The following is a 114,350-nucleotide window of genomic DNA, read 5'->3' as shown; positions in this document are numbered from 1 at the left end:
AGGTCATCGCCAAGGAGCGGCGCGGCGAGTACCTCGGCGACACCGTGCAGGTCATCCCGCACATCACCAACGAGATCAAGCACCGCATCCGCCGCATGGCGACCGACGACGTCGACGTCGTCATCACCGAGGTCGGCGGCACGGTCGGCGACATCGAGTCCCTGCCGTTCCTGGAGACCGTCCGCCAGGTCCGCCACGAGGTCGGCCGCGACAACGTCTTCGTCGTGCACATCTCGCTGCTGCCCTACATCGGCCCCTCCGGCGAGCTGAAGACCAAGCCCACCCAGCACTCCGTCGCCGCCCTGCGCAACATCGGCATCCAGCCCGACGCCATCGTGCTGCGCGCCGACCGCGACGTCCCCACCTCCATCAAGCGCAAGATCTCGCTGATGTGCGACGTGGACGAGGCCGCGGTGGTCGCCGCCATCGACGCCAAGTCCATCTACGACATCCCGAAGGTGCTGCACACCGAGGGCCTGGACGCGTACGTCGTGCGCAAGCTCGACCTGCCGTTCCGCGACGTGGACTGGACCGTCTGGGAGGACCTGCTCGACCGGGTCCACAACCCCGACCACGAGGTCACCGTCGCCCTCGTCGGCAAGTACATCGACCTGCCCGACGCGTACCTGTCGGTCACCGAGGCGCTGCGCGCCGGCGGCTTCGCCAACAAGGCCCGCGTGAAGATCAAGTGGGTCACCTCCGACGACTGCAAGACGCCCGCGGGCGCCGCCAAGCAGCTCGGCGACGTGGACGCGATCTGCGTGCCCGGCGGCTTCGGCGACCGCGGCGTGAACGGCAAGGTCGGCGCGATCACCTACGCCCGCGAGAACAAGATCCCGCTGCTGGGCCTGTGCCTCGGCCTCCAGTGCGTGGTCATCGAGGCCGCGCGCAACCTGGCCGGCATCGAGGACGCCAACTCCACCGAGTTCGACGCCTCCACCGCGCACCCGGTCATCTCCACGATGGAGGAGCAGCTGGCCTTCGTCGAGGGCGCCGGCGACCTGGGCGGAACGATGCGCCTGGGCATGTACCCCGCCAAGCTGGCCGAGGGTTCCATCGTGCGCGAGGTGTACGACGGCAAGGAGTACGTCGAGGAGCGCCACCGCCACCGCTACGAGGTGAACAACGCGTACCGCGGCGAGCTGGAGAAGAAGGCCGGCCTGCTGTTCTCCGGCACCTCCCCGGACAACAAGCTGGTCGAGTACGTGGAGTACCCGCGCGAGGTGCACCCGTACCTGGTGGCCACCCAGGCCCACCCGGAGCTCCGCTCCCGCCCGACCAGGCCGCACCCGCTCTTCGCGGGTCTGGTGAAGGCCGCCGTGGAGCGCCAGCAGGGCAAGTGAGCGGACGCCGCTCGATAACGTAGGCAGCCGGGGTACGGATCCGTACCCCGGCTGCTGCGTTGTGGAAGGGTCGGTTCAGTGGAAATCAGGGACGTACCGGAGTCCTGGCGGGTCGTCGCGAGCGAAACCCCCTTCCGGGGCCGGAAGACCGCGGTGAGCTCGGACGACGTGGTCATGCCGGACGGCTCGGTGGCCCGCCGCGACTACCAGGTCCACCCCGGCTCGGTGTGCGTGCTCGCCCTGGACGAGGAGGGCCGGGTCCTGGTGCTGCGCCAGTACCGCCACCCCGTCCGTCACAAGCTCTGGGAGCTCCCCGCCGGGCTCCTCGACGTCCCCGGCGAGAACCCGCTGCACGCGGCCCAGCGGGAGCTGTACGAGGAGGCGCACGTCAAGGCGGGCGACTGGCGGGTCCTCACCGACCTGTACGCCACCCCCGGGGGCTCGGACGAGGCCATCCGGATCTTCCTCGCGCGGGATCTGGCGGAGGCGGAGGGGGAGCGGTTCGAGGTCTCCGAGGAGGAGGCGGACATGGTGGCGGCGCGGGTGCCGCTGGGGGAGCTGGTGCGGGGGGTGCTGGCCGGGGACCTCCACAACGTGGGGCTGGTGGCGGGGGTCCTGGCCCTCTCGGCGGTCCTCTCCGCCGATGCCCTCTCCACCCTCCGCCCCGCCGACGCCCCTTGGCCCGCCCGGCCGTACACCCCCTGACCCCCTCTCCTGCGGGTTCCCCCCCCGCGCATCCCGGCCGGCGCCGGGTACCGGGCTCTGCCCGGGCCCGCTCCTCAAGCGCCGGAGGGGCTGGTTTTCGCCTCGCGGTGTCCGGTTGCCCGGGGCGCAGTCCAGCCTCGCCGGCGTTTGAGGCGCCCGTGGGGGAATGCTGTGACGATCTGGTGATCCGATCGGGCGATTTGTCCGCCGCGCTCCCCACCGGCCGTCGCTCTGCGTGAACTACGCTCAAGGCTCCCGGAAGCAGTCGCCAGTGCCTCCGGGCAGGGAGAGGAGCGGTCCGTGACGGACGACGCCAACGGCCCGGCAGCCTTCTTCGGCCGCCGCAAGGAGCTCAAGGAGCTCCGCGAGGACATCGCACGCACCGGACTCGACACGCTCACCGGCCGCAAGGCCCCCCGGGCCCGCGTCCTGCTCGTAGCCGGCCGCCCCGGCTCCGGCCGCACCGCCCTGGCCGAGGAGTTCGTCCGCCGGATCGCGGACGAGTACCCGGACGGGGTGCTCAGGGCCCGCCTCACCGATCCCGCCGGCGAGCGCATCCCCACCGCCACCACCGCCCGCAGCCTGCTGGAGGCCCTCGGCCGGCCCACCCCGCCGGGCGCGGGCGAGGACGAGCTGACCTCCGCCCTGCGCACGGCCCTCGCCGGCCGCCGGGTGCTGATGCTCCTCGACGCCGCCGCCGACGCCCAGCAGGTGGACCCGCTGCTCGCCGACGACCCCGGCTGCCTGGCCGTGGTCACCGGCGCGGGCCCGCTCACCGGCATCCCCGACGTACGCCCGTGCACCCTCGGCGGCCTGGACAAGCAGGCCGCGCTCGAAATGCTCGTCCAGCGGGTCGGCGCCGTCCGCGTCACCGTCGACCCCCGGGCCGCCGAGGCCCTCGCCGAGGAGTGCGGCGGCCTGCCCGCGGCCCTCGCCCTCATCGGCGGCTGGCTGGCCGCCCACCCCGAGGCCGCCCTCGCGGACGTGGTCAAGCAGCTCTACGGCCTCAACGAGGGCAGCGCCGACGGCGGCCCGGTGAACCGATCCTTCCGGTTCGTCTGCGAGTCCCTGCCGCCCGCCGCGCAGCGCACCCTGCGCCTGCTCCTCCTGGCCCCCGCCGGGGAGGTGGACGCCCACACCGCCTCCGCCCTGGCCGGCTGCTCCGTCTCCGCAGCCCGCGCCACGCTGGAGGACTTCGCGGGCCTCGGCCTCCTGCGCCCCGCCTCCGACGGCCGGTACCTGCTGCCCGGCTGCCTCGTCCCCCTCCTCCGGGAGCAGCTGGAGGCCAAGGAGCGCCCGGCCGAGGTGCAGCTGGCCCGGGCCCGGATGCTGGAGCGGACCGTGCGGCTGCTGAAGTCCTGCCGGATGACCGCGGAGGAAGGGGCCGCCGAGCGGGACGCCCTCGGCCTGGCCCCGGAGCCCGCCGCCGCCCTGCCGCGCGCCCTGCGCTTCCCCGACCGGGCCGCCGCCGCGGCCTGGCTGGACACCCGGCTGCCCGCCCTCACCGCCGCCGCCTCCCTCGCCGTGGCCGACGGGGGGCTGGACACCCTGGCCCGCCGGCTGGTCGCGGCCCTGGTGCGGGCACTGGCGGCGCACCGGGGGACCGAGGCGGCCGCCCCCGAGCTGTACGGGCTGCACGGGCTGGTCCTGGACGTGGCCGAGCGGCACGGGCTGCACCGGGAGCGGGCCGCCGCCCTCCTGAACCTCGGCGACCTCGACGCGGAGACCGGCCGGACCGCCGAGGCCCTGGAGCGCTACCGGGCCGCGCTGGACGCCGGCCGGGCCGCCGGCGACCACTACGCGACCGGCCGCGCGATGGAATCCGTAGGAGGGGTGCACCAGGTGCTGGGGGACTGGCACCGGGCCGCCGACTGGTACGGGCGCGCCCTGTCCCAGTGCCTGACCCGCGGGGAGCGCGCGGACGAGGCCCGCCTGTACGGACGGCTCGGCTCGGTACACACGTACGCGGGACGCTACGGCGAGGCGCTGCGCAGCTGGCGGGCCGCCGCGGCAGGCTATCGGAAGCTCGCCGATGTCCCCTCCCATGCAAGGGCGTTGAGTGAGATGGCCCGCGTGCAGGAGTACGCCGGCCGGCCCGAGGAATCCCTCCACACCTGCCGGGCCGCCGTCGAGCTGGCACGCGCGGCGGGCGACCTGCGGCTGCAGGCCGCGCTCCAGCTGCGGCTGGCCGACACCCTCGACCGGCTCGGCGACCCGGCGGCAGCGCGGCTGCACCGCAGCACCGCCGACCGCCTGCTGCACGACGGCAGCGAGGAGCCTGTGGCCTGCGAAATCCGCAGTGGTTCGCACTGAGATATTTGGTTTGTAAGGCTAGACAGCTAGAAATCCTTCATTAGACTGGCTCCACCACGTCATCCCGTGGTGCATCCCGCTGCGCCCTGCTGCAATGGGTATGCATGGCATTGCCCCGTTTAATCCCCTGAGCCAAGGACCGTGATCGACGTGAAGGTCGGTATCCCCCGCGAGGTCAAGAACAACGAGTTCCGGGTGGCCATCACCCCCGCCGGCGTGCACGAGCTCGTCCGCAACGGCCACCAGGTCTTCGTCGAGCAGAACGCCGGCGTCGGCTCTTCGATCACGGACGCCGAGTACGTCGCCGCCGGTGCGGAGATCCTCGGCACCGCCGACGAGGTCTGGGCCACCGCCGACCTGCTGCTGAAGGTCAAGGAGCCCATCGCGGAGGAGTACCACCGCCTCCGCAAGGACCAGACCCTCTTCACCTACCTGCACCTGGCGGCCGACAAGGCGGGCACGGAGGCCCTCCTGGAGTCCGGCACCACCGCCATCGCGTACGAGACGGTCGAGCTCGCCAACCGCGCGCTGCCGCTGCTCGCCCCGATGTCCGAGGTCGCGGGCCGCCTCGCCCCGCAGGTCGGCGCCTACCACCTGATGCGCTCGGCCGGCGGCCGCGGCATCCTCCCCGGCGGCGTCCCGGGCACCCAGGCCGCGAAGGCCGTCGTCATCGGCGGCGGTGTCTCCGGCTGGAACGCCGCGCAGATCGCCATCGGCATGGGCTTCCACGTGACCCTGCTGGACCGCGACATCAACAAGCTCCGCGAGGCCGACAAGATCTTCGGCACGAAGATCCAGACGATCGTCTCCAACGCCTTCGAGCTGGAGAAGGCGGTCCTCGAGGCCGACCTCGTCATCGGCGCCGTGCTGATCCCGGGTGCGAAGGCCCCGAAGCTGGTCACCAACGAGCTCGTCTCCCGGATGAAGCCCGGAAGTGTCCTTGTCGACATTGCGATCGACCAGGGCGGCTGCTTCGAGGACTCCCGTCCGACCACCCACGCCGAGCCGACCTTCCAGGTGCACAACTCGGTCTTCTACTGCGTCGCCAACATGCCGGGCGCGGTTCCGAACACCTCCACCTACGCCCTCACGAACGCCACGCTGCCCTACATCGTGTCGCTCGCGAACAACGGCTGGGTCGAGGCCCTGCGCCGCGACCCGGCGCTGGCCCTGGGCCTCAACGTCCATGACGGCAAGGTCGTTTACGGTCCGGTGGCCGAGGCCCACGGCCTCGAGAGCGTCGAGCTGAGCACCCTGCTCGGCTGAGCCAGCCGCGGTACGTCAACGATTGACGTCAATCTCACGCATCCGGCCGGACCTTGCCCGCAAGGTCCGGCCGGACGCGTTTGCGGGCGTGTCCGGACCGGGCTCCAACTCGCCTCGAACGTAACCCTTTAACCGTTTCGCACACCCGTGAAACTTCGCAGCGGCAGCCCGCACGCCCTTGACAGAGTGGTGTTCGGTTGCCGACACATCGCGCCGCGTCCGGCCGATTGTGTTGCTGCGGACCGGTGACACGCCATAGAGTCGCCAACCGTCGGCATGGTGCCACGCTGACCTATCGATAAGTGTCCTGGTCACGTCCGAGGAGGTAAGACGACTTGTGAATGAGTCGACATTTGCTCCTGGGGGTGGTCAAGCAGCAATGCCTGCGCGGGGCCAGGGCCCTGCCGGGCTCGAAGCTGTCGGCTCCGTCGCGGTCCGCACCTTCGCAAACCACCAGCACATGACGACGCCCCAAAAGAGCATGGACGGCCTAGACGTGAACTCCATGGCCGGCGACCTGAGCGGCCGAGAGCCCACCGGTTTCGCCGACTACAACGAGGTGCCCGAGGGGCACTTCTACGACCCCGACGCCGAGTACGAGCCCGACCCCGAGTACGCGGCCACCCTCGCCCCCGACGCTGCCCGCCAGCGCCGCGAGCGGATCGGCCCGACCGGACGGCCGCTGCCGTACTTCCCGATCCCGGGTCCGCTGACCGACCACGGTCCGGCGAAGATCATCGCGATGTGCAACCAGAAGGGCGGCGTGGGCAAGACCACGTCGACCATCAACCTGGGCGCGGCGCTCGCCGAGTACGGACGGCGGGTGCTGCTCGTCGACTTCGACCCGCAGGGCGCCCTGTCGGTCGGCCTCGGCGTGAACCCGATGGAACTCGACCTGACGGTCTACAACCTGCTCATGGAGCGGGGCATGTCGGCCGACGAGGTGCTGCTCAAGACGGCGGTCCCCAACATGGACCTGCTGCCGAGCAACATCGACCTCTCCGCTGCCGAAGTGCAGTTGGTGAGCGAGGTCGCGCGCGAGTCGACGCTCCAGCGGGCCCTCAAGCCGCTGATGTCCGACTACGACTACATCGTGATCGACTGTCAGCCCTCGCTCGGCCTGCTGACCGTGAACGCCCTGACGGCCGCTCACAAGGTCATCGTGCCGCTGGAATGCGAGTTCTTCGCGCTCCGCGGAGTGGCCCTGCTGACCGAGACCATCGAGAAGGTCCAGGAGCGGCTGAACCCGGAGCTGGAGCTCGACGGCATCCTCGCCACGATGTACGACTCCCGTACCGTGCACAGCCGCGAGGTGCTGGCGCGCGTCGTCGAGGCCTTCGACGACCACGTCTACCACACGGTCATCGGCCGGACGGTCCGCTTCCCGGAGACCACGGTCGCCGGCGAGCCGATCACGACGTACGCCTCCAACTCCGTCGGCGCCGCCGCGTATCGCCAGCTCGCCAGGGAGGTGCTCGCCCGGTGTCACGCCGAGTGAGTCTGCCCGGAGCCGACGAACTGTTCCGCACCACCGGAGGAATGGCACTCCAGTCCTCCACCCCGCGGCGGTCCGGTCCCGAGGACCCCGGCGCGGCCGAGCACGCGGTGGCGGTGCCGGAGGGCGGCCCGGCCGCCGCAGGGCGCGTACGGGGCCCCGAGGAGCCGGACGGGGGCGCTGCGGCGGCCTCCGTGGCGGCGGCGGTCCCCCTGGTGGGCGGGCCGAGGCGGCCGCAGGAAGGTTCTGGCAGCGGCGGGGCGGCGGCTGCGGCGGCCTCCCCGGCGCCGGCCGCCGGCTCGCGCCGCGGCAAGGGGCGGGGCGCCAACCGCCGCCCCAGCGGGCGTGAGCGGCACGACGAGAAGATCACCGTGTACGTGTCCGCCGAGGAGCTGATGGACCTGGAGCACGCGCGCCTGGTCCTGCGCGGGGAGCACGGGCTCGCCGTCGACCGCGGGCGGATCGTCCGCGAGGCCGTGGCCGTGGTCCTGGCCGACCTGGAGTCGCGCGGCGAGGCGAGCATCCTGGTCCGCCGTCTGCGCGGCCGGTAGCCTGCCCGACTGACCGGGGTGCTCGGCGCCCCGCGCCCCTTGCACGCCGTACCTTGGACCGCGATGCCCCCGACCGATGAGCCTGCCCGGCCCGTCCGTGCCCTGCGCCGGGCGCTCGGCCGTGGACCGGGTGCGTCTCCGGCTGCCCCGGACCCGGACCCGGTGGAGGATCACGGGACCCTGCCCGCCGAGCCGGTCCCGGAGGCCGTCCCGGCCGTACCCGAGCCCGAGGCCGATGCGGGCCCCGTGCCCGAGCCGAACGGCTCCGGGGGCTCCGCCCCCGCACCCCCGCGCCTCCGCCGGCGAGGCTTGAATTCGCCCCCGGCGGATCCGGACGGCGCCGATGTTTCGGGCGGTGTGGAGGGCGAGGCCGGCGGGGGGTTCACCGTGCGGCTGGCGAACTTCGAGGGGCCGTTCGACCTGCTGTTGCAGCTCATCGCGCGGCACAAGCTCGACGTGACCGAGGTGGCCCTGCACCAGGTCACCGACGAGTTCATGGCGCACATCCGCGCCATGGGCGCCGACTGGGACCTCGACCAGACCACCGAGTTCCTGGTGGTCGCCGCCACCCTCCTCGACCTCAAGGCCGCCCGGCTGCTGCCCACCGCCGAGGTGGAGGACGAGGCCGACCTCGCCCTGCTGGAGGCCCGGGACCTGCTGTTCGCGCGGCTCCTGCAGTACCGCGCCTACAAGCAGATCGCCGACATCATCCAGGACCGCATGGCGGCCGAGGGCCGCCGGTACCCCCGTACCGTCGGCCTGGAGGCCCACCACGCCGAGCTGCTCCCCGAGGTGATCATCAGCATCGGCGCCGAGGGGTTCGCACGGCTGGCGGTCAAGGCCATGCAGCCCAAGGCCAAGCCGCAGGTGTACGTGGACCACATCCACGCCCCGCTGGTCAGCGTCCAGGAGCAGGCCCGGATCGTCGTACGGATGCTGCGCGCGGCCGCGGCCGCCGGCGGGGCCGGGGTGGCCTTCCGGGAGCTGGCCGCCGACGCGCCCGACACCCTGACCGTGGTGGCCCGCTTCCTGGCCCTGCTGGAGCTGTACCGGGAGCGGGCGGTCCGGCTGGACCAGGAGCAGGCCCTCGGGGAGCTCACGGTCCTCTGGACCGGCGGGGACGAGGGCGAGCCGCTCGTGACGGACGAGTTCGACCGGGCCGCGGAAGCCGGTCCGGAAGAAGCCGGGGAAACAGAGGAAGCAGCGGAAGGGGACGTACCGTGAGCGAGGTCGCGGAGCTGGAGCTGAAGCCCGCGCTGGAGGCCGTCCTCATGGTCGTGGACGAGCCGGCGACCGAGGAGCACCTCGCCAAGGTGCTGGAGCGGAGCCGGCGCGAGATCGCGGACGCCCTGCGCGAGCTGGCCGACGAGTACGCCGTACAGGGACGCGGCTTCGAGCTGCGGCCGGTGGCCGGCGGCTGGCGGTTCTACACCCGCCCCGCGTACGCGGCGGCCGTGGAGGCCTTCGTGCTCGACGGGCAGCAGGCCCGCCTGACCCAGGCGGCGCTGGAGACCCTGGCGGTGGTCGCCTACCGCCAGCCGGTGAGCCGTTCCCGGGTCTCCGCGGTCCGCGGGGTCAACTGCGACGGGGTCATGCGGACCCTCCTCCAGCGCGGTCTGGTGGAGGAGGCGGGGACGGAACCCGAAACAGGTGCGATCCTGTACAGGACGACGAACTACTTTCTGGAGCGGATGGGCCTGCGCGGCCTGGACGAGCTCCCGGAGCTCGCGCCCTTCCTCCCGGAGGCGGACGCGATCGAAGCCGAGACGCAGGAAGGTGTCCCGTCGTTCGACCCGGACGCACCGGACACTGACGTAGACGACAAGACGACGGACATTTGATGCGAAGCAGCGGCGGCAACAGGAACAGCGGCAAGAGCGGCGGGCGCGGTAACTTCCGCGGCGCCGGGAACTCGCGCGACGACCGGCAGGGCCAGGGCCAGGCCCGCCCGCGCCGTCCCCGCCCCGAGGAGCGCCGCTACGACGTCGGCCCCGAGGGCGAGCGCAGCGGCGGCGCCCGCGGCGCCGCGGCCCGCGGTGGCGCCAAGGGCGGCCCCAAGGCCCCCCAGGGCGGCCGTGGGGGCGCGCAGGGCGGCCGTGGCGGCCAGGGCGGCGGACGCGCCGGGCAGGCCCGCCCGCGCGAGTACGACGCGCGGATCGAGGAGCGCAACCGCGAGCGGTACGCGAACAAGCCGCAGATCAAGACCCCGAAGACCTTCCCCGGCGCCGAGCAGGAGGGCGAGCGCCTGCAGAAGGTGCTCGCCCGCGCCGGCATGGGCTCGCGCCGCGCCTGCGAGGAGCTCATCGAGCAGGCCCGGGTCGAGGTCAACGGCAAGATCGTGGTCGAGCAGGGCATGCGCGTGGACCCCGAGAAGGACGAGATCAAGGTGGACGGCCTGACCGTCGCCACCCAGTCGTACCTGTTCTTCGCGCTGAACAAGCCCGCCGGCGTGGTCTCCACCATGGAGGACCCGGACGGCCGCCAGTGCCTCGGCGACTACGTGACCAACCGCGAGACCCGCCTGTTCCACGTCGGCCGGCTCGACACGGAGACCGAGGGCATCATCCTGCTCACCAACCACGGCGAGCTGGCCCACCGCCTCACCCACCCGAAGTACGGCGTCACCAAGACCTACCTGGCCGCCATCACCGGCCCGCTGCCGCGCGAGGTGGGCAAGCGCCTGCAGTCCGGCATCCAGCTGGAGGACGGCTACGCCAAGGCCGACCACTTCCGGGTCGTCGACCAGGTCGGCAAGAACTACCTGGTCGAGGTGACCCTGCACGAGGGCCGCAAGCACATCGTGCGCCGGATGCTGGCCGAGGCCGGCTTCCCCGTCGAGAAGCTGGTGCGGACCGCCTTCGGCCCCATCGAGCTCGGCGACCAGAAGTCCGGCTGGCTGCGCCGCCTGACCAACACCGAGGTCGGCATGCTGATGAAGCAGGTCGGCCTGTAGTCGGCCCCCTGCCCGGCCGTACGCCCGTACGGCACCCCGAGATGCCTGCAGCGCCCCGGCGCCGCGGGCATCTCGCGTTTCCGGGCGGTTCCTCCCTTGTGGGCGCCCGCCTCCCGGGTTTATGGTCGGACTGACCATTAAAAGGGAGGGGGTGGTCCGGTGACCGGGCCCGAGTACGACCCGCACGCCTTCGAGCCGTTCGCCGTCACCGTCGACCTGGCCGTCTTCACCGTCCGGGCCGGTGCGCTGCACGCCCTCCTGATCCGGCGCGGCCAGGAGCCGTACGCCGGGGACTGGGCGCTGCCCGGCGGGTTCCTCCTGCCGCGGGAATCCGCCGAGGCCGCGGCGCGGCGGGAGCTGGCCGAGGAGACCGGGCTGCCGCCCGCGGTGGTCGCGGACCTGCACCTGGAGCAGCTGCGCACCTACAGCGAGCCGGACCGGGACCCGCGGATGCGGGTGGTGTCGGTGGCCTTCACCGCCCTCGTGCCCGGCCTGCCGGAACCCCGCGGCGGCGGGGACGCGGCGGACGCCCGGTGGCTGCCCGCGGGGGGCTCCGGCCCGCCCGTCCCGCTCGCCTTCGACCACGAACGGATCCTGGCGGACGCCCGCGACCGGGTCGGGGCCAAGCTCGAGTACACCTGCCTCGCCACCGCCTTCTGCCCGCCCGAGTTCACCCTCGGTGAGCTCCGGCAGGTCTACGAGACGGTCTGGGGCACCGCGCTCGACCCGCCCAACTTCCGCCGCAAGGTGCTCGCCACCCCCGGGTTCGTCGAGCCGGTCCCCGGCGGCGCCAGGCTCACCGGCGGCCGGGGCAAACCCGCCGCCCTCTACCGGCCCGGTCCGGCCCGCGCCCTGCACCCGCCCCTGCTCCGCCCCCGCCCGGAAGGAACCGCGTGATGACCCCTCGACCCAAGCGCGCCGCGACCGGCTCGCTCATCGGGCTGGCCCTCGGGGACGCCCTCGGCTTCCCCACCGAGTTCAACGACGTACCGTCCATCCTCGCCAAGTGCGGCCCGTGGCGGGAGATGGACCTGCCCCGCCCCGCGATCGTCACCGACGACACGCAGATGACCCTGGCCCTGGCCCGGGGACTGCGCACCGCCATGGAACGGGGCCCGCTCGGCCCGCTGCGGCTGGCCCGCCCGGTCCGGGAGGAGTTCGTCGACTGGTACCACTCCCCGGAGAACAACCGGGCCCCCGGGCGGACCTGCCTGACGGCCTGCGGGCTCCTCGACTCCGCCCGCCCCTGGCAGGAGGCCAGCCAGACCGGCTCCAAGGGCTGCGGGGCCAACATGCGCGTGGCCCCGCTGGGGCTCGTGCCCGGGCTGACGGAACAGGAGCGGGCCGGGGCGGCCCAGCTCCAGTCGGCACTGACCCACGGCCACCCCACCGCCCTGGCGGCCTCCGACCTGACCGCGCACGGCGTGCACCTGCTGGCCTCGGGCACCGAACCCACCGGACTCGTCGGCCGGCTCCGCTCGTACGCCCTCCGGCAGCGCACCACGTACCACGAGCACTGGCTCGGCGACCTGTGGCGGCACGCCCACGACCCCTCGCCGCAGTCCTTCGCCGCCCGCGGCTGGGACGACTGCCTGGACGCCCTGGACCGGCTCGCCAAGGCCCTGCGCACGCCCGCCCCGGAACTGGACCCGTGCCTGGCCACCGGGGAGGGCTGGATCGCGGAAGAGGCCCTGGCCACCGCCCTGCACTGCTTCCTCCTCTTCCCGGAGGAGCCGCTCCTCGCCCTCCGGCGGGCCGCCTGCACCGCGGGCGACTCCGACTCCATCGCCTGCCTGGCGGGGGCCTTCGCGGGCGCCCACCTCGGGGCGGCGGCCTGGCCGGAGGAGTGGGCGCAGCGCATCGAGTACCGCACCGAGCTCATCGCCTTCGGGGCGCTCTGGGACGCCGCCTGACGGGTGGCCGGACGGGGTCCGCGGCCTGCAGGCCGCGGCCTGCGGTCAGGGGCCCCGGTCACCCGGCCGAGGCGCGGCGGGTACGGATCAGGAAGTCCTCCACCCGTGCCCGGTCCGGCTCGGCGGGCAGGGGGCTGCGGGGGAGGGCGGCCGCGGCCTCCTCGGCCAGCCGGTTCATCCACGCCTCGACCTCGTCCCAGCCGGTCTCGCCGCGCTTCACGGCCAGCAGGCGGTCGCGCTCCGGACCGACGTCGACCGTCAGCTCCCCGGTGCGCAGCAGGTCCCGGCAGCTGGTCAGGAGGCGGAGCAGGTGCATGGCGTGCTTCCAGCGGGGCGCGCCGTGGTTGCGGACGTCCCCGGCCAGCTTGCGGCGCTGGCCGTCCGCGTAGCCGGTGAAGGTGGCGTGGGCCCGACGGGAGAGGAACGCGCCCCGGTGGGCGAGGAGTTCCTCGCCCACCGGGGTCAGCCGGGTCACCAGCGGGGAGTGCAGGCACTCCAGGATGTTCGGGTTGGCCCGCAGCGCCAGTTCGCAGAAGCGCTCCAGCTCCCAGGAGAACTGCTCGTCGAGCGGCCCCTCCACGTGCGCCGGCGGCTTCTCGAACCGCCAGTACAGCGGGGTGGGCGCCAGATAGACACCGCGCCGGTCGGTGTCGCTGTCCTCCGTCGCCAGGCCGAAGGCGCGCGAACCCATCACGCACGCGTAGACCGTGTGGTCGCGTACGAGGGCCACGCCGGACGGGTCGGCTCCGGACGGGTCGGCTCCGGACGCGTCGGCTCCGGGCGCGTCGGCGGAGTCGGAGGCGGTACCGGGTCCGGATGTCGGCTGCATGGGCCGAAGGCTACGCCAGGCGGATCTCCCCGTCGGTCACGGTGATCTTCTTCTCGGGCAGCGGGCGCGGTGCGGGCCCCGCGACCACCTTGGCGTCCGCGATCGCGTACTTGCTGCCGTGGCAGGGGCAGTCGATGGTGCCGTCCGCCACCTTGTTCACGAGGCAGCCCTGGTGGGTGCACACCGCCGAGAAGGCCTTGAACTCGCCCGCGGCGGGCTGGGTGACGACCACCTTCTTCGCCGTGATCACGGTGCCGCCGCCCACCGGCACGTCGGCCGCCTTCACCAGCGGCTCGGAACCCCCGGCCGCGGGCGGCGCGCTCTCGGTGACCTTGCCCGAGCCGGCGGTGGTGTCCTCGCCCCCGCCGGTGGTCTTCTCCTCGCCGCAGCCCGTGAGCGCGGCACCCGCGAGGCCGGCCGCACCGGCCGCCAGGACCGTGCGCCGCAGCGGAAGGTTGTCTGCCATGGTGTTCTCCTCGGTCGTACTCGGTGAACCCGACGGAACCCGACGGAACTCGCCGGAACCGGACGGAACTTCAGACGTGCGTAGCGGCAGCATCCTGGCGCCTCGCGGGCCGCTTGAGAAGCACGGGACCGGCGTGGCTCACGAGGCCGTCCACGGGACGAGCCCCTCGGCGGCCCCGCTGGCCCCGCGTACGACCTCCCAGACGCGGACCACGGCCGCCCGGTCCAGCGGACCGTGCACGTGCGGATATCGGGCCCCGTGCGGGCCCTCCCGGCGGACCTCCGAGGTCAGGGCGCGCTCGTCGATCTCCACCGCGAGCAGCGGGCCGGGCACCGCCCGGTAGTGCAGGTCCGCGATCTCCAGCACGGTCGGCCGGTCCGCCGAGCAGTGCACGAACCCTTCGGATTCCAGAGAGGGCGGGGCGTACGGGAGGTCCGGCGCGGCGGACCAGTCGGCCAGGGAGACGAGATGGAAGATCATGCGCTCGGTTCTACACCGGCCCGGCCCGGCCCGCCGCAGGGTGCCCCGATCGGCCCCGGCCGGTGGCGGCCCGCGGCGGACCGGGGGAGATTGGCCGTGTCGTGCAGCCGGGCACGGCCGGCCCAGTGCCCGGCGCCGGTGCCCGGCCCTCCCTTGCGAAAGGCACCACCATGGCCGGAAACGACCTCGGCTCCCTGCTCGGCGGCCTCCTCGGCGGCGGGCAGAGCGGCTCCCCGGGCGGCGGCGGGAACATCCTCGGCGCCCTGCTCTCCCACCTCATGAACGGCGGCGGGGGCGCAGGCGGCGGACCGGCGGGCGGCGCCGGGGCCGCGTCCGGGAACAACCCGCTCGGCGGGCTGCTCGACATGCTGACCAGGTCCGGACTGGCCGACCAGGCGCAGTCCTGGCTGGGCACGGGCGAGAACCAGCCGGTCACCGGGGCGCAGATCAAGGAGGCCCTGCCCGCGGACGCCCTCCAGCAGGTCGCCCGCGATGCGGGCGTCAGCCCCGAGGACGCCGCCGACCGGATCGCGCAGTCCCTGCCCGCCGCCGTCGACAGGCTCAGCCCCGCCGGACAGATCCCGAGCGGCTCGCTGGAGGACATCATCCGGCAGCAGTCCCTCTGACCCGGCCCGCCGGCCGACCCGGTCCGGCCGCTGTCCCGGCCGCCGACCCGACGTCCGTACGCCGGCGTGCCGGACGGGGACCCGGCGCCGGCGCGCCCGCGCGCGCCGGGTCCCCGCTCCCGCCGACCGCGCGCCGCACGCGGCTGGCTAATCTGATCAGGCACCCCTCCGCGGTACCGGCGGAGGACGCCGCCGACCAAGGAGTGCCCGTGAGAACCGCCGTCGTCATCGGAACCGGACTGATCGGCACCTCCGCGGCGCTCGCCCTCGCAGGACGGGGCATCACCGTCCACCTCGTCGACCGGGACCCCGTACAGGCCCACACGGCGTCCGCACTGGGCGCCGGCACCGACGAGGCCCCCGAGGGCACCGTGGACCTCGCCATCGTCGCCGTGCCCCCGGCGCACGTCGCCGCCACCCTGGCCGACGCCATCGGCCGCGGCACCGCCCGCGCGTACATCGACGTGGCCAGCGTCAAGGGCGGCCCGATGCGCGAGCTGGAATCCCTCGGCGTGGACCTCTCCGGCTACATCGGCACTCACCCCATGGCCGGCAAGGAGCGCTCGGGCCCGCTGGCCGCCAGCGCCGACCTGTTCGAAGGCCGCCCCTGGGTCCTCACCCCGACCAAGGACACCGACACCGAGGTCCTCAACCTCGCCCTCGAACTGATCGCGTACTGCCGCGCGGTGCCCGTGGTCATGGACGCGGACGCCCACGACCGCGCCGTGGCCCTGGTCTCCCACACCCCGCAGCTGGTCTCCTCGATGGTCGCGGCCCGCCTCGGCGACGCCGACGAGAGCGCCGTACGGCTGTGCGGCCAGGGCATCCGGGACGTCACCCGGATCGCCGCCTCGGACCCGCGGATGTGGCTGGACATCCTGTCCGCCAACCCCGGCCCCGTCGCCGACGTGCTCTCCGGCATCGCCGCCGACCTCGACGAGACGGTGCAGGCCCTGCGGGCCCTCCAGTCCGGCGACGAGGTCCGGCGCAAGGGCGGGGCCGACGGCATCGAGGACGTCCTGCGGCGCGGCAACGCCGGCCGGGTCCGCGTGCCCGGCAAGCACGGCGCCGCCCCCGCCGTGTACGAGACCGTGGCCGTGCTCATCAGCGACCGGCCGGGTGAGCTCGCCCGGATCTTCGCCGACGCCGGCCAGGCCGGGGTGAACATCGAGGACGTCCGCATCGAGCACGCCACCGGGCAGCAGGCGGGCCTGGTCCAGCTCATGGTCGAGCCGAAGGCCGTGCCGGTCCTGACCGCCGAGCTGCGGGACCGCGGCTGGGCGCTGCGCCCGCAGTAGGCCCGGTAACCTAGAAGAGGGGCGTTTTTTCGCGCGCCCGCAAACGTCGCGCAACCAGAAGGGCCCACCACCGTGGAAACCGCCGTGATCGTCGCCATCGACGGCCCCTCCGGCACGGGCAAGTCCAGCACCTCCAAGGCCGTCGCGGCCAAGCTGGGCCTGCGCTACCTGGACACCGGTGCCCAGTACCGGGCGATCACCTGGTGGATGCTCACCAACGGGGTGGACGTCGAGGACCCGCAGGCCGTGGCCACGGCGGCCGGCAAGCCGGTCATCGTCTCGGGCACCGACCCGAACGCGCCCACGATCACCGTGGACGGACTGGACGCCTCCGGCCCGATCCGCACCCAGGAGGTCACCTCCCGCGTCAGCGCCGTGAGCGCCGTGCCGGAGGTGCGCGCCCTGATCACCGACCTCCAGCGCTCCATCGCGGCCGAGGCCGAGGGCGGCATCGTGGTCGAGGGCCGGGACATCGGCACGACCGTGCTGCCCGACGCCGACCTGAAGATCTTCCTCACCGCCTCCGCGGAGGCCCGTGCGGCCCGCCGCAGCGGGGAGCTGAAGGGCAAGGAGGCGACGGACCTCGCCGCCACCAAGGAGGCCCTGATCAAGCGGGACGCGGCCGACTCCGGCCGCAAGACCTCCCCGCTGGCCAAGGCCGACGACGCCGTCGAGGTGGACACCACCGAGCTGACCCTCGACCAGGTCATCGAGTGCGTGGTCACCCTCGTCGAGGAGAGGCAGAGCGCGACCGAAGACGTGGAGAAGCGGGCCGCGAAGTGAGTGAGACGCCCTCCCCGAAGGGGGCGGCGGTCGGACGGCGCATCGGCATCGGCCTGATGTACGGCCTCTGGCGCCCCCGGGTGCTCGGAGCCTGGAAGGTACCGGCCTCCGGCCCGGTCATCCTCGCCGTGAACCACTCCCACAACATCGACGGCCCGATGCTGATGGGCACCGCACCGCGCCCCGTGCACTTCCTGATCAAGCAGGAAGCGTTCACCGGCCCGCTCGACCCCTTCCTGCGGGGCATCGGGCAGGTCCCGGTGGACCGCTCGGGCACCGACCGCGCCGCGGTCACCCGGGCCCTGGCCGTCCTGGAGGGCGGCGGGGTGCTGGGGATCTTCCCGGAGGGCACCCGCGGCGAGGGCGACTTCGCCGCACTGCGCGGCGGGCTGGCGTACTTCGCCGTACGCTCCGGCGCTCCGATCGTGCCGGTCGCGGTGCTGGGCAGCGCCGAGCGGCGCGGCCGCCTGGTCAAGGCCCTGCCGCCCTTCCAGGGCCGCGTGGACGTCGTCTTCGGCGACGCCTTCGCGGCTCAGGAAGGCGTGCGCAGCTCGAATGAGGGTGGCGGCGGGTGGCGGGCGAGCGGGAGCGGCCGGCGCACCCGTACGGCCCTCGACGAGGCCACCGTACGCATCCAGCAGCGGCTGACCGCCCACCTGGACCACGCCAAGCGCCTCACCGGGCGCTAGGCGAGACTGAACGAGTAGTGGACCCGACTCCCCCTCCGGGACGGAGACGGCGCCGGGGCCCACCGATCACCACGAACGACGAGGAACGGACTTCATGAACGACCAGCACGACCACGGAGCGCTTGGCGACGCCGAGTACGCGGAGTTCATGGAGCTCGCGGCGGAAGAGGGTTTCGACCTCGAAGACGTCGAGGACGCGATCGGTGAGGCCGGACACGGCCCGCTGCCCGTCCTCGCCGTCGTCGGACGCCCGAACGTCGGCAAGTCGACCCTGGTGAACCGCATCATCGGCCGCCGCGAGGCCGTCGTCGAGGACAAGCCGGGCGTCACCCGCGACCGCGTCACCTACGAGGCCGAATGGGCCGGCCGCCGCTTCAAGGTCGTCGACACCGGCGGCTGGGAGCAGGACGTCCTCGGCATCGACGCGTCCGTGGCCGCCCAGGCCGAGTACGCCATCGAGGCCGCCGACGCCTGCGTGTTCGTCGTCGACTCCAAGGTGGGCGCGACGGACACCGACGAGGCCGTCGTCAAGCTGCTGCGCCGGGCCGGCAAGCCCGTCGTGCTGTGCGCCAACAAGGTGGACGGCCAGAGCGGCGAGGCCGACGCCACCGCCCTGTGGTCCCTCGGCCTCGGCATGCCCTACCCGGTCTCCTCGCTGCACGGCCGCGGCACCGGCGACCTGCTCGACGCCGTCCTGGAGGCGCTGCCCGAGGCCCCCGCGCAGAGCTTCGGCGGGAACACCGTCGGCGGCCCGCGCCGGATCGCCCTCATCGGCCGCCCGAACGTCGGCAAGTCCTCCCTGCTCAACAAGGTCGCGAAGGAGGAGCGGGTCGTCGTCAACGAGCTGGCCGGCACCACCCGCGACCCGGTCGACGAGCTGATCGAGCTCGGCGGGGTCACCTGGAAGTTCGTGGACACGGCGGGCATCCGCAAGCGCGTCCACCTCCAGCAGGGCGCCGACTACTACGCCTCCCTCCGCACGGCCGCGGCCGTGGAGAAGGCCGAGGTCGCGGTCATCCTGATCGACTCCACCGAGAGCATCAGCGTCCAGGACCAGCGCATCATCACCATGGCCGTCGAGGCCGGCCGCGCCGTGGTCATCGCCTACAACAAGTGGGACCAGCTCGACGAGGAGCGCCGCTACTACCTCGAGCGCGAGATCGAGACCGAGATGCAGCAGGTCTCCTGGGCCCCGCGGGTGAACGTCTCCGCGCTGACCGGCCGCCACATGGAGAAGCTGGTGCCGGCGATCGAGACCGCCCTCGCGGGCTGGGAGACGCGCGTCCCGACCGGCCGCCTCAACGCCTTCCTCGGCGAGATCGTCGCCGCCCACCCGCACCCGATCCGGGGCGGCAAGCAGCCGCGCATCCTGTTCGGCACCCAGGCCGGCACCAAGCCCCCGCGCTTCGTGCTCTTCTCCTCCGGCTTCCTGGAGCACGGCTACCGCCGCTTCGTCGAGCGCCGGCTGCGCGAGGAGTTCGGCTTCGAGGGCACCCCGATCCACATCTCGGTGCGGGTGCGCGAGAAGCGCAGCAAGAAGAAGTAGCGGCGGCAGCGGCGGCCCGGCGGGTCAGAACCCCCGCCGGGGAGCGGGCGGCAGCGCCGCCGGGACGTGCGTCCCGGTGTGGTGCGGCCGCCCGCTGCCGTGTGTGCCCACGGCGGCCGGGTAGCCGCCCGGCGGGACCGGCGCCGGCCGGCCCGGCAGGCCCGCGTACGAGGGGCCCCCGCTGTCCGGGACGGGCTGCCAGGGGTCGGAGGCGGTGCTCCAGGTGCCCGTCGGCTGCCACGAGCCCGTCGGCCAGGTGCCGGTGCCCCCGTACGTCCCGGTGTCCGCGCCGCCGGAGCTCCAGGACGCGGAGCCGTGGCCGTAGGAGCCGCCGTAGGAGCCGCCGTAGGAGCCGCCGTACGAGCTGCCGTACGTGCTCCCGTACGCCGGGCCGAAGGCGGTGAACCCGAGGTCCTCCTCGCCCGTCCGGTCGCCCGGCAGGGCCCGGAACGCCCGCATGTACTCCGAGTACAGCGCGTCGAAGATCGGCGTCTGCGAGGCGGCGGCGTGCGGCTCCCGGTCGTGCGGCGGGCGCATCGGCGGGATCTGGCCCGGGAACGGGCTCGGGAACGGCTGCGGGCGCGGAGCGTCGTATGCGTGCACGTACCTGCAACGAAACGCCCGCCCGACGGATGCGGGCGGGCGGGGCGAAAACGCAGATCGCCGGGGGTCTCCGGTCCTTCCCGGTGTACCCCCGGCGTGCGCCGATCGCGGCCGGGCGGCAGCCGCCCGGGCCGGTCAGGTCCCTGCGAGCGGCATCACCGCGGCCACCAGGAGCCCGTTGAGTGCCGCCTTGTCCAGCGCGTCCCGCAGCAGGTCCTCGCGCGGCTGCTGGCCGATGGAGCCGGCCGGGGCCGCGTACACCAGGACCTTCTGGGTGCGGTTGACGGCCGCACGCCAGCCGTCGGTGACCGCGAGGGCCTGGTGCGCCTGCCACCAGGCCACCGGGCTGCCGCCGTTCGGGCCCGGCTGCAGCACGGCGTGCAGCTGGCCCGCCGCCAGCAGGACGGACCAGCCGGGCAGGAGGGTGGGCAGGTTCGCCATGTCCGAGACCGGGATGAATCCCTGCTCGATCAGCAGCGGCAGGAAGTCGTCGCCGGGGCCGTCGCTGTCCGGCCGCGAGATGGCCGTGGTCGGCTCGACGACCAGCGCCGGGTGCAGTTCCCCGTCGATGAGCATCAGGCCGCTGGTGATGCCCAGCACGGCCTGGCCGCGGGCCGGCTGCGGGGCCCCCGCCGGTGCGGCCGCCGCCGGGGCGGCCTCGCCGGTGATGCTGGCCACGGCCCCCTGCAGCTGGTCCTCGGAGACCGCCACCACCTGGGAGGGGATGCACTTGGCGTGGGCGAAGGCCAGGACGGCGGTCTCGTCGCCGACGAACAGCACGGTGCTGGTCGGTTCCCGTTCGGAGTCGCCCGGGGTGCGGCAGGAGGTGCAGTCGTAGCTGCCCGGCGCGGTCTCGCCGGAGAGCAGCAGCTCGGCTTCTTCGTCGCCGATCTCGGCGCGTACGTCAGGGCTGACGTCGAGCATGCGCGACACGGGGTGACTCCTCGGACTAGGCGTGCGTGGGCCGGGCCGTTCCCGGCTCTGCGGGGCTCAACGGGGGAGCCGCGGCCGGGGTCACGCCCCTTTTGTGGGCAGTTGCAGCCGGGAGCCGGGGCGGCCGGGCGGGGCACTGCCCGTGCGCCGCCCGGGTGGGCCCGCCGGGGCCCCCGCGTGCCGCCGCGGGAAGCCTTCCGAGCGGTGCGTAGCGTGGCCCGATGGCTCACCTCCGGATGCGGTTTCCCGGCCCGGCGGCCGCGGCCCTGCTCACCCTCCTCCTGGCGGCCGGCCCCGCCGCCGCACGGGCCGCGGCCGCCCCGCCCCCGCCCTCGCCCGGCCCGGCCGGCACCCTCGTCACCCAGGCGGGCTCCGACGGCCGGATCGGCAGCGGGCCGGGGGACTGCGGCCCGGACGGGCAGTGGCCGTGGGACTGCGTCGCCGACTGCGAGTCCGGCGGCCGCTGGCACGTCAACACCGGCAACGGCTTCTACGGCGGCCTCCAGTTCGGGCAGCCCACCTGGCAGCGCTACGACGGGACCCGCTTCGCGCCGCGCGCCGACCTCGCCACCCGCGAGCAGCAGATCCTGGTCGCCGAGGACGTGCTCGGCACCCAGGGCTGGGAGGCCTGGCCGGTCTGCGCCCGGCGGTACGGGCTGGCCGGCCGGGCCCATGTGGTGCGGCCCGGGGACACCCTCGCCGCGCTCGCCCGCACGTACCGGATCCCCGGCGGCTGGCAGGAGCTGTACGTCCTCAACGCCGGGGTGATCGGGCCGCACCCGGGGCGGCTGGTGCCGGGGACCATGCTGGTCATCCCGAAGGAAGCGGCCGTCCCGCAGCGGCGGGTTCCACGGCCTCCCCGCTGAAGACGACCGCGCCCCGGCGCAGTTCGTGCACCAGCACGCCCGGGGCCCGCAGGGCGGCCGGCACCCGCTGCTCGGCCAGCACCACCGCCGCGCCCGCGGCGGCGAGCCCGGCCAGCAGGGCGTACGTACGCTCCGCGGGGCCGGCGGCCATGCCCTGCACCGGCTCGTCGACGAGGACCACGCGGGCGCCGCGGGCCAGCAGGGCCCGGGAGACCGCCAGCATCCGCTGCTCGCCGCCGGAGAGGGTGCCGGCCGTCCGGTGCAGCAGCGGGCGGAGTTCCGGGTAGCCGGCCAGGGCGGGCCCGAAGTCCCCGTCCGGCGCGGCGAGCCGCAGCTGCTCGGCCACCGGCAGCCGGCCGTACACCGCCCCCAGGTCCGGTACGAGGCACAGCCCGCGCCGGGCGCGTTCGTGGGCGCGCAGCCGGGTGACCTCGCGGCCGCGCCAGAAGACCGCGCCCGCGGCGAGCGGGACCGAGCCGGCGAGGGCGTGCAGGGCGGTGGTGCGGCCGGAGCCGTTGCGGCCGACGAGGACGGTGACGGCCGCCGCGGGCACCGGCAGGTCCACCCCGTGCAGGGCCTCCAGCGGGCCGTACCGCACGCGGGCCCCGTGGAGGGCCATCTCAAGGGCCATCGAGCACCCCCTGCGCCATCACGTGCACGGTGCCGGCGAGTTCGGCCACGAGGTCGAGGTCGTGCTCGACGAGGAGCAGGGCCAGGCCGTCGGCGGCCAGCGCCCGCAGGACCCGGGCGAGGGCGGCGGTCTCGGCGGAGTCCAGGCCCGCGGCCGGCTCGTCGAGCAGCAGCACCCGGGGGCCGCCCGCGAGGGCCCGGGCCAGCTCCACCCGGCGCAGCGTGCCGGTGGGCAGCCCGGCGGTGCGCGCGTACCGGACCGGGCCGTCGAGCCCGAAGAGCCGCAGGGCCCGTTCCACGGCGGCCGGGTCCCCGCGCCGGTACCCGTGCTCGGCCCCCACCCGTACGTTCTCCTCGACGGTCAGCGAGGAGAACACCGCCGGCTGCTGGAAGCTCCGCCCCACCCCGGACCGGGCCCGCGCGTACGGCGGCATGCCGGTCAGGTCCCGGCCGTCCAGGGTGATCCGCCCCGACCCGGTCCGCAGGCTGCCGCCGAGGGCGTGGAACAGGGTGGACTTCCCGGCCCCGTTCCCCCCGACCACCCCCGTCACCCGCCCGGCGGGCACCTCAAGACCGACCCCCCGCAGTGCCTCGTACCCGTCCGGATACCGCAGCCACAGCCCCTCGGCCCGCAGCACGACCGCCGGCCGGCCCCCGGACCGCGCTCCCGGCCCGAGCTCCGGCGCCGCCGACCCCGTCCCGGCCCCGGGCGCCGGGTGGCCCGTCCGGGCCGGGGCGGCGGGGGTGCGGTGTCCCGGCCCGGGCGGGCGCGGGGCGGTCGGGAGGAGGGCGCGCATTCGGGCCGGGAGGGCCCGCAGGGCCGGCGGCACCCGCCTTCCGAGCCTCCGCCCGACCCGGAGCCCGGGGCCGGCGCCCCGCCCAGGGTCGCCGAGGGTCGGCGCGGCGGGCGGGGCCGGGCGGGATGGGGGCTTCTTCCCGGGCGGAACGGCCTGCCCGGCCCGAGGGCCCTGGCCGGAGTGTCCCCGGCCGGGTGGGGACAGGGTGGAGGGGCGGTGGAAGGGGAGGGGCGGGAGGCGGCCGGTCAGGCAGGCCAGGATGCCGATGGCGGCCGCGGCCACGCCTCCGCGGGTGCCGGCGTCCAGGGCCACCAGGAGGGCGGCCGCCGCCACCGCGCCGAGCAGGCTGTCGTAGCCGACCACCGCCAGGGCGGCGAACCACAGCAGGCCGCGGACCGGGTCGAAGGCCTCGGGGTCGAAGGCCCGCACGCCGATCCCGAGCATCCCGCCGCCAAGTGCGGCCAGGGCGGCGCCCGTGGTGAACGCCAGGAGCTTCAGCCGGGGCACGGGCACCCCGGCGGCGGCCGCCGCCGGCTCGTGGTCGCGGAGGGCTGCCAGGGCCCGTCCGGTACGGCCGCGGCGCAGGGCGCCCACGGCGAGCAGCGCGGCGGCGAGGACGGCGAGTTCGAGGGCGTAGTACGCCCGGTCCCCGGCGAAGCCGGCCGGGCGGGACAGCTCCAGGCCGGCGGTCGCGTACGGCTGCACGAACACGAACCGGCTCACGGCCACCCCGAACGCCAGCGTCACCAGGGCCAGCGCAAGCCCCCGCCGGCGGATAGCCGGGTATCCGGCGGCCAGTCCGAGCGGGGCCACCAGGGCCGCCGCGCAGCCGAGGGCGGCGAGTCCCGGCAGCCCGGCCGCGGCCAGGTGGGCCGTGAACAGGGCGCCGAGCCCCGCGTACGCGGCCTGGCCCAGGGAGATCTGGCCGCCCCGCCCGGAGACCACCACGAGCGAGAGCAGCACCACCGCGAGCGCGGGCACCTGCACGGCGGTGTGCAGATCGCTCCCGCCGAAGCCGAACGGGAGCAGCAGCAGGACCCCGGCGACCACCCACCACACCGCCCCGCCGCCCGCCCACCGGGCCGCGGGCCCGCCTCCTCGACCAGCGCCCGCGGGCCCGCCGGGCCCGCCCGCCGTCCGGTCCGTGGTGGCCCACTGCACCGGCCACCGCCACTGCGGCCCGCGGCCCGCCCGCCGGGTCGCGGATCCGCCTGCCTGGCCTGCCCGGCCGACCGCGGATCCGCCGGGCTCGCCTGCCCGGCGGGTCGTGGGCTCGCCTGGCTCGTTCGCCGTCCGGTCCGCGGTGGCCCACCGCACCGGCCACCGCCACCGCGGACCTCCGCCCGTCCGCCGAACCGCGGGCCCGCCTGCCCGGCCGACCGCGGATCCGCCGAGCTCGCCTGCCCGCCCGGCCGCGGGCTCGCCCGGCTCGCTCGCCGTCCGGTCCGCGGGGGCCCAGTTCCCCGGCCGCCGCCGCGGCCCGCCGCCCGTCCGCCCGGTCGCGGATCCGCCCGCCTGGCCCGCCCGGTCGCCCGCGGGCCAGTCCGGCTCGCCTGCCCGCCCGGTCGTGGGCTCGCCCGGCCCGTTCGCCATCCGGTTCGTGGTGGCCCACCGCACCGGCCACCGCCACTGCGGCCCGCGGCCCGCTTGCCCGGCCGCTGGCCCGCCCGGCTCGCTCGCCGTCCGGGCCGTGGGGGCCCACCGCACCGGCCACCGCCACTGCGGCCCGCCGCCCGCCCGCCGGGCCGCTGGCCCGCCCGGCTCGTTCGCCGTCCGGTCCGTGGGGGCCCAGTGCCCCGGCCGCCATTGCGGCCCGTCGCCCGTGCGCCCGGTCGCGGCCCAGTCCGGCCCGTCTGCCCGGCTGGCCGCGGATCGGGCCGGCTCGCCTGCCTGCCCGGCTGCGGCCCGGCCCGGCTCGCTCGCCGTCCGGGCCGTGGGGGCCCACCGCACCGGACGCCGCCGCCGCGGCCCGCCGCCCGTCCGCCCGGTTGCGGATCCGCCCGCCTGGCCCGCCGGGTGGCCCGGGGGCCAGTCCGGCTCGCCTGCCCGCCCGGTCGCAGGCCCGTCCGCGGGCCCGCCCGGCGGCCGGTTCGTCGTGGGTGAGTGCCCCGGTCGGTACGCGGTCGCCCCGTGGCCCGGCCGGTCCGTGGGGGGCCGGTGTCGGGGCCGTCGCCAGCGCGGTGTGCCGCCGGGCCGGTTCGCGGGGCCGGGGGTCGTGGGCAGGGCTCCCAGGAGGGTTGCCGCCAGCAGGGCCACCACGAAGAGGTTCGCCGCCAGGGACTGGAGCAGGGGGTCCGCCCACCCCTGGGGGTGGAAGCGGGTCAGCTGGGCCTGTGCCACGCCCAGGCCCAGCGCCGCGGCCACCGCCACCGGGACGCTCCGCAGCCGGCCCAGCACGGCCACCGCCAGCACCTCCAGGACCAGCAGGGGCAGCCCGTACGGGTCCAGCCGGACGTACGGGGCGAGCAGCACGCCCGTCAGCCCCGCCGTGAAGCAGCCGAAGGCCCAGCCGGCGGCGGCCACCCGGTCCGCGTCGATGCCGCCGAGGGCGGCCAGCCGCCGGTTCTCCACCACCGCCCGCAGCTCACGCCCGAACCGGGTCCGCCGGTCCGCCCACAGCACCCCCGCCGTCAGCAGGAACACCGCCCCGAGCTGGGGCCACGGCTCGGTCCCGGGCAGGTCCGGCACGTCGGCCCGGGCCCCCGGCCCCCACACCAGGACCGCCCCGCCCACCAGCAGTACGAACACCCCGATCGTGGCCACGAGGGTGCGCTCCGGGCCCGCCTCCCGCACCGCGAGCGGGCGGAACACCACCCGGTCGAGCAGCAGCCCGGTGCCGGGCGCCACCAGGAGCAGGGCGAGGGCCGCCGCGGCCCACACCGGCAGCCCGCGGTCCACCGCCAGCCACCGGAACACGTACGCGCACACCATCGCCACCGCCCCGTGCGCCAGGTTGAGCACCCCCGTCGCCCGGTGGGTCACGATCAGCCCGATGCCGCTCAGCGCGGCCGCGCTGCCCACGGCCAGCCCGGCGAGGGTGAGCTCGTACGTCAGCCCGGCCATGCCGGCTCGCACACCGGGCACGGAGTGAGGGCGGAATCGCCGGCGGCCGGCACCGCGTCCGCCCGGCCGTCGACCAGCGGGCAGTCCGGCCGGTGCGCCAGGGTGCCCCCGGGCACGCGCAGCGGCGGACCGGAGGAGCGGGGGGCCGTCCCGCCCTCCGTGAACCCGCCCTCCGTGAACCCGCCCTCCATGGATCCGGTCGCCGCCTCCCTCGCCCCCGCCTCCCCGGCCGCCGGGCCCGGCCGCCAGGCGGCGGCCAGCAGCACCGCGCCGGCCACCAGCAGGGCCGCCCCCGGCACCGTGCACGAGGCCAGATAGGGCAGCTGGCGTTCGGCGAAGCGCTCGCCGGAGATCCCGTACCAGCCCGCCGCGCACAGCACCGCCCCGCCGGCCAGCGCGGTCACGGCCGCCCACAGGACCGGGCGCGGGGCGGGCTGCGTCGGAGCCGGCATCGGTGCTCCCCTCGGGCGGCGGAGGCGGGTGACACGGGCGGGCGGGCCCGGCGGGGCCCTGCTGCCGTTCCATTGCACTATGCCCTGATCGATTGCACTATGCCCTGGGGGGACAGACCCTGGAAGCACCGAGCCGCTCGGCTCGTACGGACACCCGGTGGTGAGCCAGATGGTCCTGGGCAGACACCCGCGCACCGCCGCCTGGGCGGCGGCCGCGGTCCTCGCACTCGCACCCGCCGCGGCGGGGTGCTCCGACGGCTCCGGCGACGGCGGCAACGCCCGCACCCCGGCCGCCTCCGTCCCGGCGCCGCCCGCCCCCGCACCCACCGTGCCCGCCGACCCCGCCGGGGCCGAAGCGCAGATCACGAAGAACTGGGCGGTCTTCTTCGACCCCAAGACCCCCACCGAAGAGCGGATCAAGGTGCTGGAGGACGGGGACGAACTCCGGCCCGTCCTCGCGGCCTTCGGCGCCGACCCGAACGCCGCCAAGACCTCGGCCAAGGTGACCGGCGTGGCCTTCACCTCGGCCACCGGCGCCGACGTCACGTACGACCTGCTCGTCGGCGGCACCCCCGCCCTGCCCGGCACCAACGGCACCGCGGTCTTCCAGGACTCGGTCTGGAAGGTCTCGAAGAAGACCCTCTGCGCGCTGGTCCAGCTCAGCGGCAATGCGGTGCCGGGCTGCTGAACGCCCGCTGCTCGCGGCGCTCCTGGGACTGCTCCTGGCCCTGAGCGCCGCCTGCGGCAGCCGGCTGCCCGAGAGCGCCTTCGGCCCCCGGACCCCCGAGCCCTCCGGCACCGCCCCGGCCGCGGCCCCCCTCCGCGTCGGGATCATCGCGAGCAGGACCAGCCCCGTCGGCGGCGAGGCCCTCTCGGGGCCCGGCGAGGGCGCCGCCGCCTGGTTCGCCGCGCTCAACGCCCGCGGCGGCATCGGCGGCCGGCGCGTCGAGGTGCACACCTGCGACGACGGCGGCAGCGGGATCGGCAACAACGAGTGCGTGCACGAACTCCTCGACGAGAAGAAGGTGTTCGCCCTCGTCGCCACCACCGCCCTCGACTACGCGGGCGCCCCGCTGGTCAGCCGGGCCGGCGTCCCCGACGTCGGCGGCCAGCCCATCGGCACCGCCTACGACACCTACCCGCACCTGTACGGCATCTACGGCAGCGACTCCCCGCGCGACGGCCGCCGCCCCGGCTGGAACGGCACCCTGTACGCCGGCACCGAGGTCTACCGCTTCTTCCGCAAGGCCCTCGGCGCCCGCACCGCCGCCGTGGTCTCCTACAACCAGGCCGCCTCCGCCGCGTACGCCCGCCAGCTCACCCGCGGCCTGGAGGCCGAGGGCTACCGGGTGGCCGGGGAACAGGTCGACTTCGCCCTGCCCAACTTCCGCGCCGTCGCCGCCGACCTGCGCGCCCGCGGCACCGAGCTCGTCTTCGACGCCCTCGACACCCACGGCAACGCCCGTCTGTGCGAGGCGCTGGACCGGGCCGGGGTGCACCTCGCCGCCAAGGTGACGAACGTACAGAACTGGAACGACGCCGTGGCCGCCGAGTACGCGCACGCGCCGGGCTGCCGCAACTCCCTCTGGGTGACCGGCTCCAGCCGCAACCACGCCGACGCGGCCGACCCGGCGGTGGCCGCCTTCCGCGCCGCGATGGTCCCGCGGCTCGGGGGCCGGCCGCTGTCCCAGTGGCAGCTGGAGGGCTGGGCCGCCGCCATGTGGTTCACCGACGCCGCCCGCTCCTGCGGCCGCGACCTCACTCGTCCGTGTGTCGAACGCTTCCTGGAGCGGGCCGAGCCCTACACCGCCCGCGGACTGCTGCTCCCGGTCTCCTTCCGGCCCGCCGCCCGGCCCCCGCACACCCGCCGGGCCTGCCTGTCCGCCGCCCGCTGGCAGGACGGCCGCGGCTGGGTCACCCAGGGCGGGGACATGACGGCCAACTGCGCCGAGGTGCCGCTGCTGCCCTACCGGCCCTGAGCCCGCGCGGCCCGGCCGGTCCCGGCGCGGGCCCCGGCCCCGCATCCGGCCCCGCCCGCGGCGGGGCCCGCGCCCGGCCCCCGCAGCGCAGCCGCCCGCCGGGAGCGGCCGCCGGGCCCTGGCAGACTCGGCGGCATGCTCGAGACCTCCGCACGACTGCTGCGCCTGCTCTCCCTCCTGCAGGCCCACCGCGAATGGACCGGTGCCGACCTCGCGGAACGCCTCGGTGTCACCCCGCGCACGGTCCGCCGGGACGTGGACCGGCTGCGGGAACTCGGCTATCCCGTCAACGCCAGCCCCGGCACCGGCGGCGGCTACCAGCTCGGCGCCGGGGCCGAGCTGCCCCCGCTGCTCCTCGACGACGAGGAGGCGGTCGCCGTCGCGGTCGGCCTGCGCACCGCCGCCGGCCACGGGGTCGAGGGCATCGGCGAGGCCTCCGTACGGGCCCTGGCCAAGCTGGAGCAGGTGCTGCCGGGCCGGCTGCGCCGCCGGGTCTCCGCCCTCAACGAGTTCACCGTGCCCATGCTCCGCCCCCGCGGGCGCTCGTCGGTGGACCCCGCGGTGCTCACCGAGCTGGCGGCCGTGTGCCGGGACGGCGAGCGGCTGCGGTTCGACTACCTGGACCACGGGGGCGCCGCCACCCGCCGGACCGTCGAGCCGCACCGGCTGGTGTGCACCGAGCACCGCTGGTACCTCGTCGCCTGGGACCTGGACCGGGAGGACTGGCGCACCTTCCGGGCCGACCGGATCGAACCGCGGCCCCCGCACGGCCCGCGCTTCCCGCCGCGCCGGCCGCCCGCCGAGGACCTCGCCGCGTACGTCTCCCGGGGGGTGGCGCAGCACGCGTACGCGGCGCAGGCCGTGCTGCGCCTGCACGTCCCGGCCGAGGAGGCGGCGCAGACCCTGAGCCCCTCCGACGGGGTGCTGGAACCCGTGGACGCGCACTCCTGCCTGCTGCGCACGGGGGCGGTCAGCCTGGACGTGATGGTGATCCACGTCCTGCTGGCCGGCTTCGAGTTCGAGGTGGTCGAGCCGGCCGAGCTGACCGACCGGATCAGGGCCGCGCGGGACCTGCTGGGGCGGGCGGTGGACCGGACGGCGGCCCGGACGGCGGCCCGGACGGCGGATCCGGCCGGGGGCCCGGCTGCGGACCGGCCGTCGGACCGGGCGCCGAGGGCGGAGCGTCCGGCAGTCCCGGAGTCCGCCATGCCGCGAACCCGGGATGGTGCAGGTCGAAGGCCGGGGACTCGGAGCGGATCCGCGGCAGGCTGACGAAGTTGTGCCGGGGCGGCGGGCAGGAGGTCGCCCACTCCAGCGAGCGCCCGTACCCCCAGGGGTCGTCCACCTCCACTCGCCGCCCGTGCCGGTGCGTGGTCCAGACGTTGTACAGGAACGGCAGGGTGGACACCCCGAGCAGGAAGGCGCCGATGGTGGACAGGGTGTTGAGCACGGTGAACCCGTCGGCCGCCAGGTAGTCGGCGTACCGGCGGGGCATGCCCTCGGCCCCCAGCCAGTGCTGGACGAGGAAGGTGGTGTGGAAGCCGGTGAAGAGGGTCCAGAACTGGATCTTGCCGAGGCGCTCGTCGAGGAGCTTGCCGGTGAACTTCGGCCACCAGAAGAAGAACCCGGCGAAGGTGGCGAAGACCACCGTCCCGAAGACCACGTAGTGGAAGTGCGCCACCACGAAGTACGAGTCGGTGACGTGGAAGTCCAGCGGCGGCGAGGCCAGGATCACCCCGGTCAGCCCGCCGAAGAGGAAGCTCACCAGGAAGCCGACGGCCCAGAGCATCGGGGTCTCGAAGGACAGGGAGCCCTTGAGCATGGTCCCGGTCCAGTTGAAGAACTTCACCCCGGTCGGCACGGCGATGAGGAAGGACAGGAAGGAGAAGAACGGCAGCAGCACCGCCCCGGTCGCGAACATGTGGTGGGCCCAGACGACCACGGACAGCCCGGTGATGGCCATGGTGGCCGCGACCAGCGGCAGGTAGCCGAACACGGGCTTGCGGGAGAAGACCGGCAGGATCTCCGTGACGATCCCGAAGAACGGCAGGGCGATGATGTAGACCTCGGGGTGCCCGAAGAACCAGAACAGGTGCTGCCACAGCAGGGCCCCGCCGTTCTGCGGCTGGAAGACGAGCGATCCGGCCCGCCGGTCCGCCTCCAGGACGAGCAGGGCGGCGGCGAGCACCGGAAAGGCGAACAGCACCAGGACCGAGGTGAAGAGCACGTTCCAGGTGAAGACCGGGAGCCGGAACATGGTCATTCCCGGAGCGCGCATTCCGATGATCGTGGTCACGAAGTTCACGGCGCCCAGGATGGTTCCGAATCCCGAGAGCGCGAGCCCCATGATCCACATGTCCGCGCCGATTCCGGGGGTGCGCTCCAGGCTGTTGAGCGGGGCGTACGCGAACCAGCCGAAGCTCGCGGGGCCGGTCGGGGTGAGCAGCGATCCGAGGACGATGAGCCCGCCGAAGAGGAATAGCCAGTACGACAGCATGTTCAGGCGGGGGAAGGCCACGTCGGGCGAGCCGATCTGCAGCGGCATGATCTCGTTGGCGAACCCCGCGAAGGTCGGGGTGGCGAAGAGCAGCAGCATGATCGTGCCGTGCAGGGTGAACGCCTGGTTGAACTGGTCGTTGGAAATCAGCTGGAGTCCGGGCCGGGCCAGCTCCGCCCGCATCAGCAGGGCCATCGCGCCCGCGATCAGGAAGAAGACGAACGAGGTCGCCAGATAGAGGTGGCCGATCTTCTTGTGGTCGGTGGTGGTCAGCCAGTCGACCAGGATCCGGCCGGGGCTGCGGGTGCGTACCGGCCCCGGAAGGGCCGCGGCGGTCTCCGTTCCCACGGGGTCCCCTCGCTGTCCGTCGTGCTGCGGATCGGGCTTCGGGCCCGATGCTCGCAGCCGTACGGGGCCGGACGCGGGCGGACGCGCCAGCCTCCCGTGCGGGGTGCGCCGTCCGGGTGACGTTGTGAAGGAACCGTGGGGTTTTCCACGCCGCATCAGTTCCGTTTCCCCGGGCGGAGAAGGGAAAGCCGAAGGGGAAAGGGCGTACGGCCGGTGGAATTCCCGGGGCGTTCGGAATGCTGGGCGGGCGGCCGGTAAAAAGGATTTCCGGGGCCCGCGAAACGGCCGGTACGAGTGAATGTCCGGCGGCAAACGCCTGTTGATGATCTGTGACACAAGCGTGACCCGGGATGGACCAAAGTGCGGGAGTGCGGTGCATCCTGCGCCCGGTCCGGGCCCGGACGCGCGACCGCCGCGGGCCCCGGGGGAGACCCGGGTCCGCGGCGGTGGTGCGGGGTGGTCGTGCGTACCGTCCCCGCGGGGGTTGCTGCCGTCAGCCGCCCGCGACGGGGCGGGCCGAGGGGTTGCGGGCGGCACGCTCGGCGTGCGCCGGGCGGCGGCTGCCCGCCGGGGTGACCGGGGTCCGCTCGGAGCGGATCAGGTGCGGCCGGGCCGCGGTGAGGTGCGGTCCGCCCCGGCCGGGCGAGCCGTGGCCGGCCACGGCCGCCGCGGGCTGGAGCACGGACTCGTCCCCGTCGCCCGCCGTGACCCGCTGGGCGAACACCGTGGCGCGGGCCGCGAACGGGGTGACCGGGACCGGCTCCCCGAACGGCACGCGGGCCTTGCGGGCCCGCAGCCGGGCGCGCGCCTCGAAGACGAAGGCCTCGGTACGGGCGATCAGCGGCTCGAACCAGGGCAGCGCCAGCAGGATCAGCAGGCCCGCGGCCCAGCCGAGCAGCACGTCGCTCACCCAGTGGGTGCCGAGGTAGACGGTGGTGGCGCCGACGCTGAGCGCGACGACCGCGGAGAGCACCGACAGGTTGCGCCGGGTGCGCACGGTCGAGGCCAGGTAGGCGAGGATGCCCCAGGTCACCACGGCGTTCGCGGTGTGGCCGGAAGGGAATATATCGCCGCCGGCGAAGAGTTCGGCGGAGCCGATCTCGGTGGCGTAGTGCGGACCGAGCCGCCCGAGACCGAGCTTGACCGCGCCCACCGTGACGTTCAGCAGGAGCAGGGCCACCCCGAGGGTGATCAGCGGGCGCAGCGTGTGCTGCCGCCACGAGCGCCAGCCGAGCCAGGCCGCGACCATCACGGCGGTGGGTCCGCGCTGCCCGAGCACGACCAGGTAGTCGAGGAAGGCGTGCAGCTGCGGCCACTGCTCGTAGGGCCGCCAGAACATGATCTGCCAGTCCAGGCGCACCAGCCACGAGGTGGTCAGCACGGCGACGACGATCGCGAGGTAGAACGCGAGCGTGGCGCCGAAGAGCACCACGCGGTGCCGGCTCATCCGCGGTACTTGCAGATGAGCCGGTCGTTCGGGTTCACGGTCCAGGCGGGCGAAGACCCGCTCCAGACGGGTGAAGATTTGATCGGTACGCACTCAATCGACGTTACCGCGCGTGCGTGCGGGACCCGGCCGAAACGCTGGGTTTGTGATGACCATGTGATGTGGAGTTGGTCTCACGCGGGCCTTTATTCCCCGGAATCCGCGGGGCCTTCGGCCCGCTCTGCACCGGACTTCGAGAATTTCCCGGGAAACGCGACCGGTCTTTGGGGAAGACCTGGAAATCTCTTTACCGGGGGTATTCGGAATTTATCGCTCCGTGATCCGCGGGCCCGAGGGCGGCCACGGCCTACGGCGGGCCGGAGCCGTTCAGCCAGAACGCCCCGTAGACCGCCGAGCCCGCGGCCGCCGCGGCCAGCACCCAGGCCGCCCGCCCGGTCCGCCACCGGGCCAGCGCCACGGCCGCGGGGAAGAACAGCGGGAACGCCGGCAGCAGCAGCCGCGGCTTCGAACCGAAGTAGCCGGAGGCGCACAGCGCCAGCGCCACCACGATCCCCGTGTACACCAGCAGCGCCGCGGGCTGCTGCTGCCGTACGCACAGCCGGTACAGCCACAGCACCAGCAGCACCCCGGCGATCAGCCCCAGTCCCGCCGCGAAGGCCGGCGAGGCCAGCCGCTCCCCGATGAAGCGGGCGAAGGCCCAGCCGAAGTCGAAGCCGTTGCCCCACCCGGCCTGCACCTCCAGGTAGCCCAGCACCCCCTTGCCGGTGTGCGCCCCCACCCACAGCACGTACCCGGCCGCGCCCAGCGGAGCCAGCAGCATCCCGGCCGGCAGCCGCCGGGTCCGCTCCCCGCGCCGCCACGCCAGGACGGCCGCCACCCAGACCGCGGCCACCACGGCCGCCCCCACCGGCCGGGTCAGCCCCGCGGCCGAGGCCAGCAGCCCCGCCGCCACCCACCGCCCGGACAGGGCGCAGTACAGCGCCCAGGCCGCCAGCGCCGTGAACAGGGACTCGCTGTAGGCCATCGACTGCACGATCCCGACCGGCAGCGCCGCCCACACCACCGCGGCGCACACCCCCGCGCGCCGCCCGTACAGCCGGTCGGCCACCGCGAAGATCCCCCAGGCCGCCCCGAGCGAGGCGGTCCACGCGACCACCAGCCCCGCCGAGCCGTGGGAGAGCCCGGTGACCGCCGACACCGCCCGCTCCAGCCAGGGCAGCAGGGGGAAGAAGGCCAGGTTCGAATGCACGTCGCCGTTGGGAAGGACCACCTCGTACCCGTAGCCCCCGCCGGCGACCCGCGCGTACCAGAGCGAGTCCCAGCGGGCGGAGAGCAGGGTGTGCGGGCTGCTGCCCGCGGCCGCGCCCCACACCGCGAGCACCGCGAGCCCCAGGGCGCGGACGGCGGCGAAGCCCAGCAGGGCCGGCGCGGCCCGGCGCGGCGAGGGCGGTGCGGGCGGTGTCGGCGGATGCGGCGGGGCGGATGGAGCAAGATCGGTCACATGCATGATTATCGGTGGGAGCGGGCCGCAGCCACGGACCGTGACCGGTCGTGCGCACGGGGGGAGGCGAGTGGTGTACGCCACACCCCGGCGGCCGAAGGGGTGAGAGCTTGACCACGTGAAGCGCACACGAACTCGCGTACGCTGACGATTCCTCGCGTGCCGGTCCCGGACCCCGTAGGACGCCGCCCATTCCCGTGTCGCGGCAGAACGTCAATGCCGGTCCGCCGAGTGCGAGGGATCACGTGGGAGGTACATGCATGTCAGGGACGAACACGGCCCCAATGCGCCGGAGCACTCCCTGGCAGCGGCTGGTCTCGGCCGCGGGCGGCGCCAATCGCTGGGTCGTCCTGGTCGTCCTGTGCATCAGCCTCGTGCTCGTCGCCCTCGACGCGACGATCCTGCACGTGGCCGTCCCCGCCGTCACCGCCGACCTGCGCCCCGGCTCCATCGAGCTGCTGTGGATCGTGGACGCTTACCCCCTGGTCTGCGCCGCGCTGCTGATCCTCTTCGGCACCCTCGGCGACCGGGTCGGCCGCCGCCGGATCCTGCTCATCGGCTACGCCCTCTTCGGCGCGGCCTCCGCCATCGCCGCCCTCGCGGCCGACGCGCAGGTGCTCATCGCCGCCCGGGTGCTGCTCGGCATCGGCGGGGCGATGATCATGCCGGCCACCCTGTCGATCATCCGCCAGGTCTTCCCCGACCGGCGCGAGCGGGCCGTGGCCATCGGCATCTGGACCGCCGTCGCCGCCGTCGGCGCGGCCACCGGCCCGGTGCTCGGCGGCTTCCTCGTCGAGAACTTCTGGTGGGGCTCGGTCTTCCTCATCAACATCCCGCTGATGGCCCTGCTGCTGCCCGCCGCCCGCTGGCTGCTGCCCGAATCCCGGGGCGCGGCGGACGGGCCCTGGGACGTGCTGGGCGCCCTGACGGCCGCCGCGGGCGTGCTCGGCGTGGTGCTCGGGGTCAAGCGGGCCGGCGCCCACCAGAGCTTCCTGGACGCCGGGGCCCTCGCCCCGCTGCTGCTGGGCACCCTCCTCCTGGTCCTCTTCGTCCGGCGGCAGAAGCGGCGCGCGCACCCCCTGATCGACATCGGGATGTTCGGGCGCGCCACCTTCTCCACCTCCGTCGGCTGCATCGTGCTCGCCATGCTGGCCCTGGTCGGACTGGAGCTCATCGCCGTCCAGTACCTCCAGCTGGTGCTCGGCCTGAGCCCGCTGGAGACCGGCCTGCGGCTGCTCCCGCTCACCTTCGCCGCCATGGCCGCCGGGGTCCTCGGCTCGTGGACCCTGCACCGCATCGGGCCGCGGCTGATGGTCTCGCTCGGGTTCACCCTCACCGCCCTCGCGGTCCTGCTGCTGACCCTCATGGGCCAGCACGACCGGCCCGCGCTGCTCACCGCCGGCTTCGTCCTGCTCGGCTTCGGCCTGCAGACCACCCTCTTCGGCGCCTACGAGTCGATGCTCAGCGAGGCCCCGGTCCAGCAGGCGGGCGGGGCCGCGGCCATCGGCGAGACCTCGTACCAGTTCGGCGCCGGCATGGGCATCGCCCTCCTCGGCAGCGTCATGAACGCCGCCTACGCCCCGGGCCTGCGCGGCGTTCCCGGGGTCTCGGCCGCCGACAGCGCCGGCGCGGCGCACTCCCTCGGCGAGGCGTACGAGATCGCCGCCGGGCTCGGCGGCCCCGCGGGCCGCGCCCTGCACGCGGCGGCCCGGCAGGCCTTCGTCCAGGGCCTGCACGTGACCCTGCTCGTCAGCGCCGGGCTGCTGCTGCTCGGGGCGGTGGCCGCGCTGCGGCTGCCCCGCGTCATGGACTGCTCCCAGGCCCCGGAGGAGGCGGCCGCCGCGGCGCCCCGGGCGGTGCCGGAGGGCGGGCAGCCCGCCCCGCGGGCGGGGGAGATCGCCCTCCCCGCGCAGGCGGCGTCGAGCCCGGCCGGTCCGGCGGGCACCGCTCCGGCGGGCGCCGGTCCGCGGGCCAAGGTGCCGGCCCCGGCGCGGCGCGGTGCGGCCGCGGGGGCCCGGTCTGGACGCGCGGCACACTGAGCCGTAACGTCGGCACCGAAGCCAGAAACTTACACTGCTAGTTTTCGTGTGCCGCCGGGAGGCCCCGCCGTGTCTTCTTCGTCCATGCCGGCTTTCGACCCCGCCGATCCGCTCGGCCTCGACGACCTGCTCAGCCCCGAGGACCTCGCCGTCCGCGACACCGTCCGCAGCTGGGCCGCCGACCGCGTGCTCCCGCACGTCGCCGAGTGGTACGAGACGGGCGAGCTGCCCGTCATCCGCGAGCTGGCCCGGGAGCTGGGCTCCATCGGCGCCCTCGGCATGTCCCTGGAGGGGTACGGCTGCGCCGGCGCGAGCAACGTCCAGTACGGCCTGGCCTGCCTGGAGCTGGAGGCCGCCGACTCCGGCATCCGCTCCCTGGTCTCCGTACAGGGCTCGCTCGCCATGTACGCCATCCACCGCTACGGCTCCGAGGAGCAGAAGCAGCGCTGGCTGCCCGGCATGGCGGCCGGCGAACTGATCGGCTGCTTCGGCCTGACCGAGCCCGACGTCGGCTCCGACCCCGCGGCCATGCGCACGTACGCCAAGAAGGACGGCGCCGACTGGGTGCTGACCGGCCGCAAGATGTGGATCACCAACGGCTCGGTGGCCGCCGTGGCCGTGGTCTGGGCGCAGACCGAGGACGGGGTCCGCGGGTTCGTCGTGCCCACCGGCAGCCCCGGGTTCTCGGCCCCCGAGATCAAGCACAAGTGGTCGCTGCGCGCCTCGGTCACCAGCGAGCTGGTCATGGACGAGGTGCGGCTGCCCGCCGACGCCGTACTGCCGGGCGTCACCGGCCTCAAGGGCCCGCTCAGCTGCCTCAGCCACGCCCGGTACGGGATCGTGTGGGGGGCGATGGGCGCGGCGCGCGCCAGCTTCGAGGCGGCCCTCGGCTACGCGAAGAGCCGCGAGCAGTTCGGCAGGCCGATCGGCGGCTTCCAGCTGACCCAGGCCAAGCTGGCCGACATGGCGGTCGAACTCCACAAGGGCGTCCTGCTGGCCCACCACCTGGGCCGCCGCATGGACGCGGGACGGCTGCGGCCGGAGCAGGTCAGCTTCGGCAAGCTCAACAACGTGCGCGAGGCGATCGAGATCTGCCGCACGTCGCGCACGATCCTCGGGGCGAACGGGATCTCCCTCGAGTACCCGGTGATGCGGCACGCGACCAACCTGGAGTCGGTCCTCACCTACGAGGGCACCGTCGAGATGCACCAGCTCGTGCTGGGCAAGGCGCTCACCGGCCTCGACGCCTTCCGGTGAGCACCCCGCTCAGCTCTGGTTGAAGAAGCCGTCCTGGCCGCGGTGCCCGTTCTCGCTGACGATCTGGGTGTCGGCCGGGGTCAGCAGGAAGACCCTGGTCGCCACCCGCTCGATCGAGCCGCGCAGGCCGAAGGTGAGGCCGGCGGCGAAGTCGACCACGCGCTTGGCGTCGGTCGGGTCCATGGAGGAGAGGTTGACGATGACCGGGACCCCGTCCCGGAACAGCTCGCCGATGCCGCGGGCGTCGCGGAAGCCGTCCGGGGTGACCGTGGCGATCCGGCGGCCGCGCTCGACGGCCGAGTCCGTGGCCACCCGCACCCGGGGGTCGGTGACCCACGGGTCGGACTGCGCGCCCGGGGCAGCCTCCGCGTACTCGTCGTCGTAGTACCGCTCGTCGTCGCTGTCCTCGACGAGACCCAGCCAGGCACTGGCCTTGCGCACCGAACCCATGGACGCCTCCTTTCACCGCGGTCTGTTTGTGGTTCCGCACTGCCTATGGTCGTCCATGATGCTGACAGCGCGCCAAGTGGATAGCCGCCGCGCAGTGGATTCGTGACGGTTCTGGTGCAGAACACCCGTCGCATCGTCAAGGATTCGCACGCGTACGGCTGCTGACTGAGTGAAAATACGACGCATCCCTCCGTGCGGGTGAAGAGGCGGGCGTACGGGTGAAGGAACGGGGCTCGGTACGATGCCCCGCACGCGCGCACGAAACACGGGGGGAGCGCCTTGTTCGGCATCGTCAGACCATGCACGCACCGCCTCGGCGAGCGGTTCAAGGCCGAGTGGACGGCCCATCTCTGCGGTCTCTGCCTGGCACTTCGCAGCGACCACGGGCAGTTCGCCCGCATCGTCACCAACTACGACGGCCTGCTGGTCTCGGTCCTGACGGACGCTCAGTCCGGACCCGCCCCGCATCCCCGCCGCACCGCCGGGCCCTGCCCGCTGCGCGGCATGCGCACCGCCGCCGTCGCCCACGGCGAGGGCGCCCGGCTCGCCGCCGCCGTCTCCCTGGTCCTGGCCTCCGCCAAGGTCCGCGACCACGTCGCCGACCGGGACGGGCTGTTGGCGCGCGCCCCCGTGGCCGCGGCCGCCCGCCGGGTCGCCCGCTCCTGGGACCGGGCCGGCGCCCGCACCGGGGCCGCCCTCGGCTTCGACACCGCCCTGCTCGTGGACGCCGTGGACCGGCAGACCGGCGTCGAGGCCCTCGCCGGCCCCGGCACCCCGCTGCTCGCCGTCACCGAACCCACCGAGACCGCCACCGCGGCCGCCTTCGCGCACACTGCGCAGCTCGCCGGGCGCCCGGGCAACGCACCCGCCCTCGCGGAGGCGGGCCGGCTTTTCGGCCGGCTCGCCCACCTCCTCGACGCCGTGGAGGACCTCGAGGCCGACGCCAGGACCGGTGCGTGGAACCCGCTCGCCGCCACCGGCACCCCGCTCGCGGAGGCGCGCCGGCTGTGCGACGACGCCCTGCACGGCATCCGGCTCGCCCTGAAGGACGCCGAGTTCGCCGACGGGGGACTGGCCCACCGGCTGCTCGTCCACGAGCTGCGCACCTCCGTGGACCGGGCCTTCGGCACCTCCGGCTGCGCGCACCCGGCCGGAGCGGCGCACACCGCCTCGCACGGGAACCCGTACTCCCCGGGCCCCGGTTTCGGCCCGCCGCTCGCGCCCCTGCCCCCGCCGCAGAAGCCGCGCCGCGGGCTGCTGTCCGGCTGCGCGGTGGCCCTCGGGCTCTTCTGCACCTGCCGGCTGTGCTGCACCGACCACGAGGGGCCCTGGTCCCGGAAGAAGCGCGACGCGTGGTGCAGCAACTGCGACGACTGCGGCTGCGACTGCTGCGACGGGTGCGACGGCTGCGGGGACTGCTGCTGCTGTCCCTGCGACGGCTGCTGAGGGCTCATCAGCTCCGTACGGCGTACCCCGGGATGCCGCACCGGCCGCTTGTGGGAATGTGACCGGCATGAGTGATCACGGACATCCCGGTCCGCCCGGTCCGCCCGGGGACGACCGGCCCGACGATGCGTACACCGCATGGCAGCAGTGGCACGAACACCGGACGGACACCGTCTCGGCCCCCTACGGACCGCTGTCGCTGACCGCGACCCACTGGCTCGCCGACTACCCGGAAGGCCGAATTCCGGACGTTCCGGGGCGGTGGCGCGTGCACGGGGGCGAGGTGGAGCTCGGCGCGGACCCCGGCGACGGGCTCACCCTGGACGGCAAGCCCTTCGAGGGCACCGCCCGGCTCGGCACCGAGGAGCACCCGCCCGCCGAGGCCCGGCTCGCCCACGGCGGACGCCACCTCGTCGTCCTGCGCCGCGAAGGGCAGTGGGCGGTGCGCGTCTTCGACCCGCAGGCCCCCGCCCGGGGCGCCTTCCGCGGCATCGAGGCCACCCCGCACCACAAGGACTGGGTGCTGACCGGCACCTTCCGGCCGTACCCGGAGCACCGGACCGTGCAGGTCGAGAACGCGGACGGGCGCTCCCGCGGGCTCGGCCTCGGGGGCGAGCTCGCCTTCCGCCACGAAGGGGCCGAGCACACCCTCCGCGTGGCCGTGGACCCCGGCAGCGGCGGGCTGTGGGCCGTGTTCGGGGACGCCACCGGCGGCTCCACCAGCTACCGCTTCCGTTTCCTCAAGCCCCCCGCCCCCGCCCCGGACGGCACGGTCACCGTGGACTTCAACCGGGCGCTGCTGCCGCCCTGCGCTTTCGCGGACCACTTCATCTGCCCCTTCCCGCCGCCCGGCAACACGCTCCCGTTCCCCGTCGAAGCCGGCGAGAGGCGGCTGAAAGGCACCCTTGCGGGCCGTAACTGACGCCGCGACACTCCCGTGCAGCGCACCCCCACCACGGGCCCCCGATCCCTCCAGGGAGGACGACAAGTGAGGCTCAAGCGCACCACCCCCATCCGGCTCGCCGCCATCGGCGCCGCCATCACCGCCCTCGCCGCCTTCGGCGCCCCCGCCGCCGGCGCCTCCGGCAGTGACACGGGCGGCTACTCCGCAGCCCGGCTCGCCGCCGCCGGCGCCTCCGTGCTGCGGGCCGACGTGGCCGGCACCGCCTGGCACACCGATCCCGCCACCGGCACCCTCGTGGTCGCCGCCGACTCCACCGTCTCCGCCGCCGACCTCGCCAGAATCAGGCGCGAGGCGGGAGCGGACGCCGGCGCCCTGCGCATCGAGCGCATCCCCGGCACCCTGCGCCGCCTGCTCTCCGGCGGCGACGCGATCTACGCATCCAGCTGGCGCTGCTCGGTCGGCTTCAACGTCCGCAGCGGGAGCACGTACTACTTCCTGACGGCCGGGCACTGCACGGACGGCGCCGGGACCTGGTACACCAACTCCTCGCGCACCACCGCCATCGGCCCCACGGTGGGCTCCAGCTTCCCCAACAACGACTACGGGCTGGTCCGTTACGACAACTCCGCGGTCACCCACCCGGGCACCGTGGGCAGCCAGGACATCACCGGCGCGGTGAACGCCACCGTGAACATGCCGGTGACCAGGCGCGGTTCGACCACGGGCATCCACAGCGGCCGGGTCACCGGCCTCAACGCCACCGTCAACTACGGCGGCGGGGACATCGTCTACGGCATGATCCGCACCAACGTCTGCGCCGAGCCCGGCGACAGCGGCGGCTCCCTCTACTCCGGCAGCAACGCGGTGGGCCTGACCTCCGGGGGCAGCGGCGACTGCACCTCCGGCGGCACCACCTTCTTCCAGCCGGTGACCGAGGCGCTGGCCGCGTACGGGGTGAGCGTGTACTGACCCCGCACGCCCCGCGCGCCCCTGGACGTTCCCCCGGCTTCTGGGAGGATGTCCGGGGGCGCGTTGCGGTCGGCCGACGGGGGGCTCTCGGGTATGAAGCGCATCGGGGTGACCGGGCACCGGTCGATTCCGCAGGAGCTGCTCGCCCACGTACGGGAGCGGCTGCGGGCCGTGCTGCGCGGCCACGAGGGCCCGATGGAGGCCCTCTCCAGCCTCGCCGACGGGGCCGACCAGCTCTTCGCCGACATCGCCCTGGAGTGCGGTGCCGACCTCACCGTGGTGATCCCCAGCGCGGACTACGAGGCGGACTTCCCGGAGCCGGAGGCCCTCGCCCGCTACCGGCGCCTCAAGGACCGGGCCACCCAGGAGGTCCGGATGGGCCACGCCCACGCCACCGACGAGGCGTACTACGCGGCCGGCACCTACATCGCGGAGGCGTGCGACCGCCTGGTCGCCGTGTGGGACGGGCTGCCGGCCCGCGGCCGCGGCGGCACCGGCGACATCGTCGCGTACGCGCGCAGCCTCGGGAAACCGGTCACCGTCATCTGGCGCGACGGAGTCTGCCGGGACTGAGCCGCGTATCCGACGCTACGTCAACTGCTGTGCCGCGCAAGCCAGTCGGTGTGCTGGGGCGAGACGTAGCGCTCGGTCTCGTAGACGGCGGCGGGCCACTGCTCCTCGGTGATCGTCGTCTGCATCACCACCATCATGGCCGCCAGGTCCTGCTCGATCAGGCTGTGCGCCTCGATCAGCGGGTGGTGGCGGCGCATCTCGTTCCACGCGATGCCCGCCGCCGCGGCGGCGCTCAGCAGCCCGGCCGCGGCCGCACCCGGGCCCGAGCCCACCGCCCTGAGCAGGGCGAAGACCAGGGCCAGGGCGGTCAGCAGCACGATGGTCCAGGACCACAGGGCGGTCGCCCGCCGGGACACCTCGGTGCGCCGCCGGTACCAGTTGCGCTGCTCGATGAGCCGGTCCCGTACGTAGGTCTCGCGGCGCACGCTGTAGACACGGCTGCGCAACTCCTGCATTGCGGCGGTGATTTCCACCCCCTGGCCGAGGGTCCCCGCATCGCGGGGATCGGCCCAGCCCATCTTCTTCAGCTCGCTCAGACCCGACTCCAGGCGGGTACGGTACAGCCCCTCGGGATCCGCGCCGTCCGAGCCGAAGGGGGCGCCGTGCACCGCGTACCGCCACGCCAGGGATTTGATGAACTCGGCCGCAGAGCGGTTCAGTTGCCACTGCGGACGGGCCCGCCGCCGGGTCGCGCGCACGCCCACGCCGAGCACCCCGGCATAGGCGAGGGCGCCCAGCGCGCCGAAGAGCCGCAGCGGGCCGACGGGGACCGCCGGCAGTCCGCAGAGGGCGGCCGCGAGCACGAGGAGGAGCAGCTGCACCCGGGTGGCCTGCGTGGATTCCCGCTGGCGGGAGATCGCCGCGGCGTCGGCATGATGGAAAAGAGCGGGAAGATCCTCGTTCCGAAACGTCATGCTGCCCAGCGGTCCGGAAAAGTCCACCACAGCCAACCCCCCAGTGTTGCTGCCCGGTGCTCACTCTTTCGATAGAACGCTTGACCTGGCGTCATGTCTCGGTTGCCAATAGTGGCCGGAAGAGTAAAGTCCACACCGACACTAGCGCGTCGCTGTTGTCATTTCCATGCCCATTCCCTAAGGACGGCCGTGAAGACCTCTGCAACCCCTTCGACCAGCGTTGAGAAGAACCGTCGTGTTCCCCTGGCCGAGATCGACGTACGCAGTGACGCCGCCACGGCCGCCCTCAGTCGGGTCCTTCCGTCCGAAATCCGCCGCACCGTCCAGCAGTCGATCTTCAACTCGGCGCTCTGACCCCGAAGTCGGAGCCCTAGACTGGTGGAATGACCGGCCTGATCGCCTTTCGCGAGATCGTCCTGAAAGTTCACAGCAGATGCGATCTTGCCTGTGATCACTGCTACGTCTACGAACACGCGGACCAGAGCTGGCGGGCCCGGCCGAAAACGATCTCGGAAGAGGTCGTCGCGCACACCGCCGCCCGGCTCGCCGCACATGCGCGAGACCACGCGCTCCCCTCCGTCACCGTGATTCTTCACGGGGGGGAGCCCCTCCTTGCCGGACCAGCCCGACTCCGCTTCGTGTGCGAGGAGTTCACCCGGGCCCTCGCCGGCACCGCGGCCCTCGACCTGCGGATCCACACCAACGCACTCCAGCTGGGCCGCCGTTATCTCGACCTGTTCGCCGAATTCGGCGTCAAGGTCGGCGTCTCCCTCGACGGGGACCGGGCCGCCAACGACCGGCACCGCCGCTTCGCCGACGGCCGCACCAGCCACCCCCTGGTCCTCAAGGCCCTCGACCTGCTCCGCAGCGGGCCCTACCGCCATCTGTACCAAGGGCTGCTCTGCACGGTGGACGTCGAGAACGACCCCGTGGCCGTCCTCGACGCGCTCACCGCCCTCGAACCCCCGCGCATCGACTTCCTCCTCCCGCACGCCACCTGGGAGGCCCCGCCGCCCCGCCCCGACGGCACCCCCGACGCCTACGCCCGCTGGCTGCTGCGCGTCTTCGACCACTGGGACCGCGAGGGCCGCCGGGTGCCCGTCCGGATCTTCGACTCCCTCTTCAGCACCCTGCGCGGCGGACCCAGCCTCACCGAGTCCCTCGGCCTCGCCCCCACCGACCTCATCGTGGTCGAGACCGACGGCACCCTCGAACAGGTCGACTCCCTCAAGAGCGCCTTCGACGGCGCCGCCGCCACCGGCTTCGACGTGCTCCGCCACTCCTTCGACGAGGTGGCCGCCCACCCCGGGGTCCGGGCCCGGCAGCTCGGCCTCGCCGGGGTCAGCGCCACCTGCCGGGCCTGCCCCGTCGTACGCTCGTGCGGCGGCGGGCTCTACACCCACCGCTACCGGGCCGGAAACGGCTTCGACAACCCCTCCGTCTACTGCGCCGACCTGCGCGAACTCGTGGACGGGGTGGCCGGCCGCACCGCCCGCAGCGCGGCCGCAGCCGAACTCGCCGAGCCCGCCGAACTCGCCTCCGCCCAGCAGCAGCTCACCCGCATGCTGCTCGCCCGGCTGCACGGGGACCTGGCCGGCTCCGGCGGCCCCGCCTGGCAGCGCTCCTGGGAACTGCTCACCGAGATCGAGTCCACCGGACAGGCCGCCGCCGCCCTGGACCCCGTACTGGACCACCCGTACACCCGCACCTGGCTGCTCGCCGCCCTGGACGCCGTACGGGAGGGCCGGCCGGCCGGGCCCGCGGCGGGACGGCGGCTGGCCGCGCTCGCCGCCGCGGCCGTGGTCCGCGGCCGGCTCGCGGCCCGGGTGCCGGTGCCCTTCCGGGACGGGCAGGTCTACCTGCCCACCCTCGGGCTCCTCAAGGCCGCCGGCCGCGGCGGCAGCGGGCCGGGCGAGCTGCGCGCCACCGACGAGGGGTTCGCGGTCCGCGAGGGCCGGACCGAGCAGGCCTTCCGGCCGGCCGCGGGGGAGCGCCGCTGGCAGCCCGTACGGGTCTGGGCCGGGGCCGGACCCGAGGCCCCGGGCGCCGTCCTCGACGACCTCGACCCGCACCGCAACTGCTTCGCCCGCCCCCCGCGGCTGCGGCTCGGCGCCGGGGAGGCCGCGGAATGGCAGGACCGGCTCGCCGCCGCCTGGAAGCTGCTCCACCGGACCGTCCCCGACCTGGCCCGGCAGGCCGCCGCCGGCCTCACCACCCTGACCCCGCTGGCCGGCGGGCCGCGCACCAGCGGCCGCGGCGAGGCCGGCCGGCACGGGCCCGGGGCCCTGGGCGTGCCCTGGTCCGGCGGGGTCCCGCAGACCGCACTGGCCCTGCTCACCGGGCGGCGCCGGGCCCGGCTGCGGGCCCTGGCCGAGGTCGCCGACCTCTACGCGCTGGACGGGGAATGGCTGCACGAGTCCCCGTGGCGCGCGCACCCGGTCCCCGTCTCCCGGCTGCTCGCCGACGTGCACGAGAAGGTGGCCGTCGAGGCCTGCCGGCGGGCCGGGGCCGGCGGGCCCATGGACGACGGCGAGGCGGAGGCCGAGGACATCCTGCGGGCCCTGGACCGGCTCGCCGCCGCCGCGGAACTCACCACCACCGGACAGGCCCTGGTCGAGGACCTGCGCTGGGAACTCAAGGCGGCGGGGGTGTGAGGAACCCCGGAAGCGCATGCGCAGGCGGCGGTCAAGGGGCCCGGCGGGAAATCGGGGGAGAGAGTTCCGCACATGCCCTGGGAATTCCCCGGAGAACCCGACGGGGTCTTGCCCGGATGACCGAAAATAGGCGTTGATTGACTGAAGGTTGGGGGGATGTGGCATGGAAGCTCCGGAATGATGTTTCCTCGCTCCACCCGATGTGAGCAGTAGTCACGGGACGGGGGTCGTGTGCCTTCAACAGCGCAGCCGTACTTCTTTCTCAGTTATGCGCATACTCCGAGGTACGGAGCCGGCGGCCCCGACCCCGACATGTGGGTCGAACGCCTCTTCCGGGATCTGTGCGGCCACGTCATGGCCCTCACCGATCTCCCGGCCGGCGCCCCCGCGGGATTCATGGACCGGGAGATACGCTCCGGCGAGGGCTGGTCGGAACGCCTGGGCGCGGCACTCGCCTCCTGCCTGGTCTTCGTTCCGCTGTTCTCGCCGCGCTATTTCGCCAGTGAGATGTGCGGAAAGGAGTGGTACGCCTTTGCCCAGCGCGCGATCCACCACGGGGCCCTGAACAACGAGCCCGCCGAGGCCATCGTGCCCGCCCTGTGGGTGCCGGTGCCCCCCTCCCAGCTCCCCGGGCCCGCCGAACGCCTCCAGTTCAACCACAACACCTTCGGCGACCGGTACGTCACCGACGGGCTGTACGGGCTCATCAAACTCCGCTCCTACGCCGAGCAGTACGAGCGCGCCGTCTACGAACTCGCCAAGCGCATCGTGCGCGTGGCCGAATCGGTCCGGCTCCAGTCCAGCCGCCCCGTCGACTACCGCATGGTGCCCAGCGCCTTCGGCGGACGGCCCGGAAACCGCGGCCCCGGACTCGCCCACCGCACCCTCCAGATCACCGTCGCCGCCGGCACCCGCCACGAACTCCCCGACGGGCGCAGCCCGGAGTACTACGGGGACTCCGCCCTGGAGTGGAACCCGTACCACCCCGACGCGCGCCGGCCCGTCGCCCACGTGGCGGAAGACCTGGTCCGCTCGCTCAACTACCAGACCGTCATGGCCTCCTTCGACGACGAGGCCGGCCACTTCGACAGCAAACAGCCGCCCGTCCGCCCGGAGATCCTGCTCGTCGACCGCTGGGCGGTGGCCGACGAGCAGCGCAGGCAGCGGCTCGCCGCCTTCGACCAGGATCCCCGGCCCTGGGTGAGCGTCGTCGTGCCGTGGAACCGGCTGGACCACCAGAGCCACGCGAAGGAGACCGAGTTGATCCACCGGCTGGAAGAGACGATGCCGGTCAAAATGAGCCAGGGCCGGGCCGCCTGCCGCGTCGCCGCCAACGGCGTCCACACCATGGAGGCACTCGGCCAGATACTCCCGCAGGTGGTCGAGGCCGCCGCCCAGCAGTTCCTCAGACACGCCCAGGTCTACCCGCCCGCCGGCAGCCGGCACGGCGAACGCCCGCGGCTGGTCGGCCCGATGGGCATGACCGGCGGCACCCCGCCCCCGCTGCCGCCGCCCGCCCCGCTCCCCACCGCATCACGGTTCGACAAGCCGCACCACGAGCACGCGCTGCCCGAGTACGAGGAATTCGGCCCCGATGCGGAGGACGCGGATGACCCCCAGTCGTGACGGACGCGTCGTCACCTTCTACTCGTACAAGGGCGGCACCGGCCGCACCATGGCCCTGGCCAACACCGCCTGGATCCTCGCCGCCAACGGCAAGCGGGTGCTCGCGGTGGACTGGGACCTGGAGGCCCCCGGCCTGCACCGGTTCTTCCACCCCTTCCTCGACCCCTCCACCCTGGGCGCCACCACCGGGGTCATCGACCTGATCACCGAGTACGCGTGGGCCGCCACCAGCCCCGTCCAGCGGCCCGACGACTGGCACAAGGACTACGCGCGGATCCAGCAGCACGCCGTCTCCCTCACCCCCGAGAACCTCGGCTGGGAGTTCCCCGGCGGCGGCACCCTCGACTTCGTCTCCGCGGGCCGCCAGAACCGCGAGTACTCCGCGACCGTCTCCACCTTCGACTGGGACAACTTCTACGACCGGCTCGGCGGCGGCCTCTTCTTCGACGCCCTGCGCGCCGACATGAAGCGCAACTACGACTACGTGCTGATCGACAGCCGCACCGGGCTCAGCGACATCGCCGACATCTGCACCTTCCACCTGCCCGACGTGCTCGTGGACTGCTTCACCCTCTCCGACCAGTCCATCGACGGGGCCGCCGCCGTGGCCCGCCAGGTCCACGAGCGCTACGGGGACCGCGACATCAGGATCTACCCCGTCCCCATGCGCATCGACGAGGGCGAGAAGGAGAAGGCCGACGCCGGACGGGCCCTGGCCCGCCTCAAGTTCGACCGCTTCCCCACCGGCCTCGCCGGCGAGGAGGCCACCGCCTACTGGGGCGCCGTCGAGATCCCGTACCGCCCCTACTACGCGTACGAGGAGACCCTCGCCACCTTCGGGGACGAGGCCGGGCTCACCAACTCCCTGCTGTCCGCCTTCGAACGGCTCACCGCCGTGGTCTCCGAGGGCACCGTCACCGCCATGCCCGCCATCGGCGAGGAGACCCGGCTGCGGATCCGCGACGCCTTCACCCGCCGCCGCCCCGCCCTGCCCGCCGACCTCTTCCTCTCGTACGTGGCCGAGAACCGGATGTGGGCGGACTGGATCGAATCCGTGCTCACCCGGGCCGGCTTCCGGGTCGTCCCCAAGGACGTCTCCGCCGAGCCCCGCCCCGGCGACACCCTCGGCGCGGGCTTCGGCACCGACAGCCCGGCGCGCACCGTGGTCCTGCTCTCCAGCGCCTACCTGAAGTCCGCCCGGGCCGTGGACATCTGGGAACGGGCCGCCGCCGAGGACCCCACGGGCGGCCGGCGCAACCTGGTCGCCCTCCGCGTCGGCGACGTCCGGCTCAGCACCCCGTACATCGACCGCAATCCGGTGGACCTGTTCCGCCTCGACGAGGCCCACGCCACCGCCGCGCTGCTGCGCGCCCTGGAGCGGCCGGTCCAGCCGGCCGACGGGGTGTCCCCGGGGCCGCGGTTCCCCGGCACCGTCCCCAAGATCTGGAACGCGCCGCCCCGCAACCCCGGCTTCACGGGCCGCAGCATCGTGCTGGAGCGGATGCGCGACCAGCTCGGCGGCGGGATCTCCGTGGTGCTGCCGCAGCCGCAGACCCTCTTCGGGCTCGGCGGGGTCGGCAAGACCCAGGTGGCGCTGGAGTACGTCCACCGGTTCATGGCCGACTACGACCTGGTCTGGTGGATCTCCTCGGAGCAGACCGACGACGTGGTCGCGGGCCTCGCGGAGCTCGCGGTCCGGCTCGGCGCGCAGACCGGCGAGGACATGGCGGCCGCCTCCCAGGAGGCCATCGACCTGCTGCGCCGGGGCGTGCCCACCTCCCGCTGGCTGCTCGTCTTCGACAACGCGGACGACCCCGAGACCGTCAAGCGGTTCTTCCCGCCCGGCGGCCCCGGGCACGTGCTGGTGACCTCCCGCAACCAGAGCTGGTCCCAGTACGGCGACGCCCTGCCCGTGGACGTCTTCCTGCGCGAGGAGTCCATCGAGCACCTCCAGCGCCGGGCACCCGGACTCAGCCTGGAGGACGCCGACCAGGTGGCCACCGCCGTCGGCGACCTGCCGCTCGCCGTCGAGCAGGCCGGCGCCTGGATCGCGGAGACCGCCACCCCGGTCCAGTCCTACCTGGAGCAGCTGGCCGAGCAGGCCGCCCGGGTGCTCGGCCTCAACCAGCCCGCCGGCTACCCGGAGCCCGTCGCCGCCACCTGGAACGTGTCCATAGAGCGGCTCCAGAGCCGCTCGCCCGCCGCGGTCCGGCTGCTCCAGCTGTGCGCCTTCTTCGCACCCGAGCCGATCTCCGCGAACCTCCTCTACAGCAAGGAGATGATCGACGCCCTCAAGCCGTACGACCCCTCCCTCCAGGAGAAGCTCGTACTCGGCCGGGTCATCCGCGAGATCGGCCGCTTCGCCCTCGCCAAGGTGGACCAGGTCAGCAACAGCATCCAGGTCCACCGCCTGGTGCAGGCCGTCATCCGCGCGCAGCTCGGCGAGGAGGAGCAGCGCGAGGCCCGGCACGCCGTGCACCGGATCCTCGCCGGGGCCCGCCCCGACGACGACGAGCCGATCGACAACCCGGAGACCTGGCCGCGGTTCAACACCATCTGGCCGCACCTGCCCCCCTCCGAGGCCCGCTACTGCAAGGAGCCCGAGACCCGCCGGCTGCTCATCGACCGGGTCCGCTACCTGTGGAAGCGCGGGGACTTCAAGGCCGCCTACCAGCTCGGCACCGAACTGCGCGAGGTGTGGAAGGAGACCCTCGGCGACAGCGACCTCCAGTACCTCTACCTGCGCTTCCACCTCTCCAACATCCTGCGCTCGCAGGGGCGTTACGTGGAGGCCAAGGAGCTGGACGAGGTCACCCTCGAACGCCAGCGCCGGGCCCTCGGCCCCTCCCACCCGCACACCTACATGACCACCAGCGGCCTGGCCATGAACCTGGGCGCCCTCGGCCAGTACGGCAAGGCGATGGAACTGGCCACCGAGGCCCACGAGGGCTTCAGCCAGATCTTCCACGAGGCGCACCCGCGCACCCTGGCGGCCGCCAACAACCTCGCCCTGAACCTGCGCATGGTCGGCCAGTACGCACGGGCCCGCGAGATCGACCAGGAGGTCTTCGACCGGCGCACGGAGGTGCTCGGCCCCGAGCACCCGTACACCCTCTCCTCCGCGCAGAACCTCGCCCGCGACCTGCGCGAGGTGGGCCGGTACGAGGACTCGGTGCAGCTGCTGAGCAGAGCGTACGAGGTGTACAAGCGGACCCTGGGCCGGGCCTTCCCCGGCACCCTGGCGGCCGCCAAGAACCTCGCGGTCTCGCTGCGGCGGGCCGGGCAGCTGGAGGACGCCCTGCGGCTGACGACGGCCACCCGGAACCGGTACCGGGCCAAGTACACCTCGGTCAACCCGGACCTGCTGGCCTGCGATCTGAACCTGGCGGCGGACCTGTTCGCCACCGGGGACCCGCTCGCGGCCCGGGACATCGCCCAGGAGGTGGTGGACGAGTACATGAAGGTGCCGGGGGAGCGCCACCCGTACACCCTGGCGGCGATCAACAACCTGGCGGTGTTCCACTGGGGAACCGGCGCCCCGGAGACGGCCGAGCCGATGCTCCAGGGGGCGATCCGGGTGATGCGCGAGGTGCTCGGGGACAACCACCCGCACACCATCTTCGCCACCCTGAACCTGGCCAACGCCCATGCGGACCTGGGCGATCCGGCGGGCGCGCTCCAGATCGAGCGGATCGCGGCCGGCCGGCTGCGCGAGGTGCTCGGGGCCCACCACCCCGAGACCCTGGCCTGCGCCTCGAACATGGCGGTCAGCCTGGACCGGGTGGGGCGCAAGGAGGAGGCGGCCCGGCTGCGGTACGAGACGGTCGCCGAGCTCCAGCGGCTGCTGGGGGAGGACCACGGGCTGACCCGGTACGCGCGCGACGAGCGGCGGGTGCACCGGGACCTGGAGCCGCTCGCGGTGTGAGGCGCCGGGGGGAGCCCTGCGGGGAGCTCTGCCGGGCTCCCCGCAGGGCTCCGCGCCAGGGTCTCCGCCGCGTTCTGCGCCGGGTTCTCCGGCGTGCTCTGCGCGGGGCTCCCGCGCTCAGGCGGACCGCTGCTGCGGCGGGACCGGCTCCTGGTCCCGGATCAGCCAGGTGAGCACGTCCGGGAGGGCGCGGAAGGCCGCGAAGTGGGCGGAGGCCGGTTCGAAGGTGGCGGTGGCCCGGGGGATGCGGCGGGCCAGCCAGCGGGAGTGGCCCACGGGCGAGAACACGTCCTGCTCCCCGTGCCAGAGGAGCACGGGACAGGCGATGTCGGCCGGGTCGAACCCCCAGGGGGCGGCGAAGGCGTGGATGTCGTCGAGCCAGCCGTAGGCCGAATGCCGCAGCCCCTCGCGGTAGTTGCGCTCCAGCATCAGGCGCAGGCCCGCGTCGGAGACGATGCTCCGGTCGTTGTCGGTGAGTTCGAGGCGGAGCTCTTCCAGCAGCCGGCCGGGGTCCTTGGCGATGGCGTCCGAGCGGGGGATCAGCCGGGCGGCCAGCTCCTCGGGGTCCACGGTGGCCGCGGTGTACTCGCGCACGTTGAAGGTGGTCATGCCGTCGAACCAGTCCAGGCCGTCCGCGTCCCGGGGGGCCAGGCCCACCAGGGTGGCGCACCGGGTGACCCGGCCGGGGAGCAGGGCGGCGCACGCCAGTGCGTGCGGGGCGCCGCCGGAGCGGCCCACCACGGCGAAGGTCTCCAGCCCGAGGGAGTCGGCGATCGCGGCCACGTCCTCGGCCGCGTCGGCGACGGTGCGGCCGGGCCGGCGGTCGGAGAGCCCGTAGCCGGGGCGGTCGTAGGCGATGAGCTGCATGCGGCGCTGGTAGAGGACCATCCCGCGGGGGGCGGGGCCCAGTCTGCTGCCGGGGGTTCCGTGGAGCAGGAAGACCGGCTTGCCCCGGGGGTCGCCGAGCCTCTCCACGGTCAGATGCCGCCCGTCCGCGGTACGCATCCGACTGCGCACGCGCTCCCTCCTCCACGGTCGACGCGGGTGTCACGGAGATTGTCCTCGCGAGGCCCGGAGCGCGGTAGGGCGCACTTCGGGGGAATTCTTGTGAAAGTTTTCACAAGCGCACGCGGGTCTTAGGTCACTCTCGATCTTCCCTGGTCACAGGGGGTGGAGCGGGTGCTTGTGGGGATCGGAAGGGCCTTTCGGCCTTCCACTCAGGGGCTTTTTCGGCGCCATTGGTTCCGCTTTCGGGTGTCGAATTGAGGAGCCGGGAAAACGGGTCGAACGAAGGAGTTCCCGCCATGCAGTCCAACGACACGGTGGACGGACTGGTCGAGAGGGCGCTCGTCGCGCTCGGCCGGTTCGAGGCACTCGGTCAGGAGCAGGTCGACCACATCGTCGGCAAGGCCTCGCTGGCGGCCCTGGGCCGGCACGGCGAGCTCGCCCGGCTCGCGGTGGAGGAGACCGGCCGCGGCCTCTTCGAGGACAAGGCGGTCAAGAACCTCTTCGCCTGCGAGCACGTGGTCCACTCGATGCGCGGGCTCAAGACCGCGGGCGTCATCCGCCGCGACGAGCTGAACGGCATCACCGAGATCGCCGAACCGGTCGGTGTGGTCTGTGCGATGACCCCGGTCACGAACCCGACCTCGACCACCCTCTTCAAGGCGCTGATCGCCCTGAAGACCCGCAACCCCATCGTCTTCGCCTTCCACCCCTCCGCGCAGAACTGCTCCGCCGAGGCCGCCCGCACGGTCCGCGACGCGGCCGTCGCCGCCGGCGCGCCCGAGGACTGCATCCAGTGGATCGCCGAGCCCTCGATGGCGGCCACCGACGCCCTCATGCGCCACCCCGGGGTCTCCACCATCCTCGCCACCGGCGGCAATGCGATGGTCAAGGCCGCCTACTCCTGCGGCAAGCCGGCCCTCGGCGTCGGCGCCGGCAACGTGCCCGCGTACGTCCACAAGAGCGCGAAGCTGGCGCGCGCCGTCCACGACATCGTGCTCTCGAAGGCCTTCGACCACGGCATGATCTGCGCCTCCGAGCAGGCCGTCATCCTCGATGCCGAGATCTACGAGGAGGGCATCGCCGAGTTCCGGCGGCTGGGCGCGCACGTGGTCTCGGCCGCCGAGAAGGCCAAGCTGGAGGAGTTCGTCTTCGGCACCACCGCCCACGGCGCCGGCTGCTCCGGAGCCCGCCTGAACCCGGACGTGGTCGGCAGGTCCCCGCAGTGGATCGCCGCACAGGCCGGCTTCTCCGTCCCCGAGGGCACGTCCGTCCTCCTCGCCGAGTGCGCCGGGGTCGGCGAGGAAGAGCCGCTCACCCGCGAGAAGCTCTCCCCGGTGCTGGCCGCCCTCAAGGCCGAGGACACCGCCCACGGCCTCGAACTGGCCGCGCAGATGGTCGAGTTCCACGGGCTGGGCCACAGCGCCGCCATCCACGCCGAGGACGAGGCCCTCGTCGAGGAGTTCGGGCGGAAGGTCAAGGCCGTCCGCGTCATCGCCAACGCGCCCTCCACCTTCGGCGGCATCGGCGACGTCTACAACTCCTTCCTGCCCTCGCTCACCCTCGGCTGCGGTTCGTACGGCCACAACTCGGTGTCGGACAACGTGACCGCGGTCAACCTCGTCAACATCAAGCGGATCGGACGGCGCAACACCAACATGCAGTGGTTCAGGGTCCCGCCGGAGATCTACTTCGAGCGCAACGCCATCCGCCACCTCGGCGAGATGGAGGGCATCGGCCGGGTCTCGATCGTCACCGACAAGACCATGACCGCCCTCGGGTTCGTGGAGAAGGTCACGGGCATCCTCCAGGCCCGCGAGGAACCGGTGGCCATCCAGGTCATCGACGACGTCGAGCCCAATCCGGAGCTGTCCACCGTCCGCGCCGGGGCCGCCCTGATGCGCGACTTCCGCCCCGACACCGTGATCGGCCTCGGCGGCGGCTCCCCGATGGACGCCGCGAAGATCATGTGGCTGATGTACGAGCGCCCGGAGGTCGAGTTCGCCGACACCAAGGAGAAGTTCTTCGACATCCGCAAGCGCGCCTACAAGTTCCCCCGGCTCGGCGAGAAGGCGAAGCTGGTGGCCATCCCCACCACCTCCGGCACCGGGTCCGAGGTCACCCCCTTCGCCGTCATCTCCGACCCCGCGGCGGCGCAGAAGTACCCGCTGGCCGACTACGCGCTCACCCCGCACGTCGCGATCGTCGACCCCGTCCTGCCGATGGACCTGCCGCCCGCCGTCACCGCCGACTCCGGCTTCGACGCGCTCACGCACGCCACCGAGGCCTACGTCTCCGCGTACGCCAACGACTACACGGACGGGCTCTGCCTCCAGGCCATCCGGCTGATCTTCGGCAACCTGGAGCGCTGCGTGAAGGACGGGGCCCGCGACCCCGAGGCGCGCGAGAAGATGCACAACGCCTCCACCGTGGCCGGCATGGCCTTCGCCAACGCCTTCCTCGGCCTGGTCCACGCCATGGCGCACACCCTGGGCAACACCTTCCACGTCCCCCACGGCCGTACCAACGCCCTGCTGCTGCCGCACGTGATCCGCCACAACGGCACGGTGACCCACAAGGCCGTCCCCTGGCCGAAGGCCGAGGTCTACCGGGCCCCGGAGCGCTTCCAGGAGATCGCCCGGATGCTGGGCCTGCCCGCCGCCACCCCGGCCGAGGGCGTGGAATCCTACGCCCGCGCCGTCGAGGAGCTGCGCGCCGCCTGCGGGATCCCCGGCTCCTTCGCCGAGCAGGGCGTGCCCGAGGAGGCCTTCCTGGCGGCCCTCCCGCAGCAGGCGCTGAACGCCTACGCCGACCAGTGCGCCCCCGCCAACCCGCGGATGCCGATGCTCGACGAGATGCAGGAGCTGATGCGCCGGGCCTACTACGGCACCGCCGGCTGACCCCGGTCCGCCGGTCCGGCCCTGCACGGGACCGCCGCCACTCCCTCCGGGGAGCGGCGGCGGTCCCGTGCGCAGGCGGCCCGGTGCTGCCCGGGGGCGGTACCCCGGGCCCCGGCGGGCTCAGCCGCCTCCGGGGTCCGGGGCGGCCTGCGTCCCGCTGCCGACCGCGGCCCCCGGGCGGCCCCGCCGGAACACCGCGCAGGCCAGGGTGACCGCCGAGCCGAGCACCGCCCAACCGGCCAGGACCAGCATCGACGTGCCCAGGTCGTTGCCCTTGAAGTACGCGATCGAACGGGCCGCGTACGTGCCCGCCCCGGGCGGCAGGGCCGGACCGATCTCCCGCCAGAACGCGGGCAGCAGCGGGTAGGGGTAGGCGCCGCCCGCGCTCGGGTTGCCGAGCACCACCACGAGCAGGATCGCCAGGCCGATGCCCACCACCCCGGCGAGCCCCTGGAAGGCCAGGGTGATCGCGCCGACCGCGAAGACGATCAGCGTGCCGAGCCCCCACAGGGCCGCGATGCTGCCGGGCAGCGCGCCCAGCACCGGCCCCGCGATCACCGCGCCGAGCAGGCCGGCCACGACCGCGTACGCGAGCAGGGCGCCCAGCCGGATGACGGCGCGGGCCGAGTTCGCGGGCCGCGCCCCCGCGCTGATCGCGAGGATCGCGGCGCACAGGTAGCCGCCCACGCACCAGCCGACGACCAGGTAGAACGAGGACAGCCCGCGGGCGTCCCCCCGGTCGGCCGGGGCCACGTCGGTGACCTTCACGGTGCGCTGCTGGGCCGCCTCGCTGAGCGTGAGCACCTGTTCGAGGGCCTGGGACAGCGAGGCGCCCGCCCCGCTCGCCACCAGCAGCCGGTCGGTCCGCCCGGCCGGGTCGATGACCAGCGCCCCGTCGACCTCCCGGTTCCGGATCTGCCGGAGTGCCGTGGCCTCGTCGGAGACCGCCCGGGGGTCCAGCGGATCGCCGGGCAGCGCCGAGAGCTGCCGGACCGCCTGCGCGGTGACCGGCTGGGCGGGGCTCACCACGGCGAGCGGGATCTCGTGCGGCTTCGGCTGGTGGAAGGCGCCGATGTACGAGGTGATGAAGGCGAGCTGGAGCGCCAGCACCCCGATGACCAGCAGTGCGGCGCGGGTGGTGACCGCGTCCTTGATCTCGGCGAGGAACCCCTGGGCGGGGCCTGCGTCCGTCCGTGTCATGCCCCCACGGTCGGGGCGCCCGGTCCCGTGCGCAGCAGGGGTGGGCCGAACGGATGACCTGCGGGGCGGTGGCCGGAGCGCGGAACGGCGTTCGAACATGTGTGTCGTACGTGCGTTCGAAAGTGGTCTATGGTGGAAGAGGGGAGGCGGTTCACCAAGGGAAAGCAGGAGGAGCGGGTGCCCGGTTTCACGCATCTGCACACCGTTTCCGGGTTCTCCGCGCGCTACGGAGGCTCGCACCCGGACCGGCTGGCGGAGTGCGCCGCCGACCGCCGGATGGACGCCCTCGCCCTCACCGACCGGGACACCCTCGCGGGCGCCGTCCGCTTCGCGAAGGCCTGCCTGAAGGCCGGCATCCGGCCCCTGTTCGGCACCCACCTCGCCGTCGCCCCCGTACCCGCCCCCGCGGACTCCGGGCCGGCCCGGGCCGGCGGGCGGCGGCGCGCCCCCGTCAAGGGCGGGGCCTTCGTCGACGAGTCCGCACCCCGCGCCCTCTTCCTCGCCCGCGACGGCGCCACCGGCTGGGCCACCCTGTGCCGGCTGGTCAGCGCCGCCCACGCGGACCCCGCCGCCGGCCGCCCGCTGCTGCCCTGGGGCCACAACCACGGCGAGGGGGTCCTCGTCCTCCTCGGCCCCGGCTCCGAGGTCGGCCGGGCCCTCGCCGCGGGCCGCCCCGACCGGGCCGCCCGGCTGCTCGCCCCCTGGCGGGAGGTGTACGGGGACGCCCTGCGGCTGGAGGCGGTCCACCACGGCCGCACCGGCACCGGCCCGGGCTCGCTGCGGCTCGCCGCACGCACCGCCGGATTCGCCGCGGAGCAGGGCGTACCGGCCGTGCTGACCAACGCCGTACGGTACGCCGACCCCGGCCAGGGGCCGGTCGCCGACGTGCTCGACGCGGCCCGCCGGCTCGTACCGATCGACCCCCGGCGCCCCCTCGACAGCGGGGAGCGCTGGCTCAAGGACGCCACCGCCATGGCGGCCGCCGCGGACCGCATCGCCGAGGCCGCGGGCCTGGGCGCGGCGGGCGCGCGCCGGCTGCTGGCGCAGACCTGCGAGGACGCCGAGTCCTGCCGCGTCGATCCCGAGGGCGACCTCGGGATCGGCTCGGTGCACTTCCCCGAACCCTGGCTGGTCGGCGCCGGACACCGCAGCGCCCAGCGGGTCCTGGCCTCCCGGTGCGCCGCCGGCATGGTGCTGCGCGGCCATGCGGACCGGCGCGCGTACTGGGACCGCATGCACCACGAGCTCGACATCATCGCCCACCACGGCTACGCCTCATACTTCCTGACGGTGGCTCAAGTGGTCGAGGACATCAGGGAGATGGGGATCCGGGTGGCCGCGCGGGGCTCCGGCGCCGGCTCCCTCGTCAACCACCTGCTCGGGATCGCGCACGCCGACCCGGTCGAGAACGGCCTGCTGATGGAGCGCTTCCTCTCCAAGCGCCGGCCCGTGCTGCCCGACATCGACATCGACGTGGAATCCGCCCGCCGGCTGGAGGTCTACCGGGCCATCCTCGGCCGGTTCGGCGCCGAGCGCGTCGCGACCGTGTCCATGCCCGAGACCTACCGGGTGCGGCACGCCATCCGGGACGTGGGCGCCGCCCTGTCCATGGACCCCGCCGAGACCGACCGGCTCGCCAAGGCCTTCCCGCACATCCGGGCCCGCGACGCCCGCGCCGCCCTCGCCGAGCTCCCCGAACTGCGCGGGGTGCGGGCGGAGGAGCACGGCCGGCTGTGGGAGCTGGTCGAAGCGCTGGACGCACTGCCGCGCGGGGTCGCCATGCACCCGTGCGGGGTGCTGCTGTCCGACGCCTCGCTGCTCGCCCGCACCCCCGTCGTGCCCACGAGCGGCGAGGGGCTGCCGATGTCCCAGTTCGACAAGGAGGACGTCGAGGACCTCGGGCTGCTCAAGCTCGACGTGCTGGGCGTACGGATGCAGTCCGCGATGGCGCACGCCGTCGCCGAGGTCGAACGCGCCTCGGGGGAGCGGATCGACCTGGACGACCCGGCGCAGGTGCCGCCCGGGGACGAGGCCACCTACCGGCTGATCCGCTCCGCCGAGACCCTGGGCTGCTTCCAGATCGAGTCGCCGGGCCAGCGCGACCTGGTCGGCCGGCTCCAGCCCGCCACCTTCCACGACCTGGTCGTGGACATCTCCCTGTTCCGGCCGGGGCCCGTCGCGGCCGACATGGTCCGGCCGTTCATCGAGGCCCGGCACGGCCGCGCGCCGGTCCGCTACCCCCACCGGGACCTGGAGGAACCGCTGCGCGAGACCTACGGGGTGGTGGTCTTCCACGAGCAGATCATCGAGATCGTGGACATCATGACCGGCTGCGGCCGGGACGAGGCCGACCGGGTGCGCCGCGGGCTCTCCGACCCCGAGTCCCAGGGCCGCATCAAGGCCTGGTTCGCGCAGCACGCCGAGGAGCGCGGCTACCCGGCCGAGGTGGTCGCCCGCACCTGGGAGATCGTCGAGGCCTTCGGCTCGTACGGCTTCTGCAAGGCGCACGCGGTGGCCTTCGCCGTGCCCACCTACCAGTCGGCCTGGCTCAAGGCGCACCACCCGGCGGCCTTCTACGCCGGGCTGCTCACCCACGACCCCGGCATGTACCCCAAGCGCCTGCTGCTCGCGGACGCCCGGCGGCGCGGGGTGCCGGTGCTGCCGCTGGACGTGAACCGGTCCGCGGCCGCCCATCGCATCGAACTGGTGTCCGAGGAGCCCCGGGTGTGGGGACTTCGGCTCGCCCTGGCCGACGTCCACGGCATCAGCGGGGCGGAGGCCGCCCGCATCGAGGAGGAGCAGCCCTACAGCTCCCTGCTCGACTTCTGGGACCGCGCCCGCCCCGGCCGGCCCGTCGCCGAACGCCTGGCCCAGGTCGGTGCGCTGGACGCCTTCGGCGCCAACCGCCGGGACCTGCTGCTGCACCTGTCCGAACTCCACCGCGACCGGCGGGCACCCGCCGGACACGGCCGCCAACTCCCCCTGGGCGGCGGCCGGAAGACCGGAGCCGTCGGACTGCCCGACCTCAACGAGGCCGAACGGCTCAGCGCCGAACTCGGCGTCCTCGGCATGGACACCACCCGGCACCTCATGGACGACCACCACGCCTTCCTCGCCGAACTCGGCGCGGTCCCCGCCCGGCGGCTGCGCGAGACCGCCCACGGGCAGACCGTGCTGGTCGCGGGCGCCAAGGCGGCCACCCAGACCCCGCCGGTCCGCTCCGGCCGCCGGGTCATCTTCACCACCCTCGACGACGGCACCGGCCTGGTGGACCTCGCGTTCTTCGACGACAGCCACGAGGCCTGCGCCCACACCGTCTTCCACTCCTGGCTGCTGCTGGTGCGGGGCGTCGTCCAGCGCCGCGGCCCGCAGAGCCTCAGCGTGGTCGGCTCCGCCGCCTGGAACCTGGCCGAGCTGGCCGAACTGCGCGGCAGCGGAGGGCTGGACGCGGTCGCGGCCCGGCTCGCCGAGCCCGGCCCGGGCCCCGGCCCGGCCGCACCTGCCGACGCCGGGCGCCGCATCCACCTGCCCACCGGGTACGAGATGAACCCGTGGGCCGACCTCCAGCCGCCCGGCTCCGGCCCGGCCACGGGCCGCAAGCTGTGGCACTCCAGCCCGGGGAGCGCGGGATGACCCCGGGACTCCGCCCCGGACCCCGCGCCCCGCACCCCGGCGGGGCCGGTTCCCCGCGGGGCGGGGGGAACGCCCCGCGGGGCGGCGCCGCCACCGTGCTCTGCGTGAGCTTCCGGCGCCCCGACGGGGACCCCCTCGACCCCGCCACCTACACCGGCCTGCTCGGACTCCTCACCGCCCTCACCCCCACCGTCCAGACCCTGCCCCCCGACACCGCCCTGGCCGACCTCACCGGCGCACTGCGCTACTTCGGCCGCGACGCCGCCCAGCTCGCCGCCCTCCTGCGGGTGCGGGCCCTCGCCCTGTACGGGGTGGACTGCGCCATCGGCACGGCAGGCAACCCCATGCTGGCCCGGATGGCCGCCCGCGCGGCCCGGCCGGGCCAGACCCTGTCGGTCCCCGCGGAGCCGGACGCCGTACGGGAATTCCTCGCGCACCGGCCCGCCGCCGCCCTCGACGGGGTCGGCGCCGCCACCGCCCGCACCCTGTGCACGTACGGCCTCGACTCCGTGGGCCGGATCGCCGCCGCCCCGCTCCCCGCCCTCCAGCGGATCCTCGGGGCGAAGGCCGGCCGGGACGTGTACGAACGGGCCCACGGCATCGACCGCACCCCCGTGCTCCCCGGGGCCTCCGTGCCCTCCCTCGCCGCCGAACGCCCCTTCGACCGCGACGAGATCGACCCCGTACGGCACCGGCGCGCCCTGCTCTCCCTCACCGAGGAGCTCGGCGCCCGGCTGCGGGACGGGCGCCAGGTGTGCCGGACCCTGTCCCTCACGGTCCGCTGCGCCGACCGCACCGCGGTCACCCGCACCCGCACCCTCGCCGAACCCACCGCGCACTCCGCCGCGCTCACCGCCGCGGCCTACGCGATGTACGAGGCGCTGGGCCTCCAGCGGGCCCGGGTACGCGCCCTGACCGTGCGCGCGGAGGGGCTGGCACCGGCCGAACGGGCCGCGCACCAGCTGAGTTTCGACCCGGAGGACGAGAAGTCCCGCCGGATCGAGGCGGTCGCGGACCGGGTGCGGGCGAAGTTCGGGCCGGACGCCATCCGGCGCGGCTCCCTCGCGGCCTGAGCGACGACCCGGAGCAACAGCCCGGACCGACAACCCGGAGCAACACGTCCGATCAACGCCCCCGTACCTGCCGACGGGTGACGGCGCGGCAGTTTTTACCGGCGCGTAACTTCCCTCTTCTGCTACCCGCCCGTAATTTGACGGATGCAGCTCACCTTGTGATCCGGATCACGGGCGAATCCCCCCATCGCTTTCCCCTTCCCCGCAAGGAGATCACCCGATGCTGCCCTGGAGACGCCTGCTGGGTCCCCTCACCGCCCTGATGCTGGCGGCCGCCGCCCTCGCCCCCACCGCGGCCGCCCAGGCCGCCACCGCACCCTCCGCCGGCTGGAACGACTGGTCGTGCAAGCCGTCCGCGGCCCACCCGCGGCCGGTGGTCCTGGTCCACGGGACCTTCGGCAACTCGGTGGACAACTGGCTGGCCTTCGCCCCGTACCTGGTGCACCGCGGATACTGCGTCTACTCGCTCGACTACGGCCAGCTGCCCGGCGTGCCCTTCTTCCACGGGCTCGGCCCCGTGGAGAAGTCCGCCGGGCAGCTCGCCGCCTTCGTCGACCGGGTGCTCGCGGCCACCGGCGCCCCCGAGGCCGACCTCGTCGGCCACTCCCAGGGCGGCATGATGCCGCGCTGGTACCTGAAGTTCCTGGGCGGGGCCGCCAAGGTCAACGCCCTCGTCGGGCTCGCCCCGGACAACCACGGGACCACCCTCTCGGGGCTCACCGAACTCCTGCCCTTCTTCCCCGGCGCGGAGGACCTGATCAGCTCCGCCACCCCCGGGCTCGCCGACCAGATCGCCGGCTCGGACTTCCTGAACCGGCTGAACGCGGGCGGCGACACCGTCCCCGGCGTGAAGTACACCGTCATCGCCACCCGGTACGACGAGGTGGTCACCCCCTACCAGAGCGGCTTCCTCACCGGCGGGGACGTACGCAACGTCGTCCTGCAGGACCTGTGCCCGCTGGACCTCTCCGAGCACGTGGCGATCGGCCTGACCGACCGGATCGCCTTCCACGCGGCCGAGAACGCGCTCGACCCCGAGCACGCCGAACGGACCACCTGCGCCTCGGTCTTCGACACCGACTGACCGGGGCGCAGGGCCCGTCCGGCCCGGATCCGGCCCCGGCCGCCGTCAGCCGGCGTGGCGGCCCGCGCCGCGGGCGGCGGACCGCCGGCGCGCCGAGGCGAACAGCACGGCCGCGCCGAGGGCCAGGGCAGCGGCCCCCGACACGGCGATCAGCGTGGTGCCGGAACCGCCGCCGGTCTGCGCCAGGTCCCCGCCGGCGCCCAGCGGGACCGCGTTGCCGGCGGCCACGGGCCGGTTGCCCCCGGCGTCGGCCGCGCCCTCCGGGGTCCCGGCACCGGCCCCCGCCCCGGTGCTGCCGTGCGCGCCGTGCCCGCCGCCCGCGGTGCCCTTCGCCGCGTCCCTCCGGATCTGCTCCGCGGTCGGCGCCTCGGCCGCGGGCCCGGAGGCGGCGGGCGCGGCGGCTCCCGGAGCGGCGTCCGGGGTGCCCGAGGGCCGCGTGCCGCCGGTGCCGCTCTTGCGGAACACCACGTCCGAGCAGGTGTAGAAGGCCTCCGGGCTGTCCGAGCGCTGCCAGATGCTGTAGATCAGGTGGCGGCCGGACTTCCGAGGGACGGTCCCCTTGAACACGTAGTCCCCGCCCTCCATCCGCGGGTCCGTCACCCGTACGAACGGCTTGGCCTCCAGGTCCGACCACTTCAGCGGCTTCGACGGGTCGTAGCCGTCCTTCGTCACGTACAGCGCGAACGTGCCCCGGTGCGGGGCCGTCCCCTTGTAGCGGAAGGTGTGCCTGCCGGCGGTCAGCCTGCTGGCCGGCCAGTCCCGGCGGGCCAGGTCCAGGCCCCGGTACTTGTCGTTGCCCGCCGAGCAGAGCCGGCCGTCCGGGATCAGCCGCTTGTGCCGGCCGGCCGCGTTGGCGATGTTCACGGCGTTCCAGTCGTAGAGCGGCTGGGTGCCGCCCGCCGCCACCGCCGCCTTGCAGGCGGCGGACTTCGGCGCCTCCGGCCCCTCCGCATAGCAGGCGGCCACCCGGCTGACCGGGTCCGTCATCGAGCCGTGGGCGGCGGCGGGCGCGGCCGCGAGCGCGGTGAGCGCGAGCGGAGCGAGGCCGAGGACGGCGACGGCGGCGGCCGGACGGCGAGCGGTCATGGAAGTTCTCCTTCGGGCGGCGCAAGGTGGCGCTGGGCGGCGCAGCGCAGGCTGCGACACGCAAGCTAGCCGCCCGGAACCCCGCAGAACGGGCCTCCGGCGCCCCGGCCGGGATCCTTAGGCCGCCGTTAAGGCGGGGGTAAGCGGGGGCTCAGACTGGGCCCGTGCCGCGGCCCGAACGGCCTGCCGCACCAAGCCGGTTGCGCCGCCCGCCGCCGCTCCCCCCGCTCCCGCCGCCGCACCCGCCGCGGGACCCGCCGCTCGCGTCCCGGGAGCGCCCGCTCAGCCCGTCGGCATCACGAAGCGGCGGACCACCTCGAAGCTGAGGTTCCCGTAGCCCGTGAAGAACGGCGCCGCCGTCAGTTCGGTGGCCACGGCCTCGTCCCGGGCCACCACCCGGCTCGCCCGCGCCGTCCGGTCCAGGTCCGGCCCGGCCAGCCGGCCCACCCGGACGGTCCGCACCACCCCGTCCGCCACCACGTCGAGGAAGCAGTCCCACACCCCCGGGCCGATCGGCGCGCCCCCGTCGAGGGTGGCCAGGTGCAGGTCCGCGCGGAAGCCGGCCGTGGCCGGGTCCACCCCGCGCTTCTCCGCCTCCGCCGCCAGCTCGGGCGAGGCCGGGCAGGGCACCGCCGGCACCCGGTGCTCGCGGCCCGTCGCCCGCTCGCGCAGCAGGACCCGGCTCTCCATCCGGCCGGTGCCCAGGCCCTCCACGTACGCGTGGCCGGTCAGCCGCACCCGGCCGTCCTTCCACGTCATCGCGTACAGCCGGTGCCGCGCCTTCAGCTTCTCCGTGACGTCGTACAGCTTGTCGGGCAGCCCGGCCGCCGGATCGCGGAACAGCGGGAACCGCCGGTACGCCCGGCCGTTGTCCACGACCAGCTCGGCGGGGGTCTCCGCCGGGTCGTACGCGGCCAGTTCGGCGAAGGCGTCGAACCGGCCCTGCGTGAAGCAGTACAGCCGCAGCAGGTCCAGCGCGGACAGCTCGCCGGCCATGTCCGGGGTCCAGTACGCCTCGCACAGCGCCCGGCCGCGCTGGTAGACCTCGGTCGTGAAGGCCGGGTCCGCGGCGTACGCGCGCGCGGCCGGGATCAGGGCCTTGCCCACCATGTTGCGGAAGTGCCGGCCGAGCATCCGGCGGCGGCCCACCGGGTCCGAGACCCGGTCGGAGACCATCCGCATCACGCGCTCGATGTGCTGGATGCTCTCGTTGGCCGTCCGCCGGCGCGCGGTGATGTTCTGCCCGTCCTCGCGCCGCCGCAGGTAGTAGCAGTCGTAGTCGCCGACGACGGAGATCCGCCCGGCGGCCAGGTAGGCGGCCGTCACGAAGAGCTGGTCCTCGCCGAACCACAGGTCCTCGGGGTAGCGGATGCCGCCGTCCCGCTCCAGCAGCTCCCGCCGGTACAGCTTGGCGCTGTGCAGCGAGCGGTAGACCTCGGAGGTGTAGAGGTCGGCCCGCTCCATGTGCTTGTGCGCCTTGTCGGCCACCGAGCGGCCCAGCCCGACCGCCTTGCCGAGCACGATGTCGCTGCCCTGGCCTTCGGCCATGGCGAGCAGCCGCTCCAGGGTCTCCTTGCCGAGGTAGTCGTCGGAGTCGACCACGTACACGTACCGGCCGCGGGCCAGGTCCAGGGCGCGGTTGCGCGGGATGCTCGGGCCGCCGGTGTTGGCCTGGTGCAGCACCCGGACCTGCGGGTGCAGCGCGGCGTAGCGGTCCAGCTCGGCCCCGCTGCCGTCGGTGGAGCCGTCGTCGACCGCGATGACCTCGATCCGGTCGATCCCCAGGGACTGGGACACCACCGAGTCCAGGCACTCCGTCAGGTAGGGCATCGCGTTGTAGACCGCGATGACCACGCTGACGTCGGGCACGGGCCCGGCCGCGGGCGCGTCCTGCACCGGCACGGGCGCGCCGCCCGGCACCGGGAACGGCGGCGGTACGGCGGCGCCGCCCGGCACCGGGAACGGCGGCGGCACGGGGGTGCCGGGCACCGGGAACGGCGGCGCGGGCGAGGCCCCGGGCATCGGGAACGGCGGCGGTACGGAAGCTCCCGGCACGGACGCACCCGGCACGGACGCACCCGGTACGGAAGCTCCCGGCACGGCGGCCCCCGGTATCGGGAACGGCGGCGGCACGGGGAGGTTCGGGTCGGGCACGGGCCCGTTCGGTCCGCCCGGCACGGGTGCGTGAGGAGAGAAGGAGCTCATTCGCCGGGACATCCCATTTCTGCGCATCGGGTACGGACCATCAACAGAAAGTATGGACCTAAGCTCATCGGACATGACCGACCAGCCCACCCACCGGACCGCCGGGGCCGCGGCCCCCCGCCCCGCCACCGCCGCCGACCTCGACGCGGTCCGCGCGGTGACCGACGCCGCCTACGCCCCCTACGTCGAGCGGATCGGCATCCGCCCGGCCCCCATGGACGCCGACCACGCCGCCGAGATCGCCGCCGGGCACGTGTACGTGACCGGCGACCCGGTCGCGGGACTGGTCGTCCTGGTCCCCGCCGCGGACCACCTCTTCCTCGACAGCGTGGCCGTCCACCCCGCCGCGCACGGCACCGGCCTCGGCCGCCGGCTGCTCGCCTTCGCCGAGACCCGCGCCCACGCGCTCGGCCTCCCCGAGATCCGCCTCTACACCAACGCCCTCATGTGGGAGAACCGGAAGCTCTACCCGCGCTACGGGTACGAGCTCACCGAGCGCCGCGTGGACGGGATCTACGACCGCTTCCACTACCGCAAGCGGCTCGGCCGGACCCCGCCGCCGCCCGGCCCGCCGGCCCCCGGCCAGGACTCCCCGAAGGCGCCGCCCCGGGCCAGCCCCTCCAGTTCGTCCAGGGCCGCCACGGCCCGCGCCGCCGCCTCCGGATCCCGTACGGCCAGCCCGCTCTCCGCGAACTCGTCCTCGTCCAGGCGCAGCACCTGAGCACCGTCCGCCGACACCCACAGGTCGAGGTCCAGGTCCTCCACCCGGACCTCGTCCCCGGACACCACCGCCGGCCGGGTCACGTCGCAGTACCAGCCCTTCAGCTCCCCGGCACCGGTGCGCACCTCCTTGACCGCGTACCACCGGTCCCGCCAGAAGTGCTCGGTGAACACGTCTCCGGGCTCGAACCGCACGAAGCCGAAGTCGCGCACCCCGTCGGCGGCCCAGGGCGCGCGCACGCTGATGCGGACGCCGTCGTCGGACAGCAGCCCGGCCGGATAGCGGATCTTGACCCGGCCGGCCTTGCTCAGCTCGACCGTGACCGTGCGCTGCCCGCTCACGCGCCCTCCAGCTTCTTCGCGTACCGCACCTCGGTGGCGCAGACCTCGTACCCGAACCACTTGTTGACCGCGAGCATCGGGGCGTTGCCGGTGTCGTTCCCGGTGAACGCCTCGGTGCAGCCCGCGGCGGCAGCCCGCCGCAGGGCCTCGTGCTTGACGATCTTCGCGAGCCCGCGGCCGCGGAAGGCCCGCCGGGTCCCCGTCATGGCCGAGGAGTACCGCCCGGCGCCGTCGGTGCGGGCCGCGCTGAAGGCGGCCGGCTCCCCGTCGACCAGCGCCACCGTGGTCAGCTCCCGGTCCAGCTCGGGGTCGCTCCAGGTCTCCCGGAGCCAGCGGTCGTAGTCGTCCAGCCGGACCCCGACGTCGCCCGGCTCGTCGAGGGTGGTCTCCGCGTCGAGCCGGAACAGCGGCCGCGGGTCGGCCTCGAACTCGGCCGCCGAGCGCAGCACCACCCCGGCGGGCAGCGGCGGCGGCTCGGGCAGCGTGCCGGTGAGGTCCAGCCGCAGGAAGTGCGCCGAGCGGCTGGGCGCGTAGCCGCGGCGGGCGGCGAACGCGCGGTGCTCCGGCTCGTCGAGCACCCAGGCGTACACGGTGTCCGCCCCCACGGCCGCGAGGTGCTCCTCGGCCGCCCGCAGCAGCAGCACGCCGGCGCCCCGCCCGCGGGCCTGCGGGTGCACGTAGACGTTGACGAAGGCCTGGCCCGGCCGGTCGCTGTCGTGCGCGACGCCGACCTGGGCGGTGCCGAAGACCTCCCCGCCCTCCTCCGCCACCAGCAGCCGGAAGTGCTCGTCGGGATGGGCGGCGGCCAGTTCGAAGGCCACACCGGGCACGGTGCAGATCATGAAGGGGAGCGCGGCACGGCGCACCCGTACGAAGTCCCCGGCGTCTGCGGGGTCGCCGGAACGGAGATCACGGACGATGACGGTCATGTGGTCCGACGCTACGTCCGGGCCGCCCGGGCCGCCTCCGAATTTCCGGCCGGTGCGCGAGAATCGCCCGGTGACCTCGAAGAGCGTGAGCCTGAAGATCTCCGTCGACCCGGCCGGCACCCCCGCCCCCTACGAGCAGCTGCGCGCGCAGATCGCCGACCAGGCGCGCACCGGCCGGCTGCCGGTCGGCTTCAAGCTGCCGACCGTGCGGGGCCTGGCCGAGGAGCTCGGCCTCGCCGCCAACACGGTGGCCAAGGCGTACAAGGCCCTGGAGGCGGACGGGGTGATCGAGACCCGCGGCCGCAACGGCACCTTCGTCGCGGCCGCCGGGGACACCGCGGCCCGCGAGGCGGCGGCCGCGGCCCAGGCCTTCGCCGAGCGCGCCCACCGCCTCGGCCTGCCGCAGGACGCCGCCCTCGCCCTGGCGGCGGACGCCCTGCGGGCCCGGTACGGGGCGCCCTGAGCCCCGCCTACAGGTACAGCCCCGAGTCCGCCGAGGAGGGCTGGGCGGGCACCGAGGCCGGACCGGTGCCGCGGCGCATGGCGAACAGCTCGGCGAGGGTGGCCCCTTCGCGGGAGAGCCCCTCCTCGGTGCCCAGCCAGTCGGCCGCCTCCCGGTGGCTGAGCCGCCCGACCTCGATCCGGGCCAGGCAGCGCCCGGGCCGCACCACCGCCGGGTGCAGCCGTTCCAGGTCCTCGTTGGTGGTCACGCCGACCAGCACGTTGCGGCCCTGGCCCAGCAGCCCGTCCGTGAGGTTCAGGAGCCGGGAGAGCGCCTGCCCGGCGGTGTGCCGCGCCTCCCCGCGGATCAGCTCGTCGCAGTCCTCCAGGAGCAGCAGCCGCCACCGGCCCCGGGAGGTGCCCTCGTCCTCGCCGATCGCGATGTCCATCAGGTAGCCGACGTCGTTGAACAGCCGCTCGGGGTCGAGCACGCAGTCCACCTGGCACCAGTCCCGCCAGGACCGGGCGAGGGTGCGCAGCGCCGAGGTCTTGCCCGTCCCGGGTGGCCCGTGGAGGAGCAGCAGCCGGCCCGCGATGTCGTCCGGGGTGATCTTCATCAGGCGGTCCATGGCCTCGGCCACCGGCGCCGTGTAGTTGGGCCGGACCTCCGCCCAGGTGCCCGCGGCGATCTGCCGGGTGGTGCGGTGCGGGCCGCGCCGGGGCGAGATGTACCAGAAGCCCATCGTGACGTTCTCGGGCTGCGGTTCGGGCTCGTCCTGGACCCCGTCCGTGGCCAGGCTCAGGACGGACGCGGCGAGTTCGTCGGTGACGGCGGTGACCGTCACGTCGGCCCCGCGGTTCCAGCGGGAGACGAGCAGGGTCCACCCCTCGCCCTCGGCGAGCGTGGCGCTGCGGTCGGTGTCCTTGGCGGCCCGCAGCACCCGGGCTCCCGGAGGCAGCAGCGTGGCACCGGACTTGACCCGTTCGATCGTGACGCTGTGCGAGTACGGCTGCTCGCCCGTCGCGAACCGGCCGAGGAAGAGGGCGTCGACTACGTCCGAGGGTGAATCGCTGTCGTCTACGCCGAGCCGGATCGGCAGGGCGTGCCGCGGGTCCTGAGGGGTGGCTGACATGGCGCCCATGATCCGGCACGAACTGCCCGTACGCACCCGGGTTTCGCCGGTTCGGCGGCATCGGTTCTCCGTCGAAACCCCAAGCCGGTGAAGGTTTCCGCGGGGTTTCCCCGCATCTCCTCCCCGGGGATTTTTGGCATGGACACTTCCGGGAGGGCGGGGTCGGCGCTACGACGGACATGGCAGAAAACCTGCTAAGGGAGGGTCCATGAAACTGTCCCGATTCGCGGCCTTATCCGCCTCGTTGGCCCTTGCCGCGTCCGCCGCCCTGTTCGGAGCCGCCCCCGCCCACGCCGCCGGCTCCGGCTACGTGGCGCTCGGCGACTCGTACTCCTCGGGGGTCGGCGCCGGCAGCTACGACAGCGCGAGCGGCGACTGCAAGCGCAGCACCAAGGCCTACCCCGTCCTCTGGAAGAACGCCCATTCACCCGCCTCGTTCGCGTTCACCGCCTGCTCGGGGGCCCGTACGGGTGATGTCACCGCCAACCAGCTCGGCCCCCTCAACTCCACCACCGGCCTCGTCAGCATCACCATCGGCGGCAACGACGCAGGCTTCTCCGACGTGATGACCACCTGCGTGCTCCAGTCCGAATCCACCTGCCTGAACCGCATCGCCCAGGCCAAGGCCTACGTGGACAGCACCCTGCCCGGGCGACTGGACGCCGTATACGACGCCATCCGCGCCAAGGCCCCCAACGCCCGCGTGGTCGTGCTGGGCTACCCCCGCTTCTACAAGCTCAACGGCACCTGCACCACCGGCCTGTCCGAGACCGAGCGGTCCGCCATCAACGGGGCCGCCGACTACCTCAACGCCGCCACCGACAAACGCGCCCGCGACCACGGCTTCGCCTTCGCCTCGGTGGCCGGCGCCTTCACCGGCCACGAGATCTGCTCCGGCAGCGCGTGGCTGCACAGCGTCAACTGGCTGAACATCGGAGAGTCGTACCACCCCACCGCCTCCGGCCAGTCGGGCGGCTACCTGCCCGTCTTCAGCTCGGCGGCCTGATCCCGGCCCGGACCGTCCCGGCCCCGGCCATGCCGGTCCCGGAGCCCGCACCGGGTTCCGGGACCGTTCCGTGCGAGGGCCCGGCCGTGGGCCCGGCGGTGGATCCGGCCGTGGATCCCGTGGGGGAGGGCGGCCAGGACGGGGAGGCGCTCGCCGAAGGGGCCGCCTCGCAGACCACCGTGAACTCCCCCCAGGCCGAGACCGCGGAGACCGGCGCGCGCACCTCCAGCCGGACCGCGTCCCGCAGCTCCCCGGCCGGGTCGTGCTGCAGGGCCGTGTGCTCCAGCGTCCGGGTCCGCCCGCCGTCCGCGGCGAACTCCGCGGTCCGCCACCCCGGGGAGGCGCCCGATCGGGCCGTCCAGCGGTACTCGACCACGGCCGGCAGCCGGCCCACCGCGACCTGCACCCGGAAGAACGGGGCCAGCGCCGGGTCCGGCGGGCACGCCCCGCTGTAGCGGGAGCGGCCGGTCTCCAGCCACAGGCGCACCGCCTGTGCGGGCGGCGCGCCGGAGGGCGTGTCCGGCGGAGCCGGCTGCGCGGTCGCGCCGGGCCCGGCACCGGCCTGCGTCCCGCCGTCGCCCCCGCCCGCGCCGGCCGTGGCCCCGGCGCTGCCGCCCGCACCCGGTCCCGCGCCGAGCCCGCCCCCGCCCCGGTCCGCCGTACCGCGGTCCTTCACCAGCAGCCAGACCAGACCGGCGAGCAGCACCACCAGGAGCACCGCGAGGGCGGCGGCCGCCGCCCCGGCCCGCCCCGGCCGCCCGGCCCCCGGCTCCGGCGGCAGCGGCCCGGCCGGCGCGGTGGGCGGGTGGCCGGCCGCCTGACCCGAGCCCGGCCCCGGCTCCTTCGAAGGGTGCCCGGCCGCCGGCCCCGCCCCGTCCGCACCGCCCTGCGGCCCGCCCGTCGCCCGCACCGCACCGCCCGCGCCCACCAGCCGCAGCATCCGGGCGGCCTCCGCCGCCGACAGCCGCTCGGCCGGCTCCTTGCGCAGCAGCCCCGCCAGTACGGGTTCCAGCGCGCCCGCCCGGCGCGGCGGCGGCAGCTCCAGGTCCACCACCGCCCGCAACGTGCCCAGCGGAGTGTCCCGCCGGAACGGCGAGACCCCCTCGACCGCCGCGTACAGCAGCACGCCGAGCGACCACAGGTCGGACTCCGGACCCGGGGTGCGCCCCAAGGCCCGCTCCGGCGCCAGGAATTCGGGGGAGCCGACCACCTCGCCCGTCATCGTCAGGGCCGGACTGCCCTCCAGCCGGGCGATCCCGAAGTCGCCGAGCACCACCCGGCCGTCGTTCCCGATGAGCACGTTGCCCGGCTTCACGTCCCGGTGCAGCACCCCCGACTCGTGCGCGGCCCGCAGCGCGTCCAGCACCTGCTCGCCGACGTGCGCGGCCCGCTGCGGGCTCATCGGCCCCTCGGCGGCCAGCACGTCCGCCAGCGACAGCCCGCGGACCAGCTCCATCACGATCCACGGCCGGCCGTCCTCGACGGCCACGTCGTACACGGTGATCACCCCGCGGTGCGAGACCCGGGCCGCGGCCCACGCCTCCCGCTCCAGCCGGTCGTACAGCCGGCGCACCCCGGCCGGGTCCAGGCCCGCCGGCGCCCGCACCTCCTTGACGGCCACCTCCCGGCCCAGGACCTCGTCCCGGGCCCGCCACACGGTGCCCATCCCGCCCTGGCCCAGCGGGCCCAGCAGCCGGTACCGGCCCGCCACCACTCGCTCACCGCTCGGCACTCCGGTCACGGGGCCCCCACTCCGCGCGCAACGCAATCGGGCGATCACTCCACGTTAGAGGAGCTCCGCGCGTTTGCCAGCCCGCCGGTTCGTAACGGTCCGCCAACTCCCTCCGGAGCCCCGTGGATTCACCGATTCCGGGGTGTGGGTGCGGAGAGTAATGGTCGACTTCGGTGAGTGAGCGTCAAATGTGGTGCTGTGACGGTCAAATCACCCTCCCGGGATACCCGACTGCGCCGAGAGGGCGATAGGGTTAACCTGCCCGGGCCGGGTGCCTCGTACGGGTGGGGAGAGACATGGAACAGATAACGATGCGCAGCAGGCCGCCACGCGTGCCTGCCATCACGTGCGGCAGCAGCGCGACCAGCTCGCGCCTCGACCGCCACCTCGCCGTGCTGGGCGGTCCCGCCGTCCCGCAGCGCGAGGCCGCCGAAGCGACCCTGCTGATGCGGGAGTTGACGGCGCGTGACCACACGCACGTCCACCGGAGCCGGAGCGCGCGCGTCTCGCTGTTCGCCCCGCTGCGCCGGCTGCGTCGTACGCTCTGGGGCAGCCACCGCTGACCCCGTCCCACCCGGCACCCCGTCCCCAGGCCTCAGGCGATCACACCGTCCCGGCGTAGCCCGTCGATCTGCGCGTCCGTCATCCCCAGGGCGTGCAGGACGGCACCGGTGTGCTCGCCGAGTGCCGGCACCGCGCCCATCAGCGGCTCCGGCCCGCCCGGCAGCACGATCGGCGGGAGCAGGGCGCGCAGCGGACCGGCGGCCGAGTCCACCTCCCGCCACCGGTCCCGCGCCGCCAGCTGGGGGTGCCCGGCCAGTCCGGCCACCGTGTTGAGGCGCGCGCAGGCGATCCCCGCCGCCTCCAGCCGCCCGATGGCCGTCCCGGAGTCCAGTCCGGCCAGCGCGGCCGCCACCACCGCATCGGTCTTCTCCCGGTTCGCGGTCCGCGCCGCGTTCGTCGCGTACGCCGGATCCTCCGCCAACCCGGGCTGCCCCAGCACCTGTTCGGCCAGCCGCCGCCACTCGCGGTCGTTCTGCACCGAGAGCAGGACCGCCGCGCCGTCCGCCGTCGGATAGGCGTCGTACGGTGCGATCACCGCGTGCGCCAGTCCGGTACGGGCCGGCTGCTCGCCCCCGTGCATCGTGTGGTGCAGCGGATGGCCCATCCACTCGGCCAGCGCATCGAGCATCGACACCTCCACCGGACCGCCCCGCCCGGTCGTGCCCCGCCGCACGAGCGCCGCAAGCACGCCGGAGAACGCGTACATCGCCGCCGCGATGTCGGCCGCCGGGATGCCCGCCTTCACCGGCTGCTCGGGGGTCCCCGTCACCGAGACCAGCCCCGCCTCGCACTGCACGAGCATGTCGTACGCCCGCTTGTGCGCGTACGGGCCCTGCGGGCCGTACCCCGAGACGTCCACCGCGACCAGCCGCGGATGGCGGGCGCAGAGCGTGGCGGCGTCGAGGCCCAGCCGGGCGGCCGCCCCCTGCGCGAGGTTCTGCACGAACACGTCGGCCCCCGCGATCAGGCGGCCGACGAGCTCGCGGCCGCGCGGATCCTTCAGGTCCACGGCCACCGACTCCTTGCCGCGGTTCGCCCACACGAAATGCGAGGCGAGCCCGGCCGCAGCGGTGTCGTAGCCGCGGGCGAAGTCACCGCCGTCCGGTCGTTCGATCTTGACCACGCGGGCGCCGAGGTCGGCGAGCTGGCGGGTGGCGAACGGGGCCGACACCGCCTGCTCGACGGCGACGACGGTGATCCCGTCGAGGGGGAGGGGCTGCGCAGCTGACATGACATGCAGACCTATCGGTTGGAACCCCGCTCTGTCACCCCCCGATATCCCCGATTCACACCGATCTGCGTGCTTATGGTGTCTGTCGCCTGCGATCCCGCCGCCCGTCGTCCGCTGCTCCTCGCCCGCCCCCCTCGCCCGCCCCCCTCGTCCGCTGCTCCTCGCCCGCCCCCCTCGTCCGCTGTCCTCCGTGACCCCGTCAGCCGTCACGCGTACCGGAAGGTCCGCCCATGCCGAGCCCCGCCGCACCGCGCAGCAGCCGCCGCAACCTCCGCTCGTTCCGCCGCTCCCACTCCCGCTCCGGACCCCGGACCCGCTCCGTGCGGCGGGCCGCCGGCGCCGCGGCCGCCCTCCTCGCCGGGCTGGTGCTGGCCGCGGGTCCGGCCCCCGCCGCGGTCCGCCCGGCCCTCGCCCCGTACCCCCTCACCTCCCACAGCAACGGAACGAACGGCGCGGTGACGGGGATCGGCACCGACTGCCCGACGGGCGAGCTGGACATCACGAAGCACTGGACGGCGAGCTCCCCGCTCGCCGCCGGGCAGTTCTCGGACCTGCCGAGCAGCCTGGCCGCCGACATGCAGTTCCTCACCCGGGTCGGCGGCGGCGCGGCACTGCGCGGCACCGACAGCCGGGTCACCCTCACCAACGCCCGGGGGAGCCTGACCCTCGTCCTGTCCTCGGGCAACTGCGCCACGCCCACCCTGACCTTCTCCGGTGGCACCGTGGCCGGCAACGGCACCTGGACCGTACTGGCCGACACCGACCCGGCCAACGCGTACCGAGGGGCGAACGGCGCGGGGACCTTCACCCTCGGCGCCGGCACCTCCCTGGCCACGGGCAACCCGTGGAGCCTGGGCCTGAACGGTTCGCTCAACGTCCCCGAACCCGTCCTCTCCGTCACCCACCGCGCCTACTGGGGCGGACCCGGCCCCTACCTGAGCCGGACGCTGAGCGTCGAGTACCGGATCCGCAACGCGGGACCCGGCGACGCGTTCAACGTCAAGCTCGTCGACGCCCCCGCGACCGGCTCCGGGGTGACCCGGATCGGCCCGGTCCCGCAGACCGTGGGAGCGCTGCCCGCGGGCCGCACGGCCAGTGTCGTCGTCCGCTACCGGGTGTGCGGGATCGCCGCCCTCGGCTGCCGGTTCACGGCCGGCGTCCAGACCTCGTACGCGGACGCCTTCGGCACCGCCGCCACGGCCGACTTCCTGCGGAGCGTGACCGTGCCGGTCGCGCCGATCCCGTGAACGGGCCGCATCCGCACCGACGGTGACCTGCCGTCAGAGGAGGGCGAACTGCCCCTCCGGGCCCTCCTCCTGATGGTCCAGCACGGACGCCGGCCGCCGCGCGGCGGCCGGCACCGGCAGCACCCCGGCCGCCCGCAGCTCGGCCGCGCCGATCACCCCGGCCGGGGCATCCGCCCGGGGCGCGGCCTCCGCGTGATCCCCGGCCTCCGCATCATCCCCGGCCCCCTCCGGCGCGGGATCCGTCAGCAGGGCCAGCGTCGTGATCAGCCCCAGCAGCTCGGACGTCCACTGCTGCGGCCACTGCGCGGGCCCCAGCGCCGCCAGCCCCTCCCCGTCCCGGTGGGCGGTTCGGGCGGCGAACCAGCGCTCCAGCACCCGCCCCCCGCCCGCCTCGAACTCCCAGACCTCCGGCGGCACCGGCGAGACCACCCCGGAACCCAACCGCAGCTCCGCCGCCTCCGCCTCGTACGCCAGCGCCGCCGGCCGGGGCGGCACCGCAGCCCGTACGTAAGGCCGCCGGCCGCCCGGCAGCTTCGGCGCCTCCCCGCCCCGCGCCCCTGCAAGCTGCACCCGCAGCAGCCGGTGCCCGCGCGCCAGCCCGGCCCGCCACTGCGCCCCGTCCGCCGGCAGCGGCACCACCGCGCCCCGCGGCCCGGGCCGCGCCTCGGCCAGCACCCACGACAGCAGGTCCTCCGGGGTCACCCAGCACCGGTAGCGCTCGCCCAGCAGATCGAGGAGCCCCGGGGCCACGTTCGGCTCCGCCCCGCCCGGCCGCCGGTGCAGTGGCCGGATCCGGCCCGTACGCCCCGCCGGCAGCAGGGCCGTGGCCACCAGCGGAACCGCGGGCGAGCCGCTCTCCACCAGGAACACCTGCTGCTCGTCCCACACCCGCCACAGCTCCGGCCGGGCGGAGTCGATCAGCCGGTGGTCCGGCAGCAGCCACTGCGCGTCGAAGGGGTCGGCCAGCACCCGCACCGGCTCCGGGCAGGCGCCGGGAGCCTGCGCGAACCGGGCCGTGGAAGTGCGCTGCCCGGGCAGCGCGGCCGCCCCGCTGTGCGGAGTGCGGGCCCGGGTGGGCCGGAACAGCTCCTCGCGCTGCGCGCCCTCGGCCGCCGTCAGCGCCGTCCAGCGGTCCCGCAGCGTACGGGGATCCGGGGCGAGCACCCAGGCCCTGCCCAGCCGCAGCGGGGCCACCGACCACGGGAACACGTCGTCCAGCAGAGGCAGGTCATCGCTCACCGCACGCATGCTAGAGCTTCCCGTACGGCCGCACACAGAGCCCGGGCCGCTTCCCGGCCGACGCGCTAGGCTCCAGAGAGGGGGCGCATGCAGCGACCGAGGAGGCGGCATGAGCCAGTACGACGAATACACGACCCCGTCACAGGCCGAGGGCGAACGTCTCGACGAGGACATGGACGAGAAGGAACGCGGGCAGCGGCAGCACCCGCAGACCATGCGGACCACCCCCTCCCAGGCCGAGGGCGAGCGCGGCGCCGAGGACGAGAAGGGCTGACCGCCCGGGTGCGCCTTCCGCGCGCGCTCAGTGCGCGTCGACCGTCACCGTGAAGGAGAACCGGTCGCCCCGGTAGCGGATCCGGGCCACGTCCACCACCCGGCCGTCCTCGTCGTACGTGACGCCCGTGTAGTGCAGGATCGGGCTGAGCAGCGGCACGTCGAGCAGGTCCGCCGTGGCCGGGTCCGCGAGCCGCGCCTCCACCGTGTCGGTGATGCGGCTGATCTTCACCCCCACCACGTCCCGGAGCACCTTCGTCATCGGCCACCGCTCCAGGTCGGCGAGGTCGACTCCGGCGGCCAGCTCGGGCAGGACCGCGTTCTCCGCCCAGTTCGTGGGCTCCCCGGTCTTCCCGTCCCGCCGCAGCCGCCGGTACGTGACCACCTCGGCGGCGTCCGGGAAGTACGGGGTCAGCTCCCCGGGCACCGGCCCCCGCTCCTGCCCCAGCACCGTCGTCCGCTCGCCCGACTGCTGGGCCACGATCGCGTCGACCGAGCCCAGCAGCCGCACCGGAGCCCCGCGCCGGGCCCCCGGCTCGATGAAGGTGCCGCGCCGCCGGTGGCGGGTGATCAGCCCCTCCTCCTCCAGCTCCTTGAGCGCCTGCCGCATCGTGAGGACGCTCACCCCGTAGTGCTCGGCGAGCCGCTCCTCGGTGGGCAGCCGCAGCGAGGCGTCCGGGGTGCGGCCCAGTATCGAGGCGCGCAGGGACTGCGAGACCTGGTACCAGAGCGGCAGCTTCCGGTTCAGGACCACTGAGTCGGGGGCGAAGGCGGTCACGGGCAGATCTCCGTACGGGCGGGGCGACGTGCAGGAACTCTAGGCCCTCTACGCGCGGAAGTGGCGCTCCAGGCCCTGCCAGACCTGGTCGTACTCCCGCTGGAGGTGCTCGGCGGAAGCGGCCTGGGCGGTCGCGGTGATGGGCCAGCGGGTCTCGAACATGAAGGCCAGGCCGTCGTCGATCTTCTGCGGCTTGAGCTCGGCGGCGCTGGCCTTGTCGAAGGTCTCCCGGTCCGGTCCGTGCGCCGACATCATGTTGTGCAGCGAGCCGCCGCCCGGCACGAAGCCCTCCGCCTTGGCGTCGTACGCGCCCTCGATGAGGCCCATGTACTCGCTCATCACGTTGCGGTGGAAGTAGGGCGGCCGGAAGGTGTCCTCGCCGACCAGCCAGCGCGGGGCGAAGACCACGAAGTCCACCCCGGCCAGGCCGGGGGTGTCGGACGGGGAGGTCAGCACCGTGAAGATCGACGGGTCCGGGTGGTCGTAGCTGATGGTGCCGATCACGTTGAAGCGGCTCAGGTCGTACACGTAGGGGACGTGCGTGCCGTGCCAGGCGACCACGTCGAGGGGGGAGTGGGCGTAGGTGGCGGTCCAGAGGTTCCCGCAGAACTTGTTGACCACCTCCACCGGGCCCTCGACGTCCTCGTACGCGGCCACGGGGGCCTGGAAGTCGCGGGCCGCCGCCAGGCCGTTGGCGCCGATCGGGCCGAGGCCGGGCAGCTCGAAGGGCTGGCCGTAGTTCTCGCACACGTAGCCGCGGGCGGTGCTGTCGAGCAGCTCCACGCGGAAGCGGACCCCGCGCGGGATCAGGGCGATGTGGCCGGGCTCCGCCCGCAGCAGGCCGAACTCGGTGCGCAGCAGCAGGCCGCCGCGCTCCGGGACGATGAGCAGCTCGCCGTCGGAGCTGCTGAACACCCGCTCCATCGAGGCGTTGGCGGAGTAGAGGTGGACCGCCATGCCGGTGCGCTGGGCGGCGTCGCCGTTGCCGCCGAGGGTCCACAGCCCGGCCAGGAAGTCCGTACCCGGAGCCGGGTCCGGAAGCGGGTTCCAGCGCAGCCGGTTGGGGTCCGGCACGGTCTCGGTGAAGGGCGCGGTCCGCACGTTGCCGTTGTCGGTGCGCACGAAGGCCGGGTGGGCGGCCGAGGGGCGGATCCGGTAGAGCCAGGAGCGGCGGTTGTGGGTGCGCGGCTCGGTGAAGGCGCTGCCGCTGAGCTGCTCGGCGTACAGGCCCAGGGGGGCCTGCTGCGGGGAGTTCCGGCCGATGGGGAGGGCTCCGGGGACCGCCTCCGAGCTGTGCTCGTTGCCGAAGCCGGTGAGGTACGCCAGCCCCTCCGCCGTCTTCCTGGCCTGCTCGTTGCCGCCGCTCATCTGCCCGCTCCCGCTCTGCCGAAGGAATCCTATGCCTGACAGTAGGATTCCGCGGCCCGTTCCGTCAACGGTGCCCGGTGGGGCCCGGAACGGGGGCCGGCGGTCGGGGCGGCGGGGGCTTGCCGGAAGTCCGTGCGATTCGGGGGTGCAGAGGGGGCTCTCAAAAGGTGAACATTGCTCTACTCTCTCGCGCATGTCGTGGATCCGCAGGCTCCCTGCCGCGCCGGCGGCGCTCTCCGCCGTCCTCTCCGCCCTCCTCGCCGTACTCGCGCTGACGGCCGCCGCACCCGCGGCCCAGGCCCACGAGGAGCGGCCCGTCACCTTCCCCGACGGCTCCGGCAGCGTCCCCGTCCACCGCGCCGGGGAGCCGGACCTGATCGTCTGCAAGACCGACCGGGCCGCCTTCGAACGCCGCATCGCCGGCTTCCCCGACGCCCTCCGGCGCCGCAACCTCGACCTCTTCGGCCGCTGCCTCAAGCAGGGCTACCGCCACCTCCAGCAGGCGGTGGACGCGGTGGACCGGCCGGGCATGAACATCGCGATCCTCCCCGGCCTCTACGAGGAGGAGCCCTCGCTCCCGAAGCCCACCGGCGCCTGCGCCCGCCTCAAGGCCCCGAACTCCTCCTTCGGCTACCAGATCCTCAGCTACGAGCAGCAGCTCCAGTGCCGCCACAACCAGAACCTCGTCGCCATCCTCGGCAAGACCGACCTGCAGATCGAAGGCACCGGAGCCTCCCGGCTCGACGTGGTGATCGACGCCAAATACCAGAAGCTCAACGGCATACGCGCGGACAGGTCGAACGGCATCTACTTCCGCAACTTCACCGCGCAGCGCACCACCTTCAACTCGCTGTACGTCCTGGCCGGCGACGGGTTCGTCATCGACGACGTCCTCACCCGCTGGAACGACGAGTACGGCTTCCTGACCTTCGCCAGCGACCACGGCCTCTACAAGAACTGCGAGTCCTACGGCAACGGCGACTCCGGCATCTACCCGGGCAGCGCCTCGAACATCAACGACGGCCGCGGCTACGACGTCCCCCGCCACTCGATCGAGATCACGGGCTGCCGCAGCCACCACAACATGGTCGGCTACTCGGGCACCGCCGGGGACTCCGTCTGGGTCCACGACAACGAGTTCGACCAGAACATGGGCGGCGCCTCCATGGACAGCGCCTTCCCCGGCCACCCGGGACTCCCGCAGAACCACGCCCGGTTCGAGCGCAACCTCATCCACGACAACAACCAGGACTACTACCGGTACGTCGCCGACGGCACCTGCTCCAAGCCGCCGGCCGCCCGCGGCTACGAGCAGGGCGTGGTCTGCCCGCAGATCTCCATGCCGCCGGGCACCGGCATCATCACCGCCGGCGGCAACTGGAACATCTACGAGAAGAACTGGGTGTACGGACACCGGCGCGCGGGCTTCTTCCTCAGCGCCGTCCCCGCCTTCATCCGCGGGGAGGAGGCCTGGTCCAAGCAGGCCGACACCTCCCACCACAACCGGTACGCGGGCAACGTCATGGGCCGCGACCGGGCCGGCGCCTCCCGCCCCAACGGCATGGACGTCTGGTGGGACGGCCAGGGCCGGGGCAACTGCTGGCAGGACGGACCCGACGGCTCCACCCCGGGCACCCTGCCGCAGTGCGGCGAGCGCCGCGGGGACCTCACCGGCGGCTCCTCCCGCCTCGCCGGCGAGCCCGTCAAACTCGTCCAGCTGCTGGTCTGCGCCGACTACAACGTCCAGGCCCGCAGGCTCCCCGCCGGCTGCGACTGGTACGGCGCCCGCGGCCTGGAGCGCGTCGAGACCCAGATCGCCCTGGCCACCGCGGCCGTCCTCGCCCTCGTCGGCGGCGTCCTGTGGTGGCGCCGGCTGCGGCGCAGCCGCCTCGGCACCGCCGGCCTCCTGGCCGGCGTGGCCGGGCTGGCCCTCGACGTGGCCGGCTCCACCCTGCCGCTCCTCCACACCCCCGTCCCCGCCCTCGCCCTGCTCCTCATGGGCGCCGGCTGGATCCTGACCGGCCTCGCGCTGCGCCCCGCCCGCCCCTGGCTGGCCCGCACCACCCTCGCCCTGGGCGCCCTGACCCTGCTGGACGCCTTCGACAAGGCGGTCCTCATGATCCCCTGGATCCCCCTCGGCCCCGCCTGGTTCCGCGCCCTCCTGACCATCCCCTGGCTCCTGTGGACCGTCGCCGCCGCCGCCCGCCCCACCCCCGACCCGGACACGACCCCCGGCCCGGACACGACCCCCGATCCGGACACCACCCCCGGCCCGGACACGACCCCCGGCCCGGACACGACCCCCGATCCGGACACCACCCCCGGCCCCACCCCCGCCCCCCACTCCGCAACCGGGGGTGCGGCGGCATGACCCCGACGCCCGTCCCCCCGGCCACCCCCCACCCCCCCGCCCCCCATCCCCCCGCCCCCCTCCCTCCGACCACACCGACGCCCCCTGTCCCGCCAACCGTCCCGGGGTCGCACGAGGCCCGCCCGGCAGCGCGCCGTGCGCGGGCAGGCCGGGGTCACCCCCGGCGCGGGAGCCGCGGGGGTGTGGACGGCGGCGGTCCGGTCGGCGGGCCGCCGCCGCGGCGGCGCGGTGCGGTGCGGCGGGCGGCCGGGGTGCTCGGGGCCGTCCTGCTCCTGGCGGCGGCGGGCACGGCGTGCGGGGGGCGGGCCACCACGCACCACAAACCCGGCACCAGCCACGAACAGGCCTCCGGCGCCGTCGGCACCCTGACCGGAACCGACGATGGGACGGGCCACCGGCTCCGGGAGGTCCCGGCCGCGGGCGCACCGAAGGTGACGCTCGCGGTCCGCCCCGACAGCGAGGACGGGTGGAACCTCCACCTCTCCGTCCAGGGCTTCCGCTTCACCCCGGACAGCACCGGCGGCGCGGCCCTGCCCGGCGCCGGCCACGCCCACCTCGCCCTCGACGGCCGCAAACTGGCCCGGCTGTACGGGCCCTGGTTCCACCTGCCGGCCGCGCAGGTGCCCCCGGGCACGCACACCCTGACCGTCCGCCTGTACGCCGACGACCACACCGCCTGGGCGGTGTCCGGCCGGCCCGTCGAGGCCACCGCCCGGCTGACGGCGACCCCGGCCACCGGCTCCGGAACCACCGGCGGCCACTCCCACGGCACGGGAACCGGCCCCGGCGAGGGTTCCGGCCCCCCCGCCCCCGGGAGCCCCACGGCCTCCGCACCCCCGCAGCCCGCCGGGTCCGCCGGTCCCGACGGGGGCGAGGAGGGCGAAGGGGCCGACCAGACCGTCACGGTCGCGATCCGCGACGGACGGGTCACCCCGCCCCCCGGCCGCGTCGAGCTCAAACGCGGCCAGAAGCTCGCCCTCCGGGTCACCAGCGACCGGGCCGACACCCTGCACGTCCACGGCTACGACAAGGAGCTGGACCTCCCCGCCGGAGAGCCGGCCACCCTGCTCCTCACCCTGGACCGCACCGGGCTCTTCGAGGTGGAAACCCACGAGTCGGGCCTCGTACTGACCCAGCTCCTGGTCCGGTGACCCCCCTCGTGCCGCCCGCGGCCGCCGGGACCCCGCCCGCCACCACCGTGCTCGCCCACGGCGTCGGCTCCCAGCACGACCTGCCCATCTCTCCCTTCTACGCGTTCGCCGGGGCGTTCACCGCCCTGTTCGTGTCCTTCCTCGCGCTCGGTCTGCTCTGGTCCACCTCCCGTTTCCACGGCGACCGCTCCGGCCGCCCGCTCCCCGAGGCCGTACAGCGCCTCGCCGACGCGCCCGCCACGCGCCGTGCGCTGCGCCTGCCCGGTGCGGCCGCAGCCCTCGCCGTGCTCCTGTTCCTCCTCCTCGGCCCCGACGATCCGGACCGCAATCCCGGACCCGGCGCCGTCTACGTACTCCTGTGGGTCGGTCTCGTCCCGGCCTCCCTCCTCCTCGGCCCCGTCTGGCGCCTCCTCAACCCCCTGCGCACCCTGCACCTCCTGATCTGCCGCGTCCGCCGCCGTACCCCCGACCGCCCACTGCCGGCCCGCCTCGGCATGTGGCCGGCCGCCGCCGGACTCCTCGCCTTCACCTGGCTCGAACTCGTCTCACCCGATCCCGCATCGACCACCTCCCTCCTGATCGCCCTCACCGTCCACACCGCCGTCCAGCTCGCCGGCGCCGCCCGCTTCGGCACCCGCTGGTTCGACCACGCCGACCCGTTCGAGGCGTACTCGGCCCTCCTCGCCCGCCTCTCCCCGCTGGGCCGCCGCGCCGACGGCCGCCTCGTGGTCCGCAACCCCTTCGACGGCCTCGACGCCACCCCCGAACTGCCCGGTCTCGTCGCCGCCGTCTGCGTACTCCTCGGATCCACCGCCTACGACGGCTTCTCCGACCACCCCGCCTGGATCAACGCCGTCCAGACCTCCCCCCTGGGCCGCACCCCCGCGGCCACCCTCGGACTCCTCGGCTCCGTCCTCCTCGTCGCCGTCCTCTACTGCCTCAGCGCCGCCGCCACCCGCCTGCTGTCCGGCGCCCTTCCCCACCCCCTCACGGCCTTCGCGCACTCACTCCTGCCGATCGCACTCGGCTATCTGACCGCGCACTACTTCTCCCTCTTCGTGACCGAAGGGCCACGCACGGTCATGGTGGCACTCGGCACTGACAACGCCCTCCCACCCGCTCCGCCACTGGGTCCCGGCGGCCTCGCCGCCCTCCAGGTGACCGCCGTCGTGGCGGGACACGTCCTCGGCGTGGTCGCCGCCCACGACCGCTCCGTACGCCTCTTCCCGCCGGCCCGGGCCCTTGCCGGGCAGCTGCCCCTGCTCCTCCTGATGATCACGTACACGGTCGGGGGGCTCGCCCTCCTGCTGAACTGAGGACCGGCATGATGGACCCTGTGTCCCCCGCCAACCACCTCCGCCGCGCACCCGTCCAGCAGCGCAGTGCCGAACGCCTCGCGCGGATCCTCGACGCCTGCGCCGAGTGCCTCGACGAGACCGGCTACGAGAACCTGAGCACCCGCGCCGTCGCCGTCCGCGCCGGCGTGCCCATCGGATCCGTCTACCGCTTCTTCGGCAACAAGCGGGCGATGGCCGACGCCCTCGCGCACCGCAACCTCGACCGGTACGCGGAGGCCATCGCCGGGCGGCTGGCCGCGCTGCCCGAGGCCGACTGGCGGCCCGCCGTGGACGCGGTCCTGGACGAGTACCTGGCGATGAAGCGCTCGGTACCCGGCTTCGGCCTGGTCGACTTCGGGGTGCCGGCGCCCCCGGAAAGCGCGGCGGCGGACGCCAACCGCCTCGTCGCCGCCCGGCTCACCGAGCTGCTCTGCAGCCACCTCGGGCGGACCCCCGACGAGGGCCTGCACCGGGGCGTCCTGGTCGCCGTCGAAGCCACCGACGCACTGCTCCAGCTCGCCTTCCGGTACGAGCCCTCCGGGGATCCCGAGCTGATCGGCGAGACGCGGGCGATGATGCACGCCTACCTGGCGCGGTTCCTGGACTGACGGCGCCGGCCGCGGCCCCGACGCGCCCGGGCCGTGGCGGGCATCCGCCGCCCCGGCCCCTCCCCGGCGTGCCTACCGGTCGGTATGCTCGAGGCGCTCGCGTGCACCGCCCGCCGCCGCCCCCGTGGAGGACCCGTGTCCGAAGCCCCCGCCACCCGCACCGCCCTGCGCATCTGCCCGCTCTGCGAAGCCACCTGCGGACTCAGCCTCACCATCCGGGGCTCCGAGGTCACCGGCGCCCGCGGGGACCGTGAGGACGTGTTCAGCCGCGGATTCATCTGCCCCAAGGGAGCCGCCTTCGGCGCGCTCGACGCGGACCCCGACCGGCTTGCCACCCCGCTCGTACGCCGCGACGGCCGGCTGCGGCCCGCCTCGTGGGACGAGGCCTTCGACGCCGTCGCCGCGGCCCTGCCCCCGCTCACCCGCGAGCACGGACCGGACGCGGTGGGAGTGGTGCTCGGCAACCCCAACGTGCACACCATGGCCGGCGCCCTCTACCCCGGGCTGCTGCTGCAGGCCCTGCGCACCCGCAACCTGTTCACCGCCAGCACCCTCGACCAGATGCCCAAGCACGTCTCCAGCGGACTGCTCTTCGGCGACCCGCAGGCCATCCCCGTGCCCGACCTCGACCGCACCGACTTCCTGCTGCTGCTCGGGGCCAACCCGGTCGAGTCCAACGGCAGCCTGTGCACCGCGCCCGACTTCCCCGGCCGCCTCAAGGCCCTGCGCGCCCGCGGCGGAACCCTCGTCGTCGTGGACCCGCGCCGCACCCGCACCGCCCGGCTCGCCGACCGGCACTTGGCACCCCGCCCGGGCACCGACGCCCTGCTGCTCGCCGCGCTGGCCCAGATGCTGATCGAGGAGAAGCTCACCTCGCTCGGAGCCCTGGAAGAACACGTCGAGGGATTCGGGGAACTCTCCGACGCACTCCGCACGTTCACCCCGCAGGCCGTCGCACCGGCCTGCGACCTGCCGGCCGAGGAGATCCGCAGCCTCGCCCGGCAGCTGGCCGCGGCCCGCTCCGCGGCCGTGTACGGGCGCATCGGCAGCTGCACCGTCGAGTTCGGCACCCTCGCCAACTGGCTGGTCGACGTGCTCAACATCCTCACCGGGAACCTCGACCGGCCCGGCGGTGCCATGTTCCCCCTGTCCGCCACCGGCCCGCGGCTCCGCCCCGCCGGACCGGGCAAGGGCTTCGCCCTCGGCCGCTGGCACAGCCGGGTCAGCGGCCACCCCGAGGCCAAGAGCGAACTCCCGGTGGCCGCACTCGCCGAGGAGATCGAGACCCCGGGGGAGGGGCGGATCAGAGCGGTGATCGCCATCGCCGCCAACCCCGTGCTGTCCGCCCCCGACGGACGGCGGCTCGACGCTGCCCTGGCGGGCCTGGACTTCATGGTCAGCGTGGACCCGTACCTCAACGAGACCTCGCGCCACGCGCACGTGGTGCTGCCCCCGCCGCCGCCCGCCCAGAGCGCCCACTTCGACTTCGCCTTCAACGGCTTCGCCGTCCGCAACCAGGTCCGCTACACCCGCCCGGCCGTCCCGCTCCGCGACGGGCTGCTCGAAGAGTGCGAGATCCACGCCCGCCTGATCCTCGCCGCGAGCGGGCTCCACGGCACCGACCCCGCGGCCGTGGACCGTACGGCCATCGGCGCGGCCCTCGCCAAGGCCGTGGCCGACCCGCACTCCCCGCTGCACGGACAGGACCCCGAGGCCCTCGCCGCCCGGCTCGCCGGAGGCAGCGGTCCGGAGCGCCGGCTCGACCTGATGCTGCGCACGGGTCCGTACGGGGACCAGTTCGGGCTGTCCGGAGAAGCCGGGCCGGACGCGCTCGGGCTGGAACGGCTGCTCGCCCACCCGCACGGCATCGACCTCGGCCCGCTGCAACCCCGGCTGCCCGGGCTGCTCCGGACCCGCAGCGGCCGGATCGAACTCCTGCCCGCGCCCCTCGCTGCCGAACTGCCCCGGCTGCGCCGGTCGCTGGAGGAGCGGCGGGACGGGTTCGTCCTCGTCGGACGCCGGCACCTGCGCTCCAACAACAGCTGGATGCACAACGTGCCCGCCCTCGCCGGCGGGTCCAACCGCTGCACCCTTCAGGTCCACCCCGAGGACGCGGCCCGGCTCGGGATCGCCGACGGTGCCCCGGTCCGCGTCACCGGGGACGGCGGCAGCCTGGAGGTGCCGGCCGAGGTCACCGACACGGTGCGCACCGGTGTGGTCAGCCTGCCGCACGGCTGGGGCCACGACCGGCCCGGCACCCGGCTGGCGGTGGCCGCCCTCCGGCCCGGGGTGAACGTGAACCAGCTGCTCGACGGCAGCCGCCTGGACCCGCTGTCGGGCACCGCCGTGCTCAACGGCTTCCCGGTGGCCCTGACACCCGTGCCCTGACCCCCCGGGCCTGACACGCCCTGGCACCCCCGCCCTGAGCTGGGCTTTTGCTCGTATTGCTCGCAGGTTCACATCTTGTTAACGCATCCGGCCGGGACCTACGTTCGTCCGGACCGCCGGGCCTGGAGCCCTCTGGGGCGGATCCAAGGGCGAACGTGAGGTTCCTTCCATGCTGACCATTCTCGGCTTCGCGATGATCGCGACCTTCCTGGTCCTGATCATGATGAAGAAGATGTCGCCGATCGCGGCACTCGTACTGATCCCCGCCCTGTTCTGCGTGTTCGCAGGCCAGGGCGCCCAGCTCGGCGACTACGTGATCGAGGGCGTCGGGAAGCTCGCTCCCACGGCCGCGATGCTGATGTTCGCCATCGTCTACTTCGGCCTCATGATCGACGTGGGGCTCTTCGACCCGATCGTGCGGGGCATCCTGCGGTTCTGCAAGGCGGACCCGATGCGGGTCGTGGTCGGCACCGCGGTCCTGGCCGCGATCGTCTCCCTCGACGGCGACGGCTCCACCACCTTCATGATCACGGTCTCCGCGATGTACCCGCTCTACAAGCGGCTCGGGCTGAGCCTCGTGGTCATGACGGGCGTGGCCGCCACGGCCAACGGCGTCATGAACACCCTGCCCTGGGGCGGCCCGACCGCCCGCGCCGCGACCGCGCTCAAGCTCGACGCCGCCGACATCTTCGTCCCGATGATCCCGGCCCTGGCCGTCGGCCTGCTCTTCGTCTTCGGGCTCGCCTACGTCCTGGGCCTGCGCGAGCGCAAGCGGGTGGGCAGCCTCGTCCTCCCGGACGACGAGGCCGGCGAGGAGCGCGTCCTCGTCGCGACCGCCGGTTCCTCCGACCCGTCCGACGCCGCCGAGGGCGCCGGGGCCTCCGGCACCTCCCTCGTCCCCGGGGGCGGCGGGGCCCAGGGCGGCACCGGCACCGCCACCGGCGCTTCCCCCGACACCTCCGACACCTCCGACACCTCCGGCACCTCCGACACCGGGGACGGCGGGCTCCAGGGGCTGGACCCGCACCGGGCCACCCTGCGGCCGCGGCTCTACTGGTTCAACGCCGGGCTGACCCTGCTGCTGCTCACTGCCATGATCATGGAGCTGCTGCCCATCCCCGTCCTCTTCCTGCTCGGCGCCGCCCTCGCGCTGACGGTCAACTTCCCCCACATGAGCGAGCAGAAGGCCCGCATCGCCGCGCATTCCGAGAACGTGCTCAACGTGGCCGGCATGGTCTTCGCGGCCGCGGTCTTCACCGGGGTGCTCAGCGGCACCGGCATGGTCAAGGACATGGCCGACTGGCTCGTCGGCGCCATCCCCGAGGGCATGGGCCCGCACATGGCGCTGGTCACCGGCCTGCTGAGCCTCCCGCTCACCTACTTCATGTCCAACGACGGCTTCTACTTCGGCGTCCTGCCCGTCCTCGCCGAGGCCGGCGCCGCCCACGGGGTCTCCTCCCTGGAGATCGCCCGCGCCTCGCTGGTCGGCCAGGCCCTCCACATGTCGAGCCCGCTGGTCCCGGCCGTGTACGTGCTCGTCGGCATGGCCAAGGTCGAGTTCGGCGACCACACCCGCTTCACCGTGAAGTGGGCGGCACTCACCTCCCTGGTCGTGCTGGCCGCCGGGATGCTCTTCGGCATCATCTGACGCCCGCCGACGCCCGCCGACGCTTTCCGACGCCCGCCGACGCCCTCCGAGCCCCGCCGACCCGCGGTCCGGGCAACCGGGTCCCCCACCCCGCTCCGGACCGCTCCCCGGGCGCAGCCGCCACGGCGCGGCGGCGCGCCCCGCCCGGTGGCGGCCGCCCCTCCCGGCGGCCGCCACCGGCCGTTTCCGGCCGACCGGAGGGCCGCGCACCCTGGTGGCGGAAAACTATCGTCGCTAGTTTGTAGGGTGGTCGACCAGCGGTTCCATCCGCGGTTCACACCTGGCTCGGGAGGATGCGATGAAGGCCCACGACGGGATGTACATCGGCGGGGACTGGCGGCCCGCCGCCGGCGGCGACACCATCGCCGTGGTCAATCCCGCCACCGAGCAGGTCATCGCCCACGTCCCGGCGGGCACCGCCGAGGACGTCGATGCCGCCGTGCAAGCCGCCCGCAGCGCCTTCCGCGGCTGGGCCGCCACCGCCCCGGCCGAGCGGGCCGCCCGGCTCGCCGCCCTCCGCGACGTGCTCGCCGCCCGCCGCGCGGAGATCGCCGAGACCATCACCGACGAGCTGGGCTCGCCCCGCGGGTTCGCGGAGATGGTGCACGCCGGCGCCCCGATCGCGGTGGCGGGCTCGTACGCCGAGCTGGCCGCCTCGTACGCCTTCGAGGAGCGGATCGGCAATTCCACCGTCTACCTGGAGCCGATCGGCGTCGTCGCCGCCATCACCCCCTGGAACTATCCGCTGCACCAGGTCGTTGCCAAGGTGGCTCCCGCTCTCGCCGCCGGCTGCACGGTCGTCCTCAAGCCCTCCGAGGACACCCCGCTGACCGCCCAGCTGTTCGCGGAGGCGGTCCACGAGGCCGGACTGCCCGCCGGCGTCTTCAACCTGGTCACCGGCACCGGCCCGGTGGCCGGCCAGGCCCTCGCCGAGCACCCGGGCGTGGACCTCGTCTCCTTCACCGGCTCCACCGCCGTGGGCCGCCGCATCGGTGCCCTCGCCGGCGGGGCGGTCAAGCGGGTGGCGCTCGAACTCGGCGGCAAGTCGGCCAACGTGATCCTCCCCGGCGCCGACCTGCCCAAGGCCGTCGGGGCGGGCGTCAACCACGTCCTCAACAACTCGGGCCAGAGCTGCAACGCCCTCACCCGCATGCTCGTCCACCGCGACCAGTACGAGGAGGCCGTCGCTCTCGCCGCCGACGTGGCCGCCCGGGCCGTCGCCGGCGACCCGCGCGACCCCGCCACCCGCCTCGGACCCGTGATCAACGCCAAGCAGCTGGAGCGGGTCCGCGGCTACATCGCCAAGGGCACCGAGGAGGGCGCCCGGCTGGTCGCGGGCGGCGCCGAACCGCCGCACGGCACGGGCTACTTCGTCGCGCCCACCGTCTTCGCCGACGTCACCCCCGACATGGCGATCGCCCAGGAGGAGATCTTCGGCCCGGTCATCGCGATCCTCCCGTACGAGGACGAGGAGGACGCGCTGCGCATCGCCAACGGCACCGACTACGGGCTCGGCGGCGCGGTCTGGGCCGCCGACGACGAGACCGCCGTCGCCTTCGCCCGGCGCATGGACACCGGGCAGGTGGACATCAACGGCGGCCGCTTCAACCCGCTCGCCCCCTTCGGCGGCTACAAGCAGTCGGGCGTGGGGCGCGAGCTGGGCCCGCACGGCCTGGCCGAGTACCTGCACACCAAGTCCCTCCAGTTCTGACCGATCCGGCCGAAGAAGGAGCCCCCGTGGTCCGCGCCGCCGTCCTGCCCGCCGTCGGATCTCCCCTGGAGATAGCCGAGATCGACCTCCCCGAGCCCGGCCCCGGCCAGGTCCGGGTGCGGCTCGCCGCCGCCGGGGTCTGCCACTCCGACCTGTCCCTCACCGACGGCACGATGCGCGTCCCCGTCCCGGCCGTCCTCGGCCACGAGGGCGCCGGCACCGTGGTGTCCGTCGGCGAGGGCGTGAGCCACGTCGCGCCCGGCGACGGGGTCGTGCTCAACTGGGCCCCCTCCTGCGGGACCTGCCACCACTGCGGGATCGGGGAGGTGTGGCTCTGCACCAACGCCCTGACCGGGGTGGGCGCCGTGTACGCGCGCACCGCCGACGGCACCGACCTGCACCCCGGGCTCAACGTGGCCGCCTTCGCCGAGGAGACCGTCGTCGCGGCGAACTGCGTACTGCCCGCCCCCGAGGGCGTCCCGCTCACCGAGGCCGCGCTGCTCGGCTGCGCCGTGCTCACCGGCTACGGGGCCGTGCACCACAACGCGCGGGTGCGTGAGGGGGAGTCGGTGGCGGTGTTCGGCGTGGGCGGGGTGGGCCTGGCGGCCCTGCAGTCCGCGCGCATCGCCGGCGCGGGCCCGGTGGTGGCCGTCGACGTCTCCCCGGCCAAGGAGGAACTCGCCCGGGCCGCCGGGGCCACCGAGTTCGTCCTCGCCTCCGAGACCACGGCCAAGGAGGTCCGGGCGCTGACCGGCGGCCGGGGCACCGACGTGGCGATCGAGTGCGTGGGCCGCGCGCAGACCATCCGCACCGCCTGGGACTCCACCCGGCGCGGCGGCCGCACCACCGTCGTCGGCATCGGCGGGAAGGAGCAGCAGGTCTCCTTCCACGCCCTGGAGATCTTCCACTTCGCCCGCACCCTCTCCGGCTGCGTCTACGGCAACTCGGACCCGGCCCGCGACCTCCCGGTCCTCGCCGCCCACATCCGCGAGGGCCGCCTCGACCTGGGAGCCCTGGTCACGGACCGCATCACCCTCGACGGCATCCCCGCCGCGTTCGAGGCGATGCTCGCGGGCAAGGGCGGCCGGTCGCTGGTCGTCTTCTAGCAGCCGAGGGCGCCCCCGGACGGCGGTCGTCGGTACGGGCCCGTCCCGCCGGCCGCCGGCGCCCTCGCCGGGACCCGTACCGCCGGGACCCGTACCGGCGGGACCCGTACCGCCGGGCCGTACCGGCGTGCCACCGGCGGGACCTCGTACGGGCGGGCCGACCCGGTGGGCCACCGGCGGGACCCCGTACCCCCGCGGGCCGCGCGGTGTCAGGCGGCTCCGGGTCCGGGCGCGGGCTCGGGCTCGGGCTCGGCTCCCGGCTCGACGCCGAGGTCGCGGCGCATCGCCGTGCGCATGCTCCTGAGCAGCGCCCACGCCTCCTCGCGCGCCCGCTCCGCCGACTCCGCAGACTCCCCGGGGCCCGGCTCTCCCCGCTCCAGCCGTTTGACCTGCCCGTAGAGCGCGGTGAGGGCCCGGTTGACGGCGGTGGCGCGGGCCAGGACCTCGTCCGGGGCGATCATCATGGCCTCGGAGTACCGGTCGCGGTGGGCCCCCTTGGCCTCGTCGAGCGCGATCCGGTCGGCCTCCCCGGCGCCGCGTTCCCGCACGGCGTGCAGGTGGCTGTTGAGCGCCGTGAGGAACTGGCGTGCCTCCCGGTTGAGTTCCGCGTAGCAGGTGCGCCGCAGGAGCAGGCTCTCGCGCACGTCCTCCTGTTCGCGTATGAGCGCGAGCTCCCGCCGCTTGCCGCGCTCCGCGGCCCGCTGGGTGAGGAGCGACCCGCCCAGGGTGCCGGCCACGCCCGCCACCGCGATGACCACCGATCCGATGTCCACGTTCCCCCGACTCAGCCCTGCTGGAGGGCTTCGAACTGGAGGGCGAGACCGTCGAGGAGGGCGCACAGGCCCGTCTCGAAGGCGCCCTCGTCGATCTCCTGCTGCCGGTCGGCCAGCAGGTGCGCCTGGCCCAGGTGCGGGTAGTCCGCCGGGTCGTATGCCCTGCGGTCGTCCACGAAACCCCGGGCGAACGAGCCCACGGCCGAGCCCAGGATGAAGTACCGCATCAGCGCGCCGATCCGGGTGGCCTGGGCGGGCGGCCAGCCCGCCGCCGTCATCGCCCCGAACACCGCGTCCGCCAGCCGCAGCCCGGCCGGCCGGCGGCCCGGCCCGCGCGCCAGCACGGGCACGATGTTGGGGTGGTCCGCCAGGGCGTTGCGGTACGAGTGCGCCCAGTCGTGCAGGGCCGTCCGCCAGTCCCGGCCGTCGGCCGCCTCGAACATCGACAGGTCCACCCGCGCGCTCACCGCGTCGGCCACCGCTTCCAGGATCTCGTCCTTGGTGCGGAAGTGGTTGTAGAGGGAGGGGCCGCTGACCCCGAGCGCGGCGGCCAGCCGCCGGGTCGAGACCGCCTCCAGCCCCTCGGCGTCCACGAGGGCGCCCGCCGCCTCGACGATGCGGTCTCGGCTCAGGAGGGGCTTGCGCGGTCGGGCCATGCGCCACATAGTAGGGCCTGCCGTCAGAAAACTAGCGCCGCTAATTAACTTGCCGGGCGGACCCGCCGCGCACCCGGCGCACCGACCCGCGAGGTGACCGTGAACCTGGAGCTCAGCGAGGAGCAGACCGCGGTCCGCCGCCTCGCCCGCGATTTCGTCGACCGCGAGGTCGCCCCGTACGCCGCCGACTGGGACCGCGCCGAGAGCGTCGACCGGGGCATCGTGAAGAAGCTCGGCGCGCTCGGCTTCCTCGGGCTGACCGTCCCGGAGGAGTACGGCGGCAGCGGCGGGGACCACCTCGCCTACGCCCTCGTGACCGAGGAGCTCGGCCGCGGGGACTCCGCCGTGCGCGGGATCGTCTCGGTCTCCCTCGGCCTGGTGGCGAAGACGATCGCCGCCTGGGGCGACGAGGAGCAGAAGCGGGAGTGGCTGCCGCGGCTCTGCTCCGGGGCGGCCCTCGGCTGCTTCGGCCTCACCGAACCCGGCACCGGCTCGGACGCGGGGAACCTGAGCACCCGCGCGGTGCGCGAGGGCGGCTCGTACCGGATCACCGGCAGCAAGATGTTCATCACCAACGGCACCTGGGCCGACGTGGTCCTGCTCTTCGCCCGCACCGGTGCGGAGCCCGGCCACCGCGGGGTGTCCGCCTTCCTCGTCCCGGCCGACAGCCCCGGGCTGACCCGCCGCGAGATCCACGGCAAGCTCGGGCTGCGCGGCCAGGCCACCGCCGAGCTCGTCCTGGACGACGTACGGGTGCCCGCCTCCGCCCTGCTCGGGCCCGAGGGCAAGGGCTTCTCGGTGGCCATGTCCGCGCTGGCGAAGGGGCGCATGTCGGTGGCCGCCGGCTGCGTGGGCCTGGCCCAGGCCGCGCTGGACGCGGCCCTGTCGTACGCGACCGGGCGCGAGCAGTTCGGCCGTACGATCGCCCACCACCAGCTGGTGCAGGAGCTGATCGCGGACATCTCGGTGGACGTGGACGCCGCGCGGATGCTCACCTGGCGGGTGGCCGACCTGGTGGACCGGGGCCGGCCCTTCGCCACCGAGGCGTCCACCGCCAAGCTCTTCGCCTCCGAGGCGGCCGTGCGGTGTGCGAGCAACGCCCTCCAGGTGCACGGCGGTTACGGCTACATCGACGAGTACCCGGCCGGCAAGCTGCTGCGCGACGCCCGGGTGATGACCCTGTACGAGGGCACCAGCCAGATCCAGAAGCTGCTCATCGGCCGTGCCCTGACGGGGATTTCGGCCTTCTGAGTACCCGTCGGCGGCCGTCTGAGTACGTGTGCGGATGGGCGGCCGCCCGCTCCCGGCCGATGCTGGGGCCATGAACGAGACACCGGTCAGGCAGCAGAACACGGGGGCGTACTACGGCCAGGCCGTCGCCTCCTTCGCCATCGCGCTCTCCGCGGTCGCCCTCGGGATCTACCACCTGGACGCGGACGCCTGGGTGCGGGCCTTCCTCGGCATCGCCGTCCTCTACCTCACCACCTCGGCCTTCACCCTCGCCAAGGTGATCCGGGACCGGCAGGAGGCCGGGCAGATCGTGCACCGGGTGGACCAGGCCCGGATGGAGAAGATCATGACGGACTACGACCCCTTCCAGCCGAAGCCCGGGGGGCCTGCGGGGTCCGGGGGGCCTGCGGGGCCGGCGCGCTGAGGCGGCGGCCGGGGCGCTGGGCCGGGGGCCGGGGCGCCGAGGGCGGAGGCAACCGGCCGGGGCGCCGAGGGCGGAGGCGCCGGCCGGGAGCGGGTTCCGGACGGGGGAGGCGGTCCCCTGGCGAAGCGGCCTAAGCGCTTGCTCACCCTCCGGTAAGGTGTGCACCCCACGGACGAAGAGGGTGAGCGAGCGATGGACAGCGCGGAGACCGACGGCTACCAGGCGTGGTCGGAGGTCACCCCCGATGCCGCCCGGCGACTGCTCGTCGCCGCCGTGGAGGCCTTCGCCGAGCGCGGCTACCACGCCACCACCACCCGCGACATCGCCGGCCGGGCCGGGATGAGCCCGGCCGCGCTCTACATCCACTACAAGACCAAGGAAGAGCTGCTCCACCGGATCAGCCGGATCGGCCACGACAAGGCCCTGGAGATCCTGGAGACGGCCGCCGACGGCCCCGGCACCGCGGCCGAGCGCCTCGACGCCGCCGTCCGGTCCTTCGTACGGTGGCACGCCGGGCACCACACCACGGCGCGGGTGGTCCAGTACGAGCTCGATGCTCTCGGACCGGAGCACCGCTCCGAAATCGTGGCGCTGCGCCGGCAGAGCGGCGCGGCCGTACGGCGGATCCTCGCCGACGGGGTGCGCAGCGGCGAGTTCGACGTGCCCGACGTGCCCGGCACCACCCTCGCCGTGCTCTCGCTGTGCATCGACGTGGCCCGCTGGTTCAGCACGGCCGGACCGCGCACCCCCGACGAGGTCGGCGCGCTCTACGCGGGCCTCGTCCTGCGGATGGTCGCGGCCCCGGCGGCGGCCGCGGCGCCTCAGAAGTAGTAGCGGGAGACCGCCTCCGCCACGCACACCGGCTTCTCCCCGCCCTCGCGCTCGACCGTGACGGTGGCCGTGACCTGCACCCCGCCGCCGGCGTCCGCGACCTCCGTGATGACCGTCGTGCCGCGCAGGCGCGAGCCGACCGGCACCGGGGCCGGGAAGCGGACCTTGTTCACCCCGTAGTTGAGGCCCATCTTCATGCCCTCGACGCGCATGGTCTGCGGCACCAGGCTGGGCAGCAGCGACAGGGTCAGGTAGCCGTGGGCGATCGTCGAGCCGAAGGGGCCGCCGGCGGCGCGCTCCGGATCCACGTGGATCCACTGGTGGTCCCCGGTGGCGTCGGCGAACAGGTCGATCCGCTTCTGGTCCACCTCCAGCCAGCCGCTGGGGCCGAGCGGTTCGCCGACCGCGGCGCGCAGTTCTTCGGCGGACGTGAAGATCCTCGGCTCGGCCATGCCCTTGCCTCCCAGAGTCGGAATAAGCGCTTGCTCAGCATGGGTGGGGCCGGCGGTCCCTGTCAACGGACCTCGGCGGACCTCGGCGTCAACGGACGTCGGCGTCAACGGACCTCCGCGCGGCGGCCGTCGGAGCGTGCGACTACGCTCGGCCGGGTGCCCCAGATCCCACAGAAGATCAACGAACTCACCGTCGGACAGGTCGCCGCCCGCAGCGGCGCCGCCGTATCGGCCCTCCACTTCTACGAGTCCAAGGGCCTGATCAGCAGCCGCCGCACCGCCGGCAACCAGCGCCGCTACACCAGGGACACGCTGCGCCGGGTCGCCTTCATCCGCGCCGCGCAGCGGGTCGGCATCCCGCTGGCCACCATCGGCGAGGCCCTCGCGAAGCTGCCCGAGGGCCGCACGCCCAACCGGGAGGACTGGGCGGCCCTGTCCGAGGCCTGGCGCACCGAACTCGACCACCGCATCCAGCAGCTCGGCCGGCTGCGCGACCACCTCACGGACTGCATCGGCTGCGGCTGCCTGTCCCTGAAGACGTGCGTCCTGTCCAACCCGGACGACACCTTCGGGCGGCAGCTGACGGGTTCCCGGCTGGGCTGATCGGGGGCCGGGGGCCTGGACCGGCGGGGGGTGGCCGGGAGCGGCGGGGGCGGGGCCGACCGCGCGGACCCGGCTGCGCCGTGCGTGCCGCCGCGCCCGCCTCAGCCCGCCGCGCGGGCCGCCGCGATCCGGGCCACGGCCGCGGCCACCAGCTCGGCGTTGGAGCGGGCCGGGCGGCCGTCCGGCAGCAGCAGGACGTCGGCCACTCCGATCCGGGTGCCCAGGCCCCGTTCCACGGCCACCCGCAGCACCGGCCAGGCCCCGCCCTCCCGCCCGTGCAGCAGTACCGGCCTGCCGTGGGCGGCGCCCAGGGAGCACAGCAGCCGGCGCGCGGCCGCCGGGGCCGCGTCCGGGTCCGGCTCGCCGACCTCGGCCACCACGCGCAGCACCCGCCACGCCACCGGGGCGCGCAGGAAGGCGAGGGGCGCGGCGGTTCCGGCCCGCACCACCGCCTCCACCGGCACCCCGCGGGCCAGCAGGGCTCCGGCCAGGAACGCGGCACCGGGCTCCGCGAAGTCCACCGCGGCGCGGTCCGGCAGCACCTGCCAGCCGGTCACGCGGGACATCCGCTCCCGCAGGCCCGGCTCGGCCGGCACGCTCACCGGTACCCCGACGGGTACCCCTGCGGCCTCCCGGACCGCGGCCACCCAGGGGCCGACCACGCGGGGGGACAGGCTGGTCCGGCCGCACGGGGTCCGCGGGTGGATCTGGACCTCGGTGGCGCCGGCCGCGACGGCGAGGGCGGCGGCCTCGGCCAGTGCCTGCGGGGACTGCGGTACGGGGTGGCCGTGGGCGGCCGGGCGGGTTCCGTTGAGGCACACCTGTACGAGGTCCGACGCGTCTGCGGCGTCTTGCACGCCTGTCACCACCGTCCTGTTCGCTGCCGTTGCGCCGCGCCTCAGGCTTGCGGCCCGCCGTTCGTTGACGGGGCTCCGCCCCGGGCCCCGCGCCTCAAACGCCGGCGGGGCTGGATGCGGCCCGTCGCCTCGTGTGGTTTCGGGGCTCCGCCCCGGACCTCGCGCGTCAGGCGCCGGCGGGGCCGGATCCGGCCTGTTGCCGGGTGGGGCGTGCGGTGGGGGTGTCATGGGGTGTCCGTCAGGGCGCGGCGGGGGACCACGATGCCGCAGCGCCTGCAGAGCGGGTCGGTCCAGGGTTCCGCCGTGCGCAGCTCCGCCTCGCCGCAGACCGGGCAGGCGTTTCCGGGGGCGTCCGCCTCCAGGGCCCGTACCAGGCGCCGCAGCACGTCGGGCAGGGCGCCGTCGGGGCGTACGCCGGGGTCCGCGCAGGGGACCACCGCGGGCTCGCCGTGCCAGGCCCAGTCGGGACGCCGCAGCCCGTGGTGCTTCTCCCGCCTGCGCCGTTCGGCGAACTGCCGCTCGTACGCCAGCCAGACCCCGCGGGCCTCCTCCAGCTCCTCCAGGGCGGCCACCAGCCGGAGCGGATCGGCCCCGCGGTCGTCGGGCCCGATGCCGTGCCGGTCGCACAGGTGCCACCACGTCGCCCGGTGCCCGTACGGGGCGAAGCGCTCCAGGCAGCGGCGCAGCGAATGGCGCCGCAGGGCCCGGTCGTTGCGGGCGTCGCGCACCTGGCCGGCCAGACTCCGGAATCCTGCCATCGCACCGCCACCTCCCGGGCACGAACATGCCCGGCGCGGTGCGGGAGCATGCGGGTCCGGCGGGGCGCCCGGGAGGCACCGGCGGGATCTCAGCGCCCGAAGCGCCCCGCGGTGACCACCACCCGCGCAAGCGCCTCGTGGCAGATGTCGCTGTGCGCCCCCGAGGGCGCCCCTCCGCGCCGGACCACCTCCGCCGCGTCCACACTGGCGCAGCCCGTACGGGGCAGCCCCAGGCGCAGGGCCTCGTCCAGGGTGAGCCGCACCGCCCCCGGAACCGCCTGGATCCCGTCGTGGCCGATGGCGCCCCAGCGGGGGTCGGAGGCGGTGAAGCCGGCGGAGTCCCGGGCCAGCCGCGAGGCCAGCGGGTAGAACACGCCGAGCGCCGAGTCGTACCGCGAGTAGCAGGACACCACCGGACCGTCCACCCGGGCGTGCAGTCCGCCCAGATGCCCCGCCCGCCGCCGCTCGTGGGGCAGCGATTCGGTGAACGCGTAGTGGGAGAAGGCCCCCTGAAGCAGGGTCAGCGACTTGACCGTGCGCACCTCCGGAGCGAGGCCGCGCAGGGCGCAGGACACCAGCCGGGCCCCGAAGCTGTGCCCGACCAGGTGCACCCGCAGTGCGGGGCGGGACCGCGCGAGCTGCCCGAGGACCGGCCCGAGCCCGTGCTCGCCGATGTGCCCGGCGCGCTTCTTCATCGTGTAGTACGTGGCCTGCCGCAGCAGCTCCTTGCCGCCGTTCCACAGGGTCCGCAGCCCGCCGGTCAGCGAGGCCGGGGCCGCGCCGCCCAGCGCCGCGCCGCTCTCGGCGAGCGCCTGGGTGAGGTCCGCGCACACCCCGAGCGTGTCCGCCCCGAAGATCGCCGGTACGGACTCCCCGGCCGCCGCGGTGTCCGCACCCGCGGTGCCCGCGGCGCCCGCGGTGCTGCCGCTGACGGCAGGGCTGCCAGGACTGCTGGTGCCGCCGGTGGTGTCCAGGGTGCCGAACGGGCCTACCGCGGCTGGCTGTACGGTCGGAAGGCCGGCCAAAATCCGCACCAGAGCGCCGAATTCCTCGAAGGCCGACGCCGACTCCGGTCGCTGAGCGAGGAGTTCGGCCACCCGGTCGAGCTCCGCCTCCCGGTCCGGCCAGAAGACCCCCAGCGCGGCCCGCGTCTGCGCGTCGAGCGCGGCGGCCGCCCCCGGGTCCGCCGCCCGGCCGCGCCCCGAGCGGGGCTGCACCGCGGCCGGCGGGTCGAAGTCCGGGATGGGCTCGTCGGAGAAGCGCATCGAGGGCCACACCACCCCCGCGTACGCGAGCCGCACCGAAGGTCCGGCGAGCGCCGGGAACGGTGCGAAGAACCGGTCGTAGAGCCGGGTCGCGACGGAGCGGTCGCTGTTCCAGCCGTGCGAGAAGAGGACGAGGTCGGTCGCGTCCGTGCGCAGCAGCGCTGCGCGCTGGGCGGCGTCCGGATCCCCGTCCGCGTCGAAGGTCACTTCCGTGTAAGGTCCCACGCCCACACCCGACATGACGTCCGTCCCCCTCCGCGCCGAGCCGTGCACCGGAGTCCTCAGCATCCCGCTGCGGCCGCGGCCCGGCCAGACGTCTGACAAGGGAACACCCGCGCGGCCCGTCGCCGTCCGGCGTGGTTTCGGGGCGCTGCCCCGGACCCCGGTCCTCGATCGCCGGACGGGCTCGGTTTCACCCGGCCCGGGCGCCGACTGCGGGCCGGACGCTGCGGGGGCGCAGTCGAGCCCCACCGGCGTGTGCGGCGCGGGGCCGGGGCGGAGCTGCGAACCGGTCACGCGTACAGCAGGTACCGCTCCCGCGTCGTGCGGAACCGCTCCAGCCCCGGCAGCCAGTCCGCCGCCACCTCCCACGGCTCCGCCCCCGCATCGATCAGCGTGCGCACCCGGTCCGACCCGGTCAGCTTGTCGATCCAGCGGTCCGGCCGCCAGGCGAAGCCGGGCCAGGTGCGGCGGGCGGTCACGAGCAGGCCGATCCCCGTGAGCACCGGGTCGTACGCCTCCCGGTCGTGCACCAGCAGCCGCACCCCGCCCACGGCCTTGTCCTTGAACTTCGAGAACACCGGGGTGAAATGGGCCTCGCGCACCCAGACCCCCGGCAGCCCCAGCGCGTCCGCGGCCTCCGCCCACCGCCGGTCCACCCCTTCCGCCCCCAGGAGTTCGAAGGGCCGCGTGGTGCCGCGCCCCTCGGACAGGTTCGTGCCCTCGAACAGGCAGGTCCCCGGGTAGACGAGGGCGGTGTCGGGCGTGGGCATGTTCGGGCTCGGCTGCACCCACGGCAGCCCGGTCCCGTCGAAATACAGGTCCCGCCGCCACCCCGCCATCCGTACGACGTCCAGCGCGGGCCCGCCCCGGAGGAACTCGCCGCGGAACAGCCCGGCCAGCTCGCCCGCGGTCATCCCGTGCCGCAGCGCGATGGGGACCCGTCCCACGAAGGTCGCCCAGGCCGGCTCCAGCACCGGCCCCTCGGCCCGCCGCCCGCCCAGCGGGTTGGGCCGGTCCAGCACCACCACCCGCAGCCCGGCCGCAGCGGCCGCCTCCATGCAGTCGTACAGGGTCCAGACGTAGGTGTAGAAGCGGGCGCCCACGTCCTGGATGTCGAAGAGGACCGTGTCCACCCCGGCGGCCGTGAACACGTCCGCGAGCCGCCGCCCGCTCAGCCCGAACACGTCGTACACCGGCAGCCCGGTGGCCGGGTCCCGGGCCGCACCCTCGGAGGCGCCCGCCTGCGCGGTGCCCCGGAAGCCGTGCTCCGGGCCGAACACCGCGACCAGGTCCACCCGCCGGTCCGCGTGCATCACGTCCACCACGTGGCGGCCGTCGGCGGTGATCCCGGTGGGGTTGGTGACGACGCCCACCCGGCAGCCGGCCAGCTCCGCGTACCCGGAGGCCGCGAGCCGGGCGAACCCGGTCCGCACCGGCCCGCCCGTCCGCACCGGCCCGCCCGTCCGCACCGGCCCGCCCGTCCGCACCGGAGCCCCCGTCCGCGCCACCGCCCCCGCCGCACCCCCGCTCCCCGCCGCCGCGCCCGCGGCCCCCGTCAGTGCCAGCAGTCCGCGTCGCGTCAGCGTCATGGCGGACACCGTACGCAGGGCGGAGCTGCGCCACCGGCCCGCGCGGCCGGACCGGGCCGGACGGCGGCCGGTTCCACCCCTTCCGGGGGTACATACCGACTGGTTAGTCTGCCGCTGGTCCGGCCGGCACGCGGCCGGCCCCGGCAGAGAGGCGGATCCCATGGCAGCCGCAGGCGCGTACGAGGGGCAGGGCGTGGTCGTGACCGGAGCGGGCGGCGGCATCGGGGCCGCGCTGGCCCGCCGGTTCGCCGCCGAGGGCGCCCGCGTCCTCGTGAACGACATCGATCCCGCCAAGGCGGCCGCCGTGGCCGCGGAGCTCGGCGAACGGGCCCAGGCCCTGCCCGGCGACGCCTCCGAAGTCGCCGACCGGGCCCGTGAGGCCCTCGGCGGCGCCGTCGACGTCTACTGCGCCAACGCAGGACTCGCCTCGCCGGGCGACGCCTTCGCCCCCGAGGAGGTCTGGGAGGCCGCCTGGGACACCAACGTCATGGCCCACGTGCGCGCCGCCCGCGCCCTGCTGCCGCACTGGCTGGAGCGCGGCCGCGGCCGGTTCGTCAGCACCGTCTCCGCCGCCGGGCTGCTCACCATGATCGGCGCGGCCCCCTACAGCGTGACCAAGCACGGGGCCCTCGCGTTCGCCGAATGGCTCTCGCTGACCTACCGCCACCGCGGCATCGACGTCCACGCCATCTGCCCCCAGGGCGTGCGCACGGACATGCTGGCCGCTGCCGGAAGCGCCGGGGAACTCGTGCTCGCCCCCACCGCCATCGGCCCCGAGGCGGTGGCCGACGCCCTGTTCGAGGGCATGGCCAAGGGCACCTTCCTGATCCTCCCGCACCCGGAGGCCGCCGCCTACTACGCGACCCGGGCGACGGACCCCGACCGGTGGCTGGGCAGTATGAACCATCTGCAGCAGAAGTGGGAGAACGGATGACAGACCCCGACGGCACCCCGGAGCCGGCCGCCCGGCCCGGCACCCCCAGCGGGTCCCCGTACGCGGCCAGGCCCTGGCTGGACCGGCTCAGCGAGGCCCAGAAGGCCCCGCTCGACCCGCCCCCGAGCGTGCTGCACGCCTTCCGGGAGGCCGTCCGGCGGGCCCCCGGCCGCACCGCGCTCGCCTACTTCGACGGCCGTCTCGACTACGCCGAGACCGACGCACTGACCGACTCGCTCGCCGGGCACCTCGCCGCCCGCGGGGTGCGCCCCGGCGACCGGGTGGCCGTCATGCTGCAGAACACCCCGCACTTCGTGCTCGCCGTCCTCGCCGCGTGGAAGGCGGGCGCGATCGCCGTCCCGCTCAACCCGATGTACCGGGCCGCCGAGGTCGCCCACGTCCTGCACGACGCCGGGCCGGCCGCCCTGGTCTGCACCGACACGGCCTGGGAGGAGTACCTCCGCGACACCGCCGCCGCGGGCCCGCCCCTGCGCACCGTCCTGACCACCACCACCCGCGAGCTCCAGACCCGCGACGACCCGCGCGTCTTCCCCGGCCCGCGCCCCGCCCCCGCCGCCGGAAGCGCCCCCGGCACGCCCGCCCCGGACCCCCGCACCGCGCGCGCCGCCTCCGGCACCCCGGCCTCCGGCACCCCCGCCCCCGAGGACCTGCTCGCCGCCGCCCGCCGCGGGCACCCCGCACCCGCCGTCCCCGCGCCCGCACCCGCCGACACCGCACTGCTCGCCTACACCTCCGGCACCAGCGGCACCCCCAAGGGGGCCATGAACCCGCACGGGGCGCTCACGTACAACGCCGAGCGCCAGCGCGTCACCCACGGCCTGCCCGAGGGGTCCGGCTACTTCGCCCTCGCCCCGCTGTTCCACATCACCGGCATGGCCTGCGAGCTGGCCGCCTGCTTCGTGAACGCCGGCACCCTCGTCCTCGCCCACCGCTTCCACGCCGCGGTGGTCCTCGACGCCTTCCTCGAACACCGCCCCGCGTACGCCATCGGCCCCGCCACCGCGTACACGGCCCTGGCCGCGCACCCGGACACCACCCGCGAGCACTTCGCCTCCTTCCGGGTCCTGACCTCCGGCGGCGCCCCCGTGCCCCCCGCCCTCGTCAACCGGCTGCGCGCCGAGTACGGCTTCCACCTGCGCAACGGCTACGGGCTGACCGAGACCACCGCCACCCTCGCCTCCGAACCGCTGCACCTGCGCGCCCCCGTGGACCCCGCCTCCGGCACCCTCTCCGTGGGCGTGCCCGGCCCCGACGCCCTCGTGCGCATCGTGGACGGCCGCGGCGCCGAGGTGCCCCTCGGCGAGCCGGGCGAGATCGTCGTGCGCGGTCCGCAGGTGGTGCCCGGCTACTGGCGGCTGCCGGAGGCCACCGGGGCCGCCTTCCCCGGCGGCGAACTGCGCACCGGCGACATCGGCTTCATGGACCGCGAGGGCTGGCTGTACGTGGTGGACCGCAAGAAGGACGTCATCATCGCCTCCGGCTTCAAGGTCTGGCCGCGCGAGGTCGAGGACGTGCTCTACGCCCACCCCGCCGTCCGCGAGGCCGCCGCCGTCGGCGTCCCGCACCCCTACCGCGGCGAGACCGTCAAGGCGTACGTGAGCCTGCGCCCCGGCGCCTCCGCGGGCCCCGGCGAGCTCGTCGCGCACTGCGCCGCGCGGCTGGCCGCGTACAAGTACCCGCGCGAGGTGGAGGTCCTGCCCGCACTGCCCAAGACCACGAGTGGGAAGATCCTGCGGCGGGAACTGCGCGACCGCGGCTGAAACCCGGCCTCGTGCAGCAACCCCCACGGCCCCACCGGCCGGCGGCCCCAGCGCCCCCGGCGGCCACCCAGCAACCCGGAAAGGCGGCGGACCAGCCCATGACCTCGGACCCGAGCGCGGACGCGACCCCGTACCCGGCGGCGGACGGCGGGGCGGAGCTCCCCGTCCCGCAGCGGCTGATGGCCGCCGCCACCCGGCTCTTCGCCGAACGCGGCTACGACCGCACCTCCGTCCAGGAGATCGTCGAGGCCGCAGGCGTGACCAAGGGCGCGCTCTACCACTACTTCGGCTCGAAGGACGACCTGCTCCACGAGGTGTACGCGCGCATGCTGCGCCTCCAGCAGGAGCGGCTCGACGCCATCGCCGGCTCCGGGGGACCGGTCGAGGAGCGGCTGCGCGCCGCGGCCGCCGACGTGGTGGTGACCACCATCGAGAACCTCGACGACGCGATGATCTTCTTCCGGTCGATGCACCAGCTCAGCCCGGAGAAGAACAAGCAGGTCCGGGCGGAGCGCCGGCGCTACCACGAGCGGTTCCGGGCCCTGGTCGAAGAGGGCCAGCGCAGCGGGGTGTTCTCCACCGCCACCCCCGCCGACCTGGTCGTGGACTACCACTTCGGCTCCGTGCACCATCTGGCCACCTGGTACCGGGCGGACGGGGAGCTGAGCCCGCAGCAGGTGGCCGGCCACCTCGCCGACCTCCTGCTGCGCGCCCTGCGCCCGTAGCGGCGCGCCGGGGCGGTCGGGCCCGCCGCCCGCGGGGCCCGCCCCCGGCGCCCGGTCCGCTACCGCGCCGTGTGCCGGGCCAGCTCCCGCCGGGCCAGCGACCGCTGGTGGACCTCGTCCGGCCCGTCCGCGAGCCGCAGGGTGCGCGCCGCCGCCCACAGCTCCGCGAGCGGGAAGTCCTGGCTCACTCCGCCCGCGCCGTGCAGCTGCACCGCCTGGTCGAGGATCCCCACCACCGCGCGCGGGGTGGCGATCTTGATCGCCTGGATCTCGGTGTGCGCCCCGCGGTTGCCGACCGTGTCCATCAGCCAGGCCGTCTTGAGCACGAGCAGCCGCAGCTGCTCCACCGTGACCCGGGCGTCCGCGATCCAGTTCTGTACGACGCCCTGCGCGGCCAGCGGCTTCCCGAACGCGGTACGGGACACCGCCCGGCGGCACATCAGCTCGATCGCCCGCTCCGCCATGCCGATCAGCCGCATGCAGTGGTGGATCCGGCCGGGCCCCAGCCGCGCCTGGGCGATCGCGAAACCGCCGCCCTCCTCGCCGACCAGGTTCGCGGCGGGCACCCGTACCCCGTCGAAGACCACCTCGGCGTGCCCGCCGTGGGAGTGGTCCTCGTACCCGTACACCGACATCGCCCGCCGCACCTCGACCCCCGGGGCGTCGCGCGGGACCAGCACCATCGACTGCTGCCGGCGCGGGTCGGCCCCCTGCGGATCGGTCTTGCCCATCACGATGAAGACCCGGCAGTCCGGGTTCATCGCCCCCGAGATGTACCACTTGCGGCCGGTGACCACGTACGAGGAGCCGTCCGCGGAGCGCTCGATGCGGGTCTCCACGTTCGTGGCGTCCGAGGAGGCCACCTCCGGCTCGGTCATCGCGAAGGCCGAGCGGATCTCCCCGGCCAGCAGCGGCTCCAGCCACTGCTTCTGCTGCTCCGGGGTGCCGAACTCGGCCAGCAGCTCCATGTTCCCGGTGTCGGGGGCCGCGCAGTTGAGGGCGGTCGGCGCCAGCTGCGGGCTGCGGCCGGTGATCTCGGCGAGCGGGGCGTACTGGAGGTTGGTCAGCCCCGCGCCGTGCACCGGGTCCGGCAGGAAGAGGTTCCACAGCCCCTGCCGCCGGGCCTCCGCCTTGAGGTCCGCCACCACCGCGGGGGTGTCCCACGGGGAGGCGAGCGCCGCCCGCTGCGCGGCCGCCACGGGCTCGGCGGGGTACACGTACGCGTCCATGAAGGCGAGCAGCCGCTCCCGCAGCTCCTCGGTGCGCGCGTCGAATGCGAAGTCCACGGTGGTTCCCTCAGCCTTCCTGAAGAGTGGTCAGGCCGTGCCCGATGAAGACGGGGACCAGCTCGCCGATCCGGTCGAATCCCGCGCCCACGGTCTGGCCCAGCGTGTAGCGGTAGTGGATGCCCTCCAGGATCACGGCGAGCTTGAACCAGGCGAACGCCGTGTACCAGGCGATCTCCCCGGTGTCCCGCCCCGACCGGGCCGCATAGCGCTCGACCAGCTCGGCCGGTGCCGGATGCCCGGGGGCTGCACTGGTCGTGCTCACGGGGGAGTCCCCGAGCCCCAGGTCGGAGCTGTACATCACCAGCAGGCCCAGGTCGGTCAGCGGATCGCCGAGCGTGGACATCTCCCAGTCCAGGACCGCCCGGATGCCGTCGTCGGGGCCGATGAGCACGTTGTCGAGGCGGAAGTCGCCGTGCACCACGGCCGGGGCGGGGGAGGCGGGCAGGGCCCGTCCCAGTGCCCCGTGCAGCTCGTCGATCCCCGGCAGCTCCCGGCCGCGGGAGGCGTCGAGCTGCTTGCCCCAGCGGCGCAGCTGGCGGTCGAGGAAGCCCTCGGGCCGCCCGAAGTCCGCCAGCCCCACCGCCTGCGGGTCCACCGCGTGCAGCGCCACGAGCGTGTCGACCAGCCCGAGCACGGCCTGCCGGGTGCGCTCCGGGCCGATGGCGGCCAGCTGCTGCGCCGTCCGGTACGGGACCCCCTCGACGAACTCCATCACGTAGAACGGGGCACCGAGCACCGTCTCGTCCTCGCACAGCAGCAGCGGCTCCGGCACCGGCACCGCCGTCCCGTGCAGGGCGCCGACCACCCGGTGCTCGCGGGCCATGTCGTGGGCGGTGGCCAGGACGTGCCCGAGCGGCGGACGGCGCACCACCCAGCGGGACGCGCCGTCGGTGACCTCGTACGTGAGGTTGGACCGGCCGCCCTCGATCAGCCGGGCGGTCAGCGGCCCGGCGGTCAGCCCGGGCCGCTCGCGCTCCAGGTGGGCGCGCAGCCGGGCCGGGTCCAGGCCCCGCGGGGCGGCGGCGGCCGGGGTCGCTGACGTCATGGTGCGTACCTCCGTACGGGCGGGCGGGTCGCGTACGGGGCCATCATGCCGACCAGTCGGTATGCCGTCCAGAGGGGGCGCCGGGAGAGGCCGGAACGCACCCCCCGGCCCCGCCCGGCCGGGGCTCACGCGTGGCAGGCCACCGGCGTGCCGCCGTTCATGACGGCCATGTCCGACAGCACCGGCACCAGGTCCAGCGGGGCGCCGCCCGGCACCCCGTCCAGTTCCGCGTACGCCCGGTGCAGGTTGGCGACCAGCCGCTCGCTCTCCCGCCAGGCGGCGAATTCGCCGAGATCCGCCTGCTGCGCCGTCTCCAGCGGGCTGAGCCCCTTGGCCCGGCCGTCCTCCGCGAGCTCCAGGACGTGGCGCAGGTACCGCTCGGTGGCGTCGTACGCGGAGGGGTCGGTCAGCGGCCCGTGCCCGGGGACCACGGTCTGCGCGTCCAGCCCGCGCAGCAGGTTCAGGGCCGCGAGCGAACCGGCCAGCGAGCCCATCGGAACGAATGGCGTGCCGCCGGCGAAGACCAGGTCGCCGGTGAACACCACGCCCTGGCGGGGCAGCCACACCACCGAGTCCCCGGTGGTGTGCGCCGTTCCCGGGTGCAGCACCTGCACCTCGGTCTCCCCGAGGTGCAGGGTCATCCGGTCCGTGTACGTGAGGGCGGGCGGGGTGATGCGGATGTCGCCGAACGCGGTCTGCGGCCAGATCAGGTGGAGCTGGTGGCCCGCGTCCAGCTGCTCGGTGCGGCAGTTCTCGTGCCCGATGACGGTGGCCCCGGGCGTGAACACGCAGTTGCCGTAGGTGTGGTCGCCGTGGTGGTGGGTGTTCACGATCAGGTCCGGCTGCGGGACCCCGGCCGCCGCCACGGCCTCGCGCAGCAGCCGGGCCCGCCGCTCGGTCGCCGCCGTGTCCACCAGCAGGGTGCGCCCGCCGTCGCTGACGAAGCCCGCGTTGTTCAGGCACCAGCCGCCGTCGGGCTGGACGTACGCGTGCACTTCGGGCGTCAACTGGACGGTGTACGGCTCTTCGACGGCCATGCGGTCTCCCCGGGTCGCTGCGGCTGGCCCCTGCATCCTGCCAGCCGCCGCGGGGCCCGGGGAGGGCGCCCCCGCGGGCCGCGGGCGGTCGGTGCGCCGACCGTCAGTGGTCGTCCCAGTGGCCGTCGTGCCGTGCGTGCCGGTGGCCGTCGTGCAGGTAGTCGACGTGGTCCCCGTGGGGCACGGACGCGTGGCCGCAGCCCTCGCCGTGCGCGTGCTCGTGGCCGTCGTGCGCCACGTGCCCGGACGGCTCGCACTCGTCCCAGTGCCCGGAGTGCTCGCGGTGCAGGTGCCCGTCGTGCGCGTAGTCGACGTGGTCGCCGTGGGCCACCTGCGGATGGCCGCAGTCCGGTCCGTGCGCGTGGTCGTGGGCGGTGTGCTCGTCGTGCAGAGTGGTCATGGCGGCGAGGCTAGCCCCGGTTGCCCGGGTATCGCCTGTTGTGCGGGCGCGTCCCCGCCATCCGGACCGTCCCGTCAGCCGACCGTCGCATCAGCCGACCGTCGCATGAGTCACCCGGCCCGGGGGCCGGCGGGCCCGCCTCCCGCCCCCCCCGCGCGAAGCCCGTTCGGCCGCCAGGCCGTCCGTCAGAGGACGAGCGCCACCGCCATCCCGGCCAGCGCCACCGTGCACACCGCCCCCGCCAGGGCCGCCCGCGGGGCCAGCACCGGCGGCCGGGCCGCCGCCAGCTCCCGGATCCGCCGATGCGCCACGGCGAGGAAGACCAGCCACAGCAGGGCGGTCAGCGCCGTGCCGGCGAGGTGCACCGGGGTGCCCGTCCCGCGCGCGGCCTGCTTGACCGCCAGCACCGCCACGGCCGTGCACGTCAGCGTGGTACGCCGCCACGCCAGCCGGGTCCGCTCCGGCTGGAGCCCCGGGTCCCGGTCCCCGCCGACGCCGTCCGCGCCCGCCGCCGGGCCGGTCACTTGGGATCGGTCCAGCCGAAGAGCACCACCAGCACCATCGCCGCGGCGACCAGTCCCACCCCCAGGCTCAGCACCACCGGGAACCGCGAGACGGGCAGGTCCTCGCCCCGCCGCATGGCCCGCTCGCAGCGCACCCAGTGGTTCACCGCCCGCAGCGAGCACAGCGCGCCCACCGCCAGCAGGGCCAGCGCCATCCCCACCCGGACCCCCCACCGCAGGTCCGGCAGGAACTGGTCCACCGCGAAACCGCCGCCGACCAGCGCGAGGGCCGTCCTGATCCAGGCCAGGAAGGTCCGCTCGTTGGCGAGGGAGAACCGGTAGTCGGGCGTACCGCCCTCGTCCCGCAGCCGCCGCGGTGCGAACCAGAGCCGTACGTCCCTCACGAAGTCGATCACCCGGGCAATCTACTGGCCCGCTTCCGCCCCGGCCCGGAAGGCCCTCAGCCGCCGGTACGCCTCCAGCCCGTCCGGCACCCACTCCCGGTCCCCGAGCCGTTCGCGCAGCTCCGCCTCCTCCTCGAAGGCGTACCAGTCCACCTCCGAGACCTGCGGGGACACCGGCAGCTCGCACCGCACCTCGTGCACGTACGACCACCAGGCCCCGCCCTCGCCCTCGTACAGGAACTTGAACAGCGGGACCGGCTGCGGGAGGCCGCTCACCCCGAGCTCCTCCTCCGCCTCGCGCAGGGCGGCCTCCGGGTAGCCTTCCCCGGCGCCCAGCACCCCGCCCACGAACATGTCGTACCGGGAGGGGAACACCAGCTTCGAAGCCGTCCGGCGGTGCACGAAGACCCGCCCCCGCCCGTCCCGCACCAGCACGAACACGCACCGGTGCAGCAGCCCCCGGGCGTACACCTCCCCGCGCCTGGCCTGCCCGGTCACCCGGTCCTCGCGGTCCACCACGTCCAGCACCTCGTCGGCAGCACTCATGCGGATCATCCAACCACCGGTGTTGACGGGTTACCGCCGCGTAGCCAGGATCTGTCCCACCCACCGACGAAGGACGGCAGACGCATGGCGTACGACGCAGACGTGATCGTGATCGGAGCCGGGCTGGCAGGGCTCGCGGCCACCGCGGAACTCGTGGACGCGGGCCGCAAGGTGATCCTGCTCGACCAGGAGCCCGAGCAGTCGCTCGGCGGCCAGGCCCACTGGTCCTTCGGCGGCCTGTTCTTCGTCGACTCGCCCGAACAGCGCCGGATGCGGATCAAGGACAGCCGCGAACTCGCCCTCCAGGACTGGCACGGCACCGCCGGCTTCGACCGCGAGGAGGACGCCTGGGGACGCCGCTGGGCGGAGGCGTACGTGGACTTCGCCGCGGGCGAGAAGCGGCCCTGGCTGTACGCCCAGGGGGTGCGCTTCTTCCCCGTGGTCGGCTGGGCCGAGCGCGGCGGCTACGACGCCAACGGGCACGGCAACTCCGTGCCGCGCTTCCACATCACCTGGGGCACCGGGCCCGGCCTGGTGGAGCCGTTCGCCCGCCGGGTGCGGATCGGGGCGGCCCGCGGGCTCGTGCAGCTGAAGTTCCGCCACCGGGTCACCGGCCTCTCCCGCAGTGCGGGCGCCGTGGACACCGTCACCGGCGAGGTGCTGGCCCCCTCCACCGCCGCCCGCGGCACCGCGAGCAGCCGGGAGGCGGTCGGCTCCTTCGAGCTGCGCGCCCAGGCCGTGGTCATCGCCTCGGGCGGCATCGGCGGCAACCACGACCTCGTCCGCAAGCAGTGGCCGGCCCGGCTGGGCACCCCGCCGGCCCGGATGCTGTCCGGGGTCCCCGCCCACGTGGACGGGCTGATGCTCGGCATCGCCGAGGCGGCCGGCGCCCGGCACGTCAACCGCGACCGGATGTGGCACTACACCGAGGGCATCGAGAACTGGGACCCGATCTGGGCCCGGCACGGCATCCGGATCCTGCCCGGACCGTCCTCCCTCTGGCTCGACGCCACCGGCCGCCGCCTGCCCGTACCGCTGTTCCCGGGCTTCGACACCCTCGGCACCCTCGACCACATCATGAAGACCGGCCACGACCACACCTGGTTCGTGCTCGACCAGCGCATCATCGGCAAGGAGTTCGGGCTCTCCGGCTCCGAGCAGAACCCCGACCTCACCGGCCGCTCGGTCCGCGACGTCATCAACCGGGCCCGGGCCGAAGTGCCCGGCCCCGTCAGGGCGTTCATGGACAAGGGAGTGGACTTCGTGGTCGAGCGGAACCTGTCCGCCCTGGTCCGCGGCATGAACGCGATCACCAAGGAGGACCTGCTCGACGAGGAGACCGTACGCCGGGAGATCACCGCCCGGGACCGCGAGATCGCCAACCCCTTCACCAAGGACCTCCAGGTCACCGCGATCCACGGGGCCCGCCGCTACCTCGGGGACCGGCTCATCCGCACCGCCGCCCCGCACCGCATCCTCGACCCGGCGGCCGGCCCGCTGATCGCCGTACGGCTGTCCATCCTGACCCGCAAGTCCCTCGGCGGGCTGGAGACCGACCTCGACTCCCGGGTCCTCGCCGAGGGCGGGGAACCGCTGCCCGGGGTGTACGCGGCGGGGGAGGCCGCCGGGTTCGGCGGCGGCGGGGTGCACGGCTACCGCGCGCTGGAGGGCACCTTCCTCGGCGGCTGCCTCTTCTCCGGCCGCACCGCGGGCCGCGCGGCGGCCCGGGCCACGGCCTGACGGAAGCGGAAGGCGGGCGGGGCGGGCGGGCCGAGGCCGGACGGCCCGGGACGGACGGCCGGGGGCGGCGGCCCGGGACGGCGGCCCGGGACGGCGGGCCGGGGCGGCCCGGGGCCCCACCGCCCCTCAGCCCCGCCCGCCGTCCAGCCGCTCGACCACCCGGTACCGCTCCGCCACGACCAGCGTGTCGTCGGACACCGTGAAATCCGGGTCCCCGAGTGCCTCCCGGAGCTCCGCGCCGTGCCAGAACTCCTCGTGCCCGGCGCGCCATTCGGCCACCGAGGCGTAGCCCTCGCCCTCGTCCAGCGCGTGCTGCAGGCCGACCTCGGCCAGCCGCAGCACCTCCACCTCCGTGACCTCGACCACCGCCACCGGCCGCTCGTCCGAGTCCAGCACCACGGCCCGGTCCCCGGGCCGCGGCAGCGCCTCCCGCTCCGCCTCGTACTCGGCGACCAGCCCGGTGGTGCTGGTCTTCGCCCCGCTCAGCGTGGCGGCCACCAGCCGGTCGCGCAGCGGCCCGGGGAAGCCCAGCAGGAACGGCGGAAGTCCGCGATCAGCGCTCATGGCGCCAGTGTAGGCACCGGGCCCGCGGGGGAGCGGGCCCGGCCGCCGTACCAACTCGACCCGGACCCGCATCAGTTGAAAACGCGCCAGGCCCTGGCTCAGACCTTGACGTGGAGCTGTGCCTACCGCTTTGCTGTGCGTGATCATCCGGATGCCGTCCGCCGTCGCCGCCGCCATCCGCCCCGTGTACCGCGTCCTGGAGGGAAGTTCCGCGGATGTCCCCGCCTCCGCCGCCTCTCGGCCGCACCCGCAAGAAGGACGCACAGCTCTTCGACCCCGCCCTGTGCGACACCGAACTCGTCGAAGTCCGAGCCCAGTTCACCCAGGGCCGGTGGTCCCGGGTGCGCTCCCTGCTCGTCGCGACCGGCGACGACTGGGACCGCCGCGGGCACCGCGCCGTCGTCCTCGCCCAGACCCCGGCCGCCACCGCCTGGGCCCGTGAATGGCTCCTCGCCGAACCCGACAGCGCCGACGCCGCCACCCTGCTGGCCTGCGCCCAGGTCTTCGCCGCCCTGCGCCGCAAGGGCTCCGCCGAGGACGCCGAACGGGCCTGCCGCACCGCCGCCGCGCGGATCCCCGCGGACCCCACCCCCTGGCTCGCGCTGCTCCACCTCACCGGCGCGTTCGGCACCACCGAGGAGTTCAGCCGCACCTTCGACCAGGTCCGCGCCCGGCACCGGGAGCACCACCACGCCCACCACATGATGGTCGCCCGCCTCGCCGAGAACGCCCCCGCCGACGGCCACGACCCGCTCCACGAGGTCTACGACTTCGCCTCCTGGGCCGCCGAGGAGTCCCCCGCCGACTCCCCGCTCGCCGTCCTCCCGGTCATCGCCCACGCCGAGCGCTACCGCGTCCTCGCCACCGGGGGCCGGGCCCCCGACCCGGCCGAGCACTGGTCCGGCCGCCGCGCCCGCCAGGTCCTGCGCTCCGCCTTCGACTGGTGGCTCGAATGGGAGCGCGAGGACCACCCGCGCAACCGCATCGACCTCAACTTCCTGGCCCACGCCAAACTCTGCGAGGGCCGCCCCGCCGAGGCCGCCGCCCTGTTCCACCGCATCGGCCGCCACGCCACCCGGGCCCCCTGGTCGTACCCGGACCGGGACCCGCACAAGGCCTTCCTCGCCGCGCGCACCGCCGCGCTCGGCACCGCCTGACCGCCGGCACCCCCGCCGCAGAACCCCCGAAAGGACACCCGCCATGACGTCGGGCAGATCCGGCACGCTCAACGGTGCCGCCGAGATACGCACCTACAAGGGCCAGGACCGCGCCCTGCGCGCCGGCCGCCTCGGCACCGCCGGCCTCCTCCTCTCCGTGCTCGCCGCCAGCGCCCCGCTGATGGTCGTCGCCGGAGTGATGCCGACCACCTTCGGCGTCATGGGCATCGTCGGACAGCCCCTGCTGTTCGTCATCCTCGGCGCCGTCCTCGCGCTCTTCAGCGTCGGCTACGCCGAGATGAGCCGCCACGTCCACAACGCGGGCGCCTTCTACGCGTACATCGCGCGCGGCCTCGGCCCCACGGCCGGCGCGGGGGCCTCCTTCGTCGCCCTCGTCGCCTACAGCGCCATGCAGGTCGGCGTCTACGGCATCCTCGGCTTCGAGGTCTCCGGTCTGTGCGCCACCTACCTCGACGCCGAGGTGGCCTGGTGGGTGCCGGCCCTGCTGGCCGTCGCCCTCACCGGCATCCTGGGCTGGCTCAAGATCGACCTGAACGCCCGGGTCCTCGGGGTCCTCCTGCTCATCGAGTGCGCCCTCGTCGTGGTCTTCGACATCGCCGCCCTGGCCGACCCCGGCCCGGAAGGCCTGTCCCTGCACGCCTTCGACCCCGGAACCCTCGGCGGGGCCGGCCTCGGCACCGCCCTGTGCTTCTGCATCGCCGCCTTCGTCGGCTTCGAGCAGTCCCCGGTGTACGCCGAGGAGACCAGCCGGCCGCACATCGTCGTCTCCCGGGTGATGTTCCTCGCCGTCGGCTTCGCCGCCCTCTTCTTCGCCCTCAGCTCCTGGGCCCTGACCGTGGCCACCGGACCCGCCTCGGTCGTCGGGGAGGCCGCGAAGGCCGGACCCGGGCTCCTCTTCGGCCTCACCGAGGCCCGCCTGGGCACCGCCTTCACCGACATCCTGCACGTCCTGTTCGTGACCGGCATGTTCGCCGCCATGCTCAGCTTCCACAACGTGGTCGCCCGGTACGCCTTCGCCATGGGCCGCGAGGGCCTGCTCCCGGCCGCCTTCGGCCGCACCAGCCCCACCAGCGGCGCCCCGGCCACCGGCTCCCTGCTCCAGACCGCGGTCTCGGTCCTCGTCGTGGCCGCCTTCGCGGTCACCGACGACAAGCCGGCCGGCGACCCCACCACCCCGGTCCTGCACCTGCTGACCTGGATGGGCAACCTCGGCGCCCTGGGCATCATCCTGCTCATGGCCACGGCCTCGTTCGCCGTCATCGCCTTCTTCGTCCGCCGGGGAGCCGCGGCCGCCCAGATCTGGCGGCTGCTCGCCGCCGGCCTGGCCGGCCTCGCGCTGCTCGGCATCGCCGTCTACACCGTCAAGGACTTCGACGTACTCGTCGGCGCGGGACCCGGCTCCCCGCTGAACTGGATCCTCCCCGGCACCGTCCTGGCCGCGGCCGTGGTCGGCCTGGTCCACGGCGCGGTCCTGCGCCGTACGAACCCGGCGGCGCACGCCCGCATCGGCCTGGGCAACGAGGCCTTCCGCCTGGACCAGGCCGCCGAGGACCGGGCCGCCGAGGAGGCCGCCGCCCCGCGGACGTAGGCCCGCCGCGCACGGACCCACGGCCCCGGCTCCCCCGCCCGCGGGGGAGCCGGGGCCCTTTCGCACCCTTCGGCCGCCCTTGGGCCCCACCGCAGCGGAACTCCCGGTTTTGGCCGATCCACCCCCTCATGGTCTCCTTGGCCGATACATCCGTCCCCGGGCCGGCCGGCCCGCGGGGCACCGGGCCACCGCCGGGGGGATCCCCGGCAGTGCGGAGGGGGGGGGGGGGGCCCCCCGCCCCCCCCCAAAGGGACAACCCAGACCTCCTCTCTCCCCCCACAGATTCCCGCTCCCCCCACCAAAACGCTCTCCATCAGT

96 protein-coding genes and 2 pseudogenes (1 of these 98 running past the window's edge) are annotated in these 114,350 nt (G+C 74.6%); 58 read left to right on the top strand and 40 right to left on the bottom strand.

Translation table 11 applies throughout. From position 1 onward, the window contains the following. The 11 genes from ACZ407_RS11495 to ACZ407_RS11445 all read left to right on the top strand — a co-directional run. Positions 1-1,343, top strand: the 3' portion of a protein-coding gene (locus ACZ407_RS11495) for a CTP synthase (RefSeq protein WP_468127548.1). Its footprint begins 307 nt before the window's first position; the window shows 1,343 of its 1,650 coding nt (coding positions 308-1,650); its start codon lies off the left edge, out of view; the stop codon is at positions 1,341-1,343. Positions 1,344-1,421: 78 nt separating this feature from the next. After that, the gene (locus tag ACZ407_RS11490) at positions 1,422-2,048 is read left to right on the top strand and encodes an NUDIX domain-containing protein (protein WP_468127546.1); all 627 of its coding nucleotides are present in this window, start codon (positions 1,422-1,424) and stop codon (positions 2,046-2,048) included. A 300-nt stretch (positions 2,049-2,348) separates the two neighbouring features. Continuing rightward, positions 2,349-4,361 carry a tetratricopeptide repeat protein gene (locus ACZ407_RS11485; RefSeq protein ID WP_468127545.1) on the top strand — a complete coding sequence of 671 codons (2,013 nt, stop codon included), beginning with the start codon at positions 2,349-2,351 and terminating at the stop codon, positions 4,359-4,361. 150 nt (positions 4,362-4,511) lie between these two features. Next, positions 4,512-5,627 carry an alanine dehydrogenase gene (ald, locus tag ACZ407_RS11480; RefSeq protein WP_468127544.1) on the top strand — a complete coding sequence of 372 codons (1,116 nt, stop codon included), beginning with the start codon at positions 4,512-4,514 and terminating at the stop codon, positions 5,625-5,627. A 379-nt stretch (positions 5,628-6,006) separates the two neighbouring features. Continuing rightward, positions 6,007-7,125, top strand: a complete 1,119-nt coding sequence (locus ACZ407_RS11475; protein ID WP_468127542.1) for a ParA family protein — start codon at positions 6,007-6,009, stop codon at positions 7,123-7,125. A gap of 41 nt (positions 7,126-7,166) precedes the next feature. Then, a complete protein-coding gene (locus tag ACZ407_RS11470; protein WP_468127541.1) occupies positions 7,167-7,673 on the top strand; it encodes a hypothetical protein in 507 nt (168 codons plus the stop codon). Positions 7,674-7,736: 63 nt separating this feature from the next. Next, positions 7,737-8,897 (top strand): segregation and condensation protein A, encoded by a 1,161-nt coding sequence (locus tag ACZ407_RS11465; protein ID WP_468127539.1) that lies wholly within the window; start codon positions 7,737-7,739, stop codon positions 8,895-8,897. A gap of 47 nt (positions 8,898-8,944) precedes the next feature. Beyond that, positions 8,945-9,514 (top strand): SMC-Scp complex subunit ScpB, encoded by a 570-nt coding sequence (scpB, locus tag ACZ407_RS11460; RefSeq protein ID WP_468127598.1) that lies wholly within the window; start codon positions 8,945-8,947, stop codon positions 9,512-9,514. Next, positions 9,514-10,626 carry a pseudouridine synthase gene (locus ACZ407_RS11455; RefSeq protein WP_468127537.1) on the top strand — a complete coding sequence of 371 codons (1,113 nt, stop codon included), beginning with the start codon at positions 9,514-9,516 and terminating at the stop codon, positions 10,624-10,626. The genes scpB and ACZ407_RS11455 overlap by 1 nt, the downstream gene beginning before the upstream one ends. Positions 10,627-10,785: 159 nt before the next feature. Next, positions 10,786-11,523 carry an NUDIX hydrolase gene (locus tag ACZ407_RS11450; protein WP_468127535.1) on the top strand — a complete coding sequence of 246 codons (738 nt, stop codon included), beginning with the start codon at positions 10,786-10,788 and terminating at the stop codon, positions 11,521-11,523. Continuing rightward, positions 11,523-12,539 carry an ADP-ribosylglycohydrolase family protein gene (locus tag ACZ407_RS11445; protein WP_468127534.1) on the top strand — a complete coding sequence of 339 codons (1,017 nt, stop codon included), beginning with the start codon at positions 11,523-11,525 and terminating at the stop codon, positions 12,537-12,539. The genes ACZ407_RS11450 and ACZ407_RS11445 overlap by 1 nt, the downstream gene beginning before the upstream one ends. Before the next feature lie 58 nt (positions 12,540-12,597). Here ACZ407_RS11445 and ACZ407_RS11440 read toward each other — a convergent pair whose 3' ends face one another. The 3 genes from ACZ407_RS11440 to ACZ407_RS11430 all read right to left on the bottom strand — a co-directional run bounded on the left by ACZ407_RS11440 (position 12,598) and on the right by ACZ407_RS11430 (position 14,314). Then, a complete protein-coding gene (locus ACZ407_RS11440; protein WP_468127533.1) occupies positions 12,598-13,368 on the bottom strand; it encodes a nucleotidyltransferase domain-containing protein in 771 nt (256 codons plus the stop codon). Positions 13,369-13,378: 10 nt separating this feature from the next. Next, positions 13,379-13,834, bottom strand: a complete 456-nt coding sequence (locus ACZ407_RS11435) for a QcrA and Rieske domain-containing protein (RefSeq protein ID WP_468127531.1) — start codon at positions 13,832-13,834, stop codon at positions 13,379-13,381. A 138-nt stretch (positions 13,835-13,972) separates the two neighbouring features. Next, on the bottom strand, positions 13,973-14,314 hold the full coding sequence (locus ACZ407_RS11430; RefSeq protein ID WP_468127529.1) for a DUF952 domain-containing protein: 342 nt from the start codon (positions 14,312-14,314) through the stop codon (positions 13,973-13,975). A gap of 170 nt (positions 14,315-14,484) precedes the next feature. Here ACZ407_RS11430 and ACZ407_RS11425 point away from each other — a divergent pair, with 170 nt between their 5' ends. The 5 genes from ACZ407_RS11425 (at position 14,485) to der (ending at position 19,256) form a co-directional block, all read left to right on the top strand. Continuing rightward, positions 14,485-14,940, top strand: a complete 456-nt coding sequence (locus ACZ407_RS11425; protein ID WP_468127527.1) for a YidB family protein — start codon at positions 14,485-14,487, stop codon at positions 14,938-14,940. 209 nt (positions 14,941-15,149) lie between these two features. Then, positions 15,150-16,238, top strand: coding sequence for a prephenate dehydrogenase (locus tag ACZ407_RS11420; protein WP_468127526.1), 1,089 nt, complete (start codon positions 15,150-15,152; stop codon positions 16,236-16,238). 72 nt (positions 16,239-16,310) lie between these two features. After that, on the top strand, positions 16,311-17,021 hold the full coding sequence (gene cmk / locus ACZ407_RS11415) for a (d)CMP kinase (protein WP_468127524.1): 711 nt from the start codon (positions 16,311-16,313) through the stop codon (positions 17,019-17,021). 56 nt (positions 17,022-17,077) lie between these two features. Further along, positions 17,078-17,710: a lysophospholipid acyltransferase family protein gene (locus tag ACZ407_RS11410; RefSeq protein ID WP_468127597.1), complete on the top strand. Its 633-nt coding sequence runs from the start codon at positions 17,078-17,080 to the stop codon at positions 17,708-17,710. 94 nt (positions 17,711-17,804) lie between these two features. Further along, positions 17,805-19,256, top strand: coding sequence for a ribosome biogenesis GTPase Der (gene der / locus ACZ407_RS11405; protein ID WP_468127523.1), 1,452 nt, complete (start codon positions 17,805-17,807; stop codon positions 19,254-19,256). Positions 19,257-19,280: 24 nt separating this feature from the next. Here the strand turns inward: der and ACZ407_RS11400 are convergent, their stop codons facing one another. Further along, positions 19,281-19,859 carry a hypothetical protein gene (locus ACZ407_RS11400; RefSeq protein ID WP_468127521.1) on the bottom strand — a complete coding sequence of 193 codons (579 nt, stop codon included), beginning with the start codon at positions 19,857-19,859 and terminating at the stop codon, positions 19,281-19,283. Between the two features lie 135 nt (positions 19,860-19,994). Beyond that, positions 19,995-20,783 (bottom strand): hypothetical protein, encoded by a 789-nt coding sequence (locus ACZ407_RS11395; protein WP_468127595.1) that lies wholly within the window; start codon positions 20,781-20,783, stop codon positions 19,995-19,997. A gap of 230 nt (positions 20,784-21,013) precedes the next feature. On the opposite strand from ACZ407_RS11395, the gene ACZ407_RS11390 reads away from it, so the two are divergent. Next, positions 21,014-21,658 carry a transglycosylase family protein gene (locus tag ACZ407_RS11390; RefSeq protein ID WP_468127520.1) on the top strand — a complete coding sequence of 215 codons (645 nt, stop codon included), beginning with the start codon at positions 21,014-21,016 and terminating at the stop codon, positions 21,656-21,658. On the opposite strand, the gene ACZ407_RS11385 is transcribed toward ACZ407_RS11390, so the two are convergent. From ACZ407_RS11385 to ACZ407_RS11375, 3 genes are read right to left on the bottom strand one after another with little or no spacing between them, the layout of a single operon-like run. After that, positions 21,603-22,289, bottom strand: coding sequence for an ATP-binding cassette domain-containing protein (locus ACZ407_RS11385; protein ID WP_468127518.1), 687 nt, complete (start codon positions 22,287-22,289; stop codon positions 21,603-21,605). The two genes, ACZ407_RS11390 and ACZ407_RS11385, sit on opposite strands and share 56 nt — an antisense overlap. After that, on the bottom strand, positions 22,279-26,148 hold the full coding sequence (locus ACZ407_RS11380; RefSeq protein ID WP_468127593.1) for an ABC transporter permease subunit: 3,870 nt from the start codon (positions 26,146-26,148) through the stop codon (positions 22,279-22,281). Before ACZ407_RS11380 ends, ACZ407_RS11385 begins: the two co-directional genes overlap by 11 nt. After that, a complete protein-coding gene (locus ACZ407_RS11375; RefSeq protein WP_468127516.1) occupies positions 26,136-26,600 on the bottom strand; it encodes a hypothetical protein in 465 nt (154 codons plus the stop codon). The genes ACZ407_RS11380 and ACZ407_RS11375 overlap by 13 nt, the downstream gene beginning before the upstream one ends. 157 nt (positions 26,601-26,757) lie before the next feature. Between ACZ407_RS11375 and ACZ407_RS11370 the strand changes: the two genes are divergently transcribed. The 3 genes from ACZ407_RS11370 (at position 26,758) to ACZ407_RS11360 (ending at position 29,851) form a co-directional block, all read left to right on the top strand. Beyond that, positions 26,758-27,288 (top strand): MTB12 C-terminal domain-containing protein, encoded by a 531-nt coding sequence (locus ACZ407_RS11370; protein ID WP_468127515.1) that lies wholly within the window; start codon positions 26,758-26,760, stop codon positions 27,286-27,288. Then, complete coding sequence (locus tag ACZ407_RS11365) at positions 27,269-28,579, top strand: ABC transporter substrate-binding protein (protein ID WP_468127513.1); 1,311 nt, start codon at positions 27,269-27,271, stop codon at positions 28,577-28,579. Before ACZ407_RS11370 ends, ACZ407_RS11365 begins: the two co-directional genes overlap by 20 nt. A gap of 135 nt (positions 28,580-28,714) precedes the next feature. Then, entirely contained in the window at positions 28,715-29,851 is a 1,137-nt protein-coding gene (locus ACZ407_RS11360) for a helix-turn-helix transcriptional regulator (protein WP_468127511.1), read from the top strand. A gap of 4 nt (positions 29,852-29,855) precedes the next feature. On the opposite strand, the pseudogene ctaD reads toward ACZ407_RS11360, so the two are convergent. From ctaD to ACZ407_RS11345, 3 genes and pseudogenes are all read right to left on the bottom strand, one after another. Further along, a pseudogene (gene ctaD / locus ACZ407_RS11355) lies at positions 29,856-31,580 on the bottom strand (aa3-type cytochrome oxidase subunit I); the annotation flags it as partial. A 337-nt stretch (positions 31,581-31,917) separates the two neighbouring features. Next, positions 31,918-32,964 carry a phosphatase PAP2 family protein gene (locus tag ACZ407_RS11350; RefSeq protein ID WP_468127509.1) on the bottom strand — a complete coding sequence of 349 codons (1,047 nt, stop codon included), beginning with the start codon at positions 32,962-32,964 and terminating at the stop codon, positions 31,918-31,920. Between the two features lie 253 nt (positions 32,965-33,217). Continuing rightward, the gene (locus ACZ407_RS11345; RefSeq protein WP_468127508.1) at positions 33,218-34,378 is read right to left on the bottom strand and encodes a hypothetical protein; all 1,161 of its coding nucleotides are present in this window, start codon (positions 34,376-34,378) and stop codon (positions 33,218-33,220) included. A gap of 254 nt (positions 34,379-34,632) precedes the next feature. Between ACZ407_RS11345 and ACZ407_RS11340 the strand changes: the two genes are divergently transcribed. Both ACZ407_RS11340 and ACZ407_RS11335 read left to right on the top strand, forming a co-directional pair. Then, positions 34,633-36,411, top strand: a complete 1,779-nt coding sequence (locus tag ACZ407_RS11340; RefSeq protein ID WP_468127506.1) for an MFS transporter — start codon at positions 34,633-34,635, stop codon at positions 36,409-36,411. Between the two features lie 84 nt (positions 36,412-36,495). Then, positions 36,496-37,668: an acyl-CoA dehydrogenase family protein gene (locus ACZ407_RS11335; protein WP_468127504.1), complete on the top strand. Its 1,173-nt coding sequence runs from the start codon at positions 36,496-36,498 to the stop codon at positions 37,666-37,668. A 9-nt stretch (positions 37,669-37,677) separates the two neighbouring features. On the opposite strand, the gene ACZ407_RS11330 is transcribed toward ACZ407_RS11335, so the two are convergent. Then, complete coding sequence (locus tag ACZ407_RS11330; RefSeq protein ID WP_468127502.1) at positions 37,678-38,118, bottom strand: cell division protein SepF; 441 nt, start codon at positions 38,116-38,118, stop codon at positions 37,678-37,680. A gap of 279 nt (positions 38,119-38,397) precedes the next feature. Here ACZ407_RS11330 and ACZ407_RS11325 point away from each other — a divergent pair, with 279 nt between their 5' ends. The 4 genes from ACZ407_RS11325 to ACZ407_RS11310 all read left to right on the top strand — a co-directional run bounded on the left by ACZ407_RS11325 (position 38,398) and on the right by ACZ407_RS11310 (position 42,010). After that, positions 38,398-39,564: a DUF5685 family protein gene (locus ACZ407_RS11325; protein ID WP_468127500.1), complete on the top strand. Its 1,167-nt coding sequence runs from the start codon at positions 38,398-38,400 to the stop codon at positions 39,562-39,564. Between the two features lie 67 nt (positions 39,565-39,631). After that, positions 39,632-40,486 (top strand): DUF1684 domain-containing protein, encoded by an 855-nt coding sequence (locus tag ACZ407_RS11320; RefSeq protein ID WP_468127499.1) that lies wholly within the window; start codon positions 39,632-39,634, stop codon positions 40,484-40,486. A 66-nt stretch (positions 40,487-40,552) separates the two neighbouring features. Beyond that, positions 40,553-41,437 (top strand): S1 family peptidase, encoded by an 885-nt coding sequence (locus ACZ407_RS11315; RefSeq protein ID WP_468127497.1) that lies wholly within the window; start codon positions 40,553-40,555, stop codon positions 41,435-41,437. Between the two features lie 93 nt (positions 41,438-41,530). Continuing rightward, positions 41,531-42,010 (top strand): hypothetical protein, encoded by a 480-nt coding sequence (locus tag ACZ407_RS11310; protein ID WP_468127495.1) that lies wholly within the window; start codon positions 41,531-41,533, stop codon positions 42,008-42,010. A 20-nt stretch (positions 42,011-42,030) separates the two neighbouring features. Here the strand turns inward: ACZ407_RS11310 and ACZ407_RS11305 are convergent, their stop codons facing one another. After that, the gene (locus tag ACZ407_RS11305) at positions 42,031-42,924 is read right to left on the bottom strand and encodes a DUF4231 domain-containing protein (protein WP_468127493.1); all 894 of its coding nucleotides are present in this window, start codon (positions 42,922-42,924) and stop codon (positions 42,031-42,033) included. A 189-nt stretch (positions 42,925-43,113) separates the two neighbouring features. Between ACZ407_RS11305 and fxsA the strand changes: the two genes are divergently transcribed. The 4 genes from fxsA (at position 43,114) to fxsT (ending at position 51,129) form a co-directional block, all read left to right on the top strand. Further along, positions 43,114-43,278, top strand: coding sequence for an FxSxx-COOH cyclophane-containing RiPP peptide (fxsA, locus tag ACZ407_RS11300; RefSeq protein WP_468127491.1), 165 nt, complete (start codon positions 43,114-43,116; stop codon positions 43,276-43,278). A gap of 29 nt (positions 43,279-43,307) precedes the next feature. After that, positions 43,308-45,578 (top strand): radical SAM/SPASM protein FxsBH, inactivated beta-hydroxylase extension form, encoded by a 2,271-nt coding sequence (gene fxsBH, locus ACZ407_RS11295; RefSeq protein WP_468127489.1) that lies wholly within the window; start codon positions 43,308-43,310, stop codon positions 45,576-45,578. 231 nt (positions 45,579-45,809) lie between these two features. Then, positions 45,810-47,204 (top strand): TIR-like protein FxsC, encoded by a 1,395-nt coding sequence (locus tag ACZ407_RS11290; protein WP_468127488.1) that lies wholly within the window; start codon positions 45,810-45,812, stop codon positions 47,202-47,204. Further along, positions 47,188-51,129: an FxSxx-COOH system tetratricopeptide repeat protein gene (gene fxsT / locus ACZ407_RS11285; RefSeq protein ID WP_468127486.1), complete on the top strand. Its 3,942-nt coding sequence runs from the start codon at positions 47,188-47,190 to the stop codon at positions 51,127-51,129. Before ACZ407_RS11290 ends, fxsT begins: the two co-directional genes overlap by 17 nt. Positions 51,130-51,246: 117 nt before the next feature. Here fxsT and ACZ407_RS11280 read toward each other — a convergent pair whose 3' ends face one another. Beyond that, the gene (locus tag ACZ407_RS11280; RefSeq protein WP_468127591.1) at positions 51,247-52,134 is read right to left on the bottom strand and encodes an alpha/beta fold hydrolase; all 888 of its coding nucleotides are present in this window, start codon (positions 52,132-52,134) and stop codon (positions 51,247-51,249) included. A gap of 299 nt (positions 52,135-52,433) precedes the next feature. On the opposite strand from ACZ407_RS11280, the gene adhE reads away from it, so the two are divergent. Further along, positions 52,434-55,034, top strand: a complete 2,601-nt coding sequence (adhE, locus tag ACZ407_RS11275) for a bifunctional acetaldehyde-CoA/alcohol dehydrogenase (RefSeq protein WP_468127484.1) — start codon at positions 52,434-52,436, stop codon at positions 55,032-55,034. 120 nt (positions 55,035-55,154) lie between these two features. On the opposite strand, the gene ACZ407_RS11270 is transcribed toward adhE, so the two are convergent. After that, complete coding sequence (locus ACZ407_RS11270) at positions 55,155-56,234, bottom strand: DUF3533 domain-containing protein (protein WP_468127482.1); 1,080 nt, start codon at positions 56,232-56,234, stop codon at positions 55,155-55,157. A gap of 129 nt (positions 56,235-56,363) precedes the next feature. Between ACZ407_RS11270 and ACZ407_RS11265 the strand changes: the two genes are divergently transcribed. From ACZ407_RS11265 to ACZ407_RS11255, 3 genes are all read left to right on the top strand, one after another. Beyond that, a complete protein-coding gene (locus tag ACZ407_RS11265; RefSeq protein ID WP_468127481.1) occupies positions 56,364-59,867 on the top strand; it encodes a DNA polymerase III subunit alpha in 3,504 nt (1,167 codons plus the stop codon). Beyond that, positions 59,864-60,940 carry a DNA polymerase Y family protein gene (locus ACZ407_RS11260; protein ID WP_468127479.1) on the top strand — a complete coding sequence of 359 codons (1,077 nt, stop codon included), beginning with the start codon at positions 59,864-59,866 and terminating at the stop codon, positions 60,938-60,940. The genes ACZ407_RS11265 and ACZ407_RS11260 overlap by 4 nt, the downstream gene beginning before the upstream one ends. Before the next feature lie 220 nt (positions 60,941-61,160). Beyond that, positions 61,161-62,024 carry an esterase/lipase family protein gene (locus ACZ407_RS11255; RefSeq protein ID WP_468127477.1) on the top strand — a complete coding sequence of 288 codons (864 nt, stop codon included), beginning with the start codon at positions 61,161-61,163 and terminating at the stop codon, positions 62,022-62,024. A gap of 45 nt (positions 62,025-62,069) precedes the next feature. On the opposite strand, the gene ACZ407_RS11250 is transcribed toward ACZ407_RS11255, so the two are convergent. Further along, the gene (locus ACZ407_RS11250; protein ID WP_468127475.1) at positions 62,070-63,110 is read right to left on the bottom strand and encodes a lytic polysaccharide monooxygenase auxiliary activity family 9 protein; all 1,041 of its coding nucleotides are present in this window, start codon (positions 63,108-63,110) and stop codon (positions 62,070-62,072) included. Positions 63,111-63,392: 282 nt separating this feature from the next. Further along, positions 63,393-65,165 carry a glycosyltransferase gene (locus ACZ407_RS11245; RefSeq protein ID WP_468127474.1) on the bottom strand — a complete coding sequence of 591 codons (1,773 nt, stop codon included), beginning with the start codon at positions 65,163-65,165 and terminating at the stop codon, positions 63,393-63,395. A gap of 223 nt (positions 65,166-65,388) precedes the next feature. Here ACZ407_RS11245 and ACZ407_RS11240 point away from each other — a divergent pair. Continuing rightward, a pseudogene (locus ACZ407_RS11240) lies at positions 65,389-65,859 on the top strand (GNAT family N-acetyltransferase); the annotation flags it as partial. Here the strand turns inward: ACZ407_RS11240 and ACZ407_RS11235 are convergent. Together ACZ407_RS11235 and ACZ407_RS11230 are read right to left on the bottom strand one after the other, a co-directional pair. Next, the gene (locus ACZ407_RS11235; protein WP_468127473.1) at positions 65,844-66,377 is read right to left on the bottom strand and encodes a ribonuclease FAU-1 family protein; all 534 of its coding nucleotides are present in this window, start codon (positions 66,375-66,377) and stop codon (positions 65,844-65,846) included. The pseudogene ACZ407_RS11240 and the gene ACZ407_RS11235 sit on opposite strands and share 16 nt — an antisense overlap. Next, a complete protein-coding gene (locus tag ACZ407_RS11230) occupies positions 66,374-67,306 on the bottom strand; it encodes a GNAT family N-acetyltransferase (protein ID WP_468127471.1) in 933 nt (310 codons plus the stop codon). Before ACZ407_RS11230 ends, ACZ407_RS11235 begins: the two co-directional genes overlap by 4 nt. 85 nt (positions 67,307-67,391) lie before the next feature. On the opposite strand from ACZ407_RS11230, the gene ACZ407_RS11225 reads away from it, so the two are divergent. Next, positions 67,392-67,769, top strand: a complete 378-nt coding sequence (locus ACZ407_RS11225) for a GntR family transcriptional regulator (protein ID WP_468127589.1) — start codon at positions 67,392-67,394, stop codon at positions 67,767-67,769. A gap of 7 nt (positions 67,770-67,776) precedes the next feature. Here ACZ407_RS11225 and ACZ407_RS11220 read toward each other — a convergent pair whose 3' ends face one another. Beyond that, positions 67,777-68,880 carry a DUF5925 domain-containing protein gene (locus ACZ407_RS11220; RefSeq protein WP_468127469.1) on the bottom strand — a complete coding sequence of 368 codons (1,104 nt, stop codon included), beginning with the start codon at positions 68,878-68,880 and terminating at the stop codon, positions 67,777-67,779. 208 nt (positions 68,881-69,088) lie between these two features. Between ACZ407_RS11220 and ACZ407_RS11215 the strand changes: the two genes are divergently transcribed. Further along, complete coding sequence (locus ACZ407_RS11215) at positions 69,089-69,886, top strand: SGNH/GDSL hydrolase family protein (protein WP_468127467.1); 798 nt, start codon at positions 69,089-69,091, stop codon at positions 69,884-69,886. On the opposite strand, the gene ACZ407_RS11210 is transcribed toward ACZ407_RS11215, so the two are convergent. Continuing rightward, a complete protein-coding gene (locus ACZ407_RS11210) occupies positions 69,870-71,627 on the bottom strand; it encodes a serine/threonine-protein kinase (RefSeq protein ID WP_468127466.1) in 1,758 nt (585 codons plus the stop codon). The two genes, ACZ407_RS11215 and ACZ407_RS11210, sit on opposite strands and share 17 nt — an antisense overlap. A 287-nt stretch (positions 71,628-71,914) precedes the next feature. Here ACZ407_RS11210 and ACZ407_RS11205 point away from each other — a divergent pair, with 287 nt between their 5' ends. Then, complete coding sequence (locus ACZ407_RS11205; RefSeq protein WP_468127464.1) at positions 71,915-72,181, top strand: hypothetical protein; 267 nt, start codon at positions 71,915-71,917, stop codon at positions 72,179-72,181. Positions 72,182-72,213: 32 nt separating this feature from the next. On the opposite strand, the gene ACZ407_RS11200 is transcribed toward ACZ407_RS11205, so the two are convergent. Next, positions 72,214-73,413 (bottom strand): CaiB/BaiF CoA transferase family protein, encoded by a 1,200-nt coding sequence (locus ACZ407_RS11200; protein ID WP_468127462.1) that lies wholly within the window; start codon positions 73,411-73,413, stop codon positions 72,214-72,216. Between the two features lie 230 nt (positions 73,414-73,643). On the opposite strand from ACZ407_RS11200, the gene ACZ407_RS11195 reads away from it, so the two are divergent. After that, the gene (locus tag ACZ407_RS11195) at positions 73,644-74,660 is read left to right on the top strand and encodes a hypothetical protein (protein ID WP_468127460.1); all 1,017 of its coding nucleotides are present in this window, start codon (positions 73,644-73,646) and stop codon (positions 74,658-74,660) included. A 33-nt stretch (positions 74,661-74,693) separates the two neighbouring features. Here ACZ407_RS11195 and ACZ407_RS11190 read toward each other — a convergent pair whose 3' ends face one another. Continuing rightward, positions 74,694-75,908 carry a type ISP restriction/modification enzyme gene (locus ACZ407_RS11190; protein WP_468127458.1) on the bottom strand — a complete coding sequence of 405 codons (1,215 nt, stop codon included), beginning with the start codon at positions 75,906-75,908 and terminating at the stop codon, positions 74,694-74,696. Between the two features lie 100 nt (positions 75,909-76,008). On the opposite strand from ACZ407_RS11190, the gene ACZ407_RS11185 reads away from it, so the two are divergent. Further along, positions 76,009-76,173 carry a hypothetical protein gene (locus ACZ407_RS11185; RefSeq protein ID WP_468127456.1) on the top strand — a complete coding sequence of 55 codons (165 nt, stop codon included), beginning with the start codon at positions 76,009-76,011 and terminating at the stop codon, positions 76,171-76,173. A 27-nt stretch (positions 76,174-76,200) separates the two neighbouring features. On the opposite strand, the gene ACZ407_RS11180 is transcribed toward ACZ407_RS11185, so the two are convergent. After that, on the bottom strand, positions 76,201-76,950 hold the full coding sequence (locus ACZ407_RS11180; RefSeq protein ID WP_468127454.1) for a GntR family transcriptional regulator: 750 nt from the start codon (positions 76,948-76,950) through the stop codon (positions 76,201-76,203). 48 nt (positions 76,951-76,998) lie between these two features. After that, complete coding sequence (hmgA, locus tag ACZ407_RS11175) at positions 76,999-78,318, bottom strand: homogentisate 1,2-dioxygenase (RefSeq protein WP_468127453.1); 1,320 nt, start codon at positions 78,316-78,318, stop codon at positions 76,999-77,001. A gap of 193 nt (positions 78,319-78,511) precedes the next feature. Between hmgA and ACZ407_RS11170 the strand changes: the two genes are divergently transcribed. From ACZ407_RS11170 to ACZ407_RS11135, 8 genes are all read left to right on the top strand, one after another. Next, complete coding sequence (locus tag ACZ407_RS11170) at positions 78,512-80,689, top strand: right-handed parallel beta-helix repeat-containing protein (protein ID WP_468127452.1); 2,178 nt, start codon at positions 78,512-78,514, stop codon at positions 80,687-80,689. A 182-nt stretch (positions 80,690-80,871) separates the two neighbouring features. Next, positions 80,872-81,840 (top strand): cupredoxin domain-containing protein, encoded by a 969-nt coding sequence (locus tag ACZ407_RS11165; protein WP_468127451.1) that lies wholly within the window; start codon positions 80,872-80,874, stop codon positions 81,838-81,840. Continuing rightward, complete coding sequence (locus tag ACZ407_RS11160) at positions 81,837-83,156, top strand: hypothetical protein (protein WP_468127449.1); 1,320 nt, start codon at positions 81,837-81,839, stop codon at positions 83,154-83,156. The genes ACZ407_RS11165 and ACZ407_RS11160 overlap by 4 nt, the downstream gene beginning before the upstream one ends. An 11-nt stretch (positions 83,157-83,167) precedes the next feature. Further along, on the top strand, positions 83,168-83,785 hold the full coding sequence (locus ACZ407_RS11155; protein WP_468127587.1) for a TetR/AcrR family transcriptional regulator: 618 nt from the start codon (positions 83,168-83,170) through the stop codon (positions 83,783-83,785). Positions 83,786-83,869: 84 nt separating this feature from the next. Further along, positions 83,870-86,173 (top strand): molybdopterin oxidoreductase family protein, encoded by a 2,304-nt coding sequence (locus ACZ407_RS11150; protein ID WP_468127447.1) that lies wholly within the window; start codon positions 83,870-83,872, stop codon positions 86,171-86,173. A gap of 169 nt (positions 86,174-86,342) precedes the next feature. Continuing rightward, positions 86,343-87,821 (top strand): CitMHS family transporter, encoded by a 1,479-nt coding sequence (locus ACZ407_RS11145; RefSeq protein WP_468127445.1) that lies wholly within the window; start codon positions 86,343-86,345, stop codon positions 87,819-87,821. 298 nt (positions 87,822-88,119) lie between these two features. Continuing rightward, positions 88,120-89,532 carry an aldehyde dehydrogenase family protein gene (locus ACZ407_RS11140; RefSeq protein WP_468127443.1) on the top strand — a complete coding sequence of 471 codons (1,413 nt, stop codon included), beginning with the start codon at positions 88,120-88,122 and terminating at the stop codon, positions 89,530-89,532. 26 nt (positions 89,533-89,558) lie between these two features. Continuing rightward, on the top strand, positions 89,559-90,638 hold the full coding sequence (locus ACZ407_RS11135) for a Zn-dependent alcohol dehydrogenase (protein ID WP_468127441.1): 1,080 nt from the start codon (positions 89,559-89,561) through the stop codon (positions 90,636-90,638). A gap of 209 nt (positions 90,639-90,847) precedes the next feature. Here the strand turns inward: ACZ407_RS11135 and ACZ407_RS11130 are convergent, their stop codons facing one another. Further along, positions 90,848-91,411, bottom strand: a complete 564-nt coding sequence (locus tag ACZ407_RS11130; RefSeq protein WP_468127439.1) for a hypothetical protein — start codon at positions 91,409-91,411, stop codon at positions 90,848-90,850. 11 nt (positions 91,412-91,422) lie between these two features. Then, complete coding sequence (locus ACZ407_RS11125) at positions 91,423-92,067, bottom strand: TetR/AcrR family transcriptional regulator (protein ID WP_468127437.1); 645 nt, start codon at positions 92,065-92,067, stop codon at positions 91,423-91,425. A gap of 99 nt (positions 92,068-92,166) precedes the next feature. Between ACZ407_RS11125 and ACZ407_RS11120 the strand changes: the two genes are divergently transcribed. The 3 genes from ACZ407_RS11120 to ACZ407_RS11110 all read left to right on the top strand — a co-directional run bounded on the left by ACZ407_RS11120 (position 92,167) and on the right by ACZ407_RS11110 (position 94,552). Next, positions 92,167-93,318 carry an acyl-CoA dehydrogenase family protein gene (locus ACZ407_RS11120; RefSeq protein WP_468127585.1) on the top strand — a complete coding sequence of 384 codons (1,152 nt, stop codon included), beginning with the start codon at positions 92,167-92,169 and terminating at the stop codon, positions 93,316-93,318. Between the two features lie 70 nt (positions 93,319-93,388). Then, positions 93,389-93,721 (top strand): YiaA/YiaB family inner membrane protein, encoded by a 333-nt coding sequence (locus ACZ407_RS11115; RefSeq protein ID WP_468127436.1) that lies wholly within the window; start codon positions 93,389-93,391, stop codon positions 93,719-93,721. Positions 93,722-93,913: 192 nt separating this feature from the next. After that, the gene (locus tag ACZ407_RS11110; protein ID WP_468127435.1) at positions 93,914-94,552 is read left to right on the top strand and encodes a TetR/AcrR family transcriptional regulator; all 639 of its coding nucleotides are present in this window, start codon (positions 93,914-93,916) and stop codon (positions 94,550-94,552) included. Here ACZ407_RS11110 and ACZ407_RS11105 read toward each other — a convergent pair. Further along, entirely contained in the window at positions 94,543-95,004 is a 462-nt protein-coding gene (locus tag ACZ407_RS11105; protein ID WP_468127433.1) for a MaoC family dehydratase, read from the bottom strand. The two genes, ACZ407_RS11110 and ACZ407_RS11105, sit on opposite strands and share 10 nt — an antisense overlap. A gap of 156 nt (positions 95,005-95,160) precedes the next feature. On the opposite strand from ACZ407_RS11105, the gene soxR reads away from it, so the two are divergent. Further along, positions 95,161-95,607, top strand: a complete 447-nt coding sequence (soxR, locus tag ACZ407_RS11100; RefSeq protein WP_468127431.1) for a redox-sensitive transcriptional activator SoxR — start codon at positions 95,161-95,163, stop codon at positions 95,605-95,607. Positions 95,608-95,708: 101 nt separating this feature from the next. Here soxR and ACZ407_RS11095 read toward each other — a convergent pair whose 3' ends face one another. The 4 genes from ACZ407_RS11095 to ACZ407_RS11080 form a co-directional block, all read right to left on the bottom strand. Beyond that, positions 95,709-96,464, bottom strand: a complete 756-nt coding sequence (locus tag ACZ407_RS11095; protein WP_468127429.1) for a 3-keto-5-aminohexanoate cleavage protein — start codon at positions 96,462-96,464, stop codon at positions 95,709-95,711. Between the two features lie 224 nt (positions 96,465-96,688). Further along, on the bottom strand, positions 96,689-97,222 hold the full coding sequence (locus ACZ407_RS11090; protein WP_468127427.1) for a hypothetical protein: 534 nt from the start codon (positions 97,220-97,222) through the stop codon (positions 96,689-96,691). Positions 97,223-97,311: 89 nt separating this feature from the next. Continuing rightward, the gene (locus ACZ407_RS11085; RefSeq protein WP_468127425.1) at positions 97,312-98,712 is read right to left on the bottom strand and encodes a serine-threonine protein kinase; all 1,401 of its coding nucleotides are present in this window, start codon (positions 98,710-98,712) and stop codon (positions 97,312-97,314) included. 287 nt (positions 98,713-98,999) lie between these two features. After that, positions 99,000-100,298, bottom strand: a complete 1,299-nt coding sequence (locus ACZ407_RS11080) for an exo-beta-N-acetylmuramidase NamZ family protein (RefSeq protein ID WP_468127423.1) — start codon at positions 100,296-100,298, stop codon at positions 99,000-99,002. A 160-nt stretch (positions 100,299-100,458) separates the two neighbouring features. Here ACZ407_RS11080 and ACZ407_RS11075 point away from each other — a divergent pair, with 160 nt between their 5' ends. From ACZ407_RS11075 to ACZ407_RS11065, 3 genes are all read left to right on the top strand, one after another. After that, positions 100,459-101,232: an SDR family oxidoreductase gene (locus tag ACZ407_RS11075; protein WP_468127422.1), complete on the top strand. Its 774-nt coding sequence runs from the start codon at positions 100,459-100,461 to the stop codon at positions 101,230-101,232. Then, positions 101,229-103,013 carry a class I adenylate-forming enzyme family protein gene (locus ACZ407_RS11070; RefSeq protein WP_468127421.1) on the top strand — a complete coding sequence of 595 codons (1,785 nt, stop codon included), beginning with the start codon at positions 101,229-101,231 and terminating at the stop codon, positions 103,011-103,013. The genes ACZ407_RS11075 and ACZ407_RS11070 overlap by 4 nt, the downstream gene beginning before the upstream one ends. A 98-nt stretch (positions 103,014-103,111) precedes the next feature. Continuing rightward, complete coding sequence (locus ACZ407_RS11065; protein WP_468127419.1) at positions 103,112-103,738, top strand: TetR/AcrR family transcriptional regulator; 627 nt, start codon at positions 103,112-103,114, stop codon at positions 103,736-103,738. A 59-nt stretch (positions 103,739-103,797) separates the two neighbouring features. Here ACZ407_RS11065 and ACZ407_RS11060 read toward each other — a convergent pair whose 3' ends face one another. The 7 genes from ACZ407_RS11060 to ACZ407_RS11030 form a co-directional block, all read right to left on the bottom strand. After that, complete coding sequence (locus ACZ407_RS11060) at positions 103,798-105,024, bottom strand: acyl-CoA dehydrogenase family protein (protein ID WP_468127417.1); 1,227 nt, start codon at positions 105,022-105,024, stop codon at positions 103,798-103,800. 10 nt (positions 105,025-105,034) lie between these two features. After that, a complete protein-coding gene (locus ACZ407_RS11055; protein ID WP_468127415.1) occupies positions 105,035-106,072 on the bottom strand; it encodes a phosphotransferase family protein in 1,038 nt (345 codons plus the stop codon). Between the two features lie 125 nt (positions 106,073-106,197). Continuing rightward, positions 106,198-107,109, bottom strand: coding sequence for an MBL fold metallo-hydrolase (locus ACZ407_RS11050; protein ID WP_468127414.1), 912 nt, complete (start codon positions 107,107-107,109; stop codon positions 106,198-106,200). A 103-nt stretch (positions 107,110-107,212) separates the two neighbouring features. Continuing rightward, positions 107,213-107,509 carry a hypothetical protein gene (locus tag ACZ407_RS11045; protein ID WP_468127412.1) on the bottom strand — a complete coding sequence of 99 codons (297 nt, stop codon included), beginning with the start codon at positions 107,507-107,509 and terminating at the stop codon, positions 107,213-107,215. 185 nt (positions 107,510-107,694) lie between these two features. Continuing rightward, a complete protein-coding gene (locus tag ACZ407_RS11040) occupies positions 107,695-108,033 on the bottom strand; it encodes a DUF202 domain-containing protein (RefSeq protein ID WP_468127411.1) in 339 nt (112 codons plus the stop codon). Continuing rightward, entirely contained in the window at positions 108,030-108,428 is a 399-nt protein-coding gene (locus tag ACZ407_RS11035; RefSeq protein WP_468127409.1) for a YidH family protein, read from the bottom strand. Before ACZ407_RS11035 ends, ACZ407_RS11040 begins: the two co-directional genes overlap by 4 nt. Before the next feature lie 9 nt (positions 108,429-108,437). Beyond that, positions 108,438-108,962, bottom strand: a complete 525-nt coding sequence (locus tag ACZ407_RS11030) for an NUDIX domain-containing protein (RefSeq protein ID WP_468127407.1) — start codon at positions 108,960-108,962, stop codon at positions 108,438-108,440. 84 nt (positions 108,963-109,046) lie between these two features. Between ACZ407_RS11030 and ACZ407_RS11025 the strand changes: the two genes are divergently transcribed. After that, positions 109,047-110,702, top strand: a complete 1,656-nt coding sequence (locus ACZ407_RS11025; RefSeq protein WP_468127405.1) for an FAD-binding dehydrogenase — start codon at positions 109,047-109,049, stop codon at positions 110,700-110,702. 126 nt (positions 110,703-110,828) lie between these two features. Here the strand turns inward: ACZ407_RS11025 and ACZ407_RS11020 are convergent, their stop codons facing one another. Then, complete coding sequence (locus tag ACZ407_RS11020) at positions 110,829-111,266, bottom strand: ASCH domain-containing protein (RefSeq protein ID WP_468127403.1); 438 nt, start codon at positions 111,264-111,266, stop codon at positions 110,829-110,831. 215 nt (positions 111,267-111,481) lie between these two features. Between ACZ407_RS11020 and ACZ407_RS11015 the strand changes: the two genes are divergently transcribed. Together ACZ407_RS11015 and ACZ407_RS11010 are read left to right on the top strand one after the other, a co-directional pair. Then, entirely contained in the window at positions 111,482-112,423 is a 942-nt protein-coding gene (locus ACZ407_RS11015) for a hypothetical protein (RefSeq protein ID WP_468127401.1), read from the top strand. Between the two features lie 43 nt (positions 112,424-112,466). Continuing rightward, the gene (locus ACZ407_RS11010) at positions 112,467-114,032 is read left to right on the top strand and encodes an APC family permease (RefSeq protein WP_468127399.1); all 1,566 of its coding nucleotides are present in this window, start codon (positions 112,467-112,469) and stop codon (positions 114,030-114,032) included. Positions 114,033-114,350: the final 318 nt, after the last annotated feature.

It is taken from the genome of Streptomyces sp. NPDC030809 (assembly GCF_055572195.1).
This window is presented reverse-complemented; position numbering and strand designations above follow the sequence as displayed.

Bases quoted from the DNA above. Each gene is read 5' to 3' on its own strand.
- adhE (WP_468127484.1), top strand. From the start codon at position 52,434: ATGCAGTCCAACGACACGGTGGACGGACTGGTCGAGAGGGCGCTCGTC.
- ACZ407_RS11375 (WP_468127516.1), bottom strand. From the start codon at position 26,600: ATGCCGGCTCCGACGCAGCCCGCCCCGCGCCCGGTCCTGTGGGCGGCC.
- ACZ407_RS11230 (WP_468127471.1), bottom strand. From the start codon at position 67,306: ATGACCGTCATCGTCCGTGATCTCCGTTCCGGCGACCCCGCAGACGCC.
- ACZ407_RS11475 (WP_468127542.1), top strand. From the start codon at position 6,007: ATGCCTGCGCGGGGCCAGGGCCCTGCCGGGCTCGAAGCTGTCGGCTCC.
- ACZ407_RS11155 (WP_468127587.1), top strand. From the start codon at position 83,168: ATGGACCCTGTGTCCCCCGCCAACCACCTCCGCCGCGCACCCGTCCAG.
- ACZ407_RS11010 (WP_468127399.1), top strand. From the start codon at position 112,467: ATGACGTCGGGCAGATCCGGCACGCTCAACGGTGCCGCCGAGATACGC.
- fxsT (WP_468127486.1), top strand. From the start codon at position 47,188: ATGACCCCCAGTCGTGACGGACGCGTCGTCACCTTCTACTCGTACAAG.
- ACZ407_RS11125 (WP_468127437.1), bottom strand. From the start codon at position 92,067: ATGGCCCGACCGCGCAAGCCCCTCCTGAGCCGAGACCGCATCGTCGAG.
- ACZ407_RS11360 (WP_468127511.1), top strand. From the start codon at position 28,715: ATGCTCGAGACCTCCGCACGACTGCTGCGCCTGCTCTCCCTCCTGCAG.
- ACZ407_RS11435 (WP_468127531.1), bottom strand. From the start codon at position 13,834: ATGGCAGACAACCTTCCGCTGCGGCGCACGGTCCTGGCGGCCGGTGCG.
- ACZ407_RS11340 (WP_468127506.1), top strand. From the start codon at position 34,633: ATGTCAGGGACGAACACGGCCCCAATGCGCCGGAGCACTCCCTGGCAG.
- der (WP_468127523.1), top strand. From the start codon at position 17,805: ATGAACGACCAGCACGACCACGGAGCGCTTGGCGACGCCGAGTACGCG.
- ACZ407_RS11270 (WP_468127482.1), bottom strand. From the start codon at position 56,234: ATGACACGGACGGACGCAGGCCCCGCCCAGGGGTTCCTCGCCGAGATC.
- ACZ407_RS11260 (WP_468127479.1), top strand. From the start codon at position 59,864: ATGACCCCGGGACTCCGCCCCGGACCCCGCGCCCCGCACCCCGGCGGG.
- ACZ407_RS11390 (WP_468127520.1), top strand. From the start codon at position 21,014: ATGGCTCACCTCCGGATGCGGTTTCCCGGCCCGGCGGCCGCGGCCCTG.
- ACZ407_RS11150 (WP_468127447.1), top strand. From the start codon at position 83,870: ATGCTCGAGGCGCTCGCGTGCACCGCCCGCCGCCGCCCCCGTGGAGGA.
- ACZ407_RS11365 (WP_468127513.1), top strand. From the start codon at position 27,269: ATGCGGTGCCGGGCTGCTGAACGCCCGCTGCTCGCGGCGCTCCTGGGA.
- ACZ407_RS11065 (WP_468127419.1), top strand. From the start codon at position 103,112: ATGACCTCGGACCCGAGCGCGGACGCGACCCCGTACCCGGCGGCGGAC.
- ACZ407_RS11445 (WP_468127534.1), top strand. From the start codon at position 11,523: ATGACCCCTCGACCCAAGCGCGCCGCGACCGGCTCGCTCATCGGGCTG.
- ACZ407_RS11320 (WP_468127499.1), top strand. From the start codon at position 39,632: ATGAGTGATCACGGACATCCCGGTCCGCCCGGTCCGCCCGGGGACGAC.
- ACZ407_RS11395 (WP_468127595.1), bottom strand. From the start codon at position 20,783: ATGCTCGACGTCAGCCCTGACGTACGCGCCGAGATCGGCGACGAAGAA.
- ACZ407_RS11110 (WP_468127435.1), top strand. From the start codon at position 93,914: ATGGACAGCGCGGAGACCGACGGCTACCAGGCGTGGTCGGAGGTCACC.
- ACZ407_RS11015 (WP_468127401.1), top strand. From the start codon at position 111,482: ATGTCCCCGCCTCCGCCGCCTCTCGGCCGCACCCGCAAGAAGGACGCA.
- ACZ407_RS11255 (WP_468127477.1), top strand. From the start codon at position 61,161: ATGCTGCCCTGGAGACGCCTGCTGGGTCCCCTCACCGCCCTGATGCTG.
- ACZ407_RS11140 (WP_468127443.1), top strand. From the start codon at position 88,120: ATGAAGGCCCACGACGGGATGTACATCGGCGGGGACTGGCGGCCCGCC.
- ACZ407_RS11020 (WP_468127403.1), bottom strand. From the start codon at position 111,266: ATGAGCGCTGATCGCGGACTTCCGCCGTTCCTGCTGGGCTTCCCCGGG.
- ACZ407_RS11305 (WP_468127493.1), bottom strand. From the start codon at position 42,924: ATGACGTTTCGGAACGAGGATCTTCCCGCTCTTTTCCATCATGCCGAC.
- ACZ407_RS11455 (WP_468127537.1), top strand. From the start codon at position 9,514: ATGCGAAGCAGCGGCGGCAACAGGAACAGCGGCAAGAGCGGCGGGCGC.
- ACZ407_RS11050 (WP_468127414.1), bottom strand. From the start codon at position 107,109: ATGGCCGTCGAAGAGCCGTACACCGTCCAGTTGACGCCCGAAGTGCAC.
- hmgA (WP_468127453.1), bottom strand. From the start codon at position 78,318: ATGAGCGGCGGCAACGAGCAGGCCAGGAAGACGGCGGAGGGGCTGGCG.
- ACZ407_RS11205 (WP_468127464.1), top strand. From the start codon at position 71,915: ATGGAACAGATAACGATGCGCAGCAGGCCGCCACGCGTGCCTGCCATC.
- ACZ407_RS11025 (WP_468127405.1), top strand. From the start codon at position 109,047: ATGGCGTACGACGCAGACGTGATCGTGATCGGAGCCGGGCTGGCAGGG.
- fxsBH (WP_468127489.1), top strand. From the start codon at position 43,308: ATGACCGGCCTGATCGCCTTTCGCGAGATCGTCCTGAAAGTTCACAGC.
- ACZ407_RS11170 (WP_468127452.1), top strand. From the start codon at position 78,512: ATGTCGTGGATCCGCAGGCTCCCTGCCGCGCCGGCGGCGCTCTCCGCC.
- ACZ407_RS11045 (WP_468127412.1), bottom strand. From the start codon at position 107,509: ATGACCACTCTGCACGACGAGCACACCGCCCACGACCACGCGCACGGA.
- ACZ407_RS11440 (WP_468127533.1), bottom strand. From the start codon at position 13,368: ATGCAGCCGACATCCGGACCCGGTACCGCCTCCGACTCCGCCGACGCG.
- ACZ407_RS11310 (WP_468127495.1), top strand. From the start codon at position 41,531: ATGAAGCGCATCGGGGTGACCGGGCACCGGTCGATTCCGCAGGAGCTG.
- ACZ407_RS11470 (WP_468127541.1), top strand. From the start codon at position 7,167: ATGGCACTCCAGTCCTCCACCCCGCGGCGGTCCGGTCCCGAGGACCCC.
- ACZ407_RS11265 (WP_468127481.1), top strand. From the start codon at position 56,364: ATGGTGGAAGAGGGGAGGCGGTTCACCAAGGGAAAGCAGGAGGAGCGG.
- ACZ407_RS11030 (WP_468127407.1), bottom strand. From the start codon at position 108,962: ATGAGTGCTGCCGACGAGGTGCTGGACGTGGTGGACCGCGAGGACCGG.
- ACZ407_RS11220 (WP_468127469.1), bottom strand. From the start codon at position 68,880: ATGTCAGCCACCCCTCAGGACCCGCGGCACGCCCTGCCGATCCGGCTC.
- ACZ407_RS11380 (WP_468127593.1), bottom strand. From the start codon at position 26,148: ATGGCCGGGCTGACGTACGAGCTCACCCTCGCCGGGCTGGCCGTGGGC.
- ACZ407_RS11410 (WP_468127597.1), top strand. From the start codon at position 17,078: ATGTACGGCCTCTGGCGCCCCCGGGTGCTCGGAGCCTGGAAGGTACCG.
- ACZ407_RS11080 (WP_468127423.1), bottom strand. From the start codon at position 100,298: ATGACGCTGACGCGACGCGGACTGCTGGCACTGACGGGGGCCGCGGGC.
- ACZ407_RS11430 (WP_468127529.1), bottom strand. From the start codon at position 14,314: ATGATCTTCCATCTCGTCTCCCTGGCCGACTGGTCCGCCGCGCCGGAC.
- ACZ407_RS11345 (WP_468127508.1), bottom strand. From the start codon at position 34,378: ATGCATGTGACCGATCTTGCTCCATCCGCCCCGCCGCATCCGCCGACA.
- ACZ407_RS11090 (WP_468127427.1), bottom strand. From the start codon at position 97,222: ATGGCAGGATTCCGGAGTCTGGCCGGCCAGGTGCGCGACGCCCGCAAC.
- ACZ407_RS11075 (WP_468127422.1), top strand. From the start codon at position 100,459: ATGGCAGCCGCAGGCGCGTACGAGGGGCAGGGCGTGGTCGTGACCGGA.
- ACZ407_RS11215 (WP_468127467.1), top strand. From the start codon at position 69,089: ATGAAACTGTCCCGATTCGCGGCCTTATCCGCCTCGTTGGCCCTTGCC.
- ACZ407_RS11105 (WP_468127433.1), bottom strand. From the start codon at position 95,004: ATGGCCGAGCCGAGGATCTTCACGTCCGCCGAAGAACTGCGCGCCGCG.
- ACZ407_RS11145 (WP_468127445.1), top strand. From the start codon at position 86,343: ATGCTGACCATTCTCGGCTTCGCGATGATCGCGACCTTCCTGGTCCTG.
- ACZ407_RS11055 (WP_468127415.1), bottom strand. From the start codon at position 106,072: ATGACGTCAGCGACCCCGGCCGCCGCCGCCCCGCGGGGCCTGGACCCG.
- ACZ407_RS11250 (WP_468127475.1), bottom strand. From the start codon at position 63,110: ATGACCGCTCGCCGTCCGGCCGCCGCCGTCGCCGTCCTCGGCCTCGCT.
- ACZ407_RS11330 (WP_468127502.1), bottom strand. From the start codon at position 38,118: ATGGGTTCGGTGCGCAAGGCCAGTGCCTGGCTGGGTCTCGTCGAGGAC.
- ACZ407_RS11070 (WP_468127421.1), top strand. From the start codon at position 101,229: ATGACAGACCCCGACGGCACCCCGGAGCCGGCCGCCCGGCCCGGCACC.
- ACZ407_RS11200 (WP_468127462.1), bottom strand. From the start codon at position 73,413: ATGTCAGCTGCGCAGCCCCTCCCCCTCGACGGGATCACCGTCGTCGCC.
- ACZ407_RS11185 (WP_468127456.1), top strand. From the start codon at position 76,009: ATGAGCCAGTACGACGAATACACGACCCCGTCACAGGCCGAGGGCGAA.
- ACZ407_RS11115 (WP_468127436.1), top strand. From the start codon at position 93,389: ATGAACGAGACACCGGTCAGGCAGCAGAACACGGGGGCGTACTACGGC.
- ACZ407_RS11465 (WP_468127539.1), top strand. From the start codon at position 7,737: ATGCCCCCGACCGATGAGCCTGCCCGGCCCGTCCGTGCCCTGCGCCGG.
- ACZ407_RS11190 (WP_468127458.1), bottom strand. From the start codon at position 75,908: ATGCGTGCGGTGAGCGATGACCTGCCTCTGCTGGACGACGTGTTCCCG.
- ACZ407_RS11385 (WP_468127518.1), bottom strand. From the start codon at position 22,289: ATGGCCCTTGAGATGGCCCTCCACGGGGCCCGCGTGCGGTACGGCCCG.
- ACZ407_RS11425 (WP_468127527.1), top strand. From the start codon at position 14,485: ATGGCCGGAAACGACCTCGGCTCCCTGCTCGGCGGCCTCCTCGGCGGC.
- ACZ407_RS11335 (WP_468127504.1), top strand. From the start codon at position 36,496: ATGCCGGCTTTCGACCCCGCCGATCCGCTCGGCCTCGACGACCTGCTC.
- ACZ407_RS11280 (WP_468127591.1), bottom strand. From the start codon at position 52,134: ATGCGTACCGCGGACGGGCGGCATCTGACCGTGGAGAGGCTCGGCGAC.
- ACZ407_RS11195 (WP_468127460.1), top strand. From the start codon at position 73,644: ATGCCGAGCCCCGCCGCACCGCGCAGCAGCCGCCGCAACCTCCGCTCG.
- scpB (WP_468127598.1), top strand. From the start codon at position 8,945: ATGGTCGTGGACGAGCCGGCGACCGAGGAGCACCTCGCCAAGGTGCTG.